The sequence below is a fragment of the Microbacterium sp. ET2 genome (assembly GCF_030347395.1).
Classification (GTDB): domain Bacteria; phylum Actinomycetota; class Actinomycetes; order Actinomycetales; family Microbacteriaceae; genus Microbacterium; species Microbacterium albipurpureum.
In genome coordinates, this window is the sequence record NZ_CP128170.1 from 850,167 (window position 1) to 961,324 (window position 111,158).

General features: G+C 70.2%; 109 protein-coding genes, 3 tRNA genes, 5 pseudogenes and 1 riboswitch (1 of these 118 only partly in view). Of the genes and pseudogenes, 47 read left to right on the forward strand and 70 right to left on the reverse strand.

What is annotated here, in order from left to right; genetic code table 11:
* The first annotated feature begins 123 nt into the window (after positions 1-123).
* Positions 124-1,326 (forward strand): pyridoxal phosphate-dependent aminotransferase, encoded by a 1,203-nt coding sequence (locus QSU92_RS04150; protein ID WP_289264926.1) that lies wholly within the window; start codon positions 124-126, stop codon positions 1,324-1,326.
* Between the two features lie 74 nt (positions 1,327-1,400).
* Complete coding sequence (locus tag QSU92_RS04155) at positions 1,401-2,801, forward strand: dihydrolipoyl dehydrogenase family protein (protein ID WP_289264927.1); 1,401 nt, start codon at positions 1,401-1,403, stop codon at positions 2,799-2,801.
* Positions 2,802-2,954: 153 nt separating this feature from the next.
* Here the strand turns inward: QSU92_RS04155 and QSU92_RS04160 are convergent, their stop codons facing one another.
* From QSU92_RS04160 to QSU92_RS04185, 6 genes are read right to left on the reverse strand one after another with little or no spacing between them, the layout of a single operon-like run.
* Entirely contained in the window at positions 2,955-4,091 is a 1,137-nt protein-coding gene (locus QSU92_RS04160; RefSeq protein WP_289264928.1) for a UDP-N-acetylmuramate dehydrogenase, read from the reverse strand.
* Positions 4,088-4,525 carry a MaoC/PaaZ C-terminal domain-containing protein gene (locus tag QSU92_RS04165; protein WP_289264929.1) on the reverse strand — a complete coding sequence of 146 codons (438 nt, stop codon included), beginning with the start codon at positions 4,523-4,525 and terminating at the stop codon, positions 4,088-4,090. Before QSU92_RS04165 ends, QSU92_RS04160 begins: the two co-directional genes overlap by 4 nt.
* Entirely contained in the window at positions 4,522-4,971 is a 450-nt protein-coding gene (locus QSU92_RS04170; protein ID WP_289264930.1) for an FAS1-like dehydratase domain-containing protein, read from the reverse strand. The genes QSU92_RS04165 and QSU92_RS04170 overlap by 4 nt, the downstream gene beginning before the upstream one ends.
* 9 nt (positions 4,972-4,980) lie before the next feature.
* Positions 4,981-5,778 carry a sulfite exporter TauE/SafE family protein gene (locus QSU92_RS04175; protein WP_289264931.1) on the reverse strand — a complete coding sequence of 266 codons (798 nt, stop codon included), beginning with the start codon at positions 5,776-5,778 and terminating at the stop codon, positions 4,981-4,983.
* Positions 5,775-6,512 carry a DUF2510 domain-containing protein gene (locus QSU92_RS04180; RefSeq protein WP_289264932.1) on the reverse strand — a complete coding sequence of 246 codons (738 nt, stop codon included), beginning with the start codon at positions 6,510-6,512 and terminating at the stop codon, positions 5,775-5,777. The genes QSU92_RS04175 and QSU92_RS04180 overlap by 4 nt, the downstream gene beginning before the upstream one ends.
* Before the next feature lie 58 nt (positions 6,513-6,570).
* On the reverse strand, positions 6,571-6,915 hold the full coding sequence (locus QSU92_RS04185) for a TraR/DksA family transcriptional regulator (protein ID WP_289264933.1): 345 nt from the start codon (positions 6,913-6,915) through the stop codon (positions 6,571-6,573).
* 87 nt (positions 6,916-7,002) lie between these two features.
* On the opposite strand from QSU92_RS04185, the gene QSU92_RS04190 reads away from it, so the two are divergent.
* Together QSU92_RS04190 and QSU92_RS04195 are read left to right on the forward strand one after the other, a co-directional pair.
* Positions 7,003-7,974, forward strand: coding sequence for an NAD-dependent epimerase/dehydratase family protein (locus QSU92_RS04190; RefSeq protein ID WP_289264934.1), 972 nt, complete (start codon positions 7,003-7,005; stop codon positions 7,972-7,974).
* A 150-nt stretch (positions 7,975-8,124) separates the two neighbouring features.
* Complete coding sequence (locus tag QSU92_RS04195; RefSeq protein ID WP_289264935.1) at positions 8,125-9,423, forward strand: hemolysin family protein; 1,299 nt, start codon at positions 8,125-8,127, stop codon at positions 9,421-9,423.
* Between the two features lie 21 nt (positions 9,424-9,444).
* Here QSU92_RS04195 and QSU92_RS04200 read toward each other — a convergent pair whose 3' ends face one another.
* Positions 9,445-9,768, reverse strand: a complete 324-nt coding sequence (locus tag QSU92_RS04200; RefSeq protein ID WP_289265815.1) for a DMT family transporter — start codon at positions 9,766-9,768, stop codon at positions 9,445-9,447.
* A gap of 12 nt (positions 9,769-9,780) precedes the next feature.
* Positions 9,781-9,845, reverse strand: a riboswitch (guanidine-III (ykkC-III) riboswitch).
* Positions 9,846-10,045: 200 nt separating this feature from the next.
* On the opposite strand from QSU92_RS04200, the gene QSU92_RS04205 reads away from it, so the two are divergent.
* The 6 genes and pseudogenes from QSU92_RS04205 to QSU92_RS04230 all read left to right on the forward strand — a co-directional run bounded on the left by QSU92_RS04205 (position 10,046) and on the right by QSU92_RS04230 (position 17,076).
* On the forward strand, positions 10,046-10,945 hold the full coding sequence (locus QSU92_RS04205) for a formate/nitrite transporter family protein (protein ID WP_289264936.1): 900 nt from the start codon (positions 10,046-10,048) through the stop codon (positions 10,943-10,945).
* Positions 10,946-11,031: 86 nt separating this feature from the next.
* A complete protein-coding gene (nirB, locus tag QSU92_RS04210) occupies positions 11,032-13,611 on the forward strand; it encodes a nitrite reductase large subunit NirB (RefSeq protein ID WP_289264937.1) in 2,580 nt (859 codons plus the stop codon).
* The gene (gene nirD / locus QSU92_RS04215; protein ID WP_289264938.1) at positions 13,608-14,003 is read left to right on the forward strand and encodes a nitrite reductase small subunit NirD; all 396 of its coding nucleotides are present in this window, start codon (positions 13,608-13,610) and stop codon (positions 14,001-14,003) included. Before nirB ends, nirD begins: the two co-directional genes overlap by 4 nt.
* Entirely contained in the window at positions 14,000-15,235 is a 1,236-nt protein-coding gene (gene cobA, locus QSU92_RS04220; protein ID WP_289264939.1) for a uroporphyrinogen-III C-methyltransferase, read from the forward strand. The genes nirD and cobA overlap by 4 nt, the downstream gene beginning before the upstream one ends.
* A pseudogene (locus QSU92_RS04225) lies at positions 15,232-16,378 on the forward strand (uroporphyrinogen-III synthase). The gene cobA and the pseudogene QSU92_RS04225 overlap by 4 nt, the downstream one beginning before the upstream one ends.
* Positions 16,375-17,076, forward strand: coding sequence for a sirohydrochlorin chelatase (locus tag QSU92_RS04230; RefSeq protein ID WP_289264940.1), 702 nt, complete (start codon positions 16,375-16,377; stop codon positions 17,074-17,076). Before QSU92_RS04225 ends, QSU92_RS04230 begins: the two are co-directional and overlap by 4 nt.
* A gap of 84 nt (positions 17,077-17,160) precedes the next feature.
* Here QSU92_RS04230 and QSU92_RS04235 read toward each other — a convergent pair.
* The 4 genes from QSU92_RS04235 to QSU92_RS04250 all read right to left on the reverse strand — a co-directional run bounded on the left by QSU92_RS04235 (position 17,161) and on the right by QSU92_RS04250 (position 19,857).
* Positions 17,161-17,234, reverse strand: a tRNA-Met gene (locus QSU92_RS04235).
* A gap of 34 nt (positions 17,235-17,268) precedes the next feature.
* A tRNA-Thr gene (locus QSU92_RS04240) sits at positions 17,269-17,340 on the reverse strand.
* Between the two features lie 64 nt (positions 17,341-17,404).
* Entirely contained in the window at positions 17,405-18,745 is a 1,341-nt protein-coding gene (locus QSU92_RS04245; protein WP_289264942.1) for a M23 family metallopeptidase, read from the reverse strand.
* Positions 18,746-19,047: 302 nt separating this feature from the next.
* Entirely contained in the window at positions 19,048-19,857 is an 810-nt protein-coding gene (locus tag QSU92_RS04250) for an inositol monophosphatase family protein (RefSeq protein WP_289264943.1), read from the reverse strand.
* Positions 19,858-19,931: 74 nt separating this feature from the next.
* Here QSU92_RS04250 and QSU92_RS04255 point away from each other — a divergent pair, with 74 nt between their 5' ends.
* Positions 19,932-21,530, forward strand: a complete 1,599-nt coding sequence (locus QSU92_RS04255; RefSeq protein ID WP_289264944.1) for a phytoene desaturase family protein — start codon at positions 19,932-19,934, stop codon at positions 21,528-21,530.
* Here the strand turns inward: QSU92_RS04255 and QSU92_RS04260 are convergent, their stop codons facing one another.
* The 5 genes from QSU92_RS04260 to QSU92_RS04280 form a co-directional block, all read right to left on the reverse strand.
* The gene (locus QSU92_RS04260) at positions 21,531-22,838 is read right to left on the reverse strand and encodes a hypothetical protein (protein ID WP_289264945.1); all 1,308 of its coding nucleotides are present in this window, start codon (positions 22,836-22,838) and stop codon (positions 21,531-21,533) included.
* Positions 22,839-22,931: 93 nt separating this feature from the next.
* Complete coding sequence (locus tag QSU92_RS04265; RefSeq protein WP_289264946.1) at positions 22,932-24,323, reverse strand: DUF2252 domain-containing protein; 1,392 nt, start codon at positions 24,321-24,323, stop codon at positions 22,932-22,934.
* A 97-nt stretch (positions 24,324-24,420) separates the two neighbouring features.
* A tRNA-Tyr gene (locus QSU92_RS04270) sits at positions 24,421-24,502 on the reverse strand.
* 108 nt (positions 24,503-24,610) lie between these two features.
* Positions 24,611-25,525 carry a carbohydrate kinase family protein gene (locus tag QSU92_RS04275; protein ID WP_289264947.1) on the reverse strand — a complete coding sequence of 305 codons (915 nt, stop codon included), beginning with the start codon at positions 25,523-25,525 and terminating at the stop codon, positions 24,611-24,613.
* Positions 25,522-26,022: an FBP domain-containing protein gene (locus tag QSU92_RS04280; protein WP_289264948.1), complete on the reverse strand. Its 501-nt coding sequence runs from the start codon at positions 26,020-26,022 to the stop codon at positions 25,522-25,524. Before QSU92_RS04280 ends, QSU92_RS04275 begins: the two co-directional genes overlap by 4 nt.
* 330 nt (positions 26,023-26,352) lie before the next feature.
* Here QSU92_RS04280 and QSU92_RS04285 point away from each other — a divergent pair, with 330 nt between their 5' ends.
* Positions 26,353-27,120, forward strand: coding sequence for a class I SAM-dependent methyltransferase (locus tag QSU92_RS04285; protein ID WP_289264949.1), 768 nt, complete (start codon positions 26,353-26,355; stop codon positions 27,118-27,120).
* A gap of 3 nt (positions 27,121-27,123) precedes the next feature.
* Here the strand turns inward: QSU92_RS04285 and QSU92_RS04290 are convergent, their stop codons facing one another.
* From QSU92_RS04290 to QSU92_RS04305, 4 genes are all read right to left on the reverse strand, one after another.
* Positions 27,124-27,918 (reverse strand): hypothetical protein, encoded by a 795-nt coding sequence (locus QSU92_RS04290; RefSeq protein WP_289264950.1) that lies wholly within the window; start codon positions 27,916-27,918, stop codon positions 27,124-27,126.
* Positions 27,919-27,922: 4 nt separating this feature from the next.
* A complete protein-coding gene (locus QSU92_RS04295) occupies positions 27,923-28,891 on the reverse strand; it encodes a sugar ABC transporter permease (protein WP_289264951.1) in 969 nt (322 codons plus the stop codon).
* 1 nt (position 28,892) lies between these two features.
* On the reverse strand, positions 28,893-30,506 hold the full coding sequence (locus QSU92_RS04300) for an ABC transporter permease subunit (RefSeq protein ID WP_289264952.1): 1,614 nt from the start codon (positions 30,504-30,506) through the stop codon (positions 28,893-28,895).
* 97 nt (positions 30,507-30,603) lie between these two features.
* Entirely contained in the window at positions 30,604-31,857 is a 1,254-nt protein-coding gene (locus tag QSU92_RS04305) for a sugar ABC transporter substrate-binding protein (protein WP_289264953.1), read from the reverse strand.
* Between the two features lie 319 nt (positions 31,858-32,176).
* Here QSU92_RS04305 and QSU92_RS04310 point away from each other — a divergent pair, with 319 nt between their 5' ends.
* From QSU92_RS04310 to QSU92_RS04320, 3 genes are read left to right on the forward strand one after another with little or no spacing between them, the layout of a single operon-like run.
* Entirely contained in the window at positions 32,177-32,665 is a 489-nt protein-coding gene (locus tag QSU92_RS04310; protein WP_289264954.1) for a YajQ family cyclic di-GMP-binding protein, read from the forward strand.
* A 17-nt stretch (positions 32,666-32,682) separates the two neighbouring features.
* Positions 32,683-33,066: a DoxX family protein gene (locus QSU92_RS04315; RefSeq protein ID WP_289264955.1), complete on the forward strand. Its 384-nt coding sequence runs from the start codon at positions 32,683-32,685 to the stop codon at positions 33,064-33,066.
* A 38-nt stretch (positions 33,067-33,104) separates the two neighbouring features.
* The gene (locus tag QSU92_RS04320; protein ID WP_289264956.1) at positions 33,105-34,133 is read left to right on the forward strand and encodes an NADPH:quinone reductase; all 1,029 of its coding nucleotides are present in this window, start codon (positions 33,105-33,107) and stop codon (positions 34,131-34,133) included.
* Here the strand turns inward: QSU92_RS04320 and QSU92_RS04325 are convergent.
* The 6 genes from QSU92_RS04325 to QSU92_RS04350 all read right to left on the reverse strand — a co-directional run bounded on the left by QSU92_RS04325 (position 34,127) and on the right by QSU92_RS04350 (position 39,289).
* Positions 34,127-35,134, reverse strand: a complete 1,008-nt coding sequence (locus QSU92_RS04325) for an alpha/beta hydrolase (protein WP_289265816.1) — start codon at positions 35,132-35,134, stop codon at positions 34,127-34,129. The two genes, QSU92_RS04320 and QSU92_RS04325, sit on opposite strands and share 7 nt — an antisense overlap.
* Positions 35,135-35,169: 35 nt before the next feature.
* Positions 35,170-35,355, reverse strand: a complete 186-nt coding sequence (locus QSU92_RS04330; RefSeq protein WP_289264957.1) for a hypothetical protein — start codon at positions 35,353-35,355, stop codon at positions 35,170-35,172.
* Between the two features lie 67 nt (positions 35,356-35,422).
* Positions 35,423-36,796: an FAD-dependent oxidoreductase gene (locus tag QSU92_RS04335; protein WP_289264958.1), complete on the reverse strand. Its 1,374-nt coding sequence runs from the start codon at positions 36,794-36,796 to the stop codon at positions 35,423-35,425.
* A gap of 52 nt (positions 36,797-36,848) precedes the next feature.
* The gene (locus tag QSU92_RS04340; RefSeq protein ID WP_289264959.1) at positions 36,849-37,904 is read right to left on the reverse strand and encodes a polyprenyl synthetase family protein; all 1,056 of its coding nucleotides are present in this window, start codon (positions 37,902-37,904) and stop codon (positions 36,849-36,851) included.
* A 24-nt stretch (positions 37,905-37,928) separates the two neighbouring features.
* A complete protein-coding gene (locus tag QSU92_RS04345) occupies positions 37,929-38,618 on the reverse strand; it encodes a class I SAM-dependent methyltransferase (protein ID WP_289265817.1) in 690 nt (229 codons plus the stop codon).
* A gap of 122 nt (positions 38,619-38,740) precedes the next feature.
* Positions 38,741-39,289: a DUF402 domain-containing protein gene (locus tag QSU92_RS04350; RefSeq protein WP_289264960.1), complete on the reverse strand. Its 549-nt coding sequence runs from the start codon at positions 39,287-39,289 to the stop codon at positions 38,741-38,743.
* 57 nt (positions 39,290-39,346) lie between these two features.
* On the opposite strand from QSU92_RS04350, the gene QSU92_RS04355 reads away from it, so the two are divergent.
* The 4 genes from QSU92_RS04355 to QSU92_RS04370 are packed head-to-tail and all read left to right on the forward strand — an operon-like array spanning position 39,347 to position 43,283.
* Positions 39,347-40,630, forward strand: coding sequence for an isochorismate synthase (locus QSU92_RS04355; protein WP_289264961.1), 1,284 nt, complete (start codon positions 39,347-39,349; stop codon positions 40,628-40,630).
* Complete coding sequence (locus tag QSU92_RS04360) at positions 40,627-41,883, forward strand: amidohydrolase family protein (protein WP_289264962.1); 1,257 nt, start codon at positions 40,627-40,629, stop codon at positions 41,881-41,883. The genes QSU92_RS04355 and QSU92_RS04360 overlap by 4 nt, the downstream gene beginning before the upstream one ends.
* A 30-nt stretch (positions 41,884-41,913) precedes the next feature.
* Positions 41,914-42,273, forward strand: a complete 360-nt coding sequence (locus QSU92_RS04365; RefSeq protein ID WP_289264963.1) for a TIGR04076 family protein — start codon at positions 41,914-41,916, stop codon at positions 42,271-42,273.
* Positions 42,270-43,283: an LLM class flavin-dependent oxidoreductase gene (locus QSU92_RS04370; protein ID WP_289264964.1), complete on the forward strand. Its 1,014-nt coding sequence runs from the start codon at positions 42,270-42,272 to the stop codon at positions 43,281-43,283. Before QSU92_RS04365 ends, QSU92_RS04370 begins: the two co-directional genes overlap by 4 nt.
* A gap of 21 nt (positions 43,284-43,304) precedes the next feature.
* Here QSU92_RS04370 and QSU92_RS04375 read toward each other — a convergent pair whose 3' ends face one another.
* From QSU92_RS04375 to QSU92_RS04390, 4 genes and pseudogenes are all read right to left on the reverse strand, one after another.
* Positions 43,305-44,330: a DUF885 domain-containing protein gene (locus QSU92_RS04375; RefSeq protein ID WP_289264965.1), complete on the reverse strand. Its 1,026-nt coding sequence runs from the start codon at positions 44,328-44,330 to the stop codon at positions 43,305-43,307.
* Positions 44,331-45,017: 687 nt separating this feature from the next.
* A pseudogene (locus tag QSU92_RS04380) lies at positions 45,018-45,886 on the reverse strand (polyphosphate kinase 2 family protein).
* Positions 45,887-45,933: 47 nt separating this feature from the next.
* The gene (menD, locus tag QSU92_RS04385; protein WP_289264967.1) at positions 45,934-47,727 is read right to left on the reverse strand and encodes a 2-succinyl-5-enolpyruvyl-6-hydroxy-3-cyclohexene-1-carboxylic-acid synthase; all 1,794 of its coding nucleotides are present in this window, start codon (positions 47,725-47,727) and stop codon (positions 45,934-45,936) included.
* Between the two features lies 1 nt (position 47,728).
* Positions 47,729-48,193: a PLD nuclease N-terminal domain-containing protein gene (locus tag QSU92_RS04390; RefSeq protein WP_289264968.1), complete on the reverse strand. Its 465-nt coding sequence runs from the start codon at positions 48,191-48,193 to the stop codon at positions 47,729-47,731.
* An 82-nt stretch (positions 48,194-48,275) separates the two neighbouring features.
* On the opposite strand from QSU92_RS04390, the gene QSU92_RS04395 reads away from it, so the two are divergent.
* Positions 48,276-48,626, forward strand: coding sequence for a DUF4229 domain-containing protein (locus QSU92_RS04395; RefSeq protein ID WP_289264969.1), 351 nt, complete (start codon positions 48,276-48,278; stop codon positions 48,624-48,626).
* On the opposite strand, the gene QSU92_RS04400 is transcribed toward QSU92_RS04395, so the two are convergent.
* From QSU92_RS04400 to QSU92_RS04425, 6 genes are read right to left on the reverse strand one after another with little or no spacing between them, the layout of a single operon-like run.
* Positions 48,590-49,564, reverse strand: coding sequence for a 1,4-dihydroxy-2-naphthoate polyprenyltransferase (locus QSU92_RS04400; RefSeq protein WP_289264970.1), 975 nt, complete (start codon positions 49,562-49,564; stop codon positions 48,590-48,592). The genes QSU92_RS04395 and QSU92_RS04400 overlap by 37 nt on opposite strands.
* 24 nt (positions 49,565-49,588) lie before the next feature.
* A complete protein-coding gene (locus QSU92_RS04405; RefSeq protein ID WP_289264971.1) occupies positions 49,589-50,755 on the reverse strand; it encodes an AMP-binding protein in 1,167 nt (388 codons plus the stop codon).
* Positions 50,756-50,765: 10 nt separating this feature from the next.
* Positions 50,766-51,689 carry a 1,4-dihydroxy-2-naphthoyl-CoA synthase gene (locus QSU92_RS04410; RefSeq protein WP_289264972.1) on the reverse strand — a complete coding sequence of 308 codons (924 nt, stop codon included), beginning with the start codon at positions 51,687-51,689 and terminating at the stop codon, positions 50,766-50,768.
* Positions 51,686-52,483 carry an LLM class F420-dependent oxidoreductase gene (locus QSU92_RS04415; protein ID WP_289264973.1) on the reverse strand — a complete coding sequence of 266 codons (798 nt, stop codon included), beginning with the start codon at positions 52,481-52,483 and terminating at the stop codon, positions 51,686-51,688. The genes QSU92_RS04410 and QSU92_RS04415 overlap by 4 nt, the downstream gene beginning before the upstream one ends.
* 32 nt (positions 52,484-52,515) lie before the next feature.
* On the reverse strand, positions 52,516-53,490 hold the full coding sequence (locus QSU92_RS04420; protein WP_289264974.1) for a permease prefix domain 1-containing protein: 975 nt from the start codon (positions 53,488-53,490) through the stop codon (positions 52,516-52,518).
* Between the two features lie 9 nt (positions 53,491-53,499).
* Positions 53,500-53,841, reverse strand: coding sequence for a PadR family transcriptional regulator (locus tag QSU92_RS04425; RefSeq protein ID WP_289264975.1), 342 nt, complete (start codon positions 53,839-53,841; stop codon positions 53,500-53,502).
* A 79-nt stretch (positions 53,842-53,920) separates the two neighbouring features.
* Between QSU92_RS04425 and QSU92_RS04430 the strand changes: the two genes are divergently transcribed.
* Positions 53,921-54,901 carry an o-succinylbenzoate synthase gene (locus QSU92_RS04430; RefSeq protein ID WP_289264976.1) on the forward strand — a complete coding sequence of 327 codons (981 nt, stop codon included), beginning with the start codon at positions 53,921-53,923 and terminating at the stop codon, positions 54,899-54,901.
* Between the two features lie 9 nt (positions 54,902-54,910).
* On the opposite strand, the gene QSU92_RS04435 is transcribed toward QSU92_RS04430, so the two are convergent.
* Entirely contained in the window at positions 54,911-55,555 is a 645-nt protein-coding gene (locus QSU92_RS04435) for a TetR/AcrR family transcriptional regulator (protein ID WP_289264977.1), read from the reverse strand.
* A gap of 121 nt (positions 55,556-55,676) precedes the next feature.
* Between QSU92_RS04435 and QSU92_RS04440 the strand changes: the two genes are divergently transcribed.
* Both QSU92_RS04440 and QSU92_RS04445 read left to right on the forward strand, forming a co-directional pair.
* Positions 55,677-58,526 (forward strand): efflux RND transporter permease subunit, encoded by a 2,850-nt coding sequence (locus QSU92_RS04440; protein ID WP_289264978.1) that lies wholly within the window; start codon positions 55,677-55,679, stop codon positions 58,524-58,526.
* A complete protein-coding gene (locus QSU92_RS04445; protein WP_289264979.1) occupies positions 58,523-59,566 on the forward strand; it encodes a YhgE/Pip domain-containing protein in 1,044 nt (347 codons plus the stop codon). Before QSU92_RS04440 ends, QSU92_RS04445 begins: the two co-directional genes overlap by 4 nt.
* Before the next feature lie 1,520 nt (positions 59,567-61,086).
* On the opposite strand, the gene ccsB is transcribed toward QSU92_RS04445, so the two are convergent.
* From ccsB to QSU92_RS04480, 7 genes are all read right to left on the reverse strand, one after another.
* Entirely contained in the window at positions 61,087-62,118 is a 1,032-nt protein-coding gene (ccsB, locus tag QSU92_RS04450; RefSeq protein ID WP_289264980.1) for a c-type cytochrome biogenesis protein CcsB, read from the reverse strand.
* Positions 62,119-62,390: 272 nt separating this feature from the next.
* A complete protein-coding gene (gene resB, locus QSU92_RS04455) occupies positions 62,391-64,103 on the reverse strand; it encodes a cytochrome c biogenesis protein ResB (protein ID WP_289264981.1) in 1,713 nt (570 codons plus the stop codon).
* Positions 64,084-64,965: a cytochrome c biogenesis CcdA family protein gene (locus QSU92_RS04460; RefSeq protein ID WP_289264982.1), complete on the reverse strand. Its 882-nt coding sequence runs from the start codon at positions 64,963-64,965 to the stop codon at positions 64,084-64,086. The genes resB and QSU92_RS04460 overlap by 20 nt, the downstream gene beginning before the upstream one ends.
* Positions 64,962-65,582 carry a TlpA family protein disulfide reductase gene (locus QSU92_RS04465; RefSeq protein ID WP_289264983.1) on the reverse strand — a complete coding sequence of 207 codons (621 nt, stop codon included), beginning with the start codon at positions 65,580-65,582 and terminating at the stop codon, positions 64,962-64,964. Before QSU92_RS04465 ends, QSU92_RS04460 begins: the two co-directional genes overlap by 4 nt.
* The gene (locus tag QSU92_RS04470) at positions 65,579-66,208 is read right to left on the reverse strand and encodes a histidine phosphatase family protein (RefSeq protein ID WP_289264984.1); all 630 of its coding nucleotides are present in this window, start codon (positions 66,206-66,208) and stop codon (positions 65,579-65,581) included. Before QSU92_RS04470 ends, QSU92_RS04465 begins: the two co-directional genes overlap by 4 nt.
* Before the next feature lie 9 nt (positions 66,209-66,217).
* Complete coding sequence (locus QSU92_RS04475; protein ID WP_289264985.1) at positions 66,218-67,237, reverse strand: DUF368 domain-containing protein; 1,020 nt, start codon at positions 67,235-67,237, stop codon at positions 66,218-66,220.
* Between the two features lie 19 nt (positions 67,238-67,256).
* Complete coding sequence (locus QSU92_RS04480) at positions 67,257-67,907, reverse strand: DedA family protein (protein ID WP_289264986.1); 651 nt, start codon at positions 67,905-67,907, stop codon at positions 67,257-67,259.
* 121 nt (positions 67,908-68,028) lie between these two features.
* On the opposite strand from QSU92_RS04480, the gene aspS reads away from it, so the two are divergent.
* The 7 genes and pseudogenes from aspS (at position 68,029) to QSU92_RS04515 (ending at position 76,078) form a co-directional block, all read left to right on the forward strand.
* On the forward strand, positions 68,029-69,369 hold the full coding sequence (gene aspS, locus QSU92_RS04485; protein ID WP_289264987.1) for an aspartate--tRNA(Asn) ligase: 1,341 nt from the start codon (positions 68,029-68,031) through the stop codon (positions 69,367-69,369).
* Positions 69,370-69,484: 115 nt separating this feature from the next.
* A pseudogene (locus tag QSU92_RS04490) lies at positions 69,485-70,599 on the forward strand (ScyD/ScyE family protein).
* Between the two features lie 145 nt (positions 70,600-70,744).
* Positions 70,745-71,893, forward strand: a complete 1,149-nt coding sequence (locus QSU92_RS04495; protein ID WP_289264988.1) for an ABC transporter substrate-binding protein — start codon at positions 70,745-70,747, stop codon at positions 71,891-71,893.
* Positions 71,894-71,931: 38 nt separating this feature from the next.
* Positions 71,932-72,846 (forward strand): ABC transporter permease, encoded by a 915-nt coding sequence (locus QSU92_RS04500; protein WP_289264989.1) that lies wholly within the window; start codon positions 71,932-71,934, stop codon positions 72,844-72,846.
* Positions 72,843-73,682 carry an ABC transporter permease gene (locus QSU92_RS04505; protein WP_289264990.1) on the forward strand — a complete coding sequence of 280 codons (840 nt, stop codon included), beginning with the start codon at positions 72,843-72,845 and terminating at the stop codon, positions 73,680-73,682. Before QSU92_RS04500 ends, QSU92_RS04505 begins: the two co-directional genes overlap by 4 nt.
* A 96-nt stretch (positions 73,683-73,778) precedes the next feature.
* Positions 73,779-74,798, forward strand: coding sequence for an ABC transporter ATP-binding protein (locus QSU92_RS04510; protein WP_333783444.1), 1,020 nt, complete (start codon positions 73,779-73,781; stop codon positions 74,796-74,798).
* An 89-nt stretch (positions 74,799-74,887) separates the two neighbouring features.
* Positions 74,888-76,078 (forward strand): mechanosensitive ion channel family protein, encoded by a 1,191-nt coding sequence (locus QSU92_RS04515; RefSeq protein WP_289264992.1) that lies wholly within the window; start codon positions 74,888-74,890, stop codon positions 76,076-76,078.
* 3 nt (positions 76,079-76,081) lie between these two features.
* Here QSU92_RS04515 and QSU92_RS04520 read toward each other — a convergent pair whose 3' ends face one another.
* The 5 genes from QSU92_RS04520 to QSU92_RS04540 all read right to left on the reverse strand — a co-directional run bounded on the left by QSU92_RS04520 (position 76,082) and on the right by QSU92_RS04540 (position 78,235).
* Positions 76,082-76,339 (reverse strand): glutaredoxin family protein, encoded by a 258-nt coding sequence (locus QSU92_RS04520; protein ID WP_289264993.1) that lies wholly within the window; start codon positions 76,337-76,339, stop codon positions 76,082-76,084.
* Between the two features lie 80 nt (positions 76,340-76,419).
* Positions 76,420-76,713 carry a rhodanese-like domain-containing protein gene (locus QSU92_RS04525; protein ID WP_289264994.1) on the reverse strand — a complete coding sequence of 98 codons (294 nt, stop codon included), beginning with the start codon at positions 76,711-76,713 and terminating at the stop codon, positions 76,420-76,422.
* Positions 76,714-76,800: 87 nt separating this feature from the next.
* The gene (locus QSU92_RS04530; protein WP_003792170.1) at positions 76,801-76,899 is read right to left on the reverse strand and encodes a 30S ribosomal protein bS22; all 99 of its coding nucleotides are present in this window, start codon (positions 76,897-76,899) and stop codon (positions 76,801-76,803) included.
* 83 nt (positions 76,900-76,982) lie between these two features.
* Entirely contained in the window at positions 76,983-77,174 is a 192-nt protein-coding gene (locus QSU92_RS04535; protein ID WP_124294081.1) for a helix-turn-helix domain-containing protein, read from the reverse strand.
* Between the two features lie 125 nt (positions 77,175-77,299).
* Positions 77,300-78,235, reverse strand: coding sequence for a TetR/AcrR family transcriptional regulator (locus QSU92_RS04540; protein WP_289264995.1), 936 nt, complete (start codon positions 78,233-78,235; stop codon positions 77,300-77,302).
* A gap of 82 nt (positions 78,236-78,317) precedes the next feature.
* Here QSU92_RS04540 and QSU92_RS04545 point away from each other — a divergent pair, with 82 nt between their 5' ends.
* On the forward strand, positions 78,318-79,238 hold the full coding sequence (locus QSU92_RS04545; RefSeq protein ID WP_479724391.1) for an ATP-binding cassette domain-containing protein: 921 nt from the start codon (positions 78,318-78,320) through the stop codon (positions 79,236-79,238).
* Positions 79,235-80,032, forward strand: a complete 798-nt coding sequence (locus QSU92_RS04550; RefSeq protein WP_289264997.1) for an ABC transporter permease — start codon at positions 79,235-79,237, stop codon at positions 80,030-80,032. Before QSU92_RS04545 ends, QSU92_RS04550 begins: the two co-directional genes overlap by 4 nt.
* Positions 80,033-80,038: 6 nt before the next feature.
* Here QSU92_RS04550 and QSU92_RS04555 read toward each other — a convergent pair whose 3' ends face one another.
* The gene (locus QSU92_RS04555; RefSeq protein WP_289264998.1) at positions 80,039-80,452 is read right to left on the reverse strand and encodes an ArsR/SmtB family transcription factor; all 414 of its coding nucleotides are present in this window, start codon (positions 80,450-80,452) and stop codon (positions 80,039-80,041) included.
* A gap of 69 nt (positions 80,453-80,521) precedes the next feature.
* Between QSU92_RS04555 and QSU92_RS04560 the strand changes: the two genes are divergently transcribed.
* From QSU92_RS04560 to QSU92_RS04570, 3 genes are all read left to right on the forward strand, one after another.
* Positions 80,522-81,958: a TrkH family potassium uptake protein gene (locus tag QSU92_RS04560; protein ID WP_289264999.1), complete on the forward strand. Its 1,437-nt coding sequence runs from the start codon at positions 80,522-80,524 to the stop codon at positions 81,956-81,958.
* The gene (locus tag QSU92_RS04565; RefSeq protein WP_124294084.1) at positions 81,951-82,622 is read left to right on the forward strand and encodes a potassium channel family protein; all 672 of its coding nucleotides are present in this window, start codon (positions 81,951-81,953) and stop codon (positions 82,620-82,622) included. Before QSU92_RS04560 ends, QSU92_RS04565 begins: the two co-directional genes overlap by 8 nt.
* 156 nt (positions 82,623-82,778) lie before the next feature.
* Positions 82,779-83,156, forward strand: a complete 378-nt coding sequence (locus QSU92_RS04570) for a nuclear transport factor 2 family protein (protein ID WP_289265000.1) — start codon at positions 82,779-82,781, stop codon at positions 83,154-83,156.
* A 28-nt stretch (positions 83,157-83,184) separates the two neighbouring features.
* Here the strand turns inward: QSU92_RS04570 and proC are convergent, their stop codons facing one another.
* Positions 83,185-84,027 carry a pyrroline-5-carboxylate reductase gene (proC, locus tag QSU92_RS04575; RefSeq protein WP_289265001.1) on the reverse strand — a complete coding sequence of 281 codons (843 nt, stop codon included), beginning with the start codon at positions 84,025-84,027 and terminating at the stop codon, positions 83,185-83,187.
* A gap of 96 nt (positions 84,028-84,123) precedes the next feature.
* On the opposite strand from proC, the gene QSU92_RS04580 reads away from it, so the two are divergent.
* Positions 84,124-85,248, forward strand: a complete 1,125-nt coding sequence (locus QSU92_RS04580) for an alpha/beta fold hydrolase (RefSeq protein WP_289265002.1) — start codon at positions 84,124-84,126, stop codon at positions 85,246-85,248.
* A gap of 16 nt (positions 85,249-85,264) precedes the next feature.
* Positions 85,265-86,191, forward strand: a complete 927-nt coding sequence (locus QSU92_RS04585) for an LLM class F420-dependent oxidoreductase (RefSeq protein WP_289265003.1) — start codon at positions 85,265-85,267, stop codon at positions 86,189-86,191.
* A gap of 28 nt (positions 86,192-86,219) precedes the next feature.
* On the opposite strand, the gene QSU92_RS04590 is transcribed toward QSU92_RS04585, so the two are convergent.
* Positions 86,220-86,651: a nucleoside deaminase gene (locus tag QSU92_RS04590; protein WP_289265820.1), complete on the reverse strand. Its 432-nt coding sequence runs from the start codon at positions 86,649-86,651 to the stop codon at positions 86,220-86,222.
* Between the two features lie 78 nt (positions 86,652-86,729).
* Between QSU92_RS04590 and upp the strand changes: the two genes are divergently transcribed.
* Entirely contained in the window at positions 86,730-87,362 is a 633-nt protein-coding gene (gene upp / locus QSU92_RS04595) for a uracil phosphoribosyltransferase (RefSeq protein WP_289265004.1), read from the forward strand.
* Positions 87,363-87,557: 195 nt separating this feature from the next.
* On the opposite strand, the gene QSU92_RS04600 is transcribed toward upp, so the two are convergent.
* The 6 genes and pseudogenes from QSU92_RS04600 to QSU92_RS04625 form a co-directional block, all read right to left on the reverse strand.
* The gene (locus QSU92_RS04600) at positions 87,558-87,878 is read right to left on the reverse strand and encodes a DUF3467 domain-containing protein (RefSeq protein WP_289265005.1); all 321 of its coding nucleotides are present in this window, start codon (positions 87,876-87,878) and stop codon (positions 87,558-87,560) included.
* Between the two features lie 46 nt (positions 87,879-87,924).
* Positions 87,925-91,477 (reverse strand): annotated as a pseudogene (locus tag QSU92_RS04605) (TM0106 family RecB-like putative nuclease).
* A gap of 89 nt (positions 91,478-91,566) precedes the next feature.
* Entirely contained in the window at positions 91,567-92,103 is a 537-nt protein-coding gene (locus QSU92_RS04610; protein ID WP_289265006.1) for a P-loop nucleotide/nucleoside kinase family protein, read from the reverse strand.
* Between the two features lie 224 nt (positions 92,104-92,327).
* On the reverse strand, positions 92,328-92,588 hold the full coding sequence (locus QSU92_RS04615; protein WP_333783445.1) for a DUF6855 family protein: 261 nt from the start codon (positions 92,586-92,588) through the stop codon (positions 92,328-92,330).
* A 59-nt stretch (positions 92,589-92,647) separates the two neighbouring features.
* Entirely contained in the window at positions 92,648-93,070 is a 423-nt protein-coding gene (locus tag QSU92_RS04620) for a VOC family protein (protein WP_289265007.1), read from the reverse strand.
* Positions 93,070-93,333 carry a hypothetical protein gene (locus QSU92_RS04625; RefSeq protein WP_289265008.1) on the reverse strand — a complete coding sequence of 88 codons (264 nt, stop codon included), beginning with the start codon at positions 93,331-93,333 and terminating at the stop codon, positions 93,070-93,072. The genes QSU92_RS04620 and QSU92_RS04625 overlap by 1 nt, the downstream gene beginning before the upstream one ends.
* Positions 93,334-93,464: 131 nt before the next feature.
* Between QSU92_RS04625 and glsA the strand changes: the two genes are divergently transcribed.
* Positions 93,465-94,397 carry a glutaminase A gene (gene glsA / locus QSU92_RS04630; RefSeq protein ID WP_289265009.1) on the forward strand — a complete coding sequence of 311 codons (933 nt, stop codon included), beginning with the start codon at positions 93,465-93,467 and terminating at the stop codon, positions 94,395-94,397.
* A gap of 42 nt (positions 94,398-94,439) precedes the next feature.
* On the opposite strand, the gene QSU92_RS04635 is transcribed toward glsA, so the two are convergent.
* Together QSU92_RS04635 and QSU92_RS04640 are read right to left on the reverse strand one after the other, a co-directional pair.
* A complete protein-coding gene (locus QSU92_RS04635; RefSeq protein ID WP_289265010.1) occupies positions 94,440-95,111 on the reverse strand; it encodes an HAD family hydrolase in 672 nt (223 codons plus the stop codon).
* A 102-nt stretch (positions 95,112-95,213) separates the two neighbouring features.
* Positions 95,214-95,750 (reverse strand): PNPOx family protein, encoded by a 537-nt coding sequence (locus tag QSU92_RS04640; RefSeq protein WP_289265011.1) that lies wholly within the window; start codon positions 95,748-95,750, stop codon positions 95,214-95,216.
* 85 nt (positions 95,751-95,835) lie between these two features.
* Between QSU92_RS04640 and QSU92_RS04645 the strand changes: the two genes are divergently transcribed.
* Positions 95,836-96,327 carry a GNAT family N-acetyltransferase gene (locus tag QSU92_RS04645; protein WP_289265012.1) on the forward strand — a complete coding sequence of 164 codons (492 nt, stop codon included), beginning with the start codon at positions 95,836-95,838 and terminating at the stop codon, positions 96,325-96,327.
* Here the strand turns inward: QSU92_RS04645 and QSU92_RS17550 are convergent.
* The 3 genes and pseudogenes from QSU92_RS17550 to QSU92_RS04655 all read right to left on the reverse strand — a co-directional run.
* Positions 96,323-96,367, reverse strand: a pseudogene (locus QSU92_RS17550) (hypothetical protein); the annotation flags it as partial. The gene QSU92_RS04645 and the pseudogene QSU92_RS17550 overlap by 5 nt on opposite strands.
* Before the next feature lie 62 nt (positions 96,368-96,429).
* Complete coding sequence (locus tag QSU92_RS04650; protein WP_289265013.1) at positions 96,430-97,185, reverse strand: YidC/Oxa1 family membrane protein insertase; 756 nt, start codon at positions 97,183-97,185, stop codon at positions 96,430-96,432.
* 101 nt (positions 97,186-97,286) lie between these two features.
* A complete protein-coding gene (locus QSU92_RS04655) occupies positions 97,287-97,565 on the reverse strand; it encodes a DUF6412 domain-containing protein (RefSeq protein ID WP_289265014.1) in 279 nt (92 codons plus the stop codon).
* A 66-nt stretch (positions 97,566-97,631) separates the two neighbouring features.
* Between QSU92_RS04655 and QSU92_RS04660 the strand changes: the two genes are divergently transcribed.
* From QSU92_RS04660 to QSU92_RS04680, 5 genes are all read left to right on the forward strand, one after another.
* Positions 97,632-97,793 (forward strand): hypothetical protein, encoded by a 162-nt coding sequence (locus tag QSU92_RS04660; protein WP_289265016.1) that lies wholly within the window; start codon positions 97,632-97,634, stop codon positions 97,791-97,793.
* A 143-nt stretch (positions 97,794-97,936) separates the two neighbouring features.
* Positions 97,937-98,146 (forward strand): hypothetical protein, encoded by a 210-nt coding sequence (locus tag QSU92_RS04665; protein WP_289265017.1) that lies wholly within the window; start codon positions 97,937-97,939, stop codon positions 98,144-98,146.
* A gap of 91 nt (positions 98,147-98,237) precedes the next feature.
* Positions 98,238-98,684, forward strand: coding sequence for a GNAT family N-acetyltransferase (locus tag QSU92_RS04670; RefSeq protein WP_289265018.1), 447 nt, complete (start codon positions 98,238-98,240; stop codon positions 98,682-98,684).
* A 3-nt stretch (positions 98,685-98,687) separates the two neighbouring features.
* Positions 98,688-99,005: a hypothetical protein gene (locus QSU92_RS04675; RefSeq protein WP_289265019.1), complete on the forward strand. Its 318-nt coding sequence runs from the start codon at positions 98,688-98,690 to the stop codon at positions 99,003-99,005.
* Between the two features lie 66 nt (positions 99,006-99,071).
* A complete protein-coding gene (locus QSU92_RS04680; RefSeq protein WP_289265020.1) occupies positions 99,072-101,150 on the forward strand; it encodes an NAD(+) synthase in 2,079 nt (692 codons plus the stop codon).
* Between the two features lie 239 nt (positions 101,151-101,389).
* On the opposite strand, the gene QSU92_RS04685 is transcribed toward QSU92_RS04680, so the two are convergent.
* The 3 genes from QSU92_RS04685 to QSU92_RS04695 form a co-directional block, all read right to left on the reverse strand.
* Positions 101,390-101,947, reverse strand: a complete 558-nt coding sequence (locus QSU92_RS04685) for a hypothetical protein (RefSeq protein ID WP_289265021.1) — start codon at positions 101,945-101,947, stop codon at positions 101,390-101,392.
* Between the two features lie 132 nt (positions 101,948-102,079).
* Positions 102,080-102,523: a hypothetical protein gene (locus tag QSU92_RS04690; RefSeq protein ID WP_289265022.1), complete on the reverse strand. Its 444-nt coding sequence runs from the start codon at positions 102,521-102,523 to the stop codon at positions 102,080-102,082.
* Between the two features lie 109 nt (positions 102,524-102,632).
* Positions 102,633-103,808, reverse strand: a complete 1,176-nt coding sequence (locus QSU92_RS04695; RefSeq protein ID WP_289265023.1) for a phosphotransferase — start codon at positions 103,806-103,808, stop codon at positions 102,633-102,635.
* Between the two features lie 90 nt (positions 103,809-103,898).
* On the opposite strand from QSU92_RS04695, the gene QSU92_RS04700 reads away from it, so the two are divergent.
* A complete protein-coding gene (locus tag QSU92_RS04700) occupies positions 103,899-105,467 on the forward strand; it encodes a sensor histidine kinase (protein ID WP_289265024.1) in 1,569 nt (522 codons plus the stop codon).
* A gap of 10 nt (positions 105,468-105,477) precedes the next feature.
* Positions 105,478-106,134, forward strand: a complete 657-nt coding sequence (locus QSU92_RS04705; protein ID WP_289265025.1) for a response regulator transcription factor — start codon at positions 105,478-105,480, stop codon at positions 106,132-106,134.
* A 138-nt stretch (positions 106,135-106,272) separates the two neighbouring features.
* On the opposite strand, the gene QSU92_RS04710 is transcribed toward QSU92_RS04705, so the two are convergent.
* From QSU92_RS04710 to QSU92_RS04725, 4 genes are all read right to left on the reverse strand, one after another.
* Positions 106,273-107,742 (reverse strand): MFS transporter, encoded by a 1,470-nt coding sequence (locus QSU92_RS04710; RefSeq protein WP_289265026.1) that lies wholly within the window; start codon positions 107,740-107,742, stop codon positions 106,273-106,275.
* Positions 107,739-107,927 (reverse strand): hypothetical protein, encoded by a 189-nt coding sequence (locus QSU92_RS04715; RefSeq protein WP_289265027.1) that lies wholly within the window; start codon positions 107,925-107,927, stop codon positions 107,739-107,741. The genes QSU92_RS04710 and QSU92_RS04715 overlap by 4 nt, the downstream gene beginning before the upstream one ends.
* A gap of 136 nt (positions 107,928-108,063) precedes the next feature.
* A complete protein-coding gene (locus QSU92_RS04720; RefSeq protein WP_289265028.1) occupies positions 108,064-111,120 on the reverse strand; it encodes an AAA family ATPase in 3,057 nt (1,018 codons plus the stop codon).
* Positions 111,117-111,158: the 3' end of an exonuclease SbcCD subunit D gene (locus tag QSU92_RS04725; protein WP_289265029.1), read on the reverse strand. It continues 1,113 nt past the right edge of the window; the window shows 42 of its 1,155 coding nt (coding positions 1,114-1,155); the start codon falls outside the window, past its right edge; the stop codon is at positions 111,117-111,119. Before QSU92_RS04725 ends, QSU92_RS04720 begins: the two co-directional genes overlap by 4 nt.

A 111,158-nucleotide genomic window follows, 5' to 3' on the forward strand; every position in this document is an offset into this window, starting at 1 on the left:
CCGCCCGTCGAGACGTGCGCCCACGCGTGCGGTCTCGGCGGGCGATGTCGGTCTCGGCGTGGACAGGACCCGGCGGAGGCCCATCGACCGGTGGCCGACGCGGCCCGCCGCTACGCTTCTACCGTGACCTCCCGTGCTCCTCTCTCCCGCAAACTGTCCGCCATCGCCGAATCGGCCACCCTCAAGGTCGACGCGAAGGCCAAGGCTCTGCAGGCCGCCGGGCGCCCGGTGATCTCCTACGCCGCCGGTGAACCCGACTTCGCCACGCCCCCGTTCATCGTCGACGCCGCCGCCGAAGCTCTGAGCGACCCTGCGAACTATCGCTACACCCCCGCGGCGGGTCTGCCGGTGCTGCGCGAGGCGATCGCCGCCAAGACCCTCCGCGACTCCGGGTGGGATGCCGAGCCGTCGCAGATCATCGTCACCAACGGCGGCAAGCAGGCCGTGTTCCAGGCCTTCCAGGCCGTGGTGAACCCGGGCGACGAGGTGCTGCTGCCCGCGCCGTACTGGACGACCTATCCCGAGGCGATCCGCCTCGCGGACGGAGTGCCGGTAGAGGTCTTCGCCGGGGCCGATCAGGAATACAAGGTCACTGTCGAGCAGCTGGAGGCAGCGCGCACCGAGCGGACGACGGTGCTCGTCTTCGTCTCACCCAGTAACCCCACCGGCGCGGTGTACTCCGCCGATGAGACCCGGGCGATCGGCGAATGGGCGCTCGAGCACGGCATCTGGGTGATCTCCGACGAGATCTACCAGAACCTGGTCTACGACGGCGCCCGGGCCACCTCGATCGTCGAGGCGGTGCCGGATGTCGCGGGTCAGACCATCCTCGTCAACGGCGTCGCCAAGACCTACGCCATGACCGGGTGGCGGGTGGGCTGGATGGTCGGCCCGACAGATGCGATCAAGCTCGCCGCCAACCTGCAGTCGCACCTGTCGAGCAACGTCAACAACATCGCACAGCGTGCCGCGCTGGCCGCGCTCACGGGGCCGCAGGTCGAGGCGGAGAAGATGCGGAACGCCTTCAACCGGCGTCGCCGCGTGATCGTGACCGAGCTGGCCAAGATCCCCGGTGTCACGGTGCCCAATCCGCTCGGCGCCTTCTACGTCTACCCCGACGTGCAGGGGCTGCTCGGCCGCGAGTGGGCCGGGGTGACACCGACCACCACCCTGGAGCTCGCCGACCTCATCCTCGAGAAGGCCGAGGTGGCCGTCGTTCCCGGTGAGGCGTTCGGACCCAGCGGATACCTCCGCCTGTCGTACGCCCTCGGCGACGATGCGCTCCTGGAAGGCGTGCAGCGCCTCCAGCGCCTCTTCGGCGCCTGACCCCGCTGCGGGCCCTCGCATCGGATCGACCGCCGGTGGATCCAGCGGTTGTGATCGGATGCCACACTGTCAGCGTGACCCCCCACACCGCCTCATACGACCTCGCCGTCATCGGAGCAGGGCCCGCGGGCACGGCCGCCGCCCTCCGAGCCGCGGAACTCGGCGCCACGGTGGTCGTCCTCGAGGCCTCCGACCGCCTCGGCGGCACCTGCGTGAACACCGGCTGCGTCCCCACCCGCGTGCTCGCCAAGGCCGCGCGGTTGATGCGGGAGGTCGGCGCCGCGCGGGAGTACGGCGTCGTGACGCACCCCGAGGCCCTCGATTGGCCCGCCACCGTCGCCCGTGTCCGCGACCGGGTCGACCGCGTGCGCGCAGTGAAGAACGAAGCCGACAGGTTCACGTCGGCGGGAATCGACCTCATCCAAGAGGGGCGAGCACGCTTCACCGACCCCCACACCGTCGCGCTCGACTCCGGACGGCGCGTCCGTGCCTCCTCTGTCATCGTGGCGGTCGGCGGCCACTCCCGCCGCCTCCCCGTCCCCGGCGCGGGACTGGCGACCGTACCCGAGCACGTGCTGGAGCTGCCGAGCCTCCCGCAGCGTGCGGCGATCATCGGCGCCGGGAACACCGGCGCGCAGCTGGCGACCGTCTTCGAGTCGTTCGGTGCGCAGGTGACACTGCTCGACGTCGCACCGCGCGTGCTGATGGCCTCCGACGCCGACGTGTCGGCCGCCATCGCCTCGTCGTTCGAAGACCACGGGATGACGGTGCGCACCGGCATCGCCGGCGTCGACGCCCTCGAGGGGGACGAGGGCCGGATCGTCCTCCGGTGGCGCGAAGGCGATGGAGCGGAGGATACCCGGTGCTCCGACAGCTTCGACGTCGTCGTCATGGCCGCCGGCTGGCCGGCCGACGTCGAAGACCTCGGCCTGGAGCATGCGGGCGTCGAGGTCGAGCGCTCCGCGATCCCCGTCGACGCCTATTTCCGATCGCCGGTGCCGCACATCCTCGCGGTGGGGGATGCCACCGGGCGCGACATGCTCGTGCAGGCCGCGCAGTTCGAGGGCGAGGCGGCAGCCGAGAATGCGGTCCTGGGGGTGAACCGTCGAACCCCGCACCATCTCCTCCCCGCGGGAGGGTTCACCGATCCCGACTACGCCGGGGTGGGCCTCACCGAGGATCAGGCGCGCGAACGCGATGGGCGCTGCATCGTCGCGATCGCGCGTTACGCCGACCTGGAGCGCGCTGTCATCGACGACCGCGCCGTCGGTTTCCTCAAACTGATCGCCGACAACCGGCGGGAGCTGATCCTCGGCGCCCACGCCGTCGGCGAGAACGCGGTCGAGGTGATCCAGTCGGTGACGACGGCGATGGCGGCCGGGATCGACGTCGCAACCCTCGCGGGCGTGAAGTTCGCCTACCCGACGTACAGCGCGATCATCGGCCTCGCGGCCCGGCAGCTCCTCCGATCCTGAGCGCCCGGCCTGAATTCCCCGCATCCCGTTCGTTCGTCGCAGATGTACGCCCGGAGCACCCGCCCGCGTACATCTTCGACGAACGAACAGAAGGAGCCCGGCGACGAAGGGCCGAGGCAGAGGGCGACCGGCCCCTGAGACGGGTCGCGCGCTCTACAGGTCGACGCCGACCAGGACGGGCTCGGGCTGGAGCAGCAGCCCGAACTCGGCGTGCACGCGACTCTGGATGAACCGCGCCAGCTCGGCGATCTCGGCGGCGGTCGCGTCACCCCGGTTGGTCAGCGCGAGAGCGTGCTTGGTCGACACCGCCGCGCGCGAACGAGGAAGCTTGAAGCCCTTGCGGATGCCCGACTGCTCGATGAGCCAGCCGGCGCTGACCTTCACATCGGACTCGGCGCTCGACAGGCGCGGGACACTGCCGTCGAAGCTGGTCAGCGGCACGACCACGACGGGATCGAAGTCGGGCGCGACCGGCCAGCGGGGACATTCCGGCGGGAGGGTGCGGGCGAAGGATGCCGACACGACGGCGTTCTGGAAGAAGGATCCGGCGCTCCACGTGTCGGGATCGGCGTCATCGAGCACCATCCCTTTCCGCGCGCGGATCTGCAGCACCTGCTCGCGCACGAAGGCCAACGTCGCCACGGCCCCGGGCTGCAGGCCGAGCGCGGTCCGCAGCTGATCGCCATGGATCTCACGGGGCGCATCTCCGATGACGGCGAGCTCGACCGTGACCGACAGGATGACCGCGCGTCGCTCGGGAACCGAGCCGTGGTGGTGTTTGAGCACCGAGGTGCGGAAGCCGAGCCCGAGCTCGTCGGCCGGCACAGTGGACACCTCGCCGGTGGTCTCGTCGATGAGCTCGACCTCGACGAGGGTCTGGACGATCTCCTGGCCGTACGCGCCGATGTTCTGCACGGGCGCCGCCCCGACCGTGCCGGGGATCCCGGACATCGCCTCGACGCCCGCGAACCCGTGCTCGACGGTGTACCCGACGAACGCGTCCCAATCGTGCCCGGCCTGCACCCTCAGGCGGATGAACCCCTCGCGTGCGGCGGGGAGCGTCTCGATCCCGTCGGTCAGGATGCGCACGACCGTGCCCGGGAACGGCTCGTCGCCCACGAGCAGGTTCGACCCGCCACCGAGCACGAACCACTCCTCGCCCGTCGCCCACACCTCGCGGAGCGCGTCGACGAGTTCATCGGTCGTCCGCGCCTCGATCATCCGATCGGGAACCCCGCCTGCGCGAAGGGTCGTCAGGCCCGACAGCGCGACGGGGGGAACCTCGGTCATCGAGTCCCGTCGCCCGCAGCCGCGGCGGTGTCCGCCGGCCGCACGCGCACCTGCGCCTTGCCGAGCACCGTGGTGTCGGCGGAGGTCACGGTGAGGTCGACCCGGACCGCGTCGCCCGCCACCTGACCGACCCTGGCGACGATGTGAAGGTCGGCCCCGTCTTCCGCGTCGACGACGACGGGTCGGGTGAAGCGCACCCCGTAGTCGAGGATGCGACCGGCATCGCCGAGCCACGGCATGATCGTGCCGACGGCGATACCCATCGTGAGCATGCCGTGCGCGAGGACCCCGGGAAGCCCGACCTCGGCGGCGATGTCGTCGCGGTAGTGGATGGGGTTGAAGTCGCCGGACGCACCGGCGTAGCGCACCAGCGACTCGCGTGTGAGGTGGATCGTGCGTTCGGCGACGACATCGCCCACGGTGACGGCGCTCATGCGTCGCCCTCGCCCACGAGCAGGACGGATGTCGCGGTCACGACGTGGGCACCGGCGGCGTCGACCATCTCGGCTTCGCTGGTGACCATGGCATTGCCGCCCAGGGTGCGGATGCCGGTGACGCTCAGCTGGGCGGTCAGCTCGTCACCTGCCACGATCGGACGCGAGTACTGGAAGCGCTGCTCGGCGTGAAGCACGCGCGACAGCTCGATGCCGCTGTCCGGCTCGGCGAGCAGCTGCTGGAGGGTGACGTCCTGCAGCACGATCGGGAACGTCGGGGGCGCGACGACATCGGCGTATCCCAGCGCGCGCGCGGCGTCGGGGTCGCGGTGCTGGGGGGCATCGGCGAAGACCGCGCGCGCGAACTCACGCACTTTCTCGCGGCCCACCAGATACGGCGGCGTCGGGGGGAACACTCGGCCGACGAGTTCGGGGTTCACTGGCACCAGATCATCCTACCGAGCGGTCTTGCGCCCCCGAATGGCGCGCACGGCCATCTGCACGGCGATGATCGTCAGGAACGCTGCGAACAGGATGTTCCCCAGCTGCGGGTCGACGACGGTGGCAAGCCACGTGCCGACGGGGGCGGTCGCACACGCGGCGACTCCGACGATCGCGGCGGCGGGCAGGTCGACGTTCTTGCGGATCAGGTTGCCGACGGTGCCCGAGATCGCCGTCGGGATCATCATCAGCAGCGATGTCCCCTTCGCCAGCAGGTCACTCGTGCCGAAGAGCAGGAGCAGAACCGGCACGACGATCACGCCGCCGCCGACGCCGAGAAGACCCGCGAGGATGCCGGTGACGACACCGAGCGCGATGAGGCCGAGCACCGTCACGACGGTGAGAGGAAGGCCGGCATCTCGCGAGGGGATCACCAGGAACAGCGACACGATCACGATCACGAGGAAACCGACGAAACCCCAGCGGAGCACTGTCACGGGCGTCCGCGGGAGCAGCCACGTGCCGATCTGCGCCCCCACGACCGCGCCGGCGGCGAGGATCAAGGCGGGGATCCAGGCGACGGAATCGTTCACCGCATAGGCGATCACGCCGACCGCGGCCGTCGGAACGATGGCCGCGAGCGACGTTCCCGCCGCGAGCCGCTGACCATAGCCCAGCACGAGGACGAGGAGCGGTACGACGACGGTGCCGCCGCCGACGCCGAACAGCCCGGACATCAGGCCGGCGATGAAGCCGACCCCGAGGCAGGTGAAGACGAAACGCGCACCGCGCGCGGTGGGGGCGTCGGTCATTCGCCTACGAAGGCGTTGTCGATGACCCAGGCACCGTCGATCTCGACCACGGTGTACTGCCAGGTCTCCTCGATCGGCTCCGGGGTGTCCAGCGGCTCGCCGTCTGCGTTGAAGAGGCTGTCGTAAGTCTCGGTGGTGTCGACGAAGATCGTCCGCTCGGAGGAGCTGACACCCACGACCTCGACCTGGTAGTTCTCCACCGACTGCGTGAAACCGGCCGACTGCTCTTCGAACGCGGCGCAGTCGGTGAGCTGGTTGCCGGTGCGGAAGGCCTCGGACGTCGCTTCGAGGTACTTGTCGCAGTCCCCCTCGCGCCATGCCTCGTCGTAGAGCTCGACCGCGCGCACGGCCTCCTGCTGGTCGGCTTCGTCGACCCCGCCACCCGACGAGAAGACCCCGATCAGGATCGGGATCAGCACCGCGGCGGCGATGACGATGCCGAGGAGCACCACGCCCAGCACCACCCACAGGATCCAGAGCTTGGACTTCTTCGGCTCGGTCGCTGCAGTGAAGGCGCCGCCCGCGGGTGCGTACCCGGGCGCGCCGGTGAAACCAGGCCCGGACGGCGGGGCGCCGGCGGAGGCGTATTCAGACGACTGAGCGTCATCGGGACCGGCCGGCGGCGCATCCGTCCCGTCCTCGGTCGACTGCACGTGCTCGGTCCACTTCGCGCCGTCCCACCACCGGCGCGTGCCGGGGCCGTAGTCGTACCAGCCGGGAGGGTTCGTGCTCATGCTCGCTCGTTTCTTCTTCTTCCGGCCGTGCGAGGAACCGGTGGCCGCCGCACTAACACTACTGCCGCCGCTCGGCGCAGCGAACGCAACGGGTCGCGGTGGGACGCACCTCCAGCCGTCCCTCCGGGATGGGGTTCGCGCACACCTCGCAGATGCCGTACGTACCCGCCGACACGCGGTCGAACGCGGCGTCGATGCCCTCGAGTTCGGCAACCACGCCGACACGCACACCTTCGATGCGCGACCACTCCGCCGACAGGGTTCCCCCCTCTGGATCGTGCTCGTCGTCGGCTGACTCGGCGCCCCGCGCGTCGCGCAGCTGAGCGAGCTGCACCTCGACCTCGGCGAGGCGTCGGCGCGCTGACTCACGCGCCGTACGGAGGGCGTCGACGGGGACCTTCATACGCGCACGCTACCGGCCCGGTCCGACATCGGCGCCCTAGGCTCGAGGGGTGCGCCGGCGCCCCGCCCGCACGGAGAGGTGGGCAGCGTGCGCGTCGTCGTCATCGGCGGAACCGGCCACATCGGCACCTTCCTCGTTCCACGGCTCGTCCGCGCCGGCCACGAGGTCGTCTCGATCAGCAGAGGTGCGAGGCCTCCCTACGTCGCCTCCCGGGAGTGGGACGCGGTGCACCAGGTCGTCGCCGACAGAGAGGCCGCCGACCGCGACGGCACCTTCGGCGAGACCGTGCTCGCCCACGACCCCGACGCCGTCGTCGACCTCCTCGCCTTCACGCCGGAGTCCTCGCGCTTCCTCGTCGAGGCCCTGCGCGGTCGCGTCGGGCACCTCGTCCACTGCGGGACCCTCTGGCGCTACGGCCCGAGCGATCGCGTGCCGATCCGTGAGGGCGAGGGCACGCCGCCCTTCGACGAGTACGGGATCCTCAAGGCCGAGATCACCGCGCTCCTGGCCGCCGAGACCGCCGCCGGGGGGCTCGTCACCACCACCGTAGATCCGGGTCACATCGTCGGCCCGGGCTGGGCGCCGGTCGGGCCGCTCGGCAACGGCGATCCGGGCGTCTGGTCCGATCTGTCGGCGGGCCGCACCCTCCGGGTGCCCGGCGGCGACGGCGCCCTCATGCACCATGTCCACGCCGACGACGTCGCGCAGGTCTTCGAGCTCGCCCTCGCGCATCGCGACGCCGCCGCGGGCGAGGACTTCCACGCCGTGGCACCGTCCGCGCTCACCGTCCGGGGATACGCGGCGGCAGCGGCATCCTGGTTCGGAAAGCCCCTGTCTCTGGAGTGCATCACCTGGGAGCAGTTCCGGGCAGAGACCAGCGAACGGCACGCGGACGCGAGCTGGGGGCATCTGCACCGCAACCACTACCTCAGCATCGATAAAGTCCGCTCGGTGCTCGGCTACCGACCCCGCTACGAACCCGCCGAGGCGATCCTGGAGTCGCTGAGGTGGCTGATCGAGAACGACAGGCTGGATGTCGCGGGGCCGCTCGTGGTCTGAGACGGCGTCGTCGCGGCGGCCGACATACGGCGGTTTCGAAGCGAGGACCGATAATGTGGCCGCCATGCCGAAAACTGCGGACGGATCCGACTGTCATAGTCCCGGCGCCCGGGTGACCCCGGGCGCGTCCCCGCGAGGGGAGGTGAACCGATGAACGGCGACCTCCTTCTCAACATCGCCCTGGTGGTGGTCTTCGTCCTCATCGGCGGTGTCTTCGCCGCCACCGAGATGGCACTCGTGACCCTGCGCGACAGCCAGGTGAACGCCCTCGCCGCACGCGGCAAACGCGGCCAGAAGGTGGCCGATCTGGCGCGCAATCCGAACAGGTTCCTCTCTGCCGTGCAGATCGGCGTGACGGTCGCCGGTTTCGCGTCGGCCGCGTACGGTGCGTCGTCGATCGCGCCCAGCGTCGCGCCCCTCTTCGTTTCGCTGGGCCTCGACGAGGGCTTCTCGCTCACGATCGCCACCGTGGTCTTGACGCTGATGATCGCCTACCTGTCCCTCGTGCTGGGCGAGCTCGTACCCAAGCGCCTGGCGATCCAGCGCAACGCGCAGTTCGCCTACGGAGTCGCCCCGGTGCTGAACGGGTTCGCCGTGCTCATGCGTCCGGTGATCTGGCTGCTGTCGGTGTCGACGAACGCGGTGGTGCGGCTCCTCGGCGGCGACCCGCACAAGACCGGCGAGGAGCTGAGCGAGGAGGAGCTGCGCGACATCGTGTCGAGCCACCAAGGTCTCCCGGAGGATGAGCGGCGCATCCTCGACGATGTGCTGTCGCTGCGGGGACGTCAGATCAGCGAGGTCATGCGACCCCGGCCCGAGGTCGTCGCGCTCGATCACGCCGAGGAGGTGGGCGAAGCTGCCGTGCGGGTGCGCGAGCTGCCGTACTCGCGCTACCCCGTCGTCGACCAGTCGATCGACGACATCACGGGATTCGTCCACGTCCGCGACCTCTTCGAGGCCGCGGCGGTCGACCCGCGTCAGCCCATCGAGCCGCTCGTCCGCGCCATCCCCTATCTGCCCTCGACCGCGCGCGTGCTTCCGACCCTGACGGGCATGCGGGCGGGCGGCGATCAGATCGCCGTCGTCGTCGACGAATACGGCGGCACCGACGGGATCGTCACCCTCGAGGACCTGGTCGAGGAGGTCGTCGGCGAGATCTTCGACGAGTACGACACCGATGCCGCGACCGCCGACCTCTCCGAGAACGGCGGCGCGGTCGACGGTCGATTGAACCTGCAGGACTTCGAGGAGGCCACCGGCCTCACCCTTCCCCGTGGGTCATCCGACACGATCGCCGGCTTCATGCTGGAGCGGCTCGGGCGCCTCGCCGTCGTCGGGGATACGGTCGAGGTGGACGGAGCCACGCTGCGGGTGACCGCGCTGGACCGCCGACGCATCTCCGAGCTCTCGGTCGCACCCCATACGGCTGCGGACGCGGTGGGCGAGTGAGCCGCACGCGCCTCGCCCGCCCTACTCGGCGTCGCTGACGAGCTTCAGCCCGACGATGCAGCCCACGAGACCGATGATCAGGAGCATCCGAACCCAGGAGAAGCCCTCATCTCCGGTGATCATCGCGTAGAGCACGGTGAGAGAGGCGCCGATTCCGACCCAGACGGCATACGCGGTGCCGGTCGGGATCTCGCGCATCGCCCACGCGAGGCCGCCCATGCTCGCCACGAGGGCGACACCGAACACGACGCTCGGCCAGAGCTTGGTGAACCCCTCGCTCTTGCCGAGGGCGGTGGCCCAAACGGCCTCGAGGACTCCGGAGATGATGAGGATGACCCACGACATGATGCTCGCCTCCATGGCCAGTCTTGTCGCTCACCGGGTACTGAACCCTCGTCCGGGGATCCGGTCGGGATCCGACCGCGATGCTACCGGTCGTACCTGGTCGCCGTCTGGGCAGCGGTCCGGATGTCACAACCGCCGGACCGGCGCAGAGAGAAAGAGGTAACCCGACCGGTTCCTGCCGACGCACCGGAGGAAACACCCCGTCCCTAGCGTCGGGTCATCGGCACCACCGCCACCGCCGGCACCGCCGGCGCCGCCGGACAGGGAAGGAACCGCCATGACCTACGTACCGCCCGCCGAACTCGTCGGAAACGCCATCGACGCCGGCGCCTCGAAAGTGCTCCTTTCCACGCGTGACACTCTGGTGCGCGCGATCCTGGGAGGGGCAGTGCTCTCCATCGCGGCCGCGTTCGCCGTGACCGTGTCGGTGACCACCGGAGTCCCTCTTCTGGGCGCGGTGCTGTTCCCGGTCGGCTTCATCGTGCTCTACCTCCTCGGGTTCGACCTGCTCACCGGGGTCTTCGTGCTCGCACCCCTGGCCTGGCTGGACAAGCGCCCCGGAGTCACCCTCGGAGGCGTCCTGCGCAACTGGGGCCTGGTGTTCCTCGGCAACTTCATCGGCGCCTTCACCGTCGCGGTGCTGATGGCCGTGGTGGTCACCTTCGGCTTCTCCGAAGCTCCCAATGCGGTGGGCGAAGCCATCGGCCACATCGGGGAGGGGCGCACCGTGGGCTACGCCGAGCAGGGGGCAGCCGGCATGCTGACCCTGTTCGTGCGCGGCGTGCTGTGCAACTGGATGGTCGCCACCGGGGTCATCCTCGCCATGATCTCCAAGGACGTCATCGGCAAGGTCGTGGCGATGTGGATGCCGATCATGCTCTTTTTCTTCATGGGATTCGAGCACTCGATCGTCAACATGTTCCTCTTCCCCTCAGGGCTGCTCCTGGGCGGTGACTTCACGCTCGTCGACTACCTGATCTGGAACGAGATCCCCACCGTGCTGGGCAACCTGGTGGGGGGACTGGCGTTCGTGGGCATCCCGCTCTACCTCACCTACGGACGTCAGCGCGCTCCGCGGGCTCGTCGTCCCCGCCGCAACACCGACGGCGTCCTCCGTCCCGCGAGAGCAGCCTCGGCGGAAGCCGAGCGGGACCTTCGCTCCTCGGCCACGGTCTGAGAGGAGGACGACCGATGGTCCGAGACGTCAAGAGCCCGAAACACGCCACTGACGTGCCGGCAACACCGTCGCCGTACGGTGCCGACATGAGCTCCGCCGGCACCACTGGGTCGCATCTCGTGGTGGTCGGAGCAGGCATGGTCGCCCACCGGTTCGTCGAGAGCCTCCTCGCCCGCACGGGAGAGGAGTGGCGCCTCACCGTCGTGGGAGAGGAGCAGCACCACCCGTACGATCGGGTCGCCCTCACTTCCTTCTTCTCCGGGGCGTCGGCCGAAGACCTGGCACTGGACCGGTCGGTCCTGACCGATCCCCGGGTCGATCTGCGGCTGGGCGTGCGGGTCACCCGGATCGACCGGCAGGAACAGCGGGTCCGCCTGAGCGACGGGAGCGTTCTCGGTTACGACCGGCTCGTGCTCGCGACCGGCTCCTACGCCGCGCGCCCGGTCGTCGACGGCTTCGACTCCGCCGGGTGCTTCGTCTACCGCACTCTCGACGACGTGGCAGACCTGCGGGCGTTCGCCTCGTCCCGCGCCGCCGAGGTGGGCCGGCCCGTGACGGGGACGGTGATCGGAGGTGGCCTGCTCGGTCTGGAGGCGGCCGGCGCGCTGCAGGGAATGGGCGTCGAGTGCACCGTCGTGCAGGCGTCGGATCGGCTGATGTCGGCGCAGCTCGACCGGCCGGCCGGCGACGCCCTCCGCCGCCTCATCGAGGCGCGTGGCATCCGCGTCCGGACGAGCTCGGTGACAACCCGGCTGGACGCCGACCGTCGCGGTCGGGTGCTGGGACTGGAGTTCCGCGAGGGCGACTACCAGCAGACCGACGTCGTGGTGTTCACCGTCGGGGTCCGCCCGCGCGACGAGCTCGCTCGGGATGCCGGCCTGGCGGTGCATCCGCGAGGCGGCGTGGTGGTGGACGAGGGGTGCGGCACGTCCGATCCGCGAATACTCGCGATCGGCGAGGTGGCGAACTTCGACGGGATGTCCGTCGGACTCGTCGCGCCCGGGTACGCCATGGCCGAGGTCGCGGCGACGCGCCTCCTCGGCGGGGCGGCCGATTTTCCCGGCTACGACCTGTCCACCAAGCTCAAGCTCTCGGGGGTGGACGTCGCGAGTTTCGGCGACGCGTTCGCCGAGACGCCCGGCGCGCTCGACGTCGTGTACGCCGATCCGGTCGCCGGCGTCTACAAGAAGCTGGTGCTCTCCGATGACGCCCGAACCCTCCTGGGCGGCATCCTGGTGGGCGACGCCTCCGCCTACGGCTCACTCCGCCCCCTCGTGGGCGGACCACTGGGCGGCGACCCCTCCGCGTACCTGGTGCCGGAGGGCTCTTCGTCCGCGCCCTCGGGCGACCTCCCCGATGCCGCGACGGTGTGCTCCTGCAACAGCGTGACCGCCGGGGCCATCCGATCCGCGGTGCATGACGAGGGGTGCGCCGACATCGCTGCCGTCAAGGCGTGCACGCGCGCGGGGGCGGCCTGCGGCTCGTGCGTCCCGCTGATCAAGAAGCTCGTCGGCGCCGAGCTCGCACGGGCCGGTGCGACGATCAGCAGCGCACTGTGCGAGCACATCGGGATGTCGCGGCGCCAGCTGTTCGACGCCGTGCGGGTGTCGGGTTCGACCACCTTCAGCGCCATCATGGCGCGCTTCGGCACCGGACGGGGATGCGACATCTGCAAGCCGGTGATCGCCAGCATCCTCTCCACTCTCACGCACGCCCATGTGCTCGACGGCGAGAACGCCGCACTCCAGGACACCAACGACCACGTGATGGCGAACCTGCAGAAGGACGGCAGCTACTCGGTCGTGCCACGGATCCCGGGAGGTGAGATCACTCCCGAAGGACTCGTGGTGATCGGGGAGGTCGCCCGCGACTTCGGTCTCTACACGAAGATCACTGGGGGCCAGCGCATCGACATGTTCGGGGCGCGCCTGGAGCAGTTGCCGCAGATCTGGAAGCGGCTGGTCGATGCCGGATTCGAGTCGGGGCACGCCTACGGCAAGTCCCTGCGGACGGTGAAGTCGTGCGTGGGTTCCACGTGGTGCCGATACGGGGTGCAGGACTCCGTCGGGATGGCCGTCGCGCTCGAGCTGCGCTATCGCGGGCTGCGCTCTCCGCACAAGCTGAAGATGGGAGTGTCGGGGTGCGCCCGCGAGTGCGCCGAAGCGAGAGGAAAGGACGTCGGCGTCATCGCCACCGAGGCCGGGTGGAACCTGTACGTCGGCGGGAACGGCGGCTTCACTCCGCGGCACGCGGTCCTGCTCGCCGAGGGCCTGAGCGATGACGAGCTGCTGACCGCGATCGACCGCTTCGTCATGTACTACATCTTCACCGCCGACCGGTTGCAGCGGACCGCGCCGTGGCTGGAAGATCTCGACGGCGGCGTGGAGGAGCTCCGATCGGTGATCTTCGACGACCGCTTGGGGATCTGCGGAGACCTCGACGCCGCCATGGCGCGGCACATCGAGGCCTACGAGGACGAGTGGAAGGCGACGCTCGAGGACCCGGAGAAGCTCCATCGCTTCGCGTCGTTCGTGAACGCCCCGACGACGCCCGACCCCTCCCTGGCGTATGTCTCGGAGCGGGGACAGCCGAGGCCCGCGACCTCCGCCGAGCGCTCCGACGGCGCCGTCGTCATCGCCGGAACCACGTTGGAGGTGCGGCGATGAGTCTCGCAGCCGTTCGCAGAGACGCCGTCGGCATCCCCAGCGCGGCGCCCGAGGGCTGGGTGCGCGTGTGCGCTCTGAGCGACCTCGCCGTCGAACGAGGGTCGGCGTGCCTCCTCGACGACACCCAGATCGCCCTCTTCCGGCTGCACACCGGGCGGGTGCATGCGGTGGCCAATCACGACCCGTACAGCGGTGCGCAGGTCATCAGCCGTGGCATCGTCGGCACGCGCGACGGCATTCCGACGGTCGCGTCGCCCATGTACAAGCAGGTCTTCGACCTTCGGACAGGTGTCTGCCTGGACACTCAGGGACGCGAAGCCGCCGGGCTGCAGGTGTTCCCGGCATCCGTTCTCGGGGGCGATGTCTGGATCCGGTGGGGGGATGAGAGATGACCGCACTGATCGGACTGTCGTTGCACGGGCGAGCCGTGCTCTTCGTGGGCGGCGGTGCCGTCGCCGCACGCCGTCTTCCGCGGTTCGTCCGCGAGGGTGCACGGGTCAGCGTGGTGGCTCCGAAGCTGTCCCCGCAGGTGCGGGCGCGTGTGGACGCCGGCGAGATCCGGTGGCTCGCCCGAGGGGTCGAGGAGGAGGATGTCCACGACGTCTGGCTCGTGCACACGGCGACCGGGGACGCCCGGGTCGACGCGGCAGTGGCCCGCTGGTGCGATGCGCGCAGGACATTCTGCGTCAACGCGTCCGATGGAGCGCATGGGAGTGCACGGCTCGCCGCCGAGGCCCGGTCGGGCGACGTCGTCGTCGGCGTGGCATCCGACAGCGGCGTCGACCCCCGTCGCGCAGCGCGAGTGCGCGACGGCATCGCTGCTCGGCTCCGCGACGGCGCGTACCCGGTGCGGTCCCGCCGGCGCCGCCTCGGCGGCGGGCGCGTCGACCTCGTCGGCGGGGGCCCCGGACCCCTCGATCTCCTCACGGTGCGGGCGCGACGGCTCCTGGCGGAAGCGGACGTGATCGTGGCCGACCGGCTGGGCCCGGTCGATCTCGCTGGTGAGGTCGACCCTGATGTCGAGATCATCGACGTCGGCAAGCGGCCGGGCCATCACCCGGTGCCGCAAGAGGAGATCAACGACCTTCTCGTGCGGCTCGCGCGAGAGGGCAAGCGGGTCGTCCGGCTCAAGGGCGGCGACCCCTTCGTCTACGGCCGGGGCGGCGAGGAGGTCGCCGCGTGTCTGGCCGCCGGCGTGCCCGTCGACGTCGTGCCGGGTCTCACCAGCATCGTCTCCGTCCCGCAGGCAGCCGGCATTCCCGTCACGCATCGCGGGGTCTCGGCGGGCGTGCACGTCGTCAACGGGCAGGGCGAGATCTCGCCGACCACCCTGGCCGCGCTGGGCGACCCGGCGATGACGACCGTGGTCCTCATGGGCGTCGCCGCACTTCCCCGCCTGGTCGCCGCCGCGGCGGCGGCGGGAGTCCCCCGCTCCCGACCGGTGGCCATCGTCGAGAGAGGTCACACCCCGCAGCAGCGCACGACGTGGACGAACCTCGGAGATGCTCTCGCCGACGCCGCGTCGGCGGGTGTCGAGAACCCCGCGGTGATCGTCGTCGGCGATGTCGCACGGGCAGGGCTGCTGCTGCCCCGGCCTCAGTTGGCGGGTGATGCGTCGAGGTGACGTCCCCCGCACACCCTGCCCTCTCCGCCGCCCTGGCCGGCTGCACAATCGTGATCGCCGTGGACCGACGCTCGGCCGAGCTCACCGCTGCGCTCGAGCGTCACGGGGCGGAGGTACGCCAGGCCGCGCCGCTGACGATCGTGCCGCACATCGACGATGAGGCGCTGATCGACGCGACTCGGGCGCTCATCGCCGGCCCCCCGGACGTGGTGGTCGCGACCACCGGAGTAGGGTTCCGCGGCTGGATGGAAGCGGCGGAGGAGGCCGGGCTGAGTGCTTCCCTGCACGACGCGCTCGCCGGGGCCCAGATCGTCGCCCGGGGCCCCAAGGCCCGGGGCGCCATCCAGCAGGCCGGCCTCACCGCGGACTGGGTGGCCGAGTCGGAGACCTCGGCAGAGCTCGGAGAGTTCCTCCTCGCCGAAGGCGTGTCCGGCCGCAGGATCGCCGTGCAGCACCATGGCTCCGGCGCCGACGGCCTCGACGAGCTCTTCGCGGAGGCGGGGGCCGAGGTCGTCAGTCTCACCGTGTACCGGTGGGGGCCCCCGCCCGACCCGGCGGTGGTCACCCGCTCGGTCACCGCGAGCGCACGCGCCCAGGTCGATGCGGTCCTGTTCACCTCGGCCCCCGGGGCGGCGGAGTGGCTGGCGGCGGCGCGGCGCGAGACCGCGCTGGCCGACATCGTGCGGCTGTCCGATTCCGGTGAGCCTCGTCGTCGCCGCCGTCGGGCCGGTCACGGCGGCCCCGCTCCTCGACGCGGGCATCCGGCCCCTCATCGCCGAGCGCGGTCGGCTCGGCTCGCTGGTGCGTGCCGTCGTCACGCACTTCGGCGGCGGTCGCGCTCCCTCCGTGAGCACCTCGGTCGGAGTGCTGGAGATCCGCAGCGGCGGAGCGGTCCTGGACGGCCGGTTCACGCCTCTCTCACCGACGGGAGTGGCCCTGCTGCGACGGCTGTTCGCCGCCCGGGGCGGGGTTGTCTCCCGCACCGAACTGCAAGCGGCACTGCCCCGCTCCGGCGAGAGCACCCACGCGGTCGATGTCGCTGTCGGGCGGATCCGGGAGGCGCTCGGCTCGCCCGACCTCATTCGCACCGTCATCAAGCGCGGCTACCGACTGGACGCCCACGACACAGGAGATCATGCATGACGCCGACCCTCATCGCCTGCTCGCACGGCACCGATTCCCCGGCAGGACGCGCGGCGATCCGGAGCATCGTCGACGACCTGCGCGGACTGCTCCCCCATGTCGACGTCCACGAGGCCTTCGTCGACGTGCAGGAGCCGGCTCTGCCCGATGTCCTGGAGCGGTCGACCCGTGCCGGCGCGGCGATCGTGGTGCCGCTCCTCCTGTCCACGGGCTACCACACGAAGGTCGACATCGCACACGCCGTCGCGGCGCATCCGCAAGCCGCGGCCGCGGCGCACGCGCTCGGACCGCATCGGCTTCTGACGGACATCCTCGAGGATCGGCTGGCCGCTGTGGGATTACGGGATGACGATGCCATCGTCCTGGCCGCGGCCGGGTCGAGCGACCCCGCGGCCGCCGTCGATGTCGACGTCACCGTCCGTCGGCTCGCGGAGCGCCTGGGGCGTCCTGTCACGACGGGCGTCGCCTCGGGCGCGGGTCCCCGCATCGGATCGGTCGTCGCCGCCGCGCGCGCGGCCGGGGCCGGTCGGGTCGTGGTCGCAAGCTACGTGCTGGCGACCGGCTATTTCGCCGGCGTCATCGCCCGCGCGGGCGGTGACGTCGAGACGGCGCCGCTTGCTCCCGATGAGCGCCTGGCTGTCATCGCCGCCGACCGCTACCGGAACGTGCTCGGTACGCGCGCGGCGTCAGCGGCGTGAGGTTCCCTCACTCACGTCGGAGGTCATGCGCAAACCCTCGACGTCTCGGTGTGCTCGACCTCGATGCCGGAGCGGGTCCTTCGGTAGCAGGAGCGGGGCTTGAACCCGCGACCTCACGATTATGAGTCGTGCGCTCTCACCAACTGAGCTACCCTGCCGCGATACACCGGCAGCAAGATGCCGGATGCTGCGAGCCCCGAGTCAGGATTGAACTGACGACCCCTTCCTTACCATGGAAGTGCTCTGCCACTGAGCTATCGGGGCGTGCTGCCCTGCGCGGGCAACTCAACGAGAATACCAGAGCCGAGGCTCCCCGTTGAATCGGCGGTCACCCGCCCGCATGCTGCCGAAGCCACGGCAGCGGGTCGATCGGCGTGGTGCCGTTCATGAGCAGCTCGAAGTGCGTGTGCGCGCCGAACGAGCGACCGGTGTTGCCGGTGCGACCGAGGACGGTGCCGACCGTGACCTGCTGACCCGGGACGACCTGCATCGAGCCGTACTCCATGTGCGCGTAGTGGCTGGAGACCAGCTGGCCGTCCACGACGTGGTCGATGATGACGTGCACGCCGTAGGCGCCACCCGACTCGCTCGCCACTCGCACGGTGCCGTCGGCGATCGCCTGGATCGGTGATCCGGCGCCGGGGATGAAGTCCAGACCCTCGTGCATCTTCCCCGAGCGCATGCCGAAGCCGTAGCTGATGGGCACGCCGACCGCGAAGGGCCACTGGATGGCGGCGGTGGGGTCGTTGACGTAGAAGTTCGAGAAGTTCGTGATTCCCGACGCCGCGGCCAGGTCGGCCACCGTCACCGTCTCGTAGCTCTCGCCTCGGGCGATCTGGGCGTTCTCGGTGGTGGCCGGAGCCACGTAGGCCTGGATCTCGTCGGGGTCGACCGAGAGGTCGGTCGACGCCGGTGCCATCGTGGAGAGCGAGGCCGATTCGGCGCCGGTGGCCGCAGCCACGGCCTGGGCGGGCGTCGTCGTGGCGACGGCGAGGAGACCGACGATCCCCATCACGCTCACCGAGAAGGAGGCCGTGGCGGCGCGACGGAACGCCGCTCCGCGTCCCGGGCGACGGCGACGAGCGGCCGCGACGTGGGCGGCGATGTCGGGGGCCGGCGGTGCAGCGTCGCTGTCGACCGGGCCGTCGTCGTCGGCAGCGGCGTTCTGCACCGGTGTCTCGCCGGTGAAGCAGAACAGTCGCGCGGCGGCTTCGAACTCGTCGTCCGGGTGAACGGCAGCGTCGGGGATGTCGTCCGCATCCGGGGTCGGAGCCTCGTCGGCGACCGAGTGACCCATGGGCGGCTCGAGAAGGCGGAAGGGTCCGGTCGTCGTGGACGCGTCGAAGAGGATCGCGCCGGCACCACCGGTGAAGGTGGCCGGGGACTCGGGATGCTCGGGATCCGCACCCTCCGCTTCGGCTGTGTCGGTGTCGGTGTCGGTCGACGATCCCTCCGCCCAGGCCTCGGGCACCTCGGTGACGCTCGCCTGGGCAACGGGGGCGGACTCTGCGGGCGTCGCCGTCACCGATGAAGCGGGCGAGTGCGCGACATCCGCGGCGTCACCGGTCGTCGAGGCGGAGCCGGCAACCGGCACGGCCCCGGTCGAGAACACGGGGTTGATGAGGAACGGCTGAGCGGCTGCCCGGGCGCGCATCGCGCGGCGGGTCATCGCAGGAGGAGCAGACGAGGGCTCACCGACGGAGGGAACCGTCGTCGTCTCGGCTGGGATCTGAACATCCGCGGGGGAGAGTCGACTCGACCGGCGAGTGCGCGGGAGAAGAGCCGAGGAGGAATCGTGGGGCAAAACGGGGGCGTGCTTCCGAGTCGTTGCCGCGCATGGGGGTGCACGGCAGGCGGTCGTTGGGGGATACTTCCGGTTCGGACACCAAAAGTAACGAACGGATAAACACTACCCGGCGACGTCTGGGAATGCCATGTACGACACCGGAGCGCAACCACCCACGCGATCGCTCAGTCTGTGGTAAGGGAGAGCAGACGCTCGAAGACGCCGGGACCGGCGGCGACTGTGAGGAGCCGCTCCGCGGCATCCGGCATCTCCACGCGCGCGAACCTCCCGCCCGCCTCGGTCACCAGGAGAGCGCCGGCCGCGAAATCCCACGGCTGCAGTCCGCGTTCGAAGTACCCGTCGAGCCGACCCGCGGCCACGAAAGCGAGATCGAGTGACGCGGCACCGATACGCCGGATGTCGCGGGCGATCGTCATCGCGCGGCCGACACGTGCGAGGTCGGAGGCATGGGTCGCGGGGTTGTAACCGAATCCGGTGGCCAGGAGCGCTCCGGCGGCGGCCGGTTCGGCGTTGACGGTCAGCCGGGCTTCGTGCAGCCACGCACCCTCGCCCTGGGTGGCATGGAAGAGCTCCCCGCTCGCGGGGTTGAAGACGGCGCCGGCGAGGGCATCCCAGTGCTCCGGGTCGCTGCCGCCCGCGACAGCGGCGACGCTGACCGCGTACGACGGGATGCCGTAGGCGTAATTGACCGTGCCGTCGATCGGATCGATGACCCAGGTGACGTCGGAGTCGCCGCCGTGCGACACCGGCGCTGCACCCGACTCCTCACCGAGGAAGCCGTCACCCGGGCGCTCGCGGCGGAGCCGATCGCGGATCAGATCCTCGACCTCGCGGTCGGCCTCGGTGACGATGTCCGCGAGGGCCGACTTCGTCGCGGCGATCGCGACACCCTCGGTGCGGCGGCGACGGGCGAGCTCCCCGGCCTCCCGGGCGATGTCGACGGCCAGATCGTGAAGCTGCGCGGCAAGCGTCATGTCTCTCACGCTACCGCGGGGGTCGGTTTCCGATGATCGATGCAGAGGTCGGCGGGCGGCTCTAGCGTGGAGTCATGCCTCTCCCCCGGGATGCCGCCACCCACGATGTCGTGATCGTCGGCGGCGGTCACAACGCCCTCGTCGCCGCCGCGTACCTCGCCGGTTCCGGTCACCGCGTCGTCGTCCTCGAACGACTCGCACACGTCGGCGGCGCCGCAGTGTCGGAGGAGCCCTGGCCCGGGGTGGCTGCCCGCCTGTCACGGTACTCCTACCTCGTGAGCCTGCTCCCCCGCGCGATCATCGACGACCTCGGACTGCAGATCGACCTGTTGCGCCGACGCTACTCGTCCTACACGCCGTCTCCCACCGACCCGTCGCGCGGCATCCTCGTCGACCGGGGCGACGCGGATGCCACGACGCGGAGCTTCGTCCGGGCGACCGGCGACCCCGCCGAGGCCGACCGGTTCGCTGCTTTCGGCGATCGGCTCCTCCCACTGGCCCGTCGGATCTTCCCCACGATGACCGAGCCGCTGCGCCCCCGTGCCGAGGTGCGCCGACTCGTCGGCGACGACGAGCTGTGGAGGGATGTCGTCGACCGGCCCCTGGGCGAGATGCTGCGTCGTTCGCTCGAGACCGACCTCGCTCGCGGGATCGCGTTGACGGACGGGCTCATCGGCACCTTCGCCTCCGCCGACGACGCGACGCTCGCGCAGAACCGCTGCTTCCTCTACCACGTCATCGGCGGCGGCACCGGGGACTGGGACGTGCCGGTCGGGGGAATGGGGCAGGTGAGCACCGAGCTCGCCCGAGCCGCCCGCGAGGCGGGAGCCGAGATCCGTACGGGCGCCGAGGTGACCGCCGTCGATCCTGACGGTGAAGTGAGGGTGGCCAGCCACGACGGGCGCAGCGAGACACTGCGGGGTCGCCTGGTGCTGATGGGCGCGGGCCCCGCGGTGCTGGCCGACCTGCTGCGCGCGGGGGGCGCGGAGACGGCGGACGCGGCGACCGCGCCCGAGGGCGCGCAGGTGAAGGTGAACATGCTGCTGCGGCGGCTCCCCCGTCTGCGCGACAGCGCGGTGACCACCGAAGCGGCCTTCTCCGGGACCTTCCACATCAACGAGACCCTGAGCCAGCTCGACGCCGCGCACGCCGCCGCCTCGGCGGGGGTGCTTCCCGATCCGCTGCCGGCGGAGATCTACTGCCATTCCCTCACCGATCCGTCTATCCTCGGCCCGCAGCTGCGCGCCGAGGGTGCACAGACGCTCACGCTCTTCGGCCTCCAGGTGCCGCATCGCCTGGTCGCGGACCGCGACGCCGACGCGGCGCGGGCGGATGTGCTGGCCGCGGCCCTGGCGTCGCTGAACTCCGTCCTCGGCGAACCGATCGAAGACTGCCTCTACATCGCGCCCGACGGATCGCCGTGCGTGGAGGTGCGCACGACCGCCGACCTGGAGGAGTCGCTGCGGATGGCCGGAGGCGACATCTTCCACGGCGGGCTCGCCTGGCCGTGGGCGGACGATGACGCCGACCTGTCGAGCCCGGCATCACGGTGGGGTGTGGCCACCGGACACGGACGCATCCTGCTGTGCGGATCGGGCGCGCGACGTGGGGGCGCCGTCAGCGGGATCGGCGGGCACAACGCCGCGATGGCGGCGCGAGAACTCCTCAGCTGACTAGTTGCGCGGCGGCAGCGGCGGCGGGGGCGGGAAGCCCTCGTACCCGTGTGCCCCGGGGGAGCCTTGTGCTCCTCGCGGGCCGCCGGGGCTCGGCACCGGCGGCGGGAAGGTCGGCTGCGACGCCTGCTCGGGTGCGATCGGCACGAACGACTGGGCTCCGGGCGAGGGCCGGCCGGTCTGATAGGCCTGCCAGTCGGGGCTGCCGTCGGGGAGCATCGGCAACGGCGTGCGGCCGTCCGCGTACATCGGCCAGGGAAGAAGCTCCCCCTCGGTGGGCGCGGGGGCGGCGGGAGAGGACGCTGCGGCCACCGGCGCAGCGGACGCCGGAGCAGGTGCCGACTCCGCGGCGTGCGGTGCAGTCGCGTCGTCGTCCGAAGCGTCGGCTCGGGGCGCGGGCGCGACGGGAGCGGATGCCGGAGCCGCGGGGACGGGGGCCGCCGGGATCGGAGCGGCGGAGGCCGGCGCAAAGGACTGCGGAGCGCTCTGCCCCTGCGATCCGGCCTGCGGCTGCCAGGAGGCCTGCGCCTGTCCGGGCCAGGTCTGGCCCTGCGGAGCATGGGGCGCCCAGGCGGGGATGACGCCGGTCTGCTGGCCCCCTGCGGCGGGGTATCCCGGGTAACCGGCATACGCCGGGGCGACGGGCTGGGGCCGCGGCCGACGCGGCGCGAAGAGCACATTCATGAGCGGGAGGAGGGCGGTGCCCACCGCGGCGAGGATCGTGATGGAGACGACGAAGCGCCAGTACAGGTCGCCCAGCTGCGCGTACTCCGACAGCATCAGCGGGATCACCAGCATGATCGCCAGCGCGATCACGAGCACGATGGTCACGATCGCGATGACGGAGGTGAAGGTCGTGCGGTTGCGGGCGAGTGCTTTCAGGAACAGGCGGATGTGCAGCAGCGCCAGCTGCAGGATCAGCACGATGAGGAGGAACGACACGAAGCGGCCGAATCCCGAGTAGGCGAACCGCTCCGGCATCCAGATCATCACCGCCCCGATCAGCAGCGTGACGACCCAGACGCCCATGCTCGCCAACGCCAGCCACGCCGGACGGTTCGGCGCGAGGTTCGCGTCGAGGATGGCCGCTCCGGCGAAGCCGGCCAGGAGCAGCACCGTGAGGAAGGCGCGCGCGACGATGCCGTTCTCCGGCCCGATCAGCACCCAGACGACGCAGACGATCGCGGCCGCGATGAGCGCACCGATCGCCACCCAGATGGCGGTACGGATGAGGGGTGACCGACCCGGGTCATCCGTCGCCTGCGACTCGGCGGACGTGGGCGTCTCATGCGGCTGGGGCTGTGTCATCTCGGTCCTCTCGTCGACGCATGCCCATCCTGACACGCGAGGGCGGAGGTGTCAGGCGGCCGGGCGCAGACCGAGGAGAAGACGCCTCTCCGGCTAGACACCCGTTTCAGCGGGAAGGCGACCCGATGCGACAGCCCGGCGCAACTGCTCGAAGTCGGCCTCGGCGAGATCGGCGTACGCGGCTGACCAGGATGCGGTCGCCTCGGCGAACTCCTCGGATCGACCGAGGTAACCCACGATCGCGGTGGCGGCGGGCGACTGCCCGTGCGCCCGGGCGAGGAGAGAGGCGCACAGTGCACCGTAGGAGCGGAACTGGTCGGGGTTGAGCGTGTCCGGCTCGATCGAACCCTTCATGTCACGGAACTGCCGCCAGTAGTAGTCCACGCGGTGACGCTCGGCGGAGTCGCCGGCCCAGCCGCGGATCCATCCGACGAACGGGTCGGAATTCGCCTGCAGAATGCGCTGTGCCGCGACGACGCGGTGGCCTTCGACGATGTCGGTCACACCGGGGCGGCCGGGGACGAGGGACGGTCGGCCACCATAGGTCGCCAAGACGGACGGCGGCGCTTCCTTGGCCTGCAGGAACAGGATGTCGCCCGTGGGCCCTTCGACCGCGATGAGGTAGCAACGGGTGCCGACGCTGCCCACACCGACGACCCGCAGGGCGAAATCGACCACGCGATACTGCTCCAGAAGGAACGCGATGTCCTCGCGAAGGGTCGTTCGATACTGGGTGAAGAGGTCGGTGACCTCGCCCAGGGTCGCGTGGTCGACGTGGCGCAGAACGGGAGGTTGATCGACGATCCGGATGCCGCCGTGGACCGAGATCGTCGTCAGGCGCTGCAGGACCCGCTCGGACGTGCGGGCGCGCGCCTTCTTGGCCGCCTTGCGGACCGTCTGCTCGCCCTTCTTTCCGAGATGACGGGCGACGGAAGAAGTGTCGACCCGGGTGTAGTAGCGCTCTCTGCTCGAAACACTGCAGAAGTTCCGAAGCATCTCGCGATACGCGTCGGCAGCGGCGAAGGCCGCATCGCGGCATCCGTCCTCGCTCAACCCGATGTCCCGGCCGCTGATGTAGACGCTCGTCGTGAGGCGGCGGACATCCCACTCCCATGGTGCGACACCCGCCTCGTCGAAGTCGTTGAGATCGAACACGAGCGCGCGTTCCGGGGAGGCGAAGAAGCCGAAGTTCGAGATGTGCGCGTCGCCGCAGGAGACGACCTCGAGCTCGGTGCTGGGCGCGTCGCGCAGATCGGCCGCCATGATCGCCGCCGTACCCCGATAGAACGAGAACGGCGACTGCAGCATCCGTCCCACACGCACGGGCACGAGATCCTGAAGGCGGGATGCGTGCTGATCTTCCAGGACGCCGACCGGATCCCTGTCGGCGGGGAGGACGAGGTCGGCCAAGTCTCGCCGCGGCAGGCGCTTGCGAACGAGGCGCCCGGCTTCGCTCGCGGGTGACCATCGCTCGCCAATGCCCATGTGCGCAGGCTATCGCGATGGGGCCGGCGGTGTGGGGGTTGTCGCGAGAGGGACCCCGAAATCGGGAAAGAGCCCGGCCGAAGCCGGGCTCTCGGGGTGGCGAGTGAGGGATTCGAACCCCCGAAGGCTACGCCGGCTGATTTACAGTCAGATCCCTTTGGCCGCTTGGGTAACTCGCCAAGTGCGCACCCGCCCGGCTTGTGCAGTCGACCGGAGGCGCGAGAAACAAGTCTAGACCCCCGGCGGGCGTCGAAAAAATCCACACGGGATGCCGCCCGCTGCGATCCTCAGGTTCCCAGGCGATCGAGGTCGGGAGCGGTCAGCGCCGAGGGGAGGCGCAGGAGCGCGCCCTCGAAGCGACAGGTCGCGGCAGCGACATCCATGGCCTTCTGCAGCGCATCGCCCCATGCCTCGGAATCCGCGGGGACGCCGTCGATGATGGCGGCGATGACGGTCGCGAAGGCAGCATCCCCCGCCCCCATGGTGTCGATGACGCGGCCTGGCAGGTCGGAGATCGGGCGGGTGACGACATCCGCCCCAGCCTCGACCGTCGCGCCCGCGCGGCCCTGTGTGGCGAGCACCGCGGCGGCGCCGGCGTCGATCAGGCGCGCGCGCAGGGCGTCGAGAGGTTCCCCGTAGAGCAGCTCGGCGTCGTCTTCGCCGATCTTGACCAGCGTCGCGCCCGCGGCGAGCTGCTCGAAGCCGCGGACGAACTCCGCGCGGTCGTGCATCATCCCCTCCCGCGGGTTGACGTCGATCGCGAGTGGGGCACCCGACGCGCGCACCGCCTGCGACAGCGCGAGCGTCTGGGCGACGTCGTCGAAGGGGAAGCAGCTGATCGCGGTGACGGATGCCGCGTCGAGGGCGGCCCGCTCGGCCTCCCCGAGGTGCACGGCGCGGTGCTGGGCGGCATCGTTGAAGACGTAGGTCGGCTCGCCCCCGCCGCTGCGCGTGCTCACCGCGCGCGACGAGCCGCGCGGCGACGGGGTTGCGAGCAGCTCGACCCCGAAATCATCGAGGTACGACCGGATGCGACCGCCTGCTTCGTCGTCGCCGACCATCGCGATGAGGGTAGCGGGCACGCCGAGGCGTGCGAGGCCGACAGCCACGTTCAGGGCCGCGCCGCCGACGAACTCCCGGACGCCGTGGTCGTCGCGCAGCTCGTCGATGAGGGCGTCGCCGATGACGACGGCGCGGCTCACGACCGGCTCCGCGCGTGCTGGGCGACGCTCTCGACGAATGCCTCGATGCGGCGACGGGTTCCGTCGATGCGCCGGTCGACGCTCGCACGGATCTCGCTCGGCGCGAGAGGGGCGGCGAGCCGCACGTTCTCGTGGCACGACAGGTCGGCGCACATGTAGGTGCCGACGCTGTCGCCGTTGCGGCCCGCCTCACCTGCCTTGCGCGCCGTGAACAGCGCGACCTGATCGGCCGGCTGCATCGTGTGGCACAGATTGCACATCGCCGACCGGGCCGACGAGGTGCCCTCGGCGGCGCGCAGCAGCACACCGACGGCTTCACCGTCGACCTCGGCGATCACGTACCCGCGGCCCCGGGTGCGGGGGTCGCGCCAGGCCAGGAAGTCCAGATGATCCCAGTCGGTAAGCACGAAGTCGTTCGGCAGGGCCATCACCTGCAGTTCGTCGGGACGGGCATTCACGAACGACGTCTGGATGTCGTCCTCGGTCAGCGGGCTCATGCACTCTCCTCGCCTGGTCTCGGGACAGTCTACGAACCTCTGACCACCCGCGGGCGGGCCGCCCCCTCGCGCGAGTCGCTCACGACGGACGACCTCGTCCACTCGCCACGCCGGACGACTCCGACCACTCCTCACTCCGGACGACTCCTCCACTCCTCACTCCGACCTGTCGAATATTGCGGCCCACCGGACTCGCAGACGACAGAAATCGACGGTTCGCGGAGGATGAGCGACAGACATCGACGGGTCGCAAGGATGAACGACGGATCTCGACGGGTCGCGAAGGATGAGCGACGGACCCGACGGGGCGCGAAGGATAAGGTGGCGCCCGTGACACACGACGATGGGTGGTCCGCCCTCGCGGAGGGCTGGGCCGCGCGGTGGGGCGGAGTGTCGGCGCCCGCGCGTCAGGCGCTCATCGCCGCGTGCGCCATCGGCCCGGAGATGCGCGTGCTCGACGTCGGCTGCGGTTCGGGCGAGTTCCTCGCCGAGCTCGGCGCAGTCGGCGCACGAGCGATCGGAGTCGACTCCTCGCCGGCGATGGTCGCGATCGCCGCTCGGCGCGGGGACGCGCGAGAAGCGGATGCTGCCGCCCTCCCCTTCGCCGATGCCTGGTTCGACGTCGTGACCGCTGTCACCGTCCTCCACCTGACGGATGACCTCGACGCGGCCGTCCGCGAGTGTGCGCGCGTGCTGCGAGCCGGCGGCCTGCTCGGTGTTGCGGAATGGAGCAGAACCGGCCGGAATGACCTCGCTGTCGTCGAGCGGGCCCTCGAGGTGGCGCTGGATCCCGACACACGCGGGTCCGATTCCGAGGTCGACGCCACGTCGGATGGAGCGGAGCCGCCGCATCCATCCGCTCTGGATCTCGTTCTGGATGCCGCGGGATTCCGGCGCGTCTCGCACGGCGAGGTCCAGGTGGGGGTACGGGCCGCCGACGCCGACCAGCTCGCGGCGACGGTGCTGCTCGGCGAGGATGAGGCGACGATCCACGCGCTCTCCGCCGCCATCGAGACCGCGGCGGAACCGTTCCAGAAGCCCGACGGCGGCTACGAGCTGAGGAACACCTTCCGCTGGCGCGTGGTCTCCCGCACCTGATCCTCAGAATCCGAGTCGGCGGGCCACGGCGTCCGCCGCGCGCACGGGGAACGCGTCCCAGCCGGGCTCGAGGATCTCGCGGGCCAGTGCGTACAGCCCGCGCGCGGCGTCTTCCACCGGCGTCGACGCCGCCTCGGCGATGCGGGCGCCCCACTCGGGGAAGTCCCACTCGAATCGGCGAAGCGGGTCGATGCCGTCTCGGCGGGCCGTCGACCTGTCACCGAAGCGGCCGCGGATCGCACGCACGAGATGGATGACCGCGGAACCGCGAACGAACTGGCCCGCGTTCAGCACCTCACCGCGACGGGCCCGGCCGGTACCGAGCAGGAGCTTGATGAACACCAGTGCGGCGTCGTTGGCAGGGTCGAACCGATCCCGCGCCGCCGCGTTCGCGCGGGCGCGAGCGATGAGATCGGCGGTCGTGCCCCGGTCGTCGTCGACGACGACGGTGGCCTCTTCCGCGACCGCGCCGTCCAGTTCCGCGGCCTCCGAGAAGGCGAACTCGAACACCTGCCCGTCGTCGTACACGGCGACGAAACCGATCTCGCCCTCGCGTGCGATCACGGCGAGCCGGTCCTGATCGGGCAGCCATGTCAGGTCGTGCCGGACCTCCTGCCCGCGGCCGTCGGCGATCAGGGCGAAGAAGTCGTGATCGGACCATTCGTCGCGACGGTGAGCCGCGTCGTCCGATGCCGAGCCGAGCAGGACGAGGCCGATCAATCCGTCGTGCCCCTCCACCCCGGCTGCGAGGCCGCGGCTCAGCGTGGTGAATCGCGCGAGATCGGCGGGCACCGTCATCCGGTCACTTCACGCTGCCGGCGGTGAGGCCGCCGACGATGAAGCGCTGCAGCGCAAGGAACAGCGCGACGGGGATGATGGCGGCCAGCACCGCGCCCGCGGCGAAGACGCTCCAGTTGCGCGCGGTCTCCTGGGAGACGAACTGGTACAGACCGACGGCGAGGGTCTGCTTGTCGGGGTCGGAGAGCACGACCGATGCGATGACGAAGTCGTTCGTCGTCGCCAGGAACGACAGCAGCCCGACGACGGCGAGGATCGGAGCGACCAGGCGCAGGATGATCGTGAAGAAGATGCGCGCGTGACCGGCACCGTCGATCTTCGCCGCCTCATCGATGGACGCCGGCACGGTGTTGAAGAACCCGTACATGAGGTAGGTGTTCACGCCGAGCGCGCCGCCGAGGTAGACCATGATCAGCCCGAGCTGGGAATTCAGTCCGAGCGCCGGGAAGATGTCGGCGATCGCCGACATGAGCAGGAAGATCGCGACGAACGCCAGCAGCTGCGGGAACATCTGCACCAGCAGCAGGGTGAGCAGGCCGAACCGGCGGCCCGTGAACCGCATGCGCGAGAACGCATACGCCGCAAGTGCGCCGAGCAGCACCGTTCCGAACGCGGTGGCGAGCCCGATCACGAGGGTGTTGACGAACCACGCGCCGTAAGGCTGCGACGGGTTCTCGAACAGCCGGAAGTACGCGCCCAGATCGAAGGTGGAGAACAGGCTGTTCGCCGTCAGCAGCGTGCCGCCGGGGTTCAGCGACGCCGAGAGCACGTACGCCAGCGGGAACGCGCAGAACAGCAGCATGACGATGCCGATGATGTGGCGCCACCCGGTCTCACGGAACCACCGGCCGAAGGGCCGGCGCGGCGCGGGGGCGGCCTTCTCCGCCGCGGCCGCCCCGCGGCGATCGTCGGCGAGCGCCTCCGCAAGAGCCGGGGCGGGCTGCGACGTCAACGGGTTGGAGTTCAGTGCCATCTCAGTTCAGCTCCTCGAGGACCTTGGTCTGTCGGAAGCTCACGTAGGAGATGACGGCGACCAGGATGAAGATGATGATCGAGAACGCGCTCGCGAGCCCGTAATCGCGGTTGGCGCCGACGAAGGCCACCTTGTAGACCATCGAGATCAGGATGTCGGTGGCACCGACGTTGATCGACGCGTCGGCGAATCTCGGCCCGCCGTTGGTGAGCATGTAGACGATGTTGAAGTTGTTGAAGTTGAACGCGAAGGAGGAGATCAGCAGCGGGGCGACCGAGACCAGCAGAAGCGGGAACTTGATGTGGCGGAAGACCTGCCAGACTCCCGCGCCGTCGACGCGACCCGCCTCCTGGATGTCATCGGGGATCGACTGCAGCGCACCCGTGCACACCAGGAACATGTAGGGGAAACCGAGCCAGAGGTTGACGATCAGGATCGCGACCTTCGCCAGTATGGGGTCGAGCAGCCACGGTATCGAGGCGCCGCCGAGCAGGACCTGATTGATGAAGCCGAAGTCCTGGTTGAACATGCCCGCCCAGATCAGGGCCGACAGGAACGCCGGGAACGCATACGGGAGGATGAGGATGACGCGGTAGTACTTGCGACTCTTCATCTTCGGGTCGTTGAAGACGACCGCGAGGAAGAGCCCGAGGACGAAGGTGGTCGCCACCGAGAGGAAGGCGAAGACGAAGGTCCAGATCAGAACCGCGATGAACGGGCCTCGGATGGATTCCTCGGTGACGGCGCGGACGAAGTTCTCCCCGCCGACCCACACCTGCCATCCAGGGAGGATCTCGGTTCCATCGTCGGCGGTGAACGCGCCGGTGCCGATGTCACGGTAGACCACGCCCGTCTCGGTGTTGGTCATCGTGTCGGCGACGGGATCCCACTCCAGACTCGACTGGAACAGGTAAGCGTTCGAACCGTCGGTGGTGCGCAGGTAGCCGTCGTTCAGGTCGTCGTCGAGCGGTACGGCCAGTGCGCCGATCTCGGCCTGGTTGGCGAGGATCTGCGAGAAGTCGAGCACGTCGTAGCCCGCCGCCTCGGGCGAGGAGATCGACTCCAGCGGCAGCTCGTTGCCGCCCACGCTGAGGTCGCCCGTCTCGGGGTCCTCCACGACGAGGAAGAACTCCCCGTCGCGCGAGGCGATCTGCACGGGGTACGTCGCGGAGTCCGCCACACGCGTCTGCGACTGCTGAAGCAGAGAGGTGATCGCGTCTTCCTTGTCGGAGTTGTGCCCCGATCCGTAGTTGGTGAACGCGATGTAGACGGTGTAGAGCACCACGAAGATCTGGAAGATGAAGAGGAACACCAGACCGGGTGCGAGGTACTTGGCCGGGAGGAGTCCCGGGATGAGGTAGATCGCGTTGAGGACGACGACGCCCACCGCGATGGCCACCGCGATGACCCACTGCTCCTGGACGACGAGGACGAGGATCGCATAGATCGCCATCGCGTCCACGATGCCCAGGGCGACGATCTTGAACAGCCACACCTTCCAGCCGGCAGAGGCGGCGTCGGCGAAAGCCGCAGCGCGGCGGCGGCGCTTCTCCGTGGCCGGATCGGCTCGACGATCGGATGCGCGGTCGTCGGTGTCGAGTGTCGGAATCGTCATCGAGGCTCCTTGGCGGACGATCGACGGCACGGTCGATCTGTCGAAGAAAAGGGGTTCGGCGGGGATGCCGCCTGAGCGACACCCCCGCCGAAGGCGATCAGCCGATCTTGCCCTGGATGTTCTCGGCCATGGTCGTCCAGCTGGAGACCGGGTCGGAACCCTGGATGATGGCGACCTCGGTGGTGCCCCAGTCGTCCCACACGGCACCCATCTGCGGGATGCTCGGCATCGGCACGGCCTCGGCTCCGACCGCGGCGAAGCCCGCGACGATCGGGTCGGTCTGCGCGGCTTCGAAGGACTCGGTCAGCGCGGGGGCACGGCCACCGGCCTCGAACAGCGCGGTCTGCACTTCGGGGGTCGCGATGTAGTTCACGAGGAACTCGTTCGCCGCGAGGGCGTTCTCCGACTGCGAGCTGAGGAAGAAGGTCTGCACACCGGCGAACGGGCGGGCGGTGTCGCCACCGGCCGACGGGATCGGGTCGACGGCGACGTTGACGCCGGCGTCCACCGCGTCAGCGATGTTCCAGGGGCCGGTGAGGAAGAACGGCGCCTGACCGGCGTTGAAGGCCTCCTTGGCGAGGTCGCCGTCGAGGTTGAGGTTGAACACGCCCGCGGCACCCTGCTGGCCGAGCCACGTCGCGAACTGCTGACCAGCCTCGTCACCGATGGTGAGGTTTGCGGCGTCGTACGAGCCGTCCGCGTTCTGGGCGAAGACCGAGTTCCCGAAGGAGGTCTGGAACGGGTAGAGGTGGTACGGGTCGGAGTTCTGGGGGTTCAGGCCCACCACGAAGGGGTACTCCGTGCCGGCCGCGGTGCCCTTGGCGATCATGTCGTCGAAGTTGGTGGGCGCCTCGGGAACGAGGTCGGCATTGCGGACGAGCGCGATGTTCTCGATCGCGTAGGGCAGGCCATAGGTGTTGCCGTCGTAGGTGACGGCCGCGATGGCGACCTCTTCGAACTCGGCCGCCTTGTCACCGAGCTCGACGGGCGCGACGACGCCGTCCTGCACGAAGGCACCGGTCCAGTCGTGGCCACCGATCGTGATGTCAGGGCCTTCACCGCTCGGGACCTGGGTGATGAAGTCCTGCTGGATGTCCTCGTACTCCTTGACCACGAGGTCGACGGCGATGCCCTTCTCTTCCTCGAAGGCGGTCGCGACATCCTGCAGGGCGCGCTCACGATCGGCGTCGACCCAGACCGTCAGAGTGTTCTCGGCTGCGCCGGAGTCGCCGCCGTTGTCGGTGCCACCGGAGCTCTCGCCACCGCCGCCGCCCGCGCAGCCGGCGAGCACAACGGCCCCGCCGACCAGGAATGCACTGAGACCCAGCGCACGCTTGTTCATCACCTTCATCGGTGTTCGCCTCTTTCTTTGGGGAGGGCGACCGGTCCGCGGGAGGCGGCTCCTTTGTCGCCAGCTCGTGTTGCAAGCGCTTACAGTTTGCGTCAGTCGCGCGCACTTCGCAATCCCGCCCGGTCGGTCGATACCATCCTGTGACCGTTCCCGCGCTGCAATTGTGTCGAACACACAACGACCGGCCAGTCCATCCTGTTTGGAAGCGCTTACATCTACAGTTTCAAATGTTGTCGTCACCGAGATTTCGTCGCAGGCGACGATGCGATCTCCGACGCTCTCCCGGATGGTGGCGCGGAGGGCTCGCTAGACTCCCGGCATGGCCGACTCAAGTTTTGACATCGTCTCGAAAATCGATCGGCAGGAAGCCGACAACGCGCTGAACCAGGCACGGAAGGAGGTCGAGCAGCGCTACGACTTCAAGGGCACCGACGCGTCCATCGAATGGAGCGGCGAGTCGATCCTCATCAAGGCGAACTCCGAGGAGCGCGCGAAGGCGGTGCTCGACGTCTTCCAGACCAAGCTCATCAAGCGCGGCATCTCACTGAAGAGCCTCGACTCCGGAGAGCCGACGGCGAGCGGTAAGGAATACCGCATCGTTTCGACGCTCAAGGAAGGCATCTCGCAGGACAATGCCAAGAAGATCGGCAAGATCATCCGAGATGAAGGTCCGAAGTCGGTGAAGTCGCAGATCCAGGGCGACGAGCTGCGCGTGCAGTCGAAGTCTCGCGACGACCTGCAGGAGGTCCAGCGCCTGCTGAAGGCCGCCGACCTGGACGTCGACCTGCAGTTCGTCAACTACCGGTAAGCGGCGGATCCCGGTCTGTGGAATTCTGGCGCTCAGGAGCACGATGGCTCCTCGCCGCACTCCTTGCGGCTGCGGGGATCTCTCATCTCACCTGGGGTCGGAGGGGATACCGGATCGTGGTGCCCGACTGGTCGACACGGACGACCGGCCTGAGCAAAGACGCCATCGTCGTGAGTTCGGGCGTCGCGGAACTCCTGCTCGCCGGCGCCGTCGCCACCATTCCCCGGGAACGCAGCGTGGGGTGGCTGGTCGCCGCGTTCTTCGTGGCCGTCTTCCCCGGCAACATGCACCAGTGGCGCACGGGCCGCTCCGCCCCGATGCTGCGGACCGACCGCGCACGATTCAACCGACTGCTCCTCCAACCCGTCCTCATCCTGTGGGCACTATGGGCTACCCGCTGATGGGAATGGGCGAGGGAGGCGCGCGCGTTGGGGACTCCATGCGATCGATCGTGTACTCCCAGACCGGCGACTCCTCTGTCCTCACCGCCGTCGAGCGAGACCTCCCGCAGCCAGGACCTGGCGACGTGCGGATCCGCGTCGCCGTCTCCGGCGTCAACCCCACAGATTGGAAGGCGCGTCGGAACGGGGCTGCCGCCGCGACCTTCGGTGAGGTCATCCCCAACCAGGATGGCGCCGGCGTCGTCGACGCCGTCGGCGACGGGGTCGACTCGCCCGCCGTGGGCGACCGCGTCTGGCTCTATCTCGCGCAGCACGAGCGACCGACGGGAACCGCCCAGGAATACACCGTCGTTCCTGCCGAGCGTGCCGTTGCCCTCCCGGAAGGCGTCGGTTTCGACATCGCCGCCAGTCTCGGCGTTCCGGCGATGACCGCCCATCGCGCCCTCACGATCCACGAGGACGGTCCCGCCCGCCTCTCCCCCGGCGCGCTGGCCGGGCGCACCGTTCTCGTTGCCGGCGGCGCAGGCGCCGTCGGCCATGCGGCCATCCAGCTGGCGCGGTGGGCGGGGGCCACCGTCATCGCGACCGTCTCCAGCGACGAGAAGGCCGCGCTCGCCCAGGACGCGGGCGCGCACCACACCGTGAACTACAACAGCGAAGACGTCGCCCGTCGCATCCTCGAGATCGCTCCTGGCGGAGTCGAACAGATCGTCGAGGTGTCGCCGGCCGACAACTTCGCACTTGACACCGACGTCATCGGCAATCACGGAAGCATCGCCTACTACGCCAATAACGGTGGCGACGAGGCAACGATCGCCATCCTGCCCACTTTCGCGAAGAACGTCCGCATCCAAGGCCTGCTCATGTACACCGTGGGCGAGCGTGCGCTGACGGCGGCCGCCGAGGACATCACCGCGGCGCTTCGCGACGGGGCACTTCCCGTCGGCGAAAGCGCGGGGCTCCCCCTCACGTGGTTCGACCTCGACGACACCGCAGCGGCGCACGACGCGGTGGAGAACGGCGCGATCGGCAAGGTCCTGATCGACGTCTCCGGCGACAATCAGTGACGACTGAGCATCGCCGTAGTCCACCGTTCCATCCGCTCGTAGGCTTCCGCGCGCGCCTCGCGGCGGGACAGGAAGACATCGTGCAACGCGCCGTCGATCCGCTCGATCGTCACCGACGATCCGAGCTTGAGCGCCGCGCGCGCGATGTCGTCGACCACCAGCACCGAATCGGCGCGGGTCAGCTCGTCATCCCACCGCGTCGGCGCGACGCTTCGCGCCGACAGCAGCACGCACACCGGTACCGAGATGCCGAGGCCCTTCGAGACCGCCGCATGACCCGCGACGATCGCCCGCATCCACCCCACGTGCACGGGCAGGCTGCGTTCCGGCCGCCACGCCGGATCCACCTGCACGGGGTCATCGGCATCGGCAACCTCCGCCTGCGCCCGCGCATAGAAGCCTCCGTCCACCTGCGGCCAGAGATCCAGCGGCCGACGGCGGGAGTGGATGTCGAGCACCGGTGTGATCGCCTGCCGCACGGAGGCGCTCAGCTGGAATTCGAGCCACGGGCTGTTGAGGACGACGGCAGCCGCCGCGTCGGGATGACGTGCGGCCCACAGGCTCAGCGTGAGTCCACCGGTCGAGTGCCCGAACAGCACGAGCCGGCGCTCCCCCGTGCCATCCGCTTCCCGCCCCATCGCCGTCAACGCTGCGGCGATGTCGGCGTCGTAATCCCCGAGGTCGCCGATGTAGCCCGGTGTCTGGCCGGGACGGAGGCTCCGGCCGTACTTCCGGAGGTCGAGCGCGTAGAACCTCGCGCCTCGCTCGGCCCAGAACCGGGCCAGACGCGTCTGGAAGAAGTAGTCAGACCAGCCGTGGACGTAGAGCACATCGACGTCGGCGAAGGGCCGCGGACCTCCCGTGAAGAAATCCACCAGCGAGCGGCGAGGCAGCAGCCGCACCAGCGTCGCGACGACCGCGCCCTCATCGTCGTCGGGGAGCGACAGCGTCAGCCGCTCGAACGGCGGCCCGAGGACATCCGGCACCCAGCCCTCGGTCATCCGATCGGCCCAGCGTCGGGTCACCGACTCAGCGGCTACCAGTTACCGGGGTTGGAGTCGCGGTTCTCGTGGCGGCTGAGCGTCACCGGCAGCGCCACCGCTGCACAGATGATGAGCACACCGGCGGCGAACAGGACCGCGCCGAAATCGGGGAAGTTGAAGCTCACGCCCAGGATCCACATCCCGCCGACGAGCAGGATCATGTACAGCGCGATCAGCATGAGGTGACCTCCTGGTGAAGGGGAACTCCCCCCAGCCTATCCGGGTCGCAGCCCGTGCCGCAGGCGACTACTCCCCGCGCGAGACCGAGATCATCTCGTCGCGCGGCACGACCTTGATCCGTGCCCGGCCATGAGGCGCGCCGAGGGCCACCTCATGCTCGTCGAGACGGTGCCAGCCGTCGAGATCGGTCCACGCAACGCCGCGGGATTCCAGCAGCGCCGGGATGGCCTCCTCCGACGGATCGCTCGGCTGCCACCAGGAACCCTGGTCGTTGATGATGTGACGGACGGTCTCCATCGCGTCGGACTTGGTGTGGCCGATCAGGCCCACCGGTCCGCGCTTGATCCATCCCGTCGCGTAGACGCCCGGGACGCGCTCATTGGAATCCGTGCGGAGCACCTGACCCTCGTGGTTCGGGATGACCCCGTGGCGCTTGTCGAACGGCACTTCCGGCAACGGCGACCCGAAGTAGCCGACCGCGCGATAGATCGCCTGCACGGCGACCTCGCGCATCTCGCCGGTGCCCACGACACCGCCCTCGCCGTCGGGGCGGGTGCGCTCGTACACGAACGCCGACACCCTGCCGTTCTCGTCGGTCTTCACCTCGACGGGCTTCGCCCAGAAGTGCAGATGCAGGCGACGCGACGCCTCGCCCCCGGCGTTGTTGACGCTCGGGCGCTTGCGCCACGCCTGCAGCACGCGGTCGATGACCATCACCTGCTTGTTGCTCGCGATGGCGTCCTTCGATGCCTCGTCGTAGTCGAAATCCTCGTCGTAGACGACCATGTCGACATCGCGCAGCTCACCGAGCTCGCGAAGCTCCAGAGGGGTGAATTTCACCTGTGCGGGGCCCCGTCGGCCGAACACGTGCACGTCGGTCACCGGCGAGGCCTTCAGGCCCTCGTAGACGTTGTCGGGGATCTCGGTCGGGAGCAGATCCTCGGCGTGCTTGGCGAGCATGCGCGAGACGTCGAGGGCGACGTTGCCGTTCCCGATGACGGCTACCGATTCCGCATCGAGCGGCCAGGTGCGCGGCACGTCGGGGTGCCCGTCGAACCAGCTCACGAAGTCGGCCGCGCCGTAGGAACCCTCGGCGTCGATGCCTGGGATCCGCAGGTCGGTGTCGCGCACCGCCCCGGTGGCGAAGATCACCGCGTTGTAGTGCTGCTTGAGGTCGTCCAGCGTGATGTCCTCGCCGAAGCGGACGTTGCCGAAGATGCGGATGTCACCCCGATCGAGCACCTCGCGCAGCGCCGTGATGATGCCCTTGATGCGCGGGTGATCGGGAGCCACTCCGTAGCGCACCAGTCCGTAAGGAGCGGGCAGCTGCTCGAACAGATCGATCGAGACGTCGAAGCGACGCTCCGCCTTGAGCAGGATGTCGGCGGCGTAGATGCCGGCGGGTCCTGCGCCGACGATGGCAAGCCTGAGCTTGGTCATGAAGTCCTTTCTGACGGATGCCGCGCCGCGGCCCTCCCGGAGAGGTCGCCGGTCAGCTCGCGCGATCGGCGACCGCGCGCGCGAAGCGCGTCAGCGCCTCGCGCACCGGCCCTTCGGGCAGCGGCTCGAGCGCATCGATCGCTTCAAGAGAGTACCGGTGCGCAAGCTCGCGCGTGGCCTCGGTCGTCTCGTGCTCGCGCAGTTCAGCCAGGGGGCCGTCGAGGATCGCGGGGTCGGCGCCGTCGGCGATGCGCTCCACCCCCTCGTCGATCGTCTCGCGCAGTCGCACCGCGTCGGCGTCTCGTCGTCGCCCCAGCAGCAGGAACGGCATCGTCGGCACGCCGGCGCGCAGGTCGGTACCGGGCACCTTGCCGGTCTCACCGGGGTCGGGCGAGAGGTCGATCACGTCGTCGAGCAGCTGGAAGGCGACGCCCGCCTTCTCACCGAACACCACCATGGGACGCTCGAAGGCGGGATCGGCGTCGGAGAAGATCACCCCGGCCTGCGCGGCCGCGGCGATCAGCGAGCCGGTCTTGTCCGAGAGCACCTGCAGGTAGAACTCCACCGGGTCGTCGTCCTCGGTGGCGCCGACGGTCTCGTGCATCTGGCCGAGCACCAGACGCTCGAAGGTGTCGGCCTGGATGCGGATGGCGCGCTCTCCCAGCCGCGCCATGATCTGGCTGGCTCGGGAGAAGAGCAGGTCGCCCGTGAGGATCGCGACATTGTTCCCCCACACCGCGTGGGCGGCGGGCACACCGCGACGCTTGTCCGCGACATCCATCACGTCGTCGTGGTACAGCGAGCCGAGATGGGTCATCTCCAGCGCCGACGCCGCTTCGACGACCTCGCCGGTGACGCCGTCGCCCAGCTGGGAGGTGAGAAGCGCGAGAGTGGGTCGCACGCGCTTGCCGCCGGCGTTGTACAGGTAGCGGCTGGTGGCGTTGGCGAGCGCGTCGGTCACGCGCAGTTCGCTGCGCAGGTGTTCGTCGACGCGCGCGAGGCCGTCCTCCACCGCCGCGAGAAGGCGACGAGCCCCAGGCCCGGCGAAGACCCGCTCGGTCAGGCTCAGCTGACCGGTGATCGGCGAGCCGGGAGCGGAAGGAGTCACGGATCCAGCCTAGCGGCGCGAGGATCAGAGGCGGACGCCCGGGGGTTTGCGGCCCCGGTGCAGAGCGACGATTCCCATCGACAGGTTGCGGAACGCGACATCCGTCCACCCCGCCTCGCGGATCCAGGCCGACAGCGTGCGCTGATCGGGCCAGTCGCGGATCGACTCGTTGAGATAGTCGTACGCCTCGGCGTTGGAGCTCACGGCCTTGGCCACCGTCGGCAGCACGCGGTCGTTGTAGAAGCGGTACAGCCGATTGAAAGCGCCCGAGGGCGGCCGCGAGAACTCGCAGATGACCATGCGCCCGCCCGGCTTGGTCACCCGCAGCAGCTCTCGCAGGGCCTTCCTCGGATCGTTGACATTGCGCAGACCGAACGACATCGTCACGGCGTCGAAGTCCGCATCGCCGAAGGGCAGATCGGTCGCGTCCGCCTGCACGAACGACAGATTCCGGATGCCGCCGCCCGGCGCCTTCGCTCCGTGACGGCGCTCGCCTTCGGCGATCATTCCGGGAGAGAAATCGGCGGCGACCACATCGGCTCCGCTCCTGGCGAGTGCGACGCTCGAGGCGCCGGTGCCTGCGGCGAGGTCGAGGATGCGCTCGCCCGGCCGCGGCGAGACGGCGCGGGTCGTCGCCGCACGCCACATCCGGTCGTTGCCCAGGCTCAGCACGGTGTTCGTCCGGTCGTAGCCGCGCGCGACCTGATCGAACATGCCGCTGACGCGCCGCGGATCCTTTCCGAGGTCGGCGCGGTTGGGCTCGCGATCGGTCGTCACGGGTCGAGTCTAAGCGCGTCGCCGTCTGGGCAGACCGGACCGTCGCCGGTCATCCGTCCTCAGAGGTGCAGGGCCTCGAGCCGAGACAGCCAGTGCGCGGGCGTCGCCTCGTCGAAGGGCGCGACGCCCGCGCGCACCTTCTGCTCGAGGTCGACCGCGAGCGACTCGAGGCGCGCGACGATGTCGCGCGGGTAGCCGTAGGCGACCCGGTGCTCGTCCCACTCATCGCGGTCGTCGATGTAGATGCCCCGCTCGGTGTGCTTGACCACGTCGAGATCCATGTCGACACCGACCGGCGCGCCGTCCTGCCAGCCGACATCCCACGCCAGGTCGATGTAGATCTGCGTCCGGTTCGGATCCGCGTTGCGGGTATAGGCGTACTCCCCGCTCGGAGGCAGCAGCATCACACACGCCTGACGCGTCACCATCTGCCGTCCGGGCCGCTCGCTGATCCAGCCCGCAGGCTGGCCGACCCAGTCGCCCCACCGGTCGCTGCCGAGGTAGACGCAGTCGTGCTCCCAGTGCACCCCGCCGTTCCACTTGCGCCAGCGGAAGCGCACGCGCTGTCCGATCTCAGGCCGGAAGGTGGATGACGGGGCGTCGGTCACCTCGTCAATATACGGCGTCGCCGTCCGGCCCCGGGCGCCCGGATCTAGAGTGGAGCCGTGATCTCCCCCCTCCCCCGGCTGGTGGTCGAGACCTCTCCGATCGACCCCGTCGAGGAGCTTCTCCCCTTCGCCGATGCCGAGTCACCCTTGTGCTGGGTACGCCGCGCCGAGGGCATCGCCGGATTCGGCGAGGCCCTGAGACTCCAGGAGCCCGGCGGCCAGGAATCCAGCGCCGGATCGCGCAACGCACGCGTCGTCCGCCTCGCCGACGCGTGGCGCGACGTGGCGTCTCAGGCGCAGGTCGACGATGCGGTCGGCGTTCCCGGGACGGGCCTGGTGGCGTTCGGCGCGTTCAGCTTCACCGCCGCCTCGGCAGCATCGAGCGTGCTCATCGTGCCGCGCGTCATCGTCGGCCGCCGAGGCGGACGCGGCTGGATCACCACCATCCGCACCGCCGACCAGGCGGCGACCCAGCCCTTCCCGCACCGTCTCGGACCGTACTGGCCCGGCGCGGTGGGTCCCGGTCGGATGACGCACGAGGGGTACCAGTCGGCGGTCCGCGACGCTGTCGCCGCGATCGGCGCTGGAGAGATCGGCAAGGTGGTGCTCGCTCGCGACCTCGTCGGTTCGGTGCCGCACGACGCCGACCTCCGCCGCCTCGTCCGGGCCCTTGCGACCGACTACCCCGACTGCTGGACCTTCGCGGTCGACGGTCTCATCGGAGCCAGCCCCGAGACCCTCGTGACGGTGCACGACGGCACGGTCACCGCCCGCGTCCTCGCCGGCACGCGCGCCCGGGGGGCCGACGCCGACGCCGACAACGCCGCATCCCTCACGCTCGCCACGAGCGCGAAGGACCTCGACGAGCACCGGTACGCGGCCCACAGCGTGCTGTCCTCCCTCCGCCCCCACACCAGCGCCCTCGCTTCGAGCGAGCAGCCCTTCACCCTGAAGCTCCCCAACGTCTGGCACCTGGCCACCGACATCGAGGGCACTCTGGATGACGGCGCGTCCTCGCTCGACCTCGTCGCGGCCCTGCACCCCACCGCCGCGGTGGCCGGCTCTCCCACAGAGGCAGCCCTCGCCGTCATCCGTCGCCTGGAGCCCTTCGATCGGGGACGGTACGCCGGACCCGTCGGCTGGGTCGACCAGTCCGGCAACGGCGAATGGGCGATCGCGCTGCGGTGCGCGCAGTTCGGCCTCGACGCGATCGACACCCACGGCGACGGGATCTCCGTCGTCGCCCACGCCGGGGCGGGAATCGTCGCCGGCAGCGACCCGGAGGCAGAGCTGTTGGAGACACGCGTGAAATTCCGTCCGATCGTGGACGCCCTCGCATGAGCGGCGCCGTCCCTTCGCTTCCGACCCGCGGCGACGCCGCCCTGGTGGGCTTGAACCTCATCGACGGCGTCGAACGCGAACCTCGCGAAGGCATCGCCCTCGTCATCGAGGACGGCAGGATCGCGCGGGTCACGACACCGGATGACGCGATGAGCGGGGCCGAGCGGGTCATCGACCTCGACGGCGCCTTCGTCATGCCGGGCCTGATCAACATGCACACGCACTTCTCGCTGTCCCTCCCGGGAGCGGGCGGCGACGCGGTCAGCAGCCTCAGCCCGCACGAGCTCTCGCTGTACATGGCAGACGGCGCGCGCCGCACTCTGCTGTCGGGGGTGACCACGGTGCGCTGCGTCGCCGAGAAGGGCGGCGCCGACTTCGCGCTGCGCCGCGCGATCGCCGCCGGGCACGTGCCGGGCCCGCGCATCTACACCGCGGGACGCGCGCTGTGCTGCACCGGCGGCCACGGATTCGACAGCGACGACACCCTCGAGTGCGACGGGGCCGACGCGTTCGCGCGAGGAGTCCGGTCGCAGGTCAAGGCCGGCGCCGACCTCATCAAACTCATGATCTCGGGCGGCATCGCCGGCGAGCACGAGGAGATCACGACGCCGCAGCTCACCCGCGAGGAGATGGCCGCGGCGATCTCGACCGCCCACTCCTGGGGCCGCAAGGTCACGGCCCACGCCGGGCCCGCCGCGATCATCTCCGAAGCGGTGTCTCTGGGCTTGGACTGCGTCGAGCACGGGTACGAGCTCACACCCGAGGTCGCGCGCCTCATGGCCCAGCACGGCACCGCGCTCGTGCCGACGCTCGTGGTCACCCGGGCGAGCGCGTTCTTCGACGACCTCGGCGTGCCGGCATGGATGCAGCAGCGTTCTCTCGGCGCGGGACCGCGTCACATGGCCTCGTACCGCCACGCGCTCGACGCCGGCGTCGAGGTGCTCCTCGGCAGCGACATGCCTCCGTTCTGGAACTTCGAGGGGACGAGCGCGGTCGTGCGCGAGCTCGAGCACATGCAGGCGGGCGGCCTGGCCGCCCCCGACGCCGTCCGAGCAGCGACAGCGGCCCCCGCCCGCTGGCTGGGCGCGGAGGGTCAGCTCGGCACCCTCACTCCGGGCGCGTGGGCCGATCTCGTCGTGACGCCGGGCGACCCGACCGCCGACGTCTCCGCACTCCGCGACCTCGATCTGGTCATGAAGGGCGGCGTCGTCGTCCGCGACGACCGCGGCCGTGTCCGCGGCGCCGTGAAGTGAGACACGCGAGCGACTGACAGGATGAGGGAGATGAGCACCGCCAACCCGCCCGAGCCCCCCTCCGACAGTGGCGACGGCGCCACCTCGGATCTGTACGACCTCCGGGTCGTCGTCGAACGCATCGAGGGCCGGTCGGTCTGCGGCATGGCGGTGGGCGATCACATCGACCTCGTCGAGAGCAGCCGGCTGTGCCTTCCCGACGGCGGTCACTTCTGCCTCTACGCCCTCCAGGCGGTGCTCCCCCTGCTCCCGGCCAAGCAGCGGCAGCTTCCGGCGGGCGACTGGCTGGAGAGGGATGACCTCGTCGCCTGCCCCGACCCCGAGGAGCGTCTGATCATGCGGATCGAGCGCACCGGCATCCGCTCCATCCCGACCGACGAGCTCACGTGAGCGGCGTCTCGCGCCGTGTGCAGGTGAGCCTGGGTCTGCAGACCGACAAGCGCCTCGGCGAGTACGGGGCGCTCGCACGCCTGGCCGAAGACCTCGGCTTCGACGGGGTGAGCGTCTTCTCCGATCTCCTCTACCAGCCTCCGATCGCCGCACTGCTGGAGATGGCCGGCGCCACCTCCCGCATCCGGCTCGGATGTGCGTGCTGGAACCCTTTCACCCTCCATCCCTACGAGATCGCAGGTCAGTTCGCGCTCGTCGACGACGCCTCCGGGGGTCGGGCGTACCTGGGCCTCGCCCGTGGTTCATGGCTCGAGGCCATCGGACTCGAGCCCGAGCGGCCGATCACGGCCCTCCGCGATGCCGCCGGGGTGATCCAGGCCCTGCTGAGCGGTGCGGGTGGAGGGTACGACGGCCGGGTGTTCCGTCTGGAACCCGACGTACGGCTGCGATATCCGGTGGTGCGCACGCAGGCGCCGGTGCTGATCGGCTCGTGGGGTCCGCGAGGCATGGCCCTGGCGGGTGAGATCGCCGACGAGATCAAGATCGGCGGTTCGGCGAACCCGGCGATGGTGCAGGTCGTGCGCGAGCGACTCCGTCCCGGCGCGCAGAAGGCGAGCCGTGCCGAGGCAGAGGTCGGCGTCGTGCTCGGCGCGGTGACGGTCGTCGATCGAGACGGCGATGCCGCCCGGGCGCTCGCCCGCCGTGAGGTGGCGATGTACCTCGACGTGATCGCCGCCCTCGACCCGACCGTGGATCTTCCCGAGGGGCTGCTCCCCGGCATCCGCTCCCGGCTCGCCGAGGGAGACGAGGAGGGCGCGGGACGCCTGGTTCCCCGCGACGTGCTGGAGCTGTTCGCCTTCGCCGGCACGCCCGACGACATCGCGCGCCAGGCGCATCTCCTCATCGATGCCGGCGTCGACCGGATCGAGTTCGGAACCCCTCACGGACGGGTGCCGGCCGAGGGGATCGCGCTCCTCGGGCGCGAGGTGCTGCCGCAGCTCGCGAACTGACCGACCGCCCGCGGCATCCTCTCAGCCCAGCAGGCGCTCGCGAAGCGGATCGAGACCCATCGGACCGAGTGCCAGCGCGTCACGGTGGAATCGGCGCAGCGAGAAGGCCCCGCCGTCGACGACCTCGCGTGCGTTGCGAGCCTGCGTCCACAGTCGCGCGCCGACGCGGAACGCCAGCGCCTGCCCCGGCCAGCCGAGGTAGCGGTCGACCTCGAATCCGGCGAGCGCCGGCTCGACGAGCGCGAAACGCTCGAGCAGATCTCGCGCGAGCTCGGGTGTCCAGGGCTGCGCGGGGACGATCACGCCGCCGGGCACCGGCCACCCGGTGTGCAGCCCGATGTCGGCGACGATGCGCACCGTGCGCCAGATCTGCCCGAGGAGCAGCCCGAGCCGTTCGGCGGGATCGCGGATGAGACCGAGTTCGTCCGAGAGCTGCTCGGCGTAGTGGGCCCAGCCCTCGGCGTAGCCGTGGATGTGGCAGAGGTGTCGCTGCCAGGGGTGAAGCCCCGCATCGGAGGCGGTGACGACGAACTGCAGGTGATGGCCGGGGAGACCCTCGTGATGGACGCTCGTCACCTCCTGCCAGCTGGCTGCGACCGGAATGCCGCTCGGGATCGTCCACACGATGCGGCTGGGGGCCGATCCGTCCGGCGGGGCCGGGGTGTAGTACACGACACCGCTGGATGCTTCGGAGACGACGCACTCCACGCGATCCACGGCCGGCGGCAGATCGAAGGCGTCGGCGAGCGCGGCGGTCGTCTCGGTCACGCGGGTGCGGAGCCACGCGCGGATGGCGGGGATGCCGTCGAGCCGGTAGCGCGGGTCGACGTCGAGAAGGGCGGCGGCCGTGCGCACCGGATCGTCTCCCGCGCCCTCGAGCGGCGAGCCCCCGAGGGTCGCGGCGAGCTCGCGCGACGAAGCGACGAGCCGGGCGAGCTCGGCCCACCCCCACGCGTACGTCTCGGCGAGGTCGATCGAGGCGCCCAGCATCGCCGCGGCCATGCTCGGATAGACCTCGGCCCCCACCCCGTCGACCGTCGGTGCCACGGGTCGCAGGCTCGTCGCGCAGCACCCCGACGAGCTCGCGCAGGGCGTCGGCGGAGGCGTCGCCGGCGGCGCGGAGCCGAGCACGGGCGGCGGAGTCCACGGCGCCATCGACGGGGACCCCGCCGAACCAGTCGGTCTCGACCCACCGCTCGACCTGCGCGGCGAGCGTGTCGAGCCTGCCTCACGGGCGCCACGCCTCCGCCGGTGAACCGCGCGGTGTTCTCGCGCGCCCAGCGGAGGCTGTCGATGTACTGGCGGGTGGCGGCCGGTACCGCTTCGATCCGGCGCAGCAGCGCCTCGCCCGCGGCATCCGCAGTAACTGTCAGGCCCTCGACGGCGTACCGCACGAGATGGATCGGGGTGGCCAGGCCCGCAACCAGCCGCGGCGTGAATCCGGTGTCGAACAGCAGCTGCTCGCGCTCCATACGCTCCCGGAGGGCGGCGCGAAGCGCGGGGTCCCCGGCCTCGGGCGCGAGGGCGTCGAGTCGGGCGATCACCTCGCCCTGCAGCGCATAGCGCTCCCGGAGCCATGCCGGAGAGAGGTCGGGGAGGTCGGGTCCGTCGCTGCGGCCGATCGCCTGCGCCGCATCGGGCTCGTGCTCGGCGAGGCGGGCGACGTAGTCGTCGGCGATCAGGTGGACCGGGTCGGTGCGGGCGCTCACCGACCCAGCCTACGGACGCGCGGTCCTACGAGGGGATCGTGGCGGCGAGCCGCACCTTCTCCTGTTCGACGTCGAAGGTCGCCGCCGGCCACTGCGGGTCGACGGCCTCGAGCGCCTCCCGGAGGAGGCGCTGCACGGCCAGTCGCGCGTACCACTTGCGGTTCGCCGGGACCACATACCAGGGCGCTGCGGCAGTGGAGGTCCGCTCGAACACCGTCTGGTACGCGGCCATGTAATCCGACCACAGCGCACGTTCGTCGACGTCGCCGGGGTTGTACTTCCAGTGCTTGTCGGGCCGATCGAGCCGCTCCATCAGGCGGGCACCCTGTTCGGCGTAGGAGATGTGCAGCATGACCTTGACGATGCGGGTGCCTCCCGCGACGACGCGGGCCTCGAAGTCGTTGATCGCGTCGTACCGCCGCTCGATCTCAGCCGCGGGAGCGAGGGCGCGCACGCGCCCGATCAGCACATCCTCGTAGTGGGATCGGTCGAACACCCCGATCAACCCCGGCTCGGGAAGACGACGCTCGATACGCCAGAGGAAGTCGTGCGCAAGCTCCTCGGGGGTCGGCTTCTTGAACGCGGTGAGCATGACACCCTGCGGATCGACCGATCCGACGACGTGCCGGATGATCCCGCCCTTGCCTGCGGTATCCATCGCCTGCAGCACGAGGAGCACGGCCTGGTCGGTCGTCTCGCTCCTGCTCGCGGCGTAGAGACGCTCCTGAAGCTCGTCGAGCCGGGAGCTGTCGGCGAGGTCGGCGACACCGTCGGCCTTGGAGCCGTCGTAGGCGGGGGTGGCGTCGGGATCGACGGCGGCGGCTCGAAACCGTCCTCGACGCGGAGAGCGGATGCGGGGTCGCCGATCCAGCCGGTGGAGTCTGCTGTCGTCATCCCGCCATGATGTCCCACCGCGGACGGCCGCGGGAAGAGCGGGGCGGTCAGCGGGCCAGCGGCACCTCGATGACCAGGCGCGTCGCGCTCCCGGCGGTGAGCGCCTGATCGAGCTCCGACCGCGTTGCGGCCCGGCGGTACTCCCACCCGTAGGCGCTCGCGATCGCCTCGAGCCGCACCTCGTGGGGGGTGTACAGCACGCGGTCCATCGCCTCGGGCCCGGCGACTCCTGCGACCTCGAGCCCGTCGAAGATCGTGCCGCCGCCGTCGTTGCCGACGATCACCTGCATCCGCGGACCTGGTTCGGCCGGCGGAACGAGCAGCGCACCGACGTCGTGGAGCATCGCGAGATCGCCGAGCAGCACGCGCGTCACACCGGCGGCGGCGCCGCCCACGGCGTCCTGGCTCGCCAGGGCGATCCCCGTCGCCGTCGCGATCGTGCCGTCGATGCCGGCGAGCCCCCGGTTGGCGTGCACCCGCACCTTCTTGCCGCCGAGGACGGTGTCGGCGACCCGCACCAGCCGCGACGAGCCGAACACCAGGCGGTCGTGGGGCCAGGTCGCACGCCACACCGCGTCGACGAGCGCCGCCCGGTCGACCGGTGCGCGCAGTACTGCGAGCTCGGCCGCGATCGCGGGCAGCCGCTCGTCGGGCACGGCCGACGACAGCGCATCGGGATCGGGCGCGGGAGGGCTCAGATCGATGGATGCTTCTTGCGAGGCGCGCATCCAGGCACCGAACCATTCGCGGTCGGTCGCACCGGGAGCGACGGAGACGGCGTCGACGTGCGCAGTCGAGCCGTTGAGGTTCAGCGCCTCGCCCGGGCCGCGGAGGGCGAGCACCGTCACGTCGTCGCGCGAGAGGAGGGCAGCCACCTCGCGGCTGAGCGTGGGGTGGCCGAACACGACGGCGCGTTCGATACGGCCGCCGAGTCTGGGGTCGGCGAGGAGCGTCCGGTACCCGTGCACGAGGTGCCGGCCGAAGCGGGCTCCGCTGACGATCTCGGCGATGAGCGGCCATCCGCCCTCATGTGCCAGCGCCTCCGCCCCGGCACCGGCGTCTGCCCCCGCGATGACGACGGTGCGCGGACCGCGTTCGAGAACGGCGTCGAGGCCGGTGTCGACGCCTGGCTCATTCGCTCCCTCCGACCCGCCTATTCCGCCGCCGCCCTGGTAGAGCGCACCGGAGGGCTCGGGCGGAGCGGCGTCGGACGGCTCTGCGCCGACAGGCGCGGCGAGCCACCGCGGCAGGGCACCGGCGAGCGGGTCGCGGTAGGGCAGATTCAGGTGCACGGGCCCCGCGGGCCGGCCCGTCTCGCCGCGAGCGGCGGCGAGCGCATCGCCGGCGGTCTGACGCAGCATCGACGTCTGGTCGCTCCCGCCCGACTCGTCGACCTCGTTCGGGACGGGAAGGTCGGCCTCCCACCGCGTGAATCCGGCGTACAGACCCGGTTGGCGCGTGGCCTGGTTCGCACCGACACCGCGCAGCTCAGGCGGGCGGTCGGCCGTGAGGAGGATGAGCGGCACCCCGGTGTGATGGGCCTCGAGCACCGCCGGGAGGTAGTTCGCCGTCGCGGTTCCCGAGGTGCAGACGAGGGCTGCCGGCGTCCCCGTCTCGCGTCCGATCCCGAGGGCCAGGAATCCCGCGACGCGTTCGTCGATGCGCACGTGCAGTCGAACGGCGTCCCGCCGCTCGAGCTCGGCGGCAACCAGCGCGAGTGCCTGCGAGCGCGACCCGGGACTGAGCACGAGGTGTCGGACACCGCCGGCCACGAGCGCGCCGATCAGGGCGGCGGCGGCATCGGTCGAGGGAGCCTGCGTCCCGGGGGTGTCGCCGGTCACCTCAGCTCAGCGGTCCGCGGGTGCCGAGCGGGTCATCGTCGTCGGCCGGACGGTCGCCGGCCCGGGCGGAGCGGTCGCGACCGCTCGGCGGCGGTTCGATCGCGCTGCCGGGCGCCGCGCCGCGCTCGGGCGGCAGGAAGCGGGGGTCATCGGCTTCGGCATCGAGCTGGGCGAGTTCTTCTTCGAGGCGGCGGATGCGCTCGTCCTGATCGCTGATCGAGCCGATGCGCCCCAGGAACTCGGGGTCGTCGTCGGGCGCGCGCCGCGCGGCGATCGTCTTCTTGCGCAGGCGCCCCACCACGAACCACAGCACACCGCCGAGGACGGGGAGAAGGATGACGATGAGGATCCAGATCGGCTTGCTCACACCGCGATGGCGATTCGGCGGCTGCAGGGCGCAGTCGACGATGCTGTAGACCCAGAACACCGTGGCCAGCAACGCCGCGATGAGGAGCACCCTCGTCATGGGTCCATCCTAGGCGCGCTGGGCTGGGCGCGGCCTGGGGGTCGTGGGAGGGGAGCAGAAGGAGCCGACGTAAACTGGAGAGGTGAAAGCCCGCTCCGCCCTGGTCTACTCCGTGCTGCGGCTTCTGGCGTTCCTGGTGCCGTTCGGCATCCTGATGCTCTTCCCGATCTTCCAGCAGCTCTACTGGCTCGCGGCGATCTTCGCCGCCCTCATCGGTCTGAGCCTGTCGCTGCTGTTCCTGCGCCGCCCGCTGAACGAGGTCACCTCATCGCTCGGCGCCGGCCGCCGCGAACACGCGGTGCGCGTCGACAGCGCGGCCGCTGACGCGGACGCGGATGCGGAGGACGCCGCCGCTGACGCCATGGGTGCGGACGCCGCGGGCGAGCGCGCGGCCGGTCAGCCGACGAACGCCCAGAACAAGAACACCCCGTAGGTCAGCGAGGCCAGCGAGCTCAGCGCCAGCGCGACGACGAGTTCCCTGGGGAGCCGGTAGGTCCACACGATGAGCACCGCCGGAAGCGCGGCGAGCAGACCGAACAGGGTCAGCCACGCGATGGGGTAGAACAGCGCGATCCATCCGGAGATGACGAACGGAGCGAGGACCAGCACGGTGAAGAGCACCTGCGACCCGCGACGCCCGATCAGTACCGACAGGGTGCGCTTGCCGGCCGCGCGGTCCTGATCGATGTCGCGGAGGTTGTTCGCCAGCAGCACGGCGCACGCGAACGATCCCGCGCCCACCGCGCCGAACCAGGCCTCCTGCGGCAGCGCGAGCGCCTGGACCCACGTCGTGCCGAGGGTCGCGACGAGGCCGAAGAAGACGAAGACGACGATCTCCCCCAGCCCGTAGTAGCCGTAGGGTCGCTTGCCGCCGGTGTAGAACCAGGCAGCGACGATGCACACAGCGCCCACGAGCAGCAGCCACCACTGCTGGGTGCGGATGACGATCGCAAGGCCCGCCACCGCGGCGAGGCCGAAGAACACCAGCGCCACGATGAGCACCGTACGCGGCTTCGCCTTCCGCGCACCCGTCAGGCGCGCGGGGCCGACGCGGAAGTCGTCGGTGCCCCGGATGCCGTCGCTGTAGTCGTTGGCGTAGTTGACCCCGATCTGAAGGCACACCGCCACCGCGAGGCAGCACAGCGCCACCACCCAGCGAAGCGAGTCGAGCACGAGCATCGAAGCACCCGTGCCGATGAGCACCGGGGTGACCGCGAGCGGCAGGGTGCGCAGGCGCGCGGCGCCGATCCAGTCGCGCGCGGTCGCTTTCTGCGGCGCGCGGGTCGGGGCCACCGGAACACGCTGCGGGTTCCCGCCGGGGCGGGGACGGGATGCCGGACGCTTGCGCTTCTTGCTGGAGGTTCGTGCCACGAGGTCACATCCTAGGGCTGTGCGCTAGCGGTGCCCGGCCACGAGCCGCCGGATCGCCTCGCGATCGGGTTTCCCCGAGGGCAGGACGGCCACCTCGTCGACGAGGATCAGACGGGAGGGGCGGGCGTGGACGCCGATCTCGGTGGCCACGGCCGCCCGGGCCTCGGTGAGCTGGGTGCCTTCGCTGCGGCGGAGCGCCTCGCCGCGGGCGGCGACGATCACCGAGGCCTCGCCCCAGCGGTCATCCGCCACCCCCACCACGACGGCGGAGTGGAGGCCCGGCACCGACCGCACCACGCGCTCGACCCGGTCGAGAGAGACGTTGATGCCGCCCGAGACGATGACGTTGTCCAGGCGCCCGCGCACCCGCAGCACACCGTCTTCGATCAGGCCGGCGTCGCCGGTGCGGTACCAGCGGGTGCCGTCGCGGGCGGTCACGAATGCCGCGTCGGTGCGGGCAGGGTCGCCGAGATACCCCTCGGCGAGGGTCGGCCCCGACAGCTGCACCTCTCCCCCTTCGATCCGCAGCCCCACCCCGTCGAGCGGGAGGCCGTCGTAGACGCAGCCGCCGCTCGTCTCGGTCGCACCGTAGGTGCGGACGATCCGCACCCCCGCGCCTTCGGCGCGCTCGAGCACCGCTGCCGGGAGGGCCTGGCCGCCGATGAGGATCGCCTCGAAGGAGCGGACGGCGGTGCGCACGGCGGTGTCGTGCTCGGCGGCGTCGAGGAGCCGGATCAACTGCGCGGGAACGAGAGAGGTGAAGGTCGGCACGCGGCGTCCGTTCTCACTCGAGACGAGCATGAGCGCCGCCGACGCGAACGCCTGCGGCTGGAACGGACCCGACAGCAGGCCCGGCTGCCGGTCGGCGACGAGTGACCGGACGAGCACCTGGAGCCCCGCGACGTAGCTGGCGGGGAGCGCGAGGAGCCACGCCCCGTCGCCGAGCCGAGCGGCGGTGGCGAGCGCACTGGCGGTGAGCGCCGATCTGCTGAGGACGACGCGCTTGGGGATCCCGGTCGACCCCGACGTCGTCACCACCACGGCGGTCCCGGCGGGGACCTCTTCGGCACCCCCTCCCGAGTCCGATCCGGTCATGCCGAGGCCGAGCGCGGGGCCGGCCCCGAGGACGGCGGCGCGCAGCGCCGGGAGGATGTCGCGGGGATCGTCGCCGTCGACAGGGCGGAGCTTCACGGCGGACCTGTCAGTAGTGCCAGGGGTAGGGCGACCAGTCGGGGTCGCGCTTCTGCAGGAATGCGTCGCGGCCCTCGACCGCCTCGTCGGTGCCGTAGGCCAGGCGCGTCGCCTCGCCGGCGAACAGCTGCTGGCCGGCGATGCCGTCGTCCACGGCGTTGAAGGCGAACTTCAGCATGCGGATCGCCGTCGGTGACTTCGTGAGGATGACCCGGGCCATCGTCAGCGCCTCCCGCTCGAGGTCGGCATGGTCGACCACACGGTTGACCGCCCCCATCTCGTAGGCCCGCTGGGCGGAGTACTCCTCGGCGAGGAAGAACACCTCGCGGGCGAACTTCTGCCCGATCTGACGCGCGAAGAACGCCGAACCGTACCCGGCGTCGAACGACCCCACGTCGGCGTCGGTCTGCTTGAAGCGGCCGTGCTCGCGGCTGGCGATGGTGAGATCGCACACCACGTGCAGCGAGTGCCCCCCGCCCGCGGCCCACCCCGGCACCACCGCGATGACGACCTTCGGCATGAACCGGATGAGACGCTGCACCTCGAGGATGTGGAGGCGGCCGAGCGCCGCGCGCGCATCACCGGACGCGTCGCCCGGGTCATCCGCGCCGTCGTACTGGTAGCCGGTGCGTCCGCGGATGCGCTGGTCGCCGCCCGAGCAGAACGCCCAGCCGCCGTCCTTGGGGCTCGGGCCGTTGCCGGTGAGGAGGACCACCCCGATGCGCGGGTCCTGGCGGGCGATGTCGAGGGCGTCGTACAGCTCGTCGACCGTGCGGGGGCGGAAGGCGTTGCGCACCTCGGGGCGGTCGAACGCGATGCGCGCGACCCGACCGTCGGCGGAGACGTGGGCGGTGATGTCGGTGTAGCGCTCCGCGCCGGGAGCTCCGACCCACTCCGACGGGTCGAAGAGGTCGGAGACCGCTTCGGGGCTCACACCGCGCTCCCGGTGCCGTTCTTGGCGTCGCGCCAGCGCAGCCACCCGGCGATCGCGTCGTAGTCCGCCTCGGAGGGCGCCCACCCGAGCGTGAACAGCCGGACGCCGGCGTCGAAGAGCCCATCGGCGTCGGACTGGTCGCGGCGCTGCAGATCGTTCGAGACGACGAGGCCCGAGACATCCGTCCCCTCCTTCTGCGCCCAGGTGTCGATGACGCCGAGCTTGTGGCCGAGCTCCTCGGGGGTGACGAAGCTGTGCCAGATGTCCGCGTACCGGGCGACCAGGCGCAGCGTCTTCTGCTCGCCCTTGCCGCCGATCATGATCGGGATGTCGCGGGTGGGCGCGGGGTTGAGCTTGCTCCACCGGGCGACCACGCGCTCGAGGCCCTCGGCCAGATCGTTCAGCCGCGACCCGGCAGTGCCGAACTCGTAGCCGTACTCGGCGTAGTCGCGCTCGAACCAGCCCGAGCCCGTGCCGAAGATGAACCGGCCGCCGCTGATGTGGTCGAGGGTGCGGGCCATATCGGCCTGCAGGTCGGCGCTGCGATAGCTGTTGCAGTTCACCAGCGACCCGAACTCGACCCGCTCGGTCTGCTCCGCCCAGGCGCCGAGCATGGTCCATGACTCGAAGTGCAGGCCGTCCGGGTCGCCGAAGAGGGGGAAGAAGTGGTCCCAGTTGAACAGGATGTCCACGCCCATCTCCTCCAGGCGCAGGACGGCATCGCGGATCTGCGGGTAGGTCGCGTGCTGGGGCTGGATCTGCACGCCGAGGCGCACGGGGGTATCGGGGAGCATGTCGCCAGCCTAGAACGCGAGGCGTAGGGCGGTCAGCGTCCGAGCATCGCCCCGCCCCGGCCCTGGCGCGCCTTGAGGAAGGCATCGACGGTGTCCCACGCGGCGATGGCGACGATTCCGAACCCGAAAACGACCCCCAGGATGCCCGCGACGTCGTCGCCGCCGTCGCCGATGATCGTGGGGAAGAATTCGGCGTTCAGCAGCCGTCCCTGTGTGAGGAGCCACACCGACACGGCGACGAACACCGCGTTCAGGACGAGGTTCGCCACGGCGAGCGCCGGCGTCCATCGCCCCACCAGGTAGACGACGATCGTGAGGACGGCCTCGGCCACGGCGAGGATGACGAGGCCGGCGAACCCCGTCGGCCAGAGACCGGGGTCGAGGAACGACAGGCCGCGTTCGGTGGGGACGAACCCGATCGAGAGGTCCCACAACACCAGTCCGACACCCAGGACGAGGAAGACGAGGTTGCCCACCATGTCGCCGAATCCTGCGCCGCGCGGGCGCGGCTCGGGGAGCCTGTCGAGCGACCATTCGCCGAGACCCATGTCGGCGCGGCGCTGCACCGTGCGCTCCACGATCGCGAAGACCAGCACGGTCCAGAAACCGAGGTTGACCGTCACCTGGATCAGCGTCACGACGACAGAGCCGATCAGCTCCCCGAAGCTGGCCCCGCTCAGCGTCTGCGCCAGTGCGACGCCGAAGGCGGCGCACGGCAGGACGATCGCGAGGAGCAGCTTCAGCAGCCGCCACCAGTCGAGGAAGTAGCGGGGGCCGATCAGCTGCAGCGGTCGATCGGTGTACTGGGCGGCCAGTACCTCGGGGTCGCCGAGCGCGGTCAGCACCGCCCGCTCAGCCGCAGCGGGGTCGTCGCCGCCGGCGACGCGGGCGTCGATCTGATCGTCGATGGACCCGCGGAGTTCGGCGGCGAGATCGGGGCGCTGCGCCTCGGGTACCGTGCGCATTGCCGCGTCGATGTAGCGGTCGGTCAGGGTCGTGGTGGTCATGGCGTGTCCTCAGGAGGCGGATGAAGCGGGAAGGTCGGCGATCGCGCGGGCGATCGCGTCGAAGTCCGCGCCGAGGGCGACGGCGAGCCGTGCTCCCTCGGCGCTTGTGCGGTAGAACTTGCGCGGACGGGCCTCGTCGGTGTTCCACTCGCTGGAGAGGTGCCCCTGCTTCTCGAGGCGGCGCAGCAGGGGGTAGAGGGTGTTGGCATCGACGTCGAAGCCGCGCGACTGCAACTCCTCGAGCAGGCCGTAGCCGTACCCGGGGTCCTGCAGCAGCCGCAGGCACGCCAGCACGACGGTCCCGCGACGAAGCTCCTGCAGGTGGGTGTCGAGGGCTTCGGTCTCACTCATGACTCACACTGTACTGTGTGTCACACACTATAGTCAATGACACGATGATGGATGCCGCGGCACCGGCCACAATGGGCGGATGACCCTCCCTCCGCTCGACGAAGTCCTGGACCGACTGCACGTCGTGTCCCTGCCGCTGGTCACACGCTTCCGCGGCGTCGACACACGCGAGCTGGCGCTGATCGAGGGCCCGGAGGGGTGGACGGAGTTCTCTCCCTTCATGGAGTACGACGATCGCGAGTCGAGCACCTGGCTGGCCGCCGCCCTGGAGTACGGCTGGTCCACAACCCCTCCGGCCCGGCGCGACCTCATTCCGGTGAATGCGACAGTGCCGGCCGTGCCCGCGGCATCCGTCCCCGAGGTCCTCGCGCGATTCGCCGGCTGCCGCACCGCGAAGGTGAAGGTCGCCGACCCGGGCCAGCGGCTCGACGATGACGTCGCCCGCGTGGCGGCCGTGCGCGAGGCGATGGGACCGGAGGGACGCATCCGCATCGACGCCAACGGCGCCTGGAACATCGACGAGGCTGAGCATGCCGTCCGGGCCATGGAGCATTACGACCTCGAATACGTCGAGCAGCCCTGCGCGAGCATCGACGAACTCGCCGAGCTCCGGCGCCGCATCTCGCGTCTGGATATCCCCGTGGCCGCCGACGAGAGCGTGCGCAAGGCCGACGACCCGCTCGCCGTCGCCCGCGCCGAGGCCGCGGACCTCCTGGTCATCAAGGCCCAGCCGCTCGGCGGGGTGTCACGGGCGATGCGCATCGTCGCCGAGGCGGGCCTCCCGGTCGTCGTCTCCAGTGCGCTGGACTCAGCGGTCGGGCTGTCGATGGGGGCCGCACTCGCTGCCGCCCTCCCCGACCTCCCCTACGACTGCGGGCTGGGCACCGGGGCGCTCTTCACCGAGGATGTCGCGGACTACGCGACCCAGAACGGAGCGCTGCGCGTCGTCCGCCCGATTCCCGACCCCGCCGTTGTGGAGCGGCGCGCCGTCGACGCCGAGCGCCGGCAGTGGTGGGTGGACCGCATCGTGCGCTGCCATGCCCTCCCGTCGCTCGGCTGACGCGGCCGCCTACGGGGTCATTCCGTCGTCGGCGAGAACGAGGTGCGCGATCTGGGCGACCTCGGCGCGGCAGCGCTTCTCGCGCTCGTCGTCGTCGAGACCGGCCATCACCGCACGGACGAGCGTGGACTCCCACGACGAGATGAACAGTCGCGCCGCATCGACGGCCGGTACGCGGAAGCGCACCCCGGTGGAGCGTCCGATGTCGTCGATGATGCGGGCGACGCTCGCGTGCATCTCGTCCTGCTGACGCAGGTACCCCTCGGCGAAGCGGGGGTTGCGGAGCGCGTGCATGCGGATCTCGCTCATGAGGAGCACACCCAGCCGGTCTTCGGCCGGCCCGTCGAGGACCCGCTGCACCACCGCCTGGATCGCATCGGTCGTCACCTCGAGGTGGCCGTCGCCCTCGAGTTCGGCGACGCGCACCGCGACGGCTCCGACCCGGGCCTCCCAGACTCTGGCCGCGAGCTCCAGGAAGAGCTCCTCCTTGCTGTCGAAGTTGGAGTAGAACGCGCCGCGGGTGAACCCGGCGCGCTCGCAGACCGCCTCGACCGACGCAGCATCGAGGCCCGACTCGGCGAAGACCTCGGCTGCGGCGTCGAGCAGGCGTTGGCGCGTGGCGTCTCGACGGCGTGCGGGGGTGGCGCTCGTCATCCGTCCTCCTTCGACTTTCACGGGAACTCCTCAGACTGGCGCCCGGGGCGCGCTTTACGATACACCTGTGTATTGGATACAGCGCTGTATCGATATTTGATCCCCGTTTCCAGGAGGCGCCGTGTCCACACTGCTGTACGCACTCGGACGTTGGTCGTTCCGTCGGCCGTGGAAGGTGCTGGTCACCTGGCTGCTCCTGCTCGTCCTCGCCGGAGGTGGCGCCGCCCTGTTCTCCCAGGGCACCGACAACTCCTTCTCGATCCCCGGCACCGAGGCGCAGGAAGGTCTCGAGGAGCTGAACCGGACCTTCCCGCAGGTGAGCGGCACGAGCGCGCAGCTGGTCGTGGTCGCCGCCGACGGCGACCAGATCGACGACGAGGCGTATCGCAGCGTCATCGACGACGCGGTGGGGGAATTCTCCGATCTCGACGACGTCATCGCCGTCACCGACCCCTACGACGACACCATCAGCGGCCTCATCTCCGACGACGGCACCGCCGCCATCATCCGGATGCAGTTCGAAGGACAGGCGACCGAGATCTCGGACGAGACCGTCTCGTCGGCCGAGGCCATCGCCGACGAGCTGACCGGGGCGCTTCCTCCAGGATCGCAGGCGGCGCTCGGCGGGGATCTGTTCTCCACCGCGGTGCCGACGCTGACCATCATCGAAGCGATCGGCGTGCTCATCGCCCTGTTCGTGCTCATGATCACCTTCCGCTCGATCGCCGTTGCCTGGTTCCCGCTCATCAGCGCGATCATCGGCGTCGGCCTCGCCGTCGCTCTGATCTTCGTGGCCACCGTGTTCTCGACCATCTCGTCGACCACGCCGCTCCTGGCGGTGATGCTCGGGCTCGCGGTCGGCATCGACTACTCCCTGTTCATCGTCGCGCGACATCAAGACCAGGTGCGCGCCGGCATGGAACCCGAGGAGTCCGCCGCGCGCGCCACCGGCACCGCGGGCTCCGCGGTCGTCTTCGCCGGGGTGACGGTGCTGATCGCCCTCATCGGACTGTCCTTCGCCGGCATCCCGTTCCTCACCACGATGGGCATCGCCGCCGCCGTGGCCGTCGCCATCGCCGTCGTGGTGGCCCTCACCCTCACGCCCGCGCTCCTCGGCTTCGCCAAGGGGCGCGTCGTCGGATGGAAGCGTCGACGGGCGCCGAAAGCGCAGAAGACCGGCGGCGCGAAGCAGCCCAACGGCTGGGTGATGTTCGTCACGCGGCGCCCACTCCTCACCACCGTCGCGATCGTCGCCGCGCTCGGCGCCGCCGCGATCCCGGCGGCGAGCCTCACCCTCGCCCTCCCCAACGCCGGCATGCAGAGCGAGGAGAGCGAGGCGCGCCAGGCCTATGACCTCGTCGCCGAGAACTTCGGCCCCGGGGCCAACGGTCCGCTCATCATGACCGGCACGATCGTCACCTCGACCGATCCGGTCGGGCTCATGGACGACCTCGCCGCCGAGATCGAGCAGGTGCCGGGCGTGGAGGAGGTGGCCCTTGCCACCCCCAACGAGACGGCCGACACCGGCATCATCCAGATCGTCCCCGAGACCGCGCCCGATGACCCGGCCACCGCCGACCTCGTCCGAGAGCTCCGGGCGCAGCACGACCGCCTCCTCGACGAGTACGGCGTCGACCTGAAGGTCACCGGGTTCACCGCGGTCGCGATCGACATCTCCGATCGACTGGGCGAGGCACTACTCCCCTTCGGCATCTTCGTGGTCGGGCTCTCGCTCATCCTCCTGATGATCGTCTTCCGCTCGATCTGGGTGCCGCTGAAGGCCGCCGCCGGGTACCTCCTGTCGGTCGCCGCCGCGTTCGGGGCGGTCGCCGCCGTCTTCGAGTGGGGCTGGTTCGCCGATCTCCTGCACGTCTCGCGCACCGGGCCGGTCATCAGCTTCATGCCCATCATCCTCATGGGCGTGCTGTTCGGCCTCGCCATGGACTACGAGGTCTTCCTCGTCTCGCGCATGCGCGAGGACTTCGTCCACGCCCGCCGGCGCCTGGGTCGCAACCCCTCGCGCGATGAGCTGCGGGCCATCGCGGTCGGCGCCGTGCGCTCGGGTTTCACCGCCTCGGCACGGGTCGTCACCGCGGCGGCGGTGATCATGTTCGCCGTGTTCGCCGCCTTCGTCCCCGAGGGGGACACATCGATCAAACCCATCGCACTCGGGCTGGCGGTCGGGATCGCCGTCGACGCCTTCCTCGTGCGCATGACGCTCGTACCTGCGGTGATGACCCTGCTGGGCGAGAAGGCCTGGTGGTTCCCGAAGGCGCTCGACCGGATGCTGCCGCACTTCGACATCGAAGGTGAGGCCGTCGAGCGCGAGATCGCGCTCGAGGACTGGCCCGAGCGTGACACCACCGCCGCGGTCGTGGCGGATGGGGTCGGCGTCGGCGACGGCGGAGAGGGTGAGGGGGACGGACGCGACGTGGTGTTCACCGGCGCGTCGTTCCGGCTGGAGCCCGGGTCGACGCTCGTCGTCACCTCCGATGACGCACGCGCCGCACGCGGGCTGCTCCTGACCATCGCGGCGCGACTGGCACCCACCGAGGGACGCATCAAGGTCGAGGGGCACCTCCTCCCCGAGCGGGCCGCGTGGGTACGCCCGAGGGTGGGAGTGGCGCTGCTCCACAACAACGATGACCCCGCCGCCGAGCTCCGCGAGGCGTTCGACGGCGGCAGCCGGGTCGTTGTCGTCGACGCGCTGGACTCGATCGAGACCCAGTCGCTCGCTGCCCGCGACGAGGCGCTCGCGGTTCTGCGGCAGAGCGGCGAGGTCACCCTCATCGTGTCCGCGAACGACGCGACCTTCGCTGAGCGCGCCCTCACCGAGGCTGGTCGCGCCGCGATCGCGGTGCTGTCCGTGAGCGGCCCGCCCGCGGCATCTGCTCTCTCCCGCTCGTCCCGTTCTTCGCGCTCCGACGACGCAGCGTCTTCGACCTCCCCTTTCGATGAGGTGTTCTCATGACTCTTCCCCTCGAACGCGCGCGCAGCCCGAAGCCGGTGACGTGGCTGACGATTCTCGGTGTGCTGCTGCTGCCGGTGATCGTCGGCGGCATCCTCGTCGCGGCGCTCTACAACCCCACCGAGCGGCTCGACCAGCTGAACGCCGCGATCGTGAACGACGACGAACCCGTCGAGATCAACGGGCAGACCGTGCCGCTCGGCCGTCAGCTGAGCGCCGGGCTCGTCGAGGGGTCGGACGACCTCGAGAGCAACCTCACCTGGACGATCTCGAACGAGGACGACGCGGCCGAGGGTCTCGCCGACGGGACCTACGCCGCGGTCGTGACGATCCCGTCGAACTTCTCCGCTGCCGCGACCTCGACCCAGCCGGGCGAGACGCCCGAGCAGGCGACGATCGAAGTGACGACCCCGCCCGACAGCCGCGTGGTCGACGATGCGATCACCGCGCAGGTGACGACGACCGCTGCGTCGCTCGTGGGGCAGCAGCTGTCGGAGACGTATCTCGAGAACGTGTTCCTGGGCTTCACGACACTGGGCGAGCAGCTCGGTGAGGCGGCCGACGGGGCCGATCAGCTCGCCGACGGCGCAGGTCAGCTCGCTGACGGCGCGTCGCAGGCAGCCGACGGGGCGGCGGCACTGCCGGGCGGCATCTCCGAGCTCGGATCGGGGGCATCCCAGCTCGCCACCGGCGCGACGGGCCTGTCGCAGGGCGCCTCGCGGCCCAGAGCGGGCTGGTGCAGATCGGCGGCGGCATCGGCGGGGCAGCCGACGGAGCGCGGCAGATCTCGGGGGGTCTGCGGGGCGGCGCCGACCAGCTGGAGCGGGACGGGCTGGTGCCGGCGCAGGTGTCGGGCTTCGCGCAGGCCGCCGCCGACGACACCGCGTCGACCGCTCAGCAGATCGGCGGCGTCGCGCTCAGCCTCGGGGAGGTCGCGCCGCAGGCCGGTGGGCTCGCGGAGACGCTGGGCGGGCTGGCTGCGTCGTGCGCCACCTCGGGAGCGTCCGCAGAGTTCTGTGCAGAGCTGGGCGGCGCCGCGGTGACCGCCGGCGAGGTCGCCACGGGCGTGGGCGGTGCGGCGCAGGCCGCCGGCGGCGCGGCCGAGACGGCGGTGGACGCGGCGACCAACGCCGGCGCGACGAATGTCGCGCTCGGACAGTTCAACACCGCCGCGACCGCGCAGTTCGTCGGGCAGTTCCGCCAGACCGCGGACGGGATCGACTCGCTCGCGTCCGGGCTCGACCAGCTCCAGGCCGGCACGAACCAGTCGGCGGCGGGTGCCGGAGAGCTCGCCTCGGGGGCGACCCAGATCGGCTCGGGCGCCGGGGCGCTGGCCGGCGGCGCCGGCCAGGCCGCCGAGGGCGCCCAGTCGCTCGCCGACGGCGTGCAGGGACTCAGCGACGGCGCGGCCGAGGTCGCCGACGGTACGACGAGCCTCGCCGACGGGCTGGCGACGGCGACGGAGGAGATCCCGACCTACACCGACGCCGAGGCGACCGACCTCGCCACGGTCGTGGCCGACCCCGTCGCCGCGCAGGGTGTGGGCGACAACCTCTTCGGCGCCTCGGCGATCCCGCTGCTGTCCACCTTGGCGCTGTGGTTCGGCGGACTCGGCACGTTCGTGGCGCTGCAGGCGGTGTCGCGACGGGCACTGACGTCGCGGGCGCCCTCGGCTGTGCTGGCGCTCCGCGGATTCCTGCCGGCGGCCGTCATCGGCGCGGTGCAGGGCGTACTCATCGCCGGGATCGTGCAGCTCGCGGCGGCCTACACCTGGAGCGAATGGACGGTTTATGCCGCCGTGTGCGTCGTCGCGGGTGTCGCCTTCGCGGCGGTGAACCAGGCGCTGGTCGCCGTCTTCGGCGGCGTGGGGCGGTGGATCTCGGCGCTCGTGGGCGTGCTCGTCGTTGCGACCGGGGTCGTCTCGACCGTGCCGGGCGCGCTGGCCTCGATCGCGTCGCTGCTGCCGACCGCTCCGGCGTACCAGGGGATGCTCGCCGCCCTGACTTCGGCTGACGGCCTCGGTGCGGGTCTCGGCGGTCTCGCGGTCTGGACGATTCTCGCGCTCATCGCCTCGGTGCTCGCGGTGGCCCGTCGGCGCACGGTGTCGGCCCGGTCGCTGAGGGCCGCCCCCGCGCCCGCCTGAACCCCCGCGCCCGCCTGAACCCCGCGCGGCCCGGCCTCTCGCGTGACCCTGGCCCCTCGCGCGACCCGGCCGCTCGCACGACCCTGGCCCGCATCCCTTACGCCGACCCGTCAAGAAACGCGGCCCCGACGCATCCGGAGCCGCGTTTTCTGACGGGTCGTGCGTGGCGGGCGCACCCGCGCGCACGCGGACCCGCCGCTCGACCTCCCCACACCGCGAGTGGCCGAGAAACGCCGCCCCGCGCCATCCGGAGCCGCGTTTTCTGACGGGTCGTGCGTGGCGGGCGCACCCGCGCGCACGCGGGCCCGCCGCCCGATCTCCCCATACCGCGAGTGGCCGAGAAACGCCGCCCCGCGCCATCCGGAGCCGCGTTTTCTGACGGGTCGCGAATGCGGGGTTGAGCGATCGCGCGGCTCGCGCTCAGCTCAGGCCGCTGTAGGCGTGCAATCCCTTGAAGAACATGTTCACGATCGTGAAGTTGAACAGCACCGCGGCGAAGCCGATGATCGACAGCCACGCCGACCGCGAGCCGCGCCAGCCGCGCGTCGCTCGCGCGTGGATGTACCCGGCGTAGAGGACCCAGATGACGAAGGTCCAGACTTCCTTGGTGTCGAAGCCCCAGTACCGGCCCCAGGCGTCGTTGGCCCAGATCGCGCCCGCGATGAGCGTGAACGTCCAGAACATGAAGCCGATGATCGTGAAGCGGTAGGCGAGCGACTCCAGCGCCTCCGATCGCGGCAGGGTGCGCAGGAACCCGGGGCCCTTGGCCCTGGTCTCGCGACGCGACTGCATCAGCTGCAGCACCGACAGCCCGAACGCCAGCGCGAACAGGGCCGTCGCCAGCGATGCGACGAAGACGTGGATGACCAGCCACACGCTCTTGAGCGGGTCCATCAGCGGCACGATCTCGACGTAGAACGCCAGCGTCGCGCCGCCAAGGAGCAGCACGGTGAGCCCGGTGATGAGCGAGCCGAGGAAGCGCAGGTCGGAGCGCACGAGCGCGGCGAGGTACACCACGATGATGAGGAGGGTGCCCGTCAGGGCGAACTCGTACATGTTCGACCACGGCACCCGCTCGGCGGCGATGCCGCGGGTCACGGTCGCACCCAGGTGGAACAGGAAGCCGAGCACGGTCAGCACGGTGCCCAGCCGCGCCCACACCAGGCGGGGCTTCTTCCCCGCGGCATCCTGCGTCCACGACACCGAATCGGACGCGGATGCCACGGGCCCGGCACCCCGCGCCGACGTCGTCGGTCCGCCTGCGGCGGCCCCGACGAGCTCCCGCGCCTCGGTGCGGACGGCGCCGCTCGCGGCATCCTTCTCCTCGATCGCCGACGCCGAACGGCGGGCGAGATCGATCGCATAGGCGACGAAGGCGAGGGCGTAGATCGCGATGGCGGTCCAGACCAGCAGAACCGAGACCGAATCGAGCGTCAGGGCGGCGTCGGGCATGGATCTCAGTCTACGCGCGGGGCTGAGAGCTGAACCGGGGGTTCGTTCGCCGTCGTGAGATCCCCCACGGCAGCACGGCGCGGTCCTCCGGAGGATGCCACGAACCACCGCGATCGCGACGAGTCACCCTCCGACGCGCGGCGGCTCGTCGCGAATCGGGTGGCTCGACGAAGAGACGGGGAGGAGCGGGCGGCCCGGCGGGGCGCGCGCGGGCGGGGGCGGGCAGGGCGGGCGCGCGAGCGCGGATGCGAGCGGAGCGCGGATGCCGCCGACTACACCCGCTCGCGGAGCACGCCGGCCACCGCGTCGCCGTGACGCTGCGCGAACTGGTCGACGTCACCGGCCAGGCCCGGGTCCTCGCCGCGGGCGAGCCCCGCGTACTCGAGCCGGACGGCTCCCTCGCCGTTTCCGCCACCGGGCACCGGCGTGGCCCGCACCCACATGCGGCGACGCGGGATGAACAGACCCGCGAGCAACCCCACCATCGCGAGAACCGAGAAGGCCAGCACCCACGGCGCTCCCACATCACGGTGCACCGACAGCGACACGTAGCGCTTGACGGACTCGTCGTACCCCTGCGCGCCCTCGGTCGCCTCGTCTTCGAAGGTGATCGTCCCGCGTCCGCCGGGGAGGTCGGCGGTGTCGCCGGGGGCGAGCTGGATCGAGGCCACGCCGGTGTCGCCGCCGGTCAGCCGGTCCATGTCGCCGGTGTCGAGCGCGTATACCGACCGAGGAATGCCGCCGTCGATCCCCAGGTCGCCCTCGTAGACGTCGAGCGAGACCACGGGGTTGATGAGGGCCGGGTAGGCCGAGGTGAAGGCCCCGGTCTCCAGGGGCGCCTCGGTCGGGTAGAAGAACCCCACGAGCCCGAGCTGCTCCGACAGTCCGTCGGGGATCTTCACCACTCCGAGCGAGGTCATGTTCGTGTCCTGCGGCAGGAACGGCACCGCCTCGGAGAACACGACTTCGCCCGCGGGATCGCGGACCGTGATCGTCGGGGCGTATCCGTTGCCCATGAGGTAGATCCGGTCTCCGGCGAGCTCGAGCGGCGCGTTGACGCGCACCACCCCTTCCTGCGGCTCGTCACCGGCGAGCTGCGTGGTGAGGTTCGCGGCGAAATCGCCCGCCTGCCCCGCCCCGTTGGAGCCGACCGGCTGGTAGGTCACCTCGAAGTCCTCGAGCGTCATCGAGTAAGGCACGAGCTGCTCTTCGTCGACGAACCGGCCGGGGTTGAACGAGGAGTAGTCGAGCAACGAGTTGACCCAGGTGCGCCCCTCGATGATCACGCTCTGCCCGGTGTAAGTGAAGCCGCCGCCGATCCCGACCGCGAGCAGCACGCCGACGAGCGCGCCGTGGAACAGCAGGTTGCCGGTCTCGCGCAGGTATCCGCGCTCGGCCGACACCGACAGCCCGTCGTCGTATCGCTCGACGCGGTAGCCGGCGCGACGCAGCTGATCGTGGGCGAGGTCGATCGCGAGGCGTGCGTCATCCGCCGCATCCTCCGACGGCACCGGCACGACCCGTTCGCGGTGGTCTTCCAGCCTCGCCAACCGCGCGGGCGTCCGGGGCGGACGTGCGCGCAGCGCCTTCCAGTGATGCTTGGTGCGCGGGATCACGCAGCCGATCAGCGAGACGAACAGCAGGATGTAGATCGCCGAGAACCACGGCGAGATGTAGACGTCGAACAGGCTCAGGTTGTCGAGCACCGGCGCCAGGTCGGGGTTGTCGGTGAACCACTGCGTGACACCGTTCGGGTCGGCGCTGCGCTGCGGGAAGATCGAGCCCGGCACCGCGGCGATCGCGAGGAGGAGCAGAAGCACGAGCGCCGTGCGCATCGACGTCAGCTGTCGCCACGCCCAGCGCAGCCAGCCGACGAGTCCGAGCGCGGGCTGGTCGGGTGCGGATGGTCCGGAGTCGGCGTGGTCCGATGGCCGCAGCGGATCCGCGGCGACACCGGCACCGGCGTCAGAGCGGGAGCGGGACACTGAGAAACACCCCCTGCAGCTGCGCCATGAGGGCGGTCCAGACGCCGGTCACCATGAGCAGGCCGAGGATCACCAGCAGGGCACCGCCGACGAGGTTGACGGTGCGGATGTGGCGGCGAAGGAACGCCACCGACCGGGTCGCCCAGCCGAAGCCGAGGGCGAGCAGGATGAACGGGATCCCGAGGCCGAGCGAATATGCCAGTCCGAGCATGCCCGCCCGCACCGGGTCGCCGAAGTTCCACGACATCGCGAGGATGGCGCTGAGCGTCGGGCCGATGCACGGCGCCCAGCCGATGCCGAGCGCCAGACCGAGAAGGGGCGCGCCGACGAGGCCCAGGCTGCTGCGAATCTGCGGTCGCGCAATTCTCTGTGCGAAACCGAAGACCCCGATGAACACCAGGCCCAGAAGGATGACCACGACGCCGAGCACGCGCGTGATGAGGTCGGTGTATTCGACGAAGAAGCGCCCGAGTGTGCCGCCGAAGATGTTGATCGCCATGAACACCACGGTGAAGCCGGCGATGAAGAGGAGGGTGCCGAGCACGAGACGCCCGCGGGCGGGCCGCGCGCCCGTGGCATCCCCTTCACCGACGGCGTCGCTCGCGTCCACGCGCGGAGAATCGGTCGAGACGAGGACGTCCGGGGCGGAATCGTCCGCGTGCGGGCCGATCGTCCGCGCGCCGGCCGGCGCGGCAGCGCGCAGCGGCCCCGAACGCGGCGCGACCGCACCGCCGATGAACCCGAGATACCCGGGCACGAGCGGCAGCACGCACGGCGAGAGGAACGACACCAGCCCCGCCGCCACTGCGATCGGCAGGGCGAGCCAGAGCGCGCCGTCGGCGATCAGCGCGGCGATGTTCACGACGACCCCGCAGCCGACTCCGCCAGCTCGCCCACGATGGTGTCGAGCACCGAGGCGTCTTCGAGCTGGCCGATGATCCGCGCGGCCACGCGCCCGTCGCGGTCGAGCACGAGCGTCGTCGGCGTGGCGTTCAGCGGCGTCCGCTCGGCGAAGGCGAGCTTGATCGAGCCGTCCTCGACGGCGAGCGCACTGGGGTAGGTGACCCCGTACGTGTCGGCGAAGGCCAGCGACGCCTGCGCCGAGTCGTAGGTGTTCACCCCGAGGAACGACACCCCCGCGTCGGCGTACTCCTGGTTGACCTCCTCCAGGAACGGCGCCTCCACCCGGCACGGTGCGCATGCGGCATACCAGAAGTTCACCACCAGCACCTCGCCGGCGTAGTCGGCCTCGGTCACCGTCGATCCGTCGTCGAGGACGCCGGAGAAGGCCACCGGCTCGCCGCGGTCGGCCTCGGGGATCTCCACGACCCGGAAGTCGCCGGCGATGAAGCCGGTGTTCGCGCCCTCGCGATACTGCTCGGCGAGGGGGTCGCTGGTGCAGGCGGCGAGGCCGCCCACGAGCACGAGGGCGAGGAGAGCGGATGCCGCGGCCCGGCCGCGACGCACGAGGGAGGTCATACCGCCCCCTCGTCGCGTGCACCCGCGAGACTCGCCGGCTCGACGTAGCCGACCTCGGTCCACTTGTTCTCGACCATCTCGAAGCTCGTCACACTCGACAGCGCGCAGCGCCGCTCTCGGGGGTCGTGCCGCGAGGGCAGACCCGCCGCGGCGAGGTGGGTGACCCAGATCGGCAGCTGATGCGAGACGATGACCACGTCGCCGCCGTCCACCGCCTCCCACGCCTCGGTCATCGCCGCGTTCATCCGCGCGATCACCTCGTTGTAGGGCTCCCCCCAGCTGGGCAGGGCGGGGCGGCGCAGATGCCGCCAGTTCCACGGGTTCAGCAGGGCCCGGAACATCCGCTTCCCCTCGAACACGTTCGTGGGCTCGATCACGCGCTCGTCGACGATGGGCTCGAGTCCGAACGCTTCGGTGAAGGGCTCCGCCGACTCGCGGGTGCGCTGCAACGGTGAGCACACCAGGCGGCTGACCCCGCGTCCGGTCTCGCGGACGTATTCGGCTGCCTCTCGCGTCATCCGTCGCCCCTCGGCGCTCAATCCGTAGCCGGGAAGACGGCCGTAGAGCACGCGGCGGGGGTTGTCGACCTCCCCGTGACGCACGAGATGGAGGCGGTCTGCGGGCACCTGCCCAGTCTAAAGGCGCGGCTTCTGGGGAGAATCCGAACCATGCTCGGCGTCGAGAGATCGACGCGCCAGCGCATTCTCGACGAGCAGGAGCACGAACACCGCCGCAGCTCCGAGCAGCGCCAAGACCATGGGTCCCGCCACCGGGTCGTAGGGAGCGGCGAGCGAACCCACACCGTGCGTCTCGCCGGGCGCGAGTTCCTGCCACGGCCAGAGCGCCCGAAGGGATCCGAGCATCAGCCCCGACATCGCCAGAAGCGTCAACCGACGGTGGCGCTCGAGCAGGCGGCGCATGGCCTGCACGATGGTGACGAGACCGAGGAGCGCCCCGGCGGCGAACACACCGAGATAAGCGAGGTCGCGCTCATCCACCGCGAGGAGTGTCGGCGAGTACAGCCCGATCGCCAGCAGGAAGAACGAGCCCGAGACGCCCGGGACGACGAGAGCGCAGACGGCGATCGCGGCGGCGAAGAAGACGATGACGAGCGACGGGTCGACGGCGACCGCGCCGCCCGCCAGGCCCACCAGCGCGAAAGCGAGGATCGCGGCGGCGAAGAAGACCGCGACTCCGGTCAGTCGCGCGGAGGGGGAACGACGAAGGCGAGGGATCTGCTGCAACGGAACGACGATGCTCGCCGCGACGAGACCGAAGAACAGTCCACGGGACAGTTCGGGGTTGGCCGACACCATCGCCTCGACGATGCCCGCCAGGGTGAGCACCATCGCCACCATGCCGAGGAGGACCGGAAGGATCAGCGCGCCATCGACCTGCCGAAGCTCCCGGGCGGCGTTGCGTCGCCGGTCGGGGCCCGAGACCAGGATGCGAGCGGCGGAGACGACGTGCGAGGCCGAAGTGATCAGCCGCTCGTACACACCGGTGATCAGTGCCACAGTGCCGCCGGAGATCCCGGGGATGAGCTCGGCGAGGCCGATGAGAGCGCCTCGGACGACGTTCAGCAGGAAAGAGGGGATCGCCAGGAGCGCCTTCGCGGGTGTGGCGGGTGGCGGCGTCGTGGCGGGCGTCGTCATGTCAGCGAGGATACGGGGTTCACCCCCGGGCCCGTTGTCCCTCCCGCAGTGACCGGACCCGGACGACGATGAACCACGCCACCGCGACCACGACGGCGGCGATCACGATGTACTGCAGGATCTCGGCGTACTGCTCGACGACTGGCCAGGCCTCACCGAGGAAGAAGCCCGACAGCACGAAGATCGTGTTCCAGATGAGACTCCCGGCGGAAGTGAGGAGACCGAACTTCCACAGCGGCATCCGTGTGATGCCGGCGGGGATGGAGATGAAGCTCCGGAAGATCGGCACCATCCGCCCGAAGAACACCGCCTTGCCGCCGTGACGGTGGAACCACGCCACCGTCTTGTCGATGTCTTCCCCCTTCGTCAGCGGGAGGCGTTCGGCGATGCGGCGTAGACGATCGGCACCCAGCCATGCCCCGAGCCCGTAGAGCACGAACGCGCCGACGATCGAGCCGAGCGTGGTCCAGATGAGGGCTTCGGCGAGGGTGAACGACCCACGACTTGCGGTCAGGCCCGCCAGCGGCAGGATGACCTCACTGGGCAGAGGTGGGAACAGGTTCTCCAGCGCGATCCCGATGCCGGCCCCGACCGGGCCGATCACCTCCATCAGCGAGACGGTCCAGTCGATGAGCGCACCCAGCCATGAACCGTCGCTTCCCGAAGCCATCCCCCCAGGCTAAGCGGCGCAGGTTACCGACACCTGTGCGCCAGCCACCAGGATTGTTTCGGGGTATCCCCCGCCTCCCCTGCCCAGGAGGCCCCGGCGCCGCGGACTAGACTCGACCCTCGTGAGTGAACGCGTGCTGGTGGAAGAACTGCAGGGTCGCGCCGACGGGCCGGTCACCGTCTCGGGCTGGGTCGAGACGGTCCGAGACCAGAAGAAGGTGCAGTTCGTCATCCTGCGCGACGAGACCGGGGCGGTGCAGCTGGTCAATCCCGCCACGCGGCCGACGGAGGAGCCGTCGGACCAGGATGCTGCGGCGCTGGCTCTGACGGAGACCATCTCGGGCCTTGCCACCGGCACCTTCCTGACCGTGCGGGGTGAGCTCAAGCACGATGAGCGGGTGAAGCTCGGCGGCGTCGAGGTCAAGATCGGCTCGCTCCAGATCGCAGCCGAAGCGCTCCCCGAGACCCCGATCGCCGCCGACAGCGGCATGGACAAGCGCATGGACTGGCGCTTCCTCGACCTCCGCCAGCGCCGGAACAACCTCATCTTCCGCGTGCAGACCACCCTCGAGCACGCGATGCGGTCGTACTGGGTCGAGCGCGACTACATCGAGATCCACTCCCCCAAGCTCATGGCGAGCCCGTCGGAGTCGCGCGCCGAGCTCTTCCAGCTCGAGTACTTCGGCGACCAGACCGCGTACCTCGCCCAGAGCCCGCAGCACTTCAAGCAGATGGCCCAGGCCGCCGGATTCGGCAAGGTCTTCGAGATCGCCGACGCGTTCCGCGCCGACCCGTCGTTCACGAGCCGTCACGCCACCGAGTTCACCTCGATCGACGCCGAGATCAGCTGGATCGACTCGCACGAAGACGTCGCCGCGATGCAGGAGGAGCTCCTGGCGACCGCGATCGCCGCGGTCAAGGACAAGCACGGCGACGAGATCCGCGAACTGTTCGGCATCGAGGTCGACGTGCCTGCGGTGCCCTTCCCCCGCATCCCGCTCGCCCAGGCGCGCGAGATCGTCGCCGCCCGCGGCTACGAGATCCCCCGGGCGGACGGTGACCTCGACCCGGAGGGCGAGCGCCAGCTGTCGGCGCACGTCAAGGAGTCTTTCGGCCACGACTTCGTGTTCGTCACCGACTATCACGCCGAGATCCGGCCGTTCTACCACATGCGCGACGAGGCGACCGGGCTCACCAAGAGCTACGACCTGCTCTACCGCGGCACCGAGATCACCACGGGCGCACAGCGCGAGCACCGCGTCGAGGTGCTCGAGAAGCAGGCGGTGGAGAAGGGCCTCGAGCTCGATGGCCTGGAGCACTACCTCGACTTCTTCCGCTACGGCGTACCTCCGCACGGCGGCTTCGGCATGGGCCTTGCGCGCGTGCTGATGCTGCTGCTCGGCGAGTCGTCGATCCGCGAGGTGACGTTCCTGTTCCGCGGGCCGACCCGCCTGGCGCCGTAGGACGGGTTTCGGGAAAAATCCGGGACGCTTCCCCTTGCGGTTCCTCCGGTCTCCCGCCATGCTGTGCGCGGGATAGGGACATCGGGCCCTTTCCCCTGATCAGATGGGGGATCACATGAGTCGACGGAGACTCCGCACACGGGCTGCCCTGGCCCTTCTCACGGCCGCTGCCGCAGCCGTCGCCGTTGCGACGGGCGGCGCGACGGCGACCGCCGCACCGCAGGCCACGGTCGTCGCCAGCGGCTTGGACAACCCGAGGCAGCTCTCGATCGGCGCGGGCGGCGCGGTGTACGTCGCCGAGGCCGGCACCGGCGGAGACGGGCCCTGCCTGGTGAACCCGGAAGACCCCGAGGGCTCGGTATGCCTCGGTGACACCGGAGCTGTCACGCAGATCCAGCGTGGCACTCAGACCCGGGTCGTCACGGGTCTCGCGTCTCTCGCCGGCCCCGACGGGTCGGCGGCCACCGGTCCGTCGGCGGTGAGCGTGCGCGGCGGCAACGTCGCGGTGCTCATGGGGCTCGGCGGCAACGGTGAGACGCGAGCGACCCTCGGACCGGACGGCGCGGAGCTCGGCACCATCCTCACCGGACGTCTCGGCCAGTCGCTGAGCATCACCGAGGACATCACAGCCTACGAGGACGCCAACAACCCCGACGGCGGCGCGGTCGACTCCAACCCCAACGGGTTCGCGGACGTCAACAGCAAGCGCTGGGTGGTCGCGGATGCCGGCGCCAACGCGATCGTCGAGGTCGGAGGCAATCTCCCCGACGCCACGATCGCCGTGCTCCCCCGGCGTTCGGCCCGCCGCCCGGCGGCGGCGACCCGATCCCGGCGGAATCCGTTCCCACGAACGTCGTTCAGGGCCCGGACGGGGCGTACTACGTCTCCGAGCTCCTCGGCTTCCCGTTCCCGGTCGGTGAGTCGCGCATCTGGCGCGTGGTGCCCGGCCAGGAGCCGACGATCTACGCCAGCGGGCTGAGCAATGTCACCAGCCTGGCATGGCAGCACCGCACGCTGTATGCCGTCCAGTTCAACGACGGGAGCTTCCTCGAGAGCGAATCACCGATCGGCTCTCTTCGCCAGGTTGTCCCCGGCAGCGAGAACCACCCCGCTGTCCTGTCCGGTCTCTTCGCCCCCTATGGCGTCGCGATCACCGGCAAGACCGCGTACGTGAGCGTCGGCGCGGTGCTCCCTGGCGGTGGCGAGGTGCTCTCTCTCTCGCTCCGCTGACGTATCCGGCTACCGGCCGAACACCGCCGGTTCACTCAAGCTAGGGCCGTCCGTAACCGGACGGCCCTAGCTTTCCTCTCGTCTCCCGCATCGCACGCGTTTCGGCGCGACACGGCGGTGCGCTCACCCGAGAGGAACAAACTCCATGTCACGCACCCCTCGCCCGGCGGCGCGCACGCTCGCCGCCCTGGCCCTGGCCACCGCCGCCGCGGTCACGCTCGCCGGCTGCGGCGGCGCCGCCGCAGGCTCCGGCGATGCGTCGTCCGACTCCGGCGTCGACGCCGCCACGGCGACGAGCCTGGAAGACTTCGGCACGTTCGAGGACCTCGAAGAGGCCGCCAAGGCCGAAGGCCAGCTGAACGTCATCGCCCTCCCCCGCGACTGGGCGAATTACGGCGAGATCATCGACCTCTTCACGGAGCGCTACCCCGAGATCACCGTCAACGAGCAGTCGCCCGACGCTTCCAGCGCCGAGGAGATCCAGGCGGCCGAGACCAATCAGGGCCTTGACACCGCACCGGACGTGTTCGACCTCGGCCTCACCGTGGCGCTGCAGAGCACCGACTACTTCGCCCCTTACCAGGTGGAGACCTGGGACGACATCCCCGACGCCCTGAAGCACCCCGACGGCCTCTTCGTCGGTGACTACGGCGGCTACATGTCGGTCGGCTACGACTCGTCGCGCTTCCCCGCGCCCGAGACCATCGAGGACCTGCTCGGTGACGACTACCGCGGCTCGGTCGCGCTGAACGGCGATCCGACGCAGGCCGGCGCCGCGTTCGCGGCCGTGGGCCTTGCCACCGTGCAGACGGGCGGCGACCTCGATGACTTCCAGTCCGGAATCGACTTCTTCTCCGAACTCAACGCCGCCGGCAACCTGTTGAAGCTCGACGTCACCTCGGCGACGGTCGCCAGCGGTGAGACCCCGGTGGTGTTCGACTGGGATTACCTCAACGCCTCGCACTCCGCCGACAACCCCGCATGGGAGGTCGTGGTCTTCCCCGGCACCGGGTACGCCGGCTACTACAACCAGGCGATCAACAAGGATGCACCGAACCCCGCCGCCGCTCGCCTGTGGCAGGAGTTCCTCTACAGCGACGAGGTGCAGAACCTCTGGCTCAAGGGCGGGGCCCGCCCCGTGCGGATGGATGCGATGATCGGGGCCGGCACGATCGACGAGGAGCTCGCGGCAGCCCTGCCCGAGGCTCCGGAGGACACCGTCGTGCCGACCGAGGAGCAGAGCGCCGCGGCCGGCGAGCTCCTCGGCCAGGAGTGGGCAGCGGCGGTCCAGTGACCCAGGCCCCCGCTCACGCCGGGGAATCTCCCGCAGACGTGACGAGTGCCGCCGCGCCGGAGCCCCAGGTTCCGGCGCGGCAGCGCCGCGCCGCCCGGGCGGACCACTTCCGCGACTGGTCGTGGCTCGGCCTCACCCCGTTCGCCGTCTACGTTCTGCTGTTCCTCGCCCTCCCCACGGTCCTCGCCATCGCCTCGGGGCTCTTCGACGGCGACGGCGCATTCACCCTGGCGAACATCGCGGCGCTCGGCGATCCGGTCATCATCACCACGTTCGTCAACTCGACCTGGATCTCCCTTCTCACCGCCGTCGTCGGCGCGGTCGTGGGAGCGGCGGTGTGCTACGCGATGCTCGGCCTGCCCGACACCGGCGCCATCCGCACCACGGTCGACGCGGCATCCGGCGTTCTCGCCCAGTTCGGCGGGGTCATGCTCGCCTTCGCGATGATCGCCACGATCGGCACTCAGGGCATCGTCACGCGCTTCCTCCGCGACGCGCTCGGCATCGACATCTTCGCCGGCGGCGCGTGGATCTACGCCCTCCCCGGCCTCATCCCCGCCTACCTCGTCTTCCAGATACCGCTCATGGTGATCACCTTCATGCCCGCCCTCGCCGCGCTCCGTCCGCAGTGGTTCGAGGCGCACCTCACCCTCGGCGGCACCCGCGGCGGGTTCTGGCGGCACGTCGGCTTCCCCGTGCTCGCTCCGTCGTTCCTCGCGAGCCTGCTGCTGCTGTTCGCCAACGCGTTCTCGTCGTACGCCACGGCAGCGGCACTGGCGAGTCAGGGCTCGCAGATCGTGCCGCTGCAGATTCGCGCCGCGCTCACGAGCGAGACCGTGCTCGGCAGGGAGAACCTGGCCGGCGCCCTCGCGCTCGGCATGATCGTCGTCGTCGCCGTCGTCATGTGGCTGTACTCGCTGATCCAGCGCCGGACGGCGAGGTGGCAGGCATGAGAGGTATCGCTCCTTCACCGGTGGTCCGGTGGCTCATCGGCCTCGTCGTCGGTCTCGTCTTCGCGGTGCCCTTCGTCGCGACCTTCCTGTTCACCCTGTCCTCGCCCGCCGGCGACGGCTACACGTTCGAGCGCTGGCAGTCGGTCTTCGACCCCGAGAACGCCTCGAGGTATGCGCCGATCTGGACGGGCCTGGGCAACTCGCTCGTCCTCGCCGCGGTGACGGTGCTGATCGTGCTGTTCCTCTTCACCCCGACGATGGTGCTCGTGGCGCTGAAGTTCCCGAAACTCCGTCGCGGGTTCGAGTTCCTCGCCCTCCTGCCCATCACGATCCCCGCCATCGTGCTGGTCGTGGGGCTCGCCCCGATCTACCTGCAGATCGGCCGCACCCTCGGTACCGGCGCGTGGACGCTCGCCTTCGCGTACGGCATCCTCGTGCTCCCCTTCACCTATCGCTCGATCCAGGCCTCCATCGATGCCGTCGACGTGAAGACCCTCGCCGAGGCTGCGCGAACGCTCGGCGCCGGCTGGTTCACTGTGCTCGTCCGCGTGATCGCTCCGAACCTGCGTCAGGGGCTGCTCGCCGCATCCCTCATCTCGGTCGCCGTAGTCCTCGGCGAGTTCACCATCGCGTCGCTGCTGAACCGCCAGGTGCTGCAGACGGGACTCGTCGTCATCAACCGACAGGATGCCTACGCCGCGGCCATCTTCACCCTGCTCGCCCTCGCCTTCGCGTTCGTGCTGCTGCTCGTCATCGGGCGCGCCGGCCGGGTCGGTGGCTCCGTCTCGCCCCGCACCGCTTCGCCCCGCCGTCCTCTTCGAAGGAGCCGCTCGTGACGACCTCCGACACCAGCCCCCGCACCCTCCCCGCCACCGCCGACAACGCCCTCCTCGCCGACGCGGGTACCGGCACCCGGGTCGAGCCTGCGCACCGTGGTGAAGGACTACGGTGCGACGCGTGTGCTGCACGGTGTCGACCTCGACATCGCGCCGGGTGAGTTCGTCTCACTGCTCGGCCCGTCAGGATGCGGCAAGACCACGGCGCTCCGCGTGCTCGCGGGACTCGAGCGGGCGACAGAAGGACAGATCCTGCTCGGCGGCAACGACGTGTCATCCGTCCCCACCAACAGGCGCGACATCGGCATGGTGTTCCAGTCCTACTCGCTCTTCCCCCATCTGCGTGCCCTCGACAACACCGCCTTCGGGCTGCGCCGGCGGGGAGTGGGGAAGAGGGATGCCTCGGCGCGCGCTTCCGACGCGCTCGAGCTGGTCGGACTCGGCCACCTGGCAGACCGCTTCCCCCACCAGCTCTCGGGCGGCCAGCAGCAGCGCGTGGCCCTGGCCCGCGCGCTCGTCACCGAGCCGCGGGTGCTGCTGCTCGACGAACCGCTGTCGGCCCTCGACGCCAAGGTGCGGGTCCAGCTGCGCGACGAGATCCGTCGCATCCAGCTGCGTCTGGGCATCACCACGGTCTTCGTCACTCACGACCAGGAGGAGGCCTTGGCCGTCTCCGACCGCATCGCGGTGATGAACATCGGTCGCATCGAGCAGATCGGCACCCCCGAGGACCTGTACCTCCGGCCGACGACGCCGTATGTCGCGGCGTTCGTCGGGGTGTCGAGCGTCGTGCCCGGCACCGTCACGGGCGACGTGGTCGAGGTGTGGGGCATGTCGCTGCCGCTGCGCGTCACCGAGGGCGCGCCCTCTTCCGCCGGCGAGGTCGAGGTGTTCCTCCGTCCCGAGAACGTCAGACTCGGCGCTGCGGGCGAGGCAGGCGTGGACGCGGTGGTGCAGGAGAGCACCTTCCTCGGCAGCTCACGCCGCACGCTCGTGCACACCGCCGACGGATCGCTCGTGCAGGTGCAGCACCCGGTGGCGGAGCGGGTCGAGTTCGGCGACCGGGTGCGCATCGCGCTCACGCCGGAGCCGGTGGTGGTGCGGTCGCGCGACTGAAGCGCCGAGCGATATCCGCCGTCGGCGGGCCACCGGGTGAGAGGGTCGCCTCAGGCGGTGTTCCGCCGACCCCGAACGGAGGATCCCCCATGTGGCAGGAATGGCTGCAGTTCGCCATCGCGATCGCCGTCGCCGTGATCGGGGCCGTCGCGCTGGCGCTGATCGTCACCGGCGCGATGCGCCTGTTCGTGCGGAGGCGCCAGTGGCCGGCATCCCTCATCACCCGCGCACGCCGGCCCTTCCGCGCCTTCGTGCTGGTGATCGCGCTGTGGATCGCGATCGCGGTGACCTTCCCCGACCCGGAGTGGAAACCGGCGCTCAATCACGCGATGAGCATCCTGACGATCATCGTCGGGGCGTGGCTGGTCGGCGCGATGGTGCTGTTCCTCTCCGACCTCGCGCTCGGCCGCTATCGCATCGACGTGCCCGACAACCGGGTCGCGCGGCGGATCCGCACGCAGACGCTGATCCTCCGGCGCCTCGCCATCGCGATCATCGTGGTGCTCGCCGGCGGAGCGATCCTGCTGACCTTCCCCGAGGTGCGCGCGGTGGGAGCGAGCGTGCTGGCATCAGCCGGTATCGCGTCGGTGATCGCCGGACTTGCCGCCCAGTCGGTGCTGGCGAACATGTTCGCCGGCATCCAACTCGTCTTCAGCGAGGCGCTGCGGGTCGATGACGTCGTCGTCGTCGAGGGCGAGTGGGGCCGGGTCGGTGAGATCACGCTCAGCTACGTGGTGCTCGATCTCTGGGACGAGCGGCGCCTGGTGCTGCCGTGCACGTACTTCACCACGACCCCTTTCGAGAACTGGACCCGACAGGGGAGCGCTCTACTCGGCGCCGTCGAGCTCGACGTCGACTGGCGGGTGTCGCCGTCGAAGATGCGCGACCAGCTCACCCGCGTCGTCGCCGACAGCGACCTGTGGGACGGGCGCACCGCCGTGCTGCAGGTCACCGATGCCGTCGCCGGGTACGTGCGGGTGCGGATCCTCGTCTCCGCGGTCGACGCGCCGACCCTGTTCGACCTGCGCTGCGCGGTGCGCGAGGCGATGGTCACCTGGATGCAGCGGACGATGCCCACCGCGCTCCCGACCCAGCGGGTGCTCCTCACCGAGGCCGTCACGGGCGGTGGCGAGACGGCCGAAGCCGACGAGCCGCGGCCCGACACCGGTGGCCTGTTCACCGGCAGCGCCGACGCGGAGGAGCGGGCGAGCGCCTTCACCCAGGCGATCCCCGTCGTCGGCGGGGCCGGGGACGGTGCGGGGAACGAGCGCGAGCGCTGAGCGTCAGGACTGCTTGGCTTCGCGGAGCGCGGTGCTCAGGCGATCGGCCGAGACGCGCCAGTAGGTGTGAAGCCGCCCATCGATGAGCACGACGGGGATCTTCTCCCACCATTCGGCGTGCAGCGCGGGGTCGTCGACGATGGAGCGGTGCTCGACCACGACCTCGTTCTCGGGGAACTCGGCGACCACGGCCTCGACGATGCCCTGCGCGACATCGCACAGGTGGCAGTCGGGTTTACCGATGACGGTGAGCGTGGTCACATCCGCTATTTTACGGTGGCGCGCCCGAGACAGGGGCGTCGAAGGCGGATGCCGCACGCCGGCGTCACCCGAAACCGGCGTCAGCGCTCGAGGGGGAAACCCGCCTCCGCCCACGCCGTCGTGCCGCCCTCGACGTTGGTGGCGTCGTAGCCCCGCGCCTCGAGCGCCTCGACCACGCGCGCCGAGCGCCCTCCCAGGGCGCAGACGACGCGGAACGGCCCCTCGGGCAACTCGTCGATCCGCTCACCGAGTGTCGACATCGGCAGGTTGACGGCACCCGGTACGCGGCCCTCGGCGAACTCGTGCTCCTCCCGGACATCCACGAGGGGAACGTCGGAATTCTGCTGCAGTTCCTGAACGGTGATCGTCTTCATGATTCCTCCGAACGTCGGATGCGGGGCGGACGGCGCCACGAACACGAAGCGCCCGTCCATCGGACAGGCGCTCGGTGTCGGTGCCGCTTACTTCTTGTTGCGGCGCTGGTGGCGAGTCTTGCGAAGCAGCTTGCGGTGCTTCTTCTTCGCCATGCGCTTGCGGCGCTTCTTGATGACTGAACCCACGGAAAACCTCACTATGTCGGGGTCTGATCGCACGGGCATGCACGATCGGGAACGGGCAAAAGCGGAAAATGCCTCGGGTCAGTCTAGCCGACGTCGGCGATCGGCCGCTGCAGGGCCTCGGTGACCGCCGATTCGGGCACCCGGTAGCTGCGTCCGAACCGGACAGCGGGAAGCTCTCCGGCGTGCACGAGGCGGTAGACCGTCATCTTCGACACCCGCATGAGCTCGGCCACCTCAGCGACGGTGAGGAAGCGGACATCCGGCAAATCAGCCACGGTGCCCCCTCCCGGCGCTCGGCTCGCTTTTGCAGTTCTGCTGGGCCTACTTTATGGGGTCGCCGCGACGCGTGTAAACCCGTGTGACTCGTGAGTTCTGCGCAAGCCGCCGGCGCGTGACACGCTCACTGCGCGGCGGAACCCTTCGGGCGCCGCGCACGGGCTTCGCGCGCCGCGACTCGCATCGCCGTCCGCGCCGTTCGCAGCGCCTTCTCCGCCTGGCGGACTCCGCGGCGAGCCTCGCGGTATCGCCGGTCGTCGGCGATATCGGCGTCGTCGGATTCAGGCCACGGAGCGGAGGCAGGGGGCACGGCGCCGTCGGCGGCGAGGGCGTCGATGTGGGCGGCGACGCCGTCAAGACTGAGTTCGAGGATGAAGGCGAACGGGTCCGCCTCATCGAGGAAGACCCCCGCGTCGATGGCGGCGCGCAGGTCGGGGAACGCGTCGGCGGTGATGAGGTGGCGGAACACAGCGTCTTCGCTTCGGGCGACCGCATCGGAGTCCGTCCCTCGCTCCCGCTCGATGCGGGCATACGCCGCGAAGACGATCCCCGCCCATCGGGCGTGGCCGGTGACCAGCAGAATCACGGCGAGGCGCTCGCTGGCGGGAAGCGGCGTCTCGGCGAGGACATGAAGACCCGCATCCATCCACGCGGCGCTGTTCGGCGTGGTCGGCGCGCCCGTGATCGGAATATCCAGCAGCCAGGGGTGCGCGAGGTACAGCGCCACCTGCTCGCGGTAGAGCGCGCGGATCCCATCCCTCCACTGCCCCGCGGACCTCGCCTCGTCGGACGGGAGACCGGTCGCATCCTCCTGCATCAGGAGGATGAGGTCTTCCTTCGCACTGACGTAGCGGTACAGCGACATCGGCGTGTAACCGAGCTTTGCTGCGACCGCAGCCATGGACACCGCCGACAGACCGTCCGAGTCGGCGATCTCGAGCGCGGCCTCCACGATCCGCTCGACGCTCATCTCGCGTTTCGGGCCCCGCTGCGGATTCGCCGCGACGCCCCATGCGAGGGCGACGCCGCGAGGAAGGTCGAAATCGCCGTCGTCCGTCATGCGTCAACTCTAGGACTATCTACGCAATAAACAGTATGTTACGGTCATAAACAGTTTATGACGTATAGGAGGCGGTATGGACATGCAAGAACGGCGCGGAGGACCGGACGAGTCCGCGATCCGCATGACGGGCGTCGTCAAGCGCTTCGGCTCGCGACGAGTCCTCGACGAGATCGACCTCGCCGTTGCGCCGGGCGAGATCTTCGCGCTTCTCGGCGCGAACGGGGCGGGGAAGACGACGACCGTCGAAATCCTCACCACGCTCTCATCCCTCGACGGGGGCAGCGCGCTGGTGGCGGGCTGGGACGTGGCCACGCATCCCGATGAAGTGAGACGACGCATCGCACTCACCGGCCAATCCGCCGCTGTCGACGACGTCCTCAGCGGTCGCGAGAACCTCGTGATGGTGGCGCGGCTGTGCGGACTGTCACGGCGTCGTGCGAGATCGCGCGCAGCCGAGCTGCTCGAACGATTCGCCCTCGCCGACGCCGGAGCGCGCCGTGCCGGGACGTATTCGGGCGGCATGCGGCGACGTCTCGACCTCGCCCTCAGTTTCGTCGTGCGCCCCGAGGTGCTCTTCCTCGACGAACCGACCACCGGCCTCGACGCGCGCAGCCGTCGCGAGCTCTGGCAGGTGATCCGCTCGCTCCGCGAGGCGGGCACCACGGTGCTCCTCACCACGCAGTATCTCGAGGAAGCCGACGAACTCGCGGACCGGATAGCGGTGCTGAACGGCGGGCGGATCGTCGCCCTCGGCACCCCGACCGAGTTGAAGGCCCGCGTCGGCGACGAGTCCGTCGAGGTGCGTGATGCCGACGGGATGGTGCGCGGCCACATCCCGACCGACGGCAGCCTCTCAGCGGTCCGTGCGGCCCTCGATGAACTCGACGCCGCCGGCCTCGACGGCACCGTCGTCCTGCGCCGCCCGACCCTCGATGACGTGTTCTTCACCCTGACCGATACGCCGTCCCCCGGCGACCGTCAAGACAGGATCCCCGCATGACCACCGTGGCCGCAGCCCCTACCGTCCGTCCCCGCCTCGCCGGCGTGACGGCCGAACGCGTCTTCGTCGGCCGGAGCCTCATCCACTCCCTCCGAGACGGCGAGTCGCTTCTGATGGCGATTCTCCTGCCGGTCCTGCTCATGCTGATGTTCACCTTCGTCTTCGGCGCCTCGATCGATCCCACCGGCGACTACGTGAACTACGTCGTACCCGGCATCATCCTGACGTGCGCCGGGTTCGGCGCTTCATCCACCGCCCTCTCGGTGGCCAGCGACATGCGCAACGGCATCATCGACCGGTTCCGCACGATGCCCCTTCGCTCGAGTGCCGTGCTCACCGGGCACGTCGTCGCCAGTCTCGTGCGGAACCTGGTCGCCACCGCGGTCGTCATCGGCGTGGCGCTGCTCGTCGGGTTCCGACCGACAGCCGACCTTCTGGGATGGGCCGGCGCACTGGGTGTCGTGGCGCTGTGGATCCTCGCCATCACGTATCTGTTCGCGGCCATCGGCCTTGCCGCCGGGAGCCCCGAGGGGGCGAACGCCTACGGCTTCATCCTGTTGTTCCTGCCGTACCTGTCCAGCGCCTACGTGCGGGTCGAGACCCTGCCCGACTGGCTGCAGTGGGTGGCGGCGAATCAGCCGGTGACCCCCATCATCGAGACGATCCGGGCCTTTCTGATGCGCGAGGCGGTCGGTGACGAACTCTGGTGGGCACTCGGATGGTGTGCTGTCATCCTCGCCGCCGCCATCGGCTGGGGCTCATGGCTGTTCCGTCGTCGTACGCGTCGCGGCTGACGCGGTTCAGCGGCCGGGCAGCTTCTTCAGCGCGTTCGCGACGGCGTGCTGAGCGGATGCCGCGGCGCGCCCCACGAGCTCGGCAGCGTGCGCCGCGGGCTCGGGCAGAGAGATCAGCGCGGCGGCGTCGGCGGCGACGAGTGCAGGGGTGTCGAGGAACGGCACGAGCCAGTCGTCCACCTCGTCCAGGGGTGCCGCCAAGAGGCTGTAGTACCGGTGCTGGCCGACCTCGCGCACCGAGACGAGGTGCGCTTCGCGCAGCACCTTCAGGTGCTTGGAGACCGTCGGCTGGCTGACACCGAGGGAACTGACGATCTGCGACACGCTCGTTCCGTTCTCACCGGCGGTGGAGCGATCGAGCAGGAGCCTGAGGATGTCGCGACGCGTGCCGTCTGCGATCACGTCGAAGATGTCCGCCATGGCATTAGGTTAGTGCCGCCCAGCGGCGGAGTACCATGACTGAGGTTTTCTCGGCGAAAGGGGCGGCGCATGCCGACGGGCCAGGCACGTGCGGCATGGCGCCGAGTCCTCGCCTTCGGCGAGCGCGCCTGGGACGCGCTGCGAAACCTCACCACATCCTCCCCCGCACGCTTCGCGGTGCTGGTCTTCGCGTCTCTGATCCTGGTCTTCACAGCGCTTCTGTCGTTGCCCGCGTCGACGTACGCGGGGCGACTGCCCCTCGCCGATGCGCTGTTCACCGCGGTGTCGACGATCTGCGTCACCGGCCTCACCACCGTCGACATCGCGACGACCTTCTCGCCGTTCGGGAAGGTCGTCATCTTCCTCGGCATGAACATCGGCGGCATGGGCGTGCTGACGCTGGCCTCGATCCTGGGCCTCATCATCTCCAAGCGTCTCGGGCTACGGGCGAAACTCATCGCCGCCAGCGACACGAACCCTCTGCGCAGCCACGGCGGACCGGTGAACGAAGGTCAGGCGGTGCGCCTCGGCGAGGTCGGCCAGCTGCTGCGGACAGTCGCGCTGTCCACGCTGCTCATCGAAGCGGTCGTGGCGATCGCGCTCTACCCGAGCCTGCTCCTCGCGGGCATCGGTCCCCTCGAGGCGCTGTGGGAGGCCCCGTTCTACGCGGTCTCGGCGTTCACGAACACCGGCTTCACGCCCAATGTCGGGGGCATCGCACCGTTCGCCGACGACTACGTGCTGCTGACGATCCTCATGATCGCGGTCTTCCTCGGCAGCATCGGCTTCCCCGTGATCTACGCGCTCTACAAGAACGTGTGGCACGTGAAGGCGTGGTCGCTGCACACGAAGCTGACGCTCATCACCACGACGGTGCTGTTCGTCCTGGGCGCCGGGGCGTTCCTCACCCTCGAATACGCCAACCCGGGAACCTTCGGGTCGATGGACGCCTGGGACACCACCTTCCAGGCCTTCTTCCTCTCCGCCATGACACGGTCGGGTGGATTCGCCGTCGTCGACATCGGTGAGCTGTACGGCTCGTCGCAGGTCGTCGGGTCGATGCTCATGTTCGTCGGCGGCGGCTCGGCCTCCACCGCCGGAGGCATCAAGGTCACCACCCTCGCCGTCCTCGCCCTCGCGGTCTGGTCGGAGGCGAAAGGCCGCCAGTCGGTCGAGGTCTTCGGTCGCCGCATTCCCAGCGACGTGCAGCGCGTGGCCCTCTCGGTCGTGGCCTGGGGCGCGACGATCGTCGCCCTGTCGACGATCACGATCGCGCAGATCACGAAGGCACCCATCGCGGAGGTGCTTTTCGACGTCATCTCCGCATTCGGCACCGTCGGCCTGTCGACCGGGCTGACGATGGAGCTTCCCGACTCCGCTGTCTACGTTCAGGCGTTGACGATCTTCATGGGCCGCATTGGTACAGTGACTCTCGCCGCGGCCGTGGCCGCGTCATCCCGTTCGCAGCTCTACTCGCTGCCCGTGGAAAGGCCGATCGTTGGGTGATCGCATCAGGGGGGACGCGCCCGTCCTCGTCATCGGACTCGGGCGCTTCGGCGCTGCGTGCGCCGGTGAGCTCGACCGGCTGGAACGCGAGGTGCTCGCGATCGACGAGAGCCTCGAGCTCGTGCAGAAGTGGTCGGACCGGGTCACTCACACCGTCCAGGCCGACGCGCGCAACATCGATGCGCTGAAGCAGATCGGTGCGCAGGACTTCCAGGTCGCCGTCGTCGCAGTCGGGTCGCTCATCGAGGCATCCGTCCTCATCACCGCCAACCTCGTCGACCTGAAGGTTCCGCAGATCTGGGCGAAGGCGGTCTCGCAGTCGCACGGCAAGATCCTCGCCCGCGTCGGCGCGAACCACGTCATCTACCCCGAGCGCGAAGCCGGCGAGCGCGTCGCCCACCTGGTGAGCGGCCGCATGCTCGACTTCATCCGATTCGACGACGATTTCGTGCTGGCCAAGATGTACCCGCCGAAGTTCATCCGCGGCGTGGGCCTGAACGAATCGGGCGTCCGCACCAAGTACAACGTCACCGTCGTCGGGGTGAAGAGCCCCGGCAAGCCGTTCCGCTACGCGGAGGCCAACACGGTCGTCACCAACCACGACCTCATCATCGTCTCGGGCACCAACTCCGACATCGAGCGGTTCGCGGCCCTCGACCGCTGACCGGTCCCCAACTCCTGCACAATTCCTCGAGAATCGGCCGGACGGCCGTGTGGAACCGGTTCCACCGTCTCGCAGCGCACAGATTGCAGGAGTTACGCACACGTCGACACCGTCAACCCCGTCGCGGCTGTCGGAAGTCCGCGTCAGAATGCCCGCATGACGGACAGACAGCAGACGGATGCCGCGGCGCGCCGCTTCATCGACGCCTACCTCGTCGCCTGGCGCTCGAACGAGCCCGACGACATCCGAGGCCTCTTCACCGAGGATGCAGAGCTGCGCTTCGAACCCTGGACGACGGCGTTCACCGGTCACGAGGCGATCGTCGCCGAGTGGCTGCGACGACAGGACGAGCCCGACTCCTTCACCTTCGCCTGGGACGTCGCGGGCGTCGACGGCGACCGTGCGTTCATCCAGGCCGAGACGGTCTACACGGGTGGCCGGAGCTACAGCAACCTCTGGGTGGTCGACCTCGCCGAGGACGGCCGGGCTCGGTCGTTCGTCGAATGGTGGATGGACCGCTCGAAGACCAGCTGACGCGCGTCGCGGAACCCGCCAGGCAGCCTCACGACCCTGCGGCGAGCTCTTTCGCGCGTGCGAGCGCAGCGTCGGTCGCGCGCGCGAACACTTCGTCCAGGCGAGCGTCCTGCAGCACCGCGACCGCGCGCTCGGTCGTGCCCTTCGGACTCGTGACACGCCGCCGCAGCTCGGCGGGGTCCTCCCCCGTGGCCGCCAGCAGCGCCGTCGCCCCGGCGAAGGTCTGTTCCACCATCACGCGGGCTTCCGCCTCGCCGAAGCCCTTGCCGATTGCCGCGCGCGTCAGCTCCTCGATGAGGAGGAACACGTACGCCGGGCCCGACCCCGAGATCGTCGACAGTGCGTCGATCTGCTCTTCGGGCAGCTCGATCACCGTCCCCACGGTCTCGAACAGGCGACGGACGACGCGGGTATCGTCCTCGGTCGCGCTCGTCCCGGCAGCAAGCCCGGTGACGGCCTTGCCGACGAGCGCCGGCGTGTTGGGCATGGCACGGAACACCGTGACATCCGTCCCCAGGATCTCCTGGAACGTCGCCAGCGTGACCCCGGCTGCGAGGCTCACGACGATCGTGCCGGCACGCAGGTGCGGGCCGATCTCGCGAAGAAGGTCGGGCACCATCGCGGGCTTCACCCCGACGAGCACGATGTCGGCCCTCGCCGTCGCCCGCACATTCGCGCCGGGCTCGTCCTCGAGGGCGAGACTGGTCACCGATGGGACGGATGCCAGCTCCTCGGCCTTCCCGCGGGAGCGATTCGTCGCGACGATCCCCTCCGTCGCGAGCGCCGACGCCGCAACACCGCGGAGGACCGCTCCTCCCATCGACCCTGCTCCGAGAACGGCGATGGACGGGAGTGCGTAGGCGTCGGTCATGCCGCCATCCTACGAACCCACCCCCGACGCGCCCGAGGGCCCGGGCTATAGTCGAAACGGCGGGGCGTGGACGCTCCGGGCGAGAAGGAGACTGCGATGATCACGCCCCCGAATTCGCTCTTCGACGGCATCACCTCACGAATCATCGACACGCGCGACGTGGCGATCAACGTCCTCGAACGCCGCGGTGACGACCCCGAGACGACACCGCAGAAGACGGTGGTCCTGGTGCACGGCAACGTCTCGTCGGCACTCTTCTGGCAGCCCACCATGCTCGATCTTCCGAGCGATCTGCGAGTGATCGCGATCGACCTTCGCGGCTTCGGCGGCAGTGAGCACACCCCCGTCGACGCGACGCGAGGTGTCCGCGATTTCAGCGACGACATCTTCGCCGTGCTGCAGGCGCTCGGGATCCCCACCGCGCACTTCGTCGGCTGGTCGATGGGGGGTGGCGTCGTGATGCAGTACGCGCTCGATCACCCGGTGCTGAGCCTGACCCTGCAGGCCCCCGTCTCGCCGTACGGCTTCGGCGGCACGCGCCGCGACGGCTCGCGCCTCACCGACGACGACGCCGGCTGCGGTGGCGGCGGGGCGAATCCCGACTTCGTCGAACGTCTCATCGCGCACGACACCGGCGACGCCGCCCAGACCTCGCCGCGCAGCGTCTTCCGCGCCGCCTACGTCGCGCCCGGATTCACGACGCCTCATGAAGACGTCTTCGTCGAGTCGATGCTCACCACCTCCACGGCGGAGGGGAACTATCCCGGCAACTCGGTGCCCAGCCAGAACTGGCCGGGATTCGGAGCGGGACACCTCGGGGTGCTCAACACCATGGCGCCGAAGTACTTCGACGTGTCCGGCATCGTCGACCTCGACGACAAGCCGCCGATTCTGTGGGTCCACGGAAGCGTCGACGCGATCGTCGCCGACGGCTCGTTCTACGACTTCAATCACCTCGGCGCCCTCGGAATCGTCCCGGGCTGGCCCGGCGCCGACGTCGCCCCCGCGCAGGAGATGATCTCGCAGACCCGCGATGTGCTGAAGGCATACCAGGCGGGTGGCGGCGATGTCACCGAGGTCGAACTCGAGGGCACCGGGCACGCCCCGCACCTCGAGCGGCCCGACGAGTTCCGTCGCGCACTGCTCCTGACGATCGGCTACACCGGCGACCGTCCCGACGCGCCGCCCACCGAGGCGATCGTCATCCGCTCGGCCGACTGACGGGTCAGCACACGCGATGGAGTACTGCGTCTTCACCGAGCCGCACCTCGGTGCGAGCTACGACGACCAGCTCGCGTTCGCTCAGTCCGCTGAGCGCCACGGGTTCCACGGGTTCTTCCGCTCCGACCACTACCTCAACGCCCGCGACGAGGGCCTTCCCGGACCCACCGACGCGTGGACGACTCTTGCCGGGCTCGCGCGCGAAACGAGCCGCATCCGCCTGGGAACCCTGGTCTCCCCGGTCACCTTCCGCCACCCCGGGGTGCTCGCGATCCAGGTGGCGCAGGTCGACGCGATGTCGGCCGGCCGGGTCGAGCTCGGACTCGGTGCCGGGTGGTTCGAGCGGGAGCACGAGGCGTACGGCATCCCGTTCCCGAAGAACCGCTTCGACCTGCTCGAGGAGCAGCTGCAGATCGTGACGGGGCTGTGGGAGACGCCGGTCGGCGAGACCTACAGCTTCGCCGGCGAGAACTACCGTTTGGTGGATGCCCCGGGGCTGCCGAAACCGGTGCAGCAGCCGGTGCCCCTGATCATCGGCGGTGCCGGCCGACGGCGGACCCCCGAGTTCGTCGCCCGCTTCGCCCGGGAGTACAACGTCGGCTTTCCCACCGACGCGCAGATCGCCGAGCGCCTCGACAACCTCCGCGCCGCCTGCGAGCGGGTCGGACGCGACCCGGCGACCGTGCGGCTGTCCGTGGCGATGTCGGTGATCGCGGGCGCCGACGACGCCGAGGTCGCACGCCGTGCGGGTCGGCTCGGAAAGACGCTCGACGAGGTGCGCGACGGGGTCAACCTCGTCGGGGGGCCCGATGAGATCGGCGAGCGCATCGAACGGTGGCGCTCCTTCGGTATCGAGCGGGTGTACTTCCAGTTCCTCGACAACCAGGATGTCGCCCACGTCGACTATGTCGGCGAGGCGGTACTCCCGGCGCTTCCGCGCTGAGCTGGTGGAACGCCGCGGCGAGGCGGGATCAGCGCCGCGTGACGAAGAACGCCTGCAGCAGCGCCGCGGCCTCCGCCGCCCGAAGCCCCCCGACGACCTCGGCGCGCACCGGCAGACGGCGGTCACGCAGCACATCGTGCACCGATCCGGCCGCGCCGGCCTTCTCATCCCACGCGCCGAACACCACCCGGCTCACGTGCGACTGCAACGCCGCTCCCGCGCACATCACGCACGGCTCGAGGGTGACGACGAGCGTGTGCCCGGAGAGGTTCCACGAGCCGAGGGATGCCGCGGCCGCGCGCAGCGCCACGACCTCGGCGTGGGCGGTGGGATCCCCGCTGGTCTCGCGCAGATTCCTTCCCTCGCCGATGACGTTCCCCGCGGCATCCGTCACCACCGCCCCGACGGGAACCTCGCCCGCGGCCGCAGCCTCGGCGGCGAGCGCGAGCGCGCGCGCCATCGCGGCGTCGTCGGCGGGGTCGGGTTGCACGCCTCCAGCGTACGGACCGACAGGCCCGCAGCGGATACCCTGGGAGCCATGCGCCTCCACGTCGCCGACCACCCGCTCATCACCCACAAGCTCACGGTGCTGCGTGACAAGACGACGTCGTCGCCGGTGTTCCGGCAGCTGACGGAGGAGCTCGTCACGCTCCTCGCCTACGAGGCGACGCGGTCGGTGAAGGTCGACCCGATCGAGATCCAGACCCCGGTATCGCTGACGACGGGGGTGAAGATCAGCGAGCCGCGCCCGATCGTCGTGCCCATCCTCAGGGCCGGACTCGGGATGCTGGAGGGCATGGTCAAGCTCCTCCCGACCGCGGAGGTGGGTTTCCTCGGCATGGTCCGGAATGAAGAGACCCTTGAGCCCACGACCTACGCCGAACGCCTGCCCGACGATCTGTCCGATCGGCAGTGCTTCGTACTGGACCCCATGCTCGCGACCGGTGGGTCGCTGGGCGCGGCAGTCGAGTTCCTCTTCACGAGGGGCGCCCAGGACGTCACCGCCATCTGCCTCCTCGGTGCGCCCGAAGGGGTCGCCGCGATCGAGCGTCAGGTCGGCGACAAGGACGTCACGCTCGTGCTCGGAGCGCTCGATGAGCGACTGAACGAGAAGGGATACATCGTGCCCGGCCTCGGCGACGCCGGCGACCGCCTCTACGGCACCGTCTGACGGAATCTTCCGAGGAGCGCGCGAGTACTCCCGCGCATTTCCGGGCTCCGAGACGAGTGTGGCGCGGTATCCGCCCCTCGCCGAACGGACACCGCGCCTGCGCCTTTCGGCGCGAATCCAAGGGTATGACGGTGCCGATCCCGCTCCTGAGGGGCTTGACATTCACACCCTGAATCGCTAATTCCTCGGGCCGACTCAGTCGGGCATGACGGGCTCGGTCGGAGGCTTCCGGCCGGTCTCCTGCTCCCAGAACTCGAGCTGCTGCGTGAGAGCCTTGGCGAGCTCGAACACCTGCTCGGGAGGGATGCGGATGCGGCTGACCACGCGCGCCGGAACGATCGTGCGGCGCTCCCCCGTCTCGGGATCGGTCTCATCGTGCGGCGGTTGGGCGAGGGTGAGGAAATCCATCACGAACACCGTGGAGCTGTGCCAGACGTTGGCGAAATCGGCGTAATTGCCCCCGATCAGATCGGGCGGCAGATCGATCTCGAATTGACGGGGCACCTGATCAGACATGCGGCAGTTCCTCCTCGCCGGGGGGATGAAGGGGCGTCTGGCGAGTCTATGGGGCGACCATCGCGGGCTGAACGGGGTTGCGCTCGGCGGCCCCGCCGCTCGATGCGTCGGTGGCGGGCGCGTGAGCACCGACGAGGCGCGCGAAGCCGCTCAGCCGCGCGACGCCCTCGGGAGTGCGCGGCAGGTCGTCGAGGAGCCCCGGTGAGTAGACGAGGTACGCCGTGTGCATCGCCCGCGAGATGGCGACGTTCAGGCGGTTGCGCAGAAGGAGGAACTCCAGGCCCCGGGGCGCGTCCCGCCCGGACGATGCCGCGAGCGAGACGATCGCCACCGCCGCCTCCTGTCCCTGGAACTTGTCGACCGTGCCGACCGGCACGTCGTCGAAGCCTGCGGCCGCGAGCGCCTCTTCGACCAGCACCTGCTGGGCGTTGTACGGGGTGACGACGATGATGTCGTTCCCCGCGAGGGGCCGCGGGGGTGTCAGCGTCGCGGCGCCGGTGTCGTCGATGTCGATGCCGGTCCACTCGCGCCCGACGAGAGCGCGGACGAGATCGACGACGATCCCGGCCTCTTCGGGCGACCGGGTGGCGTTGCCCCGGTGACGAAACGGCAGCGGATGAAGGCCCGGCACGACACCTTCGAGGGCGCGCATCGCGGTCGCAGTCTGCGCGGCGAGCGCACCTCGATACGACAGATCGGAGACGGCGCGCGCGACGGCCGGATGCATCCGCCACGACCGAGCCAGGAAGAAGCCGAAGTCGGGCGGGATGACGTCGGCGCCGTCCATGACCCAGCCGAGCGCGGATGTGTCGACCGGCTCGGGGTGGGTGCCCTGGCTCACCTGCGGCAGCTGTTGCGGATCACCGAGGAGGAGCAGGCGGGATGACGCCAGCGATACCGCGATCGTCGAGGCGAGCGAGAACTGTCCCGCCTCGTCGATCACGAGGAGGTCGAGGCTCCCGTGGGGGATGCGACCCTCATGGGCGAAGTCCCACGCCGTGCCGCCGACGACGAATCCGGATGCCACGTGCTCGGCCGTGAAGGCCGCGACCCCGTTCTTCGGGATCGGCGTGAAGCTCACCCGCTCCGCGTCATCCGGCTTCTTCAGCGCCTTGCCCACCTGCTGCGGGGGCACGCCCGCCGCCACGATCCGGTCGAGCATGTGCTCGACGACTGCGTGCGACTGGGCGACCACGCCGACTTTGTAGCCGTGCTCGGCGACGAGGCGAGCGATGACGTGCGATCCGACGAAGGTCTTCCCCGTTCCGGGCGGCCCCTGCACGGCGAGGTAGCTGCGGTCGAGATCGAGGAGGGCGGCGGTGATGTCGCCGATGTCGTCGCCGGTCTGCGATGGCAGCGCACCTGACCGGGTGCGGGGCGGGCGGCGGAGCAGGATGTCGCTGGCCGGGTCGTACGGCAGCTTCGGTGAGGCGGCGACGACGGCATCCGCCCAGGCGTCGATGGCGGTCTGCTGATTCAGTGCACGGGGCGGCGCGGGCGGAGTCAGCGCGAGCGGGAGTTCGCTCCAGGTCTCGCCGTCGATGGCGGATTCCTCCACGATCGCGCCGTCGTCGAGGGTCTCGATGACGGTGACCCGGTGGTCGGCGTGGATCCAGCGCGGTTTGTCGGCGAAGGGGAACGACACCGGCAGCTCGTAGAGCGCGAACGGGTCACTGCCCTCGCTGATGCGTGTGCCGGGCGCGAGTTCGCCGCGCAATTCGAGGCGGCGGCGAAGTGTGCGCTTGCCCTCCTCCTGGTACCAGTCGGTGACGACGTGGCAGCGCGAGGAGTCGAGCATGACGACATCCCGCGTCTCCTCCCATACCGACGCCGGCTCGCGCAGTCGAAGGAAGTGGGTGGCCCAGAACGACTTGGCCTCGCGTGGGTAGTAGTCGATCGCGGCCGCGCCGAGGCGGAGCGCGCGCGACTCCGCGGAGTCGGCGTCGCGCTGGGCGGCGAGGGCGTTGAGCCGGTCGGCGCGCTCGGACGGGGTGTAGACGTGCTCGTCGGGATCGGGGTTCGGGGTGGGGCGCAGCTGCGCCTCGCGGGCACGGTCGACGAGCCAGTCACGCAGGCGCAGCGTCGAGACGCAGTCGTAGCGGTTGTAGTCGGCGAGGTCGTCCAGGATGCGGGAGGCCTCTGCCGCGGCATCCGGTCCATCCTGGTGCAGCGCGCGCCTGGACGTACTTGACGATCGAGTCGTCGCCCTTCTGCACGTCGCTCGTGCGCACCTCGTCGCCCATGTAGAGCGGTTCGAGCTTCTTGATGGAGTACGAGCGCGAGCCGACGCGAAGAGCCCGCCGCACGATCGGGTAGAGGTCGACGAAGACGCCGTCGCGAAGCAGCTGGTCGACGTCGGACTCGCGCACGCCGTAACGCGCCGCCATGGCGAGCAGGTGCGTGGGCTCGTAGGGCGCGTAGTGATAGATGTGCAGGTCGGGGTGCGTCTTGCGTCGCAGGGCCACCATGTCGAGGAAGCGCTCGAGCGCCTCCTTCTCCTCGGCGAACGAGTGCGCCCACAGCGCCGAATACTGCTCACTCAGGTCGACCCAGCCGAAGAGGTAGTCGATCCCCCAGGTGGTTCCCTCCCCCTCGGTGTAGAGGGGGTCGCCTTCGAAGTCGAAGAAGATGTCGCCCTGGCTCGGGCGCGGGAGCGCGCCGAGCGCCTGCGGCTGCACGACCTCGTACTTCGGGATGTCGCCGGGCGAGCTCAGCTGCAGCCGCGCCTGGGTGCGCAGCAGCGCGATGGTGTCAGGATTCATCCCCGTCGGCGCGCTGTCGAGACCGGCGAGATCATGGATGGTCTCGATGCCGGCGGCGCGCAGGCGTTCGCGCTGCACCGGCCGCATTCCCGCGACGAGCAGGAGATCGCCGGATGCCACGACTTCGAGGTCACAGGTCGCGCAACGTCCGCAGGCGACCACGCCGAGGTCGCCGCGCGGGTCTCCCCACGCGATCGCGTCGCCGGTCGCCCCGAGGTCGAGGCGGCGGTCGGCGATGAGGGTATGCAGGCGGTCGCGACGCAACTGGAAGACGGGAAGGAGATCGTCGACCTCGTGGCTGCTGGTGGTGCCGTCGCCGAGGAGCAGTTCGACGCGGTCGGAGCGCGGGATGCCGAGTCGATCGAGCTGGGCGACGTAGGCGGCGAGCTGCATGAGGGCGGTGACGCGGGCGTGGCGGGCGAGCTTGGTGTCTTGCACGAGCCACGCGCCGAACTCATCGCGGACGAGGAAGTCGGCGAAGCCGACGAAGTCATGGGTGGCGAACGTCGCCTGGTAGATGACGTCGGCATCGGAGTTCAGCGCCGCGTCGGTGAGCCGTACGGCCTCGGCGAGCGCCCCGGCGTCGGACGAGCGGGTTTCGGGGATCTCGATGACGCCGTCGCCGAACTGCTCGCGGTAACGGGCGAGGACTCGTCGCTCGTGCTCGCCGCCGAGTTCTCCCGCGCGGCGCAGTGTCGGGTCATCCGGCTCTTCGACCGGCGCGACGCGACCGAGCTTGGCGTCGATCGCGCGCAACCACGCGAATTCGCACTCAGCGGCGGCTTTCAGGTCGCTCGCGCTCCAGACGATCCGGCCCTCGTCCTCGATGTACCGCAACATTCCCTTCCCGAAGGTCCGCCGCTCGGACCGTCCCCCCGACCCTAACCGTGGCCGCCGACGTCGTTGCGAGCGAGACGTCCGACGACTCAGGCGACGGACGGCGGCCAGCGGTCACGGCGCCACTCCTCCCACGAGGAGAATCCGGAGGGCGGTGGGTCGATGGGGTCGCTTCCGTCCAGCTCACCCGCCGTGGGAACCTCGAACGCCTCGTCCCAGCCGGCCAGTTCCTCGTCTGACATCGGCCAGGTCGCCTCCGGGTTGTTCAGCTGTCGCAGGTCGAGCCGTCTGCGCCGCTCGTGGGCGGTGAGCTCGTAGTAGCGCAGTTCGCACGCCGCATCGCGGTCGGCGGCAGCCTGTCGGAGCGCGGATCGCTCGGCCTTGCTCCAGAGGCCGAAGTCGATGACGACATGAAGTCCCAGGTCCAGCGCGCGCAGCCCGATCTCGATCAGCCGACCCTCGATGACGTCCGACGCGGAGGCGGGGTGCTGCTCTCCGTAGAGGGCCTTGACCCACTCATCCTTCGTGAGCCGCAGTGCACCTCGCCGGACTTCGATGCGCCGAGCATCGGTGGTCTTACCCGTGCCCGGCAATCCGATCGTCAGAAACAGCGTCGGTCGTGACATAGGAACGGCCTTTCTGAGGTCGTCTTCATCCTGCAGCAGGTACCTGGCCGACCACGCGGCCTAGCCACGGACTGTTGCCGAGACCGGGAAGGCGGGCGACTCGGTCATCCGAGTCCGGCGGCGTGCGATACGGCGATGTCCTCACCGCGAACCCAGACGCCCGGCCGCGTGTCCACGTCCTCCACTCTGGCATGCTCATCCGAGATGGCCCGAAGCCTGTCCGGCTACTCCTGGGGGATCGCCCGCACCCGATTGTTGCGGGGATTGTGCTCGAGTTCGGCCATTCCGAGTTCTTCGAGCAGCGGGGGGAGATACATTCCGAAGCGGCCGCGGTAGCCCTTTCGCGTGCCGTACCAGCCTCCGACCGGGTTGGATTCGGAGAGCGACCCCACGCCTCGACAATGCCCGAGGTGCCCGGCGCTGTGCGCAGCACCCACGGGTCCGACGCGTTTCCCTCCGCCATGAGCTTCCCTCCCGCGCTCCATCTCAAGTCTGACGGGCCGCGAGGGAACCGTGAAGGGCCTCCGGTCTCACATCGCGATGGTCACTGCAGGCAGAACTCGTTTCCCTCAGGATCCTGCATCTGGTAGTAGCGCTCCGGCCACGGACCCCACCGCTGCTCGACCAGCCTCACCACCGTCGCACCGAGCGCGACGAGCCGGTCTTTCTCCGCATCGAGCGCGGCCTCATCGCCGGGATCGCGGGTGGCGGTGACGTCGATATGCAGCCGGTTGCGGCCTGACTTCGGACCATCGGCGTGGTGAAAGAACAGCCTCGGCCCTACACCTTCGGGGTCTTCCGCCAGCCCGCGGTTGTTCAGATCGTCCGTCGTCAGTCCCGAGTCGAGGAGCTGTTGCCGCAGCGGGTCCTCCCACTCCATGGGCGGATAGCCGAACACCGACGCCCAGAAACGCGCCAACACCTGAGGGTCGTCGGCGTAGAAAGTGATGTTGCCGAGTGTCGCCATCAGACCTCTGACTGCTCGTCCTCTTCAGGCTCGAAGCTCGACGGCTCTCCGGTGTGCCCAGCGGCGACGCCGTCCGGCTCGTCGGGAATCGTCCCGTCCTGCCCGAGTCCGCCTGGCTTCTCGTCGCCTTCCGGATCGCGGGCGCTCTCGGCATCTTCCGACTCGGATGAGCCGTCGGCCCCCAGCGGCATCTCGATATCCGGGCCTTCGTAACCCTCCTCCTGGTCAGCGGGAGAGTCGTTGCCGTGCGAATCGTGCGTCATGATGGTGCCTTCCTCTTCGGTCACTCCTAGCGTCCACCCCAGGCTTCCGGCAGCGGACGGGGTTGACAACACGGAGTCGTCACCTCGGGCCTCACGCGGCAGTCACTCCGTATCCGTGACAGGGTCGACGCATGACCGTCACCGCCGACCCGAGCGCTTACGACCTCGACGCGCTGCGTGCGCGCGTCCTGCCTCACGATGACGGAAGCGTCGACGACAGCATTCCCCGCCTCGCGGAGGCCGACCCCGGGCTCTGCGCTGTCGCCCTCGCCCTGCAAGACGGCACCGTCCGCGGCAGCGCGCGCTCCGACACCCTCTTCGCCATGCAGTCGTCGGTCAAGCCCTTCCTCTTCGCCCTGGCCCTCCTCGACACCGACGGCGACGCCCTTCACCGAGTGGGCATCGAACCGACCGGCGAGGCCTTCGACGCGATCAAGCTCGAAAGCGGCACCGGCCGCCCGCCGAACCCCATGGTCAATGCGGGCGCTCTCCTGACCGCATCCCTCGTCGACGGCGGCGACGTCGAGGGCAGATCAGACCGCATCCTCCGCGGACTCTCCGCGTTCGCCGGCCGCCCACTGGAGATCGACGAACGCACGGCCGGCGAAGAGCGCGAGCACGGCGAACGCAATCACGCGCTCGCGCACCTCATGCGCGCCGAAGGCACCCTCCACGTCACCGCCGACGACGCCGTCGAGGTCTACGGGCGGGCGTGCGCCGTGCTGCTCGACGTCCAGGCACTCGCGGTGATGGGCGCCACACTCGCCTTCGGTGGCGTGAACCCCCTGACGGGCGAACGCGTCGTGCCGGGGTCGGTCGCGCGCGACGTCGTCTCGGTGATGGCCACGTGCGGCGTCTACGACGGCTCAGGAACATGGATGCGACGCGTCGGCGTCCCTGCGAAATCCAGCGTGTCGGGCGCGCTCGTTCTCTCCGCGCCACGGATGCTCGGTGCCGCCATCGTCAGTCCGCCCCTCGACCGGCAGGGCACGAGCGTGCGAGGGCGGATCGCGAGCGAGATGCTCAGCGACGACCTCGGCCTGCACGTCTTCGCCACGAGGTAGGCGCGATCGAGCCGCCCTGACGACGTGAGCAGGACAGGCTGTTCACGCAGCGCGAGGCGTCGGGTGTCCGAGCGGCGTGTCGTCGAGGTCCGCGAGGAGCCCAGGGAGCGACTCGAAGACCGCCACAGCTCCGGCCTCCTCCAGCTCCGCCGTAGAGAATCCCCCGGTGCGGATCCCGATCGAGGGCACGTCGATCTTCCCCGCGGCGATGACGTCCCACACAGAGTCGCCGATCATCACCGCGGACGCACCCGAGACTCGTGCGAGCGCCGTTTTGACGAGATCAGGCTGCGGTTTGCTGGCCGCCACGTCGTCGGAGCTGGTCCAGGCATCCGCCACGTCCTGACCATCGATGAGTTCCAGGAACCGATTCACGTGCTCCGCCTTCCCCGAACTCGCCAACACCAGTCGGAATCCGCGACGCTTGACCTCCTCGAGCAGGTCCTTCGCGCCCTCCAGCGGCCTGACCTCGTCGATCATCAGGTCGAACTCTTCGGTCCACGCCTCCCGCAGATCGTGCCCACGGGCGGACTCGATCTCTTCGCCCGCGACCTCGGTGACGAGCTGATCGCCACCCATTCCGATGGCGCGATGGATGCGCCAGATGGGAAGAGTGATGTCGAAGCGACGGAACGCGCGAAACCACGCGAGCGCGTGCTGGTAGTTGGTGTCGACCAGAGTGCCGTCGACGTCGAAGATCGCAGTGTCAGCCATGCCCGAAGTGTCGTCCGGAAATCGGCGGACCGCCACCGGCTTGCAGCATGGACGCATCTCTGACGCGGGCCGATCCTGCCGCGGCGACGACGCGCGGAACGATCACGGGGCGCTTTCCGCACCGCTCGGCTGAACGGCGGACGCAACCGGTCCCGTCACCGGCGAAGCCGCGCGCAGCCGCAGCGCGTGGGTCACACCGAAGATGACGACGCCCGCGCGATCCGACTTGACCATCGGCATCTCGGCGATCGGCACCACTTCCGGATCGCGGGCCGAGATTTCGGTTCCGTTGTGGATCACCGTCGCACCGTCCGCGGCGAGGACGTTCCGGAGCCACTGCGTCCCCTCGCCGTAGGGAAGGGAGATGTACAGGTCGTCGCCGACCCGCTTCACACCGACGGGCGTGTCATAGACCTTTCCCGTGCGCCGCCCCGGGACGCGGACGATCGCCCATGACGAGCCGGCGCTTCCGGCATCCCGCAGCGCACTCGGGTTCAGCAGATCGCGCTGCATGGCACGGGCGACACGAAGGATCACAGGGTTGCGCGTGCGCACGCCGCCGACGAAAACGACGATCGCCAGCAGCGATGCCGCCAGGAGGAGAGCCAGAGACGATGCCAGCGCACGGACGGGAGACATGGGTCCACTCTCTCGGAACGATGCAGAGATCGGAAGGGGGTCACTGCCCGGTCGCGGCGACCGCACGAGCCGGGAGGATGGCCGAATGCAGTACGACGTCGATGACGATCCCCGGCGGATCCAACCGGATGCCGTCTGGGCGTGGCTCTCCACAGAGGCGTACTGGGGGCGGCAGCGCACCCGCGCCGATGTCGAGACGCAGATCGCCGGCGCCTGGCGCGTCGTCGGGGCGTATCGCACCGACACCGGTGAGCAGGTGGGCTTCGCCCGCGCCGTATCCAACGGGGTCACCTTCGCCTATCTCGCCGACGTGTACGTGACCGCGCCGCATCGCGGCCATGGGCTCGGCAAGCGGATCCTCGAGCAGATGATCGACGACGGACCGGGAAGGGACTTCCGGTGGGTTCTCTTCACCGGCGACGCGCATGGGCTCTACGCGGAGTTCGGCTTCGAGACCCCCGACACCACCGCCATGGTCAGACCGGCGCGAGGAAGCCAGGAGAGTCCAGCGTCTCCAGGTAGCGGCGCGTCATGTGCGCTTGGAAGCGACGCGCAACGGGGCCTCCCAGCCACGTGAACCAGCGACCCGGGCGCGAGAACGCGATAATCGCGAACACGACGTCTCCCGAGGTCTCGAGCCGGAGCCCGCGGAGCGTCGCGGGGCAGTATTCGCTCTTCCTCAGGTGCTTGTTGCCGGCTCAACCGGAAACCGCCGACGCAGCACACATCGCTGCACGAGCGTCCACGCGACCGTGACGAGGAGGTAGAGCGCCGCGGCGAGGGGGACGAAGAGCGCGACCACGGCGGTTCCGTATTGCAGGAAGCCCGCCATCCGCGTGATCGCCTCGCCACCGGGAACTCCCTCCGACGCCTCGACTTCGGGCCGGAAGAGCCGCCGCGTGACCTCGGCGACGAGAAGGATCAGCACGAGTACGACTCCGAAGACGAGGGCGACCGGCGCCGTGACCGTGCCGCTCGACATCGATCCCACCAGGCTCGCACCGAGGGCTACGCCGAACAGCTGCTCGGTCAGAAGAGCGTTCGCGTGCCCCGCGATCACCGGGTGGAGGAACAGCGCGTAGACGACACCGACGATCGGCGCCTGCACGAGCACAGGGGCGCAGCCGGCGAAGGGCGAGGCCTTCTCGTCGGCGTAGAGCCTCATCGTCTCGCGCGACATCCGCTCTCGATCGTTCTTGTATCGGCGCTGGAGCGCCCGGAGTTTCGGCGCCAACCGCGCCCGCGTCTGTTCGGCCCGCGCCTGCGCGATGCCGGTGGGGATGAGGATGGTGCGAACGAGCAGGGTCAGCACGACGATGGCGAGAGCCGCGGATGCCGCGCCGGCAACCGGTTGCAGGAAGTCAGCGAGTCCCATGAGAAGCGCGTACGCCGCGTCGAGGGTGGCCGCGATCGGAGGGAAGGAGAGAGGGTCCACGGGTGATGTCCGTTCGTCGATGGGAAGGGTCGCGGAACGGCCACGACGGACATCGACGAAGACACAGACCGCCCGGGAGAAAGGCGGTGGACGTCGAGGCGCTACGCGGCCGAAGCCGCGGCCCCTGGGGCGCGCGAACGGGTGTGCCCCGCGGCATCCGGATCGCTCTGGGCCACCGACGCGGATACGCCGATGGCACGCTCTGCCCGGTTGCGCGAGGCGCCGCGGGGCGGCAGCGACGAGGTCGTGAGCAGAAGGGCGACGAGCAGCGCCGACGCGGCAGCGAGGAGCCAGACGGCCGCAGAGTCGGACGGACTCAGCGCGATCACGCCCGAGAGCGTCAAGAGCACCTGGAGGAAGGAGGCCACCGCGTCGATCATCGCGTCGCTCCTCTCCCCGACGCACTCACGCTAACAGGCGCGCCGCGTATGCGCGCGCCACCTGCGATGCTCGATGATGCGCTGAAACGCCGATCCGAGGCCGAGACGCACGAGACGCTTGTGCAGGACGGATACCTTGTCAGCCGCGAGCGGCCAGGCGGCCGGGAGAAGAAGGATGCCTACGAAGCGGCGCTGCAAAAGGCGAGGCGTGAGCTGGGCCTCCTTTAGTGCCGGCGCGGGTCAGGGTTTCCGTGGCGGCCCGACCCGACAACGGAACCTGCGCGTCGCCTGGCTGTAACGCGAGCGCTCTACGATCCGATCAGGTCGCCCTCGCTTTCCGCGACCTGATCCGAATCGAGGTGAGAGCGGACGTGACCGCACCGCAGTACGAGATCAGCGTGTGGGAACGCTACGCCACCGAATTCGCCCTGGCGTTCGCCGACACACCCACCCGCATCCGGGCCGTCCGCGAGGCGTACTTCGTACACGGATTCGACGTCGACCTGATCGAGCAGATCAGCGGCTTCCCGATCTGGCGGATCCGTCAAGCCATCCGCACCGGACTGTCCCGTCCCGACTGAGCGGGTGCCGCGGTCGTTTCCGCGAGTTGTGTCCATCGGGATCCAGGAGACGAGCGCCGCCGATGTCGTAGCCCTTCGCTACCGTTCGGGCATGAGTGCTCTTCGACTGGCAGAACTCGATACGGACAACCTCGGAGCGGCGGTGCAGATCCCGCCGAAGGTGGGCGACAGGGCGTACGTCGCGCCCGTCGTCTACTCCATCGCCGAGGCGTACGTCACCCCGACAGCCTGGCCGCGGGTCGTGATGGATGGCGACGCCGTCGTCGGTTTCGTGATGGCCAATTGGGATCCTGAGAACGAGATCCCCGCGTTTCGTGGCGGCATCTGGCGTCTCAACGTCGCCGACGAGGCGAAGGGCCGCGGGGTCGGACGCTTCGCCGTCGAGGAGGTCGCAGCGGAAGCGCGGCGCCGCGGCTTCGACGAGATCACGGTGCTCTGGGACCCTGCGCCCGACGGCCCGGAAGGGTTCTATCTTCGCGTCGGCTTCGAGAAGACCGGTGAGCTGTTCGGTGAGACCGTCGGCATGCGGAAGGTGTGACCGGTGACCCGAGAACACGCTGTCGTACGGATGTGGCGGGGCACCGTTCGCACAGAGCACACCGACGAGTATGTCGCCTACGTCGAACGCACCGGCATGGCGGAGTATCGGTCGACGCACGGCAACCTCGACGCGTGGATCCTCACCCGGGATCTCGCCGACGGGACGACGGAGATCGTCACGGTGTCTCGGTGGGAGAGCCTCGACGCGATTCGCGGCTTCGCGGGTGACGACGTCGAGGCCGCCGTCTTCTATCCCGAGGATGAACGCTTCCTCGTCGCGCGCGACGAGGAAGTTCGGCACTGGGTCCAGGCGTCGTGACGGGCCGGGTGAAGCAGAGCGCCGCAAGGGGCTTGCCGGACGAATCCCGCCTGCCAGACTGAACCCATGAGCCTGCCGTTCGAGAGCGCCTACCGCCACGGCTTCGCACGCGCCGCGGCCTGCACCATCCCTGTCGCGATCGCCGACCCCGCGACGAACGCCGCCGCCGTGCTCGAGACCGCGCGCGAACTCGACGAGGACGCCGTCGCCGTCGCGGTCTTCCCCGAGCTCTGCCTCACCGGGTACGCCATCGACGATCTGTTCCTTCAAGACGCGGTGCTCGACGGGGTCGTCACCGCTGTAGAAGGGCTCGTCGCGGCATCCGAAAATCTCATGCCCGTGCTCGTCATCGGCGCGCCGCTTCGGCACCGCAACCGCCTCTACAACTGCGCGGTCGTGATCCACCGGGGCGAACTGCTCGGTGTCGCGCCGAAGTCGTATCTGCCGACGTACCGCGAGTTCTACGAGCGGCGCTGGTTCGCGCCGGGAGACGACCAGCGCGGCGAAGACATCCAGGTCGGTTCGCTCCAGGCGCCCTTCGGGCCCGACCTGCTCTTCGAAGCGCTCGACGTACCCGACCTCGTCATCCACGCCGAGGTCTGCGAAGACGTGTGGGTGCCCATTCCGCCATCGTCGTCGGCCGCGCTCGCGGGGGCCACGGTGCTCCTCAACCTGTCGGGGAGCCCGATCACGATCGCGCGCGCGGAAGACCGCAAGGACCTCTGCAAATCACAGTCTCTGCGGTGCCTCGCCGGCTATGTGTATGCCGCGGCCGGCATGGGTGAGTCGACGAACGACCTGTCGTGGGACGGTCAGACGATGATCTACGAGGGCGGCAACCTGCTCGCCGAGACCGAGCGTTTCCCCGACGGACCGCGGCATGCGGTCGCCGACATCGACCTCGACCGGCTCCGCCAGGACCGGATGCGACAGGGCACCTTCGACGACAACCGACGCACCCTGCACGCCGATGCGATGTTCCGCACCGTGCACTTCCGCCTCGACCCACCCGCGCGTGACATCGGCCTGCGACGCATGCTCGACCGCTTCCCGTTCGTGCCCGACGACCCCGCGCGTCTCGCCCAGGACTGCTACGAAGCATTCAACATCCAGGTCTCGGGTCTCGAGCAGCGGATGCGCGCGATCGGCGGGCCGAAGGCGGTCATCGGCGTGAGCGGGGGGCTCGATTCCACGCACGCGCTCCTCGTCGTGGCGCGGGCGATGGATCGGATGGGACGCCCGCGCAGCGACATCCTCGCCTACACGATGCCGGGGTTCGCGACATCGGATCACACGAAGTCGAACGCCATCGCCCTCGCTGAGGCCATCGGCGCGTCGATCGAGACGATCGACATCCGGCCCGCGGCGACCGAGATCCTGAAGGGCATCGACCACCCGTTCTCGGGCGGCGAGCCCGTCTACGACGTGACGTTCGAGAACGTGCAGGCCGGTATCCGCACCGACTTCCTCTTCCGCCTGGCCAACCAGAACGGCGGCATCGTCATCGGCACCTCCGACCTCTCCGAGCTGGCGCTCGGGTGGGCGACGTACGGCGTGGGCGACCAGATGAGCCACTATGCCGTGAATGCCGGTGTGCCCAAGACGCTCATCCAGCACCTCATCCGCTGGGTGATCTCGCGGCCCGAGACGGAGGGCGGGTCGACCGAGCTGTCCGACCGGGCGGTCGAGGTGCTGCAGTCGGTTCTCGACACCGAGATCAGCCCTGAGCTCGTTCCGGCGGGCGAAGACGGCGAGATCCAGTCGACCGAGAGCAAGATCGGCCCCTACTCGCTCAACGACTTCACGCTGTTCCACGTGCTGCGCTACGGCCTCCGGCCGTCGAAGGTCGCCTTCCTCGCGGAGCGCGCGTGGAGAGATCCGGATGCCGGGGCGTGGCCCCCCGGCTTCCCGGTCGATGACCGCTACGCCTACGAGCTTCCCGAGATCGTGCGGTGGCTGCGGAACTTCCTGCAGCGCTACTTCGCGTTCGCCCAGTTCAAGCGCTCGGCGATCCCGAACGGCCCGAAGGTCTCCCCCGCCGGGTCGCTCTCACCACGGGGTGATTGGCGCGCGCCGTCGGACGGCAACGCGGCGGCATGGCTCGCCGAGCTCGAAGCGGCGCTGCCGGAGTTCGCGGGCGACTGACCCTTCGCCTCACCCGCCGGCGCGGCTAGTGCCGCTGGCCGTTTCCCGGCACTCGCAACGGGTGCGTGCGTAACGGCGGGGATCACCCGCGACACGCCGTGAGTCGGTGCCCTGGCCGGGCGCGTCGACCCCGACCGTCCGCGGTTGCGCACGCCGCAGCAGGGCGACGGCCGGCAGTTGCGCACGGCGACGGGGAGGCGCCTCGGGCAGCGGGAAGCGGCACCGCAGGCGACGACGGGTCAGAGACCGGTGTCGCGTACCCCGACCCGGTCGGGGATGTCGAAAGCGAGCCGAGGCAGCCAGGTCTCGGGCTCGGGCCAGGGGCGCGACGAGGGCAGGGCGGCCAGGAGGCGCCGCAGCGCCGCATCCCTCGGCGACGTCGGCGATGCTGCCGGCAGCACCCGCCTCGGAGCGCGATAGCCCAGCGCGCCGCACCACCAGTGCCGCCATGTGTCGTCGGCCTCGGCGGGGTCGAGCACGATGTAGTAGTCGGGCATGATGGCCGCGCCGTCCTCGAATTGGGCGAGGGCGTTCTCGACCTCGACCTCCAGCACCCCGAGGGTCGAGCGAGCTTCGAACAGCTCGACCCAGGCAGCTGCGACGTGCTCGAGCGGATCGGCATCGTGGACCACGAGAGGAGCGGATGCTGCGGCGATGCGCCGCGCGCCGAGGCCGGGCTCGCTGCCCTGCAGGCTGAGAGTCTCGACGCCCGGGACGCTGCTGAGAACGTGCAGCGCCTCTTCGGAGGCGGAGCCCACGACGGCGACGACGGTTCCGGAAGCGGAGAGTGACACCATGCTTCACACTACGTCGGTGTCGGATGGGGAGCGCGGAACGCGCACGAGTCGCAACGAGAATGTAACGCGCACGTACGCGCGCACGGAGGGGATGACCTACCGGTCATCCCCTCCGCTTCGCGGGGGCTGGGGTCAGCTGTTCGCCGAGGCCACCGAGCCGGCCGACGCCGCCGACGCGGGTGAATCGACCGGGGCGGGAGCAGGCGCGGGAGGCGCCGGGGCGGGAGCAGCTGGGGCAGGGGCCGGCGCGGGCGGGGGCACCGGGGTGGGGGCGCTCACGACCGAGACCGTGCTCGACGGTGCAGCCGGGCTCGCGGGCGACGGCACGCTCGTGGGCGAGGGCGTAGGCGAGGTCGCCGAGACCACGGTGGCAGACGTGTCGGTGACGCTCATCTGCACGCCGGTGCGGTCGAGGACGGAGCTGCCCGGGCCGACGATCGCTCCGCCGGGGACAGTGGTGCCGTCGGTGGACTGCAGGTTCATCGAGGCGGCCGTGGCGGCGGCGGCGCCGCCGACGAGGGTGAGTCCCATCGCGCCGGCGATGCCGTAGGTGAGCCACTTCTTCTTCTGGACCATGTCTGTTCTCCTTCGTCTGTCCGCCGGGGCTCCGGGGGGTCGGCCCCGGCGGTGATTCCAGGATGTCGAGCTCGACTAAGCCGTTTCCAAGGCGTTCATGAGATCCCTCTTACGTTCCTTCGACCAGGGCACGGCCGACCTCCACAGCGGGATCGAGCGCTGCCTCGGCGAGGGTGAGGAGGTCGTCGGCGCTGTGGCCGGGTCTCCCCCCGTGAAGGCCGCGTTCCTGAGCAGCCAGCACCTGTCCGAGCAGCAGCGTCGCTGCTCGCGCCCGGACGGCGTCGCTCCCCCACCGGGCGAGCGCGCTCCGCGCAAGTACCCACACGCGCTCGTCGCGGTCTTCGGCAGTGAGGTAGGCGCTCGCGACGGCATGGGCGATGAAGGCCGCGGCGTCGTCGTCGGGGGTGCCGCGGCCGGTGGTGTCGACGTCGATGAGTCCGGAGATCGCGCCCTCGTCGTCGAAGAACAGCTGGCCGAAGTGCAGGTCGCCGTGGATGGTCGCGCGCGGGTCTTCGTCACGCCAGGCCCGCACGACCCTCTCGAGGAGGGCCGCCACCCGCGCCCCGCGCGCCGCATCGGCTCCCTCGCGAAAGCGCGCGGCGTACCAGTCGCGCCGATCGGCGAGCCCCACGCGCGCGGCGTGGTCGAGCGGCACCGCGGCGAGCGCCGCACGCAGCTCGTCGACGGCGTCGAGCAGCGTGGTCGCGTGCCACACGACGTCCCGAGCTGCTGTCCCCCGCGCCTGATCCAGCACGATCAGACCCTCCGGCGACCAGCCCACCAGGTGCGCCATCGGGATGCCCGCATCGGCGAGGCGACGGTGGGTGGCGACGATACGGTTCACGCGGCTCGGCGGCACCACCTTCATCCACCGCGCGCCGCCCCGGGCTTCCACGCGCAGCACGGCTCGACGCCCCGCGCGATAGCCGACGATGCGCGGCGGCGCGGTGGCGCTGATGCCGAGTCGTGCGAGCAGGCTCTCGGCCGCGTGCGAGAAGGCGGCCGGGGCGAGTGCCGGCAGATACGGGTCGGAAGGATGAGCCCAGATGCGGCACTCCGGCGCCGCGGGGCTGCCCAGCAGCATCCCGGTCTCCTGAGTCACCACCCGGCGGGACGTATCTACGAAATAGGTCATCGGCCCGGAGCCCGCGGGAGTCACCTCGAATCCTGCGATCGACCCCGCCCCGAACGGCTCACGGCTGAGGAGCGCCACCGGGGTATCGGCAGCGAGCTCGAGCGCATCGCGGAGCAGCTCGGCCTCGCTCGCGGTCGTGGAGAGGGTCATCTCTCGATTCCAGCACGGATGCCGCGGGCCGGTCATGAGACCTCTCTTAGGCTTCGGCGGCCGAACGGGTCGCCCCTCGATACTGGAGGGGTGACTGCCGAGCCGACCCCGACGACCCGCCGCCGGCTGCCGGTGCTGTCGGTGCGGGCGCGGATCATCCTCGTCATCACCCTCGTCGCCGGCCTCGGGATGATCATCGTCGGCGCTGCGGTGTACCTCGAGGAGCGGGGACGGATCCTGCGGCAGGTCGATGACCTGCTGAACGCGAACCTCGAGGCCGCACGGTTCCTCGTCGAGCAGGGCGATGCCGATACCGGCACGTGGGCGTCGACCGAAGGCGCGCTCGCCGCGGTCGTGCAGCGCGCGGCGCCCGATGACAACACCGGCGTGATGGGCCTCGTCGCCTGGGAACCGCGGCTCGTGCCGGGCGTGCCCCTCGACGTCGACCTGCGCGAGGCCGCCGGCTTCGTCGCCCATGTGAACGAGGTGACCGCGGAGGGCTCGCCCTACATCGGCACCTATGCCGAAGACGGGGTGACGTGGCGCTTCCTTGCGACACCCATCGAGGTGGCGGTGGACGGCGGCGCGGTGACAGCAGGCGGGGAGGACGCCGTGTTCGTCATCGCCTACGACCTCGACGCCGAGCTCGCCGAGATCGACGCCGCCGCGCGGGTGTGGATCATCGCCAGCTCGATCACGCTCATCGCCATCGGGGCGGTGGCCGCGCTCGTGACCGGGCGCCTGCTCCGCCCCCTTCGCCAGATGCGCGAGACCGCCGAGCGGGTCTCGGCGCAGTCTCTGTCGGAGCGACTCCCCGTCTCGGGGCGCGATGACGTGTCAGAGCTCGCGCGCACCATGAACGACATGCTCGACCGCCTCGACCAGGCGCTGGAGTCGCAGCGCCGGCTGCTCAGTGACGTCGGGCATGAGCTGAAGACGCCGATCACGATCGTGCGGGGCTATCTCGAAGTGGTCGACCCCGGCAGCCCGGCCGATGTGCGCGAGACCCGCGACCTCGCCGTCGACGAGCTCGAGCGGATGGGTCGTCTCGTGCAGGATCTCGCCGCCACCGCGGCGCTCCACGGCCCCGCGCCGGTGAAGCCCGTACCGCTCGATGCCGCCGACCTCATGCGGCAGATCGCCCGCAAAGCCGAGGGCATCGCGGGAGCGGAGGTCGGGGTGGGAGGTTTCGCCGAGGTGGTCGCCGTCCTCGACGCCGCTCGGGTGACGCAGGCGGTGCTGCAGCTGGCGCAGAACGCGGTGACCCATGGCGGCGGACGCATGGTGCTCTCGAGCCGGCGCGTGGGCGATCAGCTGGAGATCTCGGTACGCGACTTCGGCCCGGGCGTGCCCGATGACGAGAAGCCCGCGATCTTCGACCGGTTCCACCGCGGTGCGGCCTCGGCCGAGCAGACGGGAAGTGGACTGGGCCTGAACATCGTGCAGGTGATCGCGCGTGCTCACGGTGGTCGGGCCAGGGTGGAGGATGCCGCGGACGGTGGCGCGCTCTTCGTGATGTCGCTGCCCGTGGTGGACGGGCCCGCGCCGCGGCTGGTCATCCCGCCGCGGCCGCCGCTGCCGGCGTGGGCCGCCGTAGGTGCGCCGGGCGCCGCAAGAGGATCCGGACCGGGACGGCCGGACGCCGAGGTGAGCGCGTGAGGAGGACGACGTGGCATCCATACTGATCGCCGATGACGAGGCCCGCATCTCGGGCTTCATCGACAAGGGGCTCCGCGCCGCGGGGTTCGCCACACGTGTCGCGCCGACCGGGCCCGAGGCGCTGAACCTCGCGGTCAGCGGTGAGTTCGACCTGCTGGTGCTCGACGTGAACCTCCCGGGCATGGACGGATTCCGGGTGCTCGAGGAGCTCCGCGGCAGCGGGTCGTCGATGCCGGTCATCATGCTGACCGCGCGGGTGGAGCTCGAGGACACCGTCGCCGGGCTCGAGGGCGGCGCAGACGACTACCTCGGCAAGCCGTTCCGGTTCGACGAGCTGGTCGCGCGAATCCGGCTCCGGATGCGTCGGGATGACGCCGCCGCACCCACCCAGGTGAGCCACCGCGACCTGGTACTCGATATCCGCACCCGGCGGGCTCACGTGGGCGGGACCGCGGTGGAGCTGTCGGCGCGGGAGTTCGCCCTCGCCGAGGAGCTGGTGCGGCACGCAGGGCAAGTGCTCAGTCGCGAGCAGCTGCTGAGCCGGGTCTGGGGGTTCGACTTCGACCCCGGCTCGAACGTCGTCGACGTCTACATCGGGTACCTGCGCCAGAAGCTCGGCCCCGGCCGCATCGAGACGATGCGGGGCGTCGGCTACCGCCTCACCTGACGGCCGCGCCGCGCGCGGCGCCCAGCTTCGGAGATTCATCCCATCTGCGGAGCCACAACGCCGATCCGCGACGAACCCGAGGCGAATCTCCGAAATACGGCGGCCGGGCGAGTCCGGCGGCCCAAAAAGAGAAGGGCGTCAGCTCTCCGCAGCGGCCTTGCGCTTGGCGAGGTCGAGGATCGACACGACGAGGGCGAGGGTGAGGAACGCGGCGACCGACAGCATCCCGAACAGATACGCGTCGTGATAGACGACGAGATCGTCGGCGGTGCCCTGCTCGCGGTTGATCGTGGCGTAGAAGAGCGAGAGCGCGACCGCGGTGCCGACGGCGGTGCCGATGCGCTGGCCGAGCTGTCCGACCGAGCCGGCGACGCCACCCTGCTTGACAGGGATCTCGGCCAGCGTGAGGGTCTGGTTCGGCGCGATCACGAGGCCACCCCCGAAGCCTCCGACGACCATCACCGCAGCCATCAGGTACGGCGTGAGGGCGGGAGCGGAGAAGACGGCGGCGGTGACGAGCCCGGCCACCGAGATCAGCACGCCGACGACGCCGAACACCACCACGGGACGCCCGAATCGGGTCACCAGGTTGCCGCCGACCCACGAGGCGACCGCGCTCGCGAGCGCGAAGCCGATCGAGACCATCCCGGCGAAGACGGGCTCGAGGCCGAGTCCGAACTGCAGGTACAGCGTGGTCAGCAGGAACAGCGCGGGAAGCGCAGTGAAGTAGGTCGTCTGGATGATCGTGCCGTTGCGGTACGAGCCGATGCGGAACAGCCTCAGCGGGATGAGCGGCTGGCCGCCGCGCTCCTCGTACCGGCGCTCCCAGAGGAGGAAAAGCGCGAGGAACGCTGCGAAGGCGAGGAGCAGCCACCAGCGAGCGGGGTCGTCGTCGGGCGACCCCGTGGTGAAGAGGAACGGCCACATCAGCGACACGACGGTCAGCCCGAACAGCAGCAGGCCGATCGGGTCGAGCTGGACCTTGCGGGCCGAGCGGGTGCGGGTGTCGGGCAGCAGCCACAGCACGAGCGCGATCGCGATCAGGCAGAGCGGGACGTTCATCCAGAAGATGAGGCGCCAGCCGTCGGTCTCGCCCCCGAGGGCGATGAGGAGACCGCCGATCGTGGGTCCGAAGGCAGTGGCGATGCCGATCGTCGCGCCGAAGAGACCGAACGCGCGGCCGCGCTCCTTCCCCTGGAACAGCTCCTGAGCGGTGCCGAGCACCTGGGGCATCTGCATGCCCGCCGCGACCCCCTGCAGCAGGCGCGCGATGAGGAGCACGAGCGCGTTGGGGGCGAGGGCGCACAGGATGCTGGTGAGGGTGTACAGGGCCAGGCCGACGACGAACAGTGTGCGACGCGACCGCTGATCACCCAGCCGCCCCATCGGGACGAGCGTGAGGCCGAAGGTCAGCACGAAGCCCGACACGATGAGCTGCACCTCGGTCGACCCGGCGCCCAGACCCGTCTCGATCGACGGCAGGGCCACATTGACCTTGGTGAGGTCGAGGATCGTGAGCGCGGCGACGGCGACGCACACCCAGAACGCCTGCCACTTGCGGGCGTTCGAGAGCGGAATGATCGCAGTCGTCGGCGCGCTCGAGGTCACTGCCGCTCCGACCCGTCCCGGGTGAAGACGGCGCGGAGCACGAAGAAGACGATCACCGCGACGATGGCGACGACGATCAGCTTGCCGATGAACCACAGCAGCGAGAAGAGGATATTGACGAGGAACCACGCGATGACGACCGCGACGATCACTCCGATGACGGTCCAGATCGTGCCCTTGTTCACCCGGATAGCCTACGCCCGGCCGCGCGGACGGGACGCGCCTTGCGCCACTGGCCGGGGACGCCGCCGAGAAACCACATCTGCACCCACCCATCGCGCTGCGGTGGGAGGTCTCGGCGGAGGCGTGGTTCCTCGACGGTCAGGCGGAGAGGAGGGATGCCGCGACGGCGGCGTCCTGCCGGATGATGCTCGGCCCCTGCGGGGTGGCACGCACATGCAGCTGCGCGGGGATGCGTTCCTTCATCGTCGCGACGTGGCTGATGAGCCCCACGGTGCGCCCACCCTGGCGGAGCTCGTCCAGCGTCGCCATCGCCAGCTCGAGAGTGTCGTCGTCGAGTGAGCCGAAGCCCTCATCGATGAACAGGGTGTCGAGTCGCACGCCGCCGGCGCGCGCGGTGACGACTTCCGCGAGCCCGAGCGCGAGCGCGAGGGACGCAAGGAAGGTCTCCCCGCCCGACAGGGAGTGCGCGGGGCGGGCGGCGCCGGTGTGCGCGTCGAGGATCTCGAGGCCGAGGCCCGATGCCGCCCCGCGGGCGGCGAGCGCGTCGGTGTGCCGCAGCTGGTATCGACCGGACGACATGTCGCCGAGCCGCAGGTTCGCCGCCGCGACGATCTCCTCCAGTTCGGCGGCGAGGACGAAGGACTCGAGGGTCATCCGGCGGGTATTGGGTGCGCGACCCGCGACGGTATCGGCCAATCGGGCGACGATCTGGTGCTCGTCGGCGAGCTCTGCGACGTCGTCGAGGGCGGCGCGCGCGCGGTCACGCAGGGCGCGAAGGCGTTCGGCAGTCGCTCCGGCGTCGGCGGCCGCGTCCACGGCTGCGACCCACGCGTCCCGCGCGACGATGAGGGCCGCTTCCGCGGCTGAGACGTCGACGAGCTCCTCCGGCTCGCCGGCGAGCGCGAGCTCGAGGTCGCGCAGCCGGTCGCGTTCGGCGCGCAGCGCCGCCTCGTGGGTGCGGATGCCTTCGTCGAGCGCGTCGCGCGCGGCAGCTGCGCGCAGGGCGACGCGCGCCTCGACCACGTCGCCGAAGCCGGATGCCGCGACACGGTCGTCACGGTCGGCGGCGGCGCGATCGGCGGCAGCCCTCGCGGTCTCGGCCGCCCGTCGGGCCGCGGCGAGCCGGGTGGCGCGGTCGCGCCGCAGCGTCGCCGCGTGAACGCGCGCTGCGACGGAGTCGTGGTCGCCGCGTGCCGCGGCGACCACGCGGCGTTTCTCGCGCAGTTCGGCGTCGTGGGCGGAAACCCTCTCGCGCAGGGCGGCGAGGTGGGCGGTGAGGCGCTCTCGCTCCCGGGCGGCCTCGGCCTCGAGCAGGGTGAGGGTCTCCAGCGTCGCCAGCAGTCGATCGCGCTCGGTGACGGCCTTCTCGCCGGCGGCGAGCGCAGCCTCCGCCGCGACCAGTGCTGCCGCTGCGTCATCGAGGTCGAGTCCGCCCGCCCGGGCTGCGGCGTGGGTCTGGGCCTCACGCGCGGAGCGGAACTCCTCGGCCGCGCGACGCGCCTGCTCGCCCGCCCGCTGCTGCGCCGCCTCGACGCGCTCGATGTCGTCGTCGGAGATGGGGTCGCTCGTCGGCTCGGCCGGATGCGGGTGGTCGGCCGATCCGCACACGGGGCAGGGTTCGCCGTCGACGAGGTCGGCGGCGAGCGAACCGGCCCGGTCGGCGGCGCGGCGGCGCAGCAGCGACACGACGGCCTCGTTCGCCGCCGCCGCAGCCTCGGCGGTGGCGAGCGACGCCTCCTCGGCGATCACGGTGAGCGGGGCGAGGTCGGCGGCCTCGGCAGCCGCGTCATGACGGGCCTGCGCCTCGTCGCGGCGTGTGCGCGCGGCATCCACTCCCGCGGCCGCGTCGCGGACCGGAGCGAGCTCGACCTCGACGGCGGCGCGCTGCACGGGAATCCGCGCCCGATCGGCGTCGAGCCGGGCGATCAGCTCCTCCTCATGGCGGATGCGTGCGACGTCGTCCGCGAGCGCCTGCTCGGCGGTATCCACCGTCTTCTCGACGATCTGCGCTTCGCGCCACACCGCCAGGTCTCCGGTCAGCTGCAGCACGAGGGCATCGAGCTCGTCCAGGGAGAGCGTGGGAAGGTCGAAGTCCCCTTCCTCGGCGCCGAGCTCATCAACCAGCATCTGCACCGCCCGCGTGGCGGCCACCCTCTCGGCATCGGCAGCGTCGGCTGCGTCCAGCGGTGCGCGGAGCGCCTCGGCGTCGCGGGCTGCCGCCAGCTCGCGACGCGCGAGGTCGACCGCCGGGATCTCGGCCTCCAGATCTGCCAGCGCGGCGCGCGAGCGCACACGGTCTTCCTGCATCTGTCGCAGCCGCCGCACCGCGGCGTGGTGGTCTTCGGCTCGGCGGTGCGCGGCCTCGGCGGAGTCGCGCGCGTTCCGCAGGGTCTCGGCCCGGTAGTCCGCGCGCTGCGCGCCGCGCTCGACGGCCTCCAGTCGCACTCCCACGGCGGAGGTGTCCGTCGCCGACGTGGTGCCCGCGTCGTCCATGAGCTCGTCGTCCGAGGCGCCGCCCGACTCTCGGACGGGGAACAGCCGCTCCGCCTCACTCAACAGCAGGGCGGCTGCACCCGTGGCGTCGGCGACCTCCCGCTCGACGGCGCGACGGCGTTCCTCGAACGCATGGAGGTAGTCCTCGTAGGTGCGGGTCCCGAACAGGCGCCGCAGCAGTTTCTGACGGTCGTCGTTCTTCGCCAGGAGGAATTCGGCGAACCGGTTCTGTGCGAGGAGGATCACCTGGAGGAACTGCTGCTGGCTGAGCCCCAGGATCTCGTCGAGCTCCATCCCCACCTGGCGCGGTCCGCTCGCGAACCCCCGCCAGGCGCCGTCGACCAGCTCGGCGAGCTCGGCGTCCGCCGCGACGACGGTGAAGCCCTCGCCCCGGCGCTTACGGCGCGGGTAGTCCGGCGATCGCGTGACGCGGAAGCGGCGACCGGCCGTGGTGAACTCCACCGCGACGCTCGTCGGGTCATCCGGTCCGCAGTGATCGCTGCGCAGGCGCTTCTCGGCACCGTCGTAGCGCGGCACACCGCCGTACAGGGCGAAGCAGACGCCGTCGAGCACGCTCGACTTCCCGGCGCCGGTGCGGCCGGAGATGAGGAAGATCCCGTCGGCCTCGAAGGCGTCGAGGTCGACCACCTGACGCTCGCGGAACGGTCCGAACCCCTCGAGCTCGACGCGGTGAAGCTTCACGCGGTGACCTCCGCGACGATGCGCTCGTCGACGACGTC

Coding starts and splice junctions, on each gene's coding strand:
- QSU92_RS04540 (WP_289264995.1), bottom strand. CDS start 78,235: ATGACGGACGACGGCGATTTCGACCTTCCTCGCGGCGTCGCCCTCGCA.
- QSU92_RS04580 (WP_289265002.1), top strand. CDS start 84,124: ATGATCACGCCCCCGAATTCGCTCTTCGACGGCATCACCTCACGAATC.
- QSU92_RS04585 (WP_289265003.1), top strand. CDS start 85,265: ATGGAGTACTGCGTCTTCACCGAGCCGCACCTCGGTGCGAGCTACGAC.
- QSU92_RS04615 (WP_333783445.1), bottom strand. CDS start 92,588: ATGGAGCGCGGGAGGGAAGCTCATGGCGGAGGGAAACGCGTCGGACCC.
- QSU92_RS04515 (WP_289264992.1), top strand. CDS start 74,888: ATGTGGCAGGAATGGCTGCAGTTCGCCATCGCGATCGCCGTCGCCGTG.
- QSU92_RS04695 (WP_289265023.1), bottom strand. CDS start 103,808: ATGACCCTCTCCACGACCGCGAGCGAGGCCGAGCTGCTCCGCGATGCG.
- QSU92_RS04305 (WP_289264953.1), bottom strand. CDS start 31,857: ATGAAGGTGATGAACAAGCGTGCGCTGGGTCTCAGTGCATTCCTGGTC.
- QSU92_RS04480 (WP_289264986.1), bottom strand. CDS start 67,907: ATGGCTTCGGGAAGCGACGGTTCATGGCTGGGTGCGCTCATCGACTGG.
- QSU92_RS04245 (WP_289264942.1), bottom strand. CDS start 18,745: ATGACCCGCCGCGCGATGCGCGCCCGGGCAGCCGCTCAGCCGTTCCTC.
- QSU92_RS04640 (WP_289265011.1), bottom strand. CDS start 95,750: ATGTCTCCCGTCCGTGCGCTGGCATCGTCTCTGGCTCTCCTCCTGGCG.
- QSU92_RS04325 (WP_289265816.1), bottom strand. CDS start 35,134: ATGACCGAGGGCTGGGTGCCGGATGTCCTCGGGCCGCCGTTCGAGCGG.
- QSU92_RS04495 (WP_289264988.1), top strand. CDS start 70,745: ATGTCACGCACCCCTCGCCCGGCGGCGCGCACGCTCGCCGCCCTGGCC.
- QSU92_RS04555 (WP_289264998.1), bottom strand. CDS start 80,452: ATGGCGGACATCTTCGACGTGATCGCAGACGGCACGCGTCGCGACATC.
- QSU92_RS04600 (WP_289265005.1), bottom strand. CDS start 87,878: ATGTCTGATCAGGTGCCCCGTCAATTCGAGATCGATCTGCCGCCCGAT.
- QSU92_RS04685 (WP_289265021.1), bottom strand. CDS start 101,947: ATGGTGTCACTCTCCGCTTCCGGAACCGTCGTCGCCGTCGTGGGCTCC.
- QSU92_RS04160 (WP_289264928.1), bottom strand. CDS start 4,091: ATGACCGAGGTTCCCCCCGTCGCGCTGTCGGGCCTGACGACCCTTCGC.
- QSU92_RS04320 (WP_289264956.1), top strand. CDS start 33,105: ATGCGATCGATCGTGTACTCCCAGACCGGCGACTCCTCTGTCCTCACC.
- QSU92_RS04430 (WP_289264976.1), top strand. CDS start 53,921: ATGACCCTCCCTCCGCTCGACGAAGTCCTGGACCGACTGCACGTCGTG.
- cobA (WP_289264939.1), top strand. CDS start 14,000: ATGACCGCACTGATCGGACTGTCGTTGCACGGGCGAGCCGTGCTCTTC.
- QSU92_RS04310 (WP_289264954.1), top strand. CDS start 32,177: ATGGCCGACTCAAGTTTTGACATCGTCTCGAAAATCGATCGGCAGGAA.
- QSU92_RS04330 (WP_289264957.1), bottom strand. CDS start 35,355: ATGCTGATCGCGCTGTACATGATCCTGCTCGTCGGCGGGATGTGGATC.
- upp (WP_289265004.1), top strand. CDS start 86,730: ATGCGCCTCCACGTCGCCGACCACCCGCTCATCACCCACAAGCTCACG.
- QSU92_RS04590 (WP_289265820.1), bottom strand. CDS start 86,651: ATGGCGCGCGCGCTCGCGCTCGCCGCCGAGGCTGCGGCCGCGGGCGAG.
- QSU92_RS04660 (WP_289265016.1), top strand. CDS start 97,632: ATGCTCGATGATGCGCTGAAACGCCGATCCGAGGCCGAGACGCACGAG.
- QSU92_RS04420 (WP_289264974.1), bottom strand. CDS start 53,490: ATGACCACCACGACCCTGACCGACCGCTACATCGACGCGGCAATGCGC.
- QSU92_RS04280 (WP_289264948.1), bottom strand. CDS start 26,022: ATGAGCCCGCTGACCGAGGACGACATCCAGACGTCGTTCGTGAATGCC.
- QSU92_RS04260 (WP_289264945.1), bottom strand. CDS start 22,838: ATGACACAGCCCCAGCCGCATGAGACGCCCACGTCCGCCGAGTCGCAG.
- QSU92_RS04165 (WP_289264929.1), bottom strand. CDS start 4,525: ATGAGCGCCGTCACCGTGGGCGATGTCGTCGCCGAACGCACGATCCAC.
- QSU92_RS04435 (WP_289264977.1), bottom strand. CDS start 55,555: ATGACGAGCGCCACCCCCGCACGCCGTCGAGACGCCACGCGCCAACGC.
- QSU92_RS04205 (WP_289264936.1), top strand. CDS start 10,046: ATGACCTACGTACCGCCCGCCGAACTCGTCGGAAACGCCATCGACGCC.
- proC (WP_289265001.1), bottom strand. CDS start 84,027: ATGACCGACGCCTACGCACTCCCGTCCATCGCCGTTCTCGGAGCAGGG.
- QSU92_RS04185 (WP_289264933.1), bottom strand. CDS start 6,915: ATGAAGGTCCCCGTCGACGCCCTCCGTACGGCGCGTGAGTCAGCGCGC.
- QSU92_RS04415 (WP_289264973.1), bottom strand. CDS start 52,483: ATGCTCCCCGATACCCCCGTGCGCCTCGGCGTGCAGATCCAGCCCCAG.
- QSU92_RS04465 (WP_289264983.1), bottom strand. CDS start 65,582: ATGACCTCCCTCGTGCGTCGCGGCCGGGCCGCGGCATCCGCTCTCCTC.
- QSU92_RS04635 (WP_289265010.1), bottom strand. CDS start 95,111: ATGGCTGACACTGCGATCTTCGACGTCGACGGCACTCTGGTCGACACC.
- QSU92_RS04250 (WP_289264943.1), bottom strand. CDS start 19,857: ATGACGCTTGCCGCGCAGCTTCACGATCTGGCCGTCGACATCGCCCGG.
- nirD (WP_289264938.1), top strand. CDS start 13,608: ATGAGTCTCGCAGCCGTTCGCAGAGACGCCGTCGGCATCCCCAGCGCG.
- QSU92_RS04360 (WP_289264962.1), top strand. CDS start 40,627: ATGAGCGGCGCCGTCCCTTCGCTTCCGACCCGCGGCGACGCCGCCCTG.
- QSU92_RS04345 (WP_289265817.1), bottom strand. CDS start 38,618: ATGTTCGATCAGGTCGCGCGCGGCTACGACCGGACGAACACCGTGCTG.
- QSU92_RS04175 (WP_289264931.1), bottom strand. CDS start 5,778: ATGACCGACGCCCCCACCGCGCGCGGTGCGCGTTTCGTCTTCACCTGC.
- QSU92_RS04550 (WP_289264997.1), top strand. CDS start 79,235: ATGACCACCGTGGCCGCAGCCCCTACCGTCCGTCCCCGCCTCGCCGGC.
- QSU92_RS04445 (WP_289264979.1), top strand. CDS start 58,523: ATGACTCTTCCCCTCGAACGCGCGCGCAGCCCGAAGCCGGTGACGTGG.
- QSU92_RS04180 (WP_289264932.1), bottom strand. CDS start 6,512: ATGAGCACGAACCCTCCCGGCTGGTACGACTACGGCCCCGGCACGCGC.
- QSU92_RS04425 (WP_289264975.1), bottom strand. CDS start 53,841: ATGAGTGAGACCGAAGCCCTCGACACCCACCTGCAGGAGCTTCGTCGC.
- QSU92_RS04300 (WP_289264952.1), bottom strand. CDS start 30,506: ATGACGATTCCGACACTCGACACCGACGACCGCGCATCCGATCGTCGA.
- QSU92_RS04610 (WP_289265006.1), bottom strand. CDS start 92,103: ATGTCACGACCGACGCTGTTTCTGACGATCGGATTGCCGGGCACGGGT.
- nirB (WP_289264937.1), top strand. CDS start 11,032: ATGAGCTCCGCCGGCACCACTGGGTCGCATCTCGTGGTGGTCGGAGCA.
- QSU92_RS04290 (WP_289264950.1), bottom strand. CDS start 27,918: ATGACGGTGCCCGCCGATCTCGCGCGATTCACCACGCTGAGCCGCGGC.
- QSU92_RS04545 (WP_479724391.1), top strand. CDS start 78,318: ATGCAAGAACGGCGCGGAGGACCGGACGAGTCCGCGATCCGCATGACG.
- ccsB (WP_289264980.1), bottom strand. CDS start 62,118: ATGCCCGACGCCGCCCTGACGCTCGATTCGGTCTCGGTTCTGCTGGTC.
- QSU92_RS04265 (WP_289264946.1), bottom strand. CDS start 24,323: ATGGGCATTGGCGAGCGATGGTCACCCGCGAGCGAAGCCGGGCGCCTC.
- QSU92_RS04295 (WP_289264951.1), bottom strand. CDS start 28,891: ATGGCACTGAACTCCAACCCGTTGACGTCGCAGCCCGCCCCGGCTCTT.
- QSU92_RS04525 (WP_289264994.1), bottom strand. CDS start 76,713: ATGAAGACGATCACCGTTCAGGAACTGCAGCAGAATTCCGACGTTCCC.
- QSU92_RS04335 (WP_289264958.1), bottom strand. CDS start 36,796: ATGACCAAGCTCAGGCTTGCCATCGTCGGCGCAGGACCCGCCGGCATC.
- QSU92_RS04195 (WP_289264935.1), top strand. CDS start 8,125: ATGAACGGCGACCTCCTTCTCAACATCGCCCTGGTGGTGGTCTTCGTC.
- QSU92_RS04670 (WP_289265018.1), top strand. CDS start 98,238: ATGAGTGCTCTTCGACTGGCAGAACTCGATACGGACAACCTCGGAGCG.
- QSU92_RS04560 (WP_289264999.1), top strand. CDS start 80,522: ATGCCGACGGGCCAGGCACGTGCGGCATGGCGCCGAGTCCTCGCCTTC.
- QSU92_RS04620 (WP_289265007.1), bottom strand. CDS start 93,070: ATGGCGACACTCGGCAACATCACTTTCTACGCCGACGACCCTCAGGTG.
- QSU92_RS04505 (WP_289264990.1), top strand. CDS start 72,843: ATGAGAGGTATCGCTCCTTCACCGGTGGTCCGGTGGCTCATCGGCCTC.
- QSU92_RS04690 (WP_289265022.1), bottom strand. CDS start 102,523: ATGGTCCAGAAGAAGAAGTGGCTCACCTACGGCATCGCCGGCGCGATG.
- QSU92_RS04645 (WP_289265012.1), top strand. CDS start 95,836: ATGCAGTACGACGTCGATGACGATCCCCGGCGGATCCAACCGGATGCC.
- QSU92_RS04365 (WP_289264963.1), top strand. CDS start 41,914: ATGAGCACCGCCAACCCGCCCGAGCCCCCCTCCGACAGTGGCGACGGC.
- QSU92_RS04390 (WP_289264968.1), bottom strand. CDS start 48,193: ATGACGAGGGTGCTCCTCATCGCGGCGTTGCTGGCCACGGTGTTCTGG.
- QSU92_RS04475 (WP_289264985.1), bottom strand. CDS start 67,237: ATGACGACGCCCGCCACGACGCCGCCACCCGCCACACCCGCGAAGGCG.
- QSU92_RS04200 (WP_289265815.1), bottom strand. CDS start 9,768: ATGTCGTGGGTCATCCTCATCATCTCCGGAGTCCTCGAGGCCGTTTGG.
- QSU92_RS04570 (WP_289265000.1), top strand. CDS start 82,779: ATGACGGACAGACAGCAGACGGATGCCGCGGCGCGCCGCTTCATCGAC.
- QSU92_RS04655 (WP_289265014.1), bottom strand. CDS start 97,565: ATGATCGACGCGGTGGCCTCCTTCCTCCAGGTGCTCTTGACGCTCTCG.
- QSU92_RS04680 (WP_289265020.1), top strand. CDS start 99,072: ATGAGCCTGCCGTTCGAGAGCGCCTACCGCCACGGCTTCGCACGCGCC.
- glsA (WP_289265009.1), top strand. CDS start 93,465: ATGACCGTCACCGCCGACCCGAGCGCTTACGACCTCGACGCGCTGCGT.
- QSU92_RS04255 (WP_289264944.1), top strand. CDS start 19,932: ATGCCTCTCCCCCGGGATGCCGCCACCCACGATGTCGTGATCGTCGGC.
- QSU92_RS04230 (WP_289264940.1), top strand. CDS start 16,375: ATGACGCCGACCCTCATCGCCTGCTCGCACGGCACCGATTCCCCGGCA.
- QSU92_RS04625 (WP_289265008.1), bottom strand. CDS start 93,333: ATGACGCACGATTCGCACGGCAACGACTCTCCCGCTGACCAGGAGGAG.